Origin of the sequence: Leeia oryzae DSM 17879 (assembly GCF_000376945.1) — a bacterium.
Classification (GTDB): Bacteria; Pseudomonadota; Gammaproteobacteria; order Burkholderiales; family Leeiaceae; genus Leeia; species Leeia oryzae.
Map to the genome: position 1 here is coordinate 57,672 of NZ_AQXU01000019.1, position 115,343 is coordinate 173,014.

Annotated in this window: 87 protein-coding genes and 1 tRNA gene (2 of these 88 cut by a window edge); 45 read left to right on the forward strand and 43 right to left on the reverse strand. The window is 54.1% G+C overall.

The genetic code is table 11. The annotated features are described in order from the left end of the window. A protein-coding gene (locus F552_RS0106000) for a malate synthase G (protein ID WP_018150825.1) crosses the window boundary here: on the reverse strand, positions 1–143 show its beginning. Its footprint begins 2,023 nt before the window's first position; 143 of the gene's 2,166 nt are visible here — the first part of the coding sequence; its start codon is at positions 141–143; its stop codon lies off the left edge, out of view. A gap of 151 nt (positions 144–294) precedes the next feature. On the opposite strand from F552_RS0106000, the gene F552_RS0106005 reads away from it, so the two are divergent. Then, entirely contained in the window at positions 295–1,194 is a 900-nt protein-coding gene (locus tag F552_RS0106005; RefSeq protein ID WP_018150826.1) for a LysR family transcriptional regulator, read from the forward strand. Positions 1,195–1,210: 16 nt separating this feature from the next. Here the strand turns inward: F552_RS0106005 and pdxH are convergent, their stop codons facing one another. From pdxH to F552_RS0106030, 4 genes are all read right to left on the reverse strand, one after another. After that, on the reverse strand, positions 1,211–1,849 hold the full coding sequence (gene pdxH / locus F552_RS0106010) for a pyridoxamine 5'-phosphate oxidase (protein ID WP_018150827.1): 639 nt from the start codon (positions 1,847–1,849) through the stop codon (positions 1,211–1,213). Between the two features lie 120 nt (positions 1,850–1,969). After that, positions 1,970–2,848 (reverse strand): DMT family transporter, encoded by an 879-nt coding sequence (locus F552_RS0106015; protein ID WP_018150828.1) that lies wholly within the window; start codon positions 2,846–2,848, stop codon positions 1,970–1,972. Positions 2,849–3,008: 160 nt separating this feature from the next. Continuing rightward, positions 3,009–4,307 (reverse strand): isocitrate lyase, encoded by a 1,299-nt coding sequence (gene aceA, locus F552_RS0106020; RefSeq protein WP_018150829.1) that lies wholly within the window; start codon positions 4,305–4,307, stop codon positions 3,009–3,011. A gap of 664 nt (positions 4,308–4,971) precedes the next feature. Then, positions 4,972–5,262 (reverse strand): hypothetical protein, encoded by a 291-nt coding sequence (locus F552_RS0106030; RefSeq protein ID WP_156802239.1) that lies wholly within the window; start codon positions 5,260–5,262, stop codon positions 4,972–4,974. On the opposite strand from F552_RS0106030, the gene smpB reads away from it, so the two are divergent. Together smpB and guaA are read left to right on the forward strand one after the other, a co-directional pair. Then, a complete protein-coding gene (gene smpB / locus F552_RS0106035) occupies positions 5,230–5,688 on the forward strand; it encodes an SsrA-binding protein SmpB (RefSeq protein ID WP_018150831.1) in 459 nt (152 codons plus the stop codon). The genes F552_RS0106030 and smpB overlap by 33 nt on opposite strands. Positions 5,689–5,784: 96 nt before the next feature. Then, the gene (guaA, locus tag F552_RS0106040; RefSeq protein WP_018150832.1) at positions 5,785–7,341 is read left to right on the forward strand and encodes a glutamine-hydrolyzing GMP synthase; all 1,557 of its coding nucleotides are present in this window, start codon (positions 5,785–5,787) and stop codon (positions 7,339–7,341) included. 271 nt (positions 7,342–7,612) lie between these two features. On the opposite strand, the gene F552_RS0106045 is transcribed toward guaA, so the two are convergent. After that, positions 7,613–8,812, reverse strand: coding sequence for an EAL domain-containing response regulator (locus F552_RS0106045; protein ID WP_018150833.1), 1,200 nt, complete (start codon positions 8,810–8,812; stop codon positions 7,613–7,615). Then, complete coding sequence (locus tag F552_RS18625; RefSeq protein ID WP_018150834.1) at positions 8,809–11,829, reverse strand: hybrid sensor histidine kinase/response regulator; 3,021 nt, start codon at positions 11,827–11,829, stop codon at positions 8,809–8,811. The genes F552_RS0106045 and F552_RS18625 overlap by 4 nt, the downstream gene beginning before the upstream one ends. A gap of 1,126 nt (positions 11,830–12,955) precedes the next feature. Between F552_RS18625 and F552_RS0106055 the strand changes: the two genes are divergently transcribed. The 3 genes from F552_RS0106055 to F552_RS0106065 all read left to right on the forward strand — a co-directional run bounded on the left by F552_RS0106055 (position 12,956) and on the right by F552_RS0106065 (position 16,950). Continuing rightward, complete coding sequence (locus tag F552_RS0106055) at positions 12,956–15,661, forward strand: HD domain-containing phosphohydrolase (RefSeq protein WP_169333572.1); 2,706 nt, start codon at positions 12,956–12,958, stop codon at positions 15,659–15,661. Between the two features lie 269 nt (positions 15,662–15,930). Next, on the forward strand, positions 15,931–16,260 hold the full coding sequence (locus F552_RS0106060) for a hypothetical protein (protein ID WP_018150836.1): 330 nt from the start codon (positions 15,931–15,933) through the stop codon (positions 16,258–16,260). 66 nt (positions 16,261–16,326) lie between these two features. Further along, a complete protein-coding gene (locus F552_RS0106065) occupies positions 16,327–16,950 on the forward strand; it encodes a glutathione S-transferase family protein (RefSeq protein WP_018150837.1) in 624 nt (207 codons plus the stop codon). Between the two features lie 198 nt (positions 16,951–17,148). Here the strand turns inward: F552_RS0106065 and F552_RS0106070 are convergent, their stop codons facing one another. From F552_RS0106070 to F552_RS0106095, 6 genes are all read right to left on the reverse strand, one after another. Beyond that, positions 17,149–18,519, reverse strand: coding sequence for a sigma-54 interaction domain-containing protein (locus tag F552_RS0106070; RefSeq protein ID WP_018150838.1), 1,371 nt, complete (start codon positions 18,517–18,519; stop codon positions 17,149–17,151). Continuing rightward, positions 18,516–19,700, reverse strand: coding sequence for a PAS domain-containing protein (locus F552_RS19980; RefSeq protein ID WP_018150839.1), 1,185 nt, complete (start codon positions 19,698–19,700; stop codon positions 18,516–18,518). The genes F552_RS0106070 and F552_RS19980 overlap by 4 nt, the downstream gene beginning before the upstream one ends. A 36-nt stretch (positions 19,701–19,736) precedes the next feature. Then, entirely contained in the window at positions 19,737–20,753 is a 1,017-nt protein-coding gene (locus F552_RS20920) for a methyl-accepting chemotaxis protein (protein ID WP_026182436.1), read from the reverse strand. Between the two features lie 196 nt (positions 20,754–20,949). Continuing rightward, entirely contained in the window at positions 20,950–22,485 is a 1,536-nt protein-coding gene (locus F552_RS0106085) for an APC family permease (protein WP_018150841.1), read from the reverse strand. Between the two features lie 19 nt (positions 22,486–22,504). Continuing rightward, entirely contained in the window at positions 22,505–24,025 is a 1,521-nt protein-coding gene (locus F552_RS0106090) for an aldehyde dehydrogenase (protein ID WP_245546662.1), read from the reverse strand. 360 nt (positions 24,026–24,385) lie between these two features. Beyond that, positions 24,386–25,339, reverse strand: a complete 954-nt coding sequence (locus F552_RS0106095) for an SDR family oxidoreductase (RefSeq protein WP_018150843.1) — start codon at positions 25,337–25,339, stop codon at positions 24,386–24,388. Positions 25,340–25,437: 98 nt separating this feature from the next. Between F552_RS0106095 and F552_RS0106100 the strand changes: the two genes are divergently transcribed. Further along, positions 25,438–26,331, forward strand: a complete 894-nt coding sequence (locus tag F552_RS0106100) for a LysR family transcriptional regulator (RefSeq protein ID WP_018150844.1) — start codon at positions 25,438–25,440, stop codon at positions 26,329–26,331. Positions 26,332–26,599: 268 nt separating this feature from the next. On the opposite strand, the gene F552_RS0106105 is transcribed toward F552_RS0106100, so the two are convergent. After that, complete coding sequence (locus tag F552_RS0106105) at positions 26,600–27,511, reverse strand: LysR family transcriptional regulator (RefSeq protein ID WP_018150845.1); 912 nt, start codon at positions 27,509–27,511, stop codon at positions 26,600–26,602. 102 nt (positions 27,512–27,613) lie between these two features. Here F552_RS0106105 and F552_RS0106110 point away from each other — a divergent pair, with 102 nt between their 5' ends. Together F552_RS0106110 and F552_RS0106115 are read left to right on the forward strand one after the other, a co-directional pair. Next, positions 27,614–28,825 carry an MFS transporter gene (locus F552_RS0106110; protein WP_018150846.1) on the forward strand — a complete coding sequence of 404 codons (1,212 nt, stop codon included), beginning with the start codon at positions 27,614–27,616 and terminating at the stop codon, positions 28,823–28,825. 239 nt (positions 28,826–29,064) lie between these two features. Then, on the forward strand, positions 29,065–30,036 hold the full coding sequence (locus F552_RS0106115) for a DMT family transporter (protein ID WP_026182438.1): 972 nt from the start codon (positions 29,065–29,067) through the stop codon (positions 30,034–30,036). On the opposite strand, the gene F552_RS0106120 is transcribed toward F552_RS0106115, so the two are convergent. Further along, positions 30,033–30,950, reverse strand: coding sequence for a LysR family transcriptional regulator (locus F552_RS0106120; RefSeq protein WP_018150848.1), 918 nt, complete (start codon positions 30,948–30,950; stop codon positions 30,033–30,035). The genes F552_RS0106115 and F552_RS0106120 overlap by 4 nt on opposite strands. A gap of 98 nt (positions 30,951–31,048) precedes the next feature. On the opposite strand from F552_RS0106120, the gene F552_RS0106125 reads away from it, so the two are divergent. Both F552_RS0106125 and F552_RS0106130 read left to right on the forward strand, forming a co-directional pair. Next, positions 31,049–32,641, forward strand: coding sequence for an NADH-quinone oxidoreductase subunit L (locus F552_RS0106125; RefSeq protein WP_018150849.1), 1,593 nt, complete (start codon positions 31,049–31,051; stop codon positions 32,639–32,641). A gap of 21 nt (positions 32,642–32,662) precedes the next feature. Then, entirely contained in the window at positions 32,663–35,239 is a 2,577-nt protein-coding gene (locus tag F552_RS0106130) for a YbcC family protein (RefSeq protein ID WP_018150850.1), read from the forward strand. A gap of 593 nt (positions 35,240–35,832) precedes the next feature. Here the strand turns inward: F552_RS0106130 and F552_RS20510 are convergent. Next, positions 35,833–35,956, reverse strand: a tRNA-OTHER gene (locus F552_RS20510). 14 nt (positions 35,957–35,970) lie between these two features. Then, positions 35,971–36,717, reverse strand: a complete 747-nt coding sequence (locus tag F552_RS0106135) for a hypothetical protein (RefSeq protein ID WP_018150851.1) — start codon at positions 36,715–36,717, stop codon at positions 35,971–35,973. A gap of 1,025 nt (positions 36,718–37,742) precedes the next feature. On the opposite strand from F552_RS0106135, the gene F552_RS0106140 reads away from it, so the two are divergent. Then, positions 37,743–39,251 (forward strand): SIR2 family protein, encoded by a 1,509-nt coding sequence (locus F552_RS0106140; protein ID WP_018150852.1) that lies wholly within the window; start codon positions 37,743–37,745, stop codon positions 39,249–39,251. A gap of 271 nt (positions 39,252–39,522) precedes the next feature. Here the strand turns inward: F552_RS0106140 and F552_RS0106145 are convergent, their stop codons facing one another. Together F552_RS0106145 and F552_RS0106150 are read right to left on the reverse strand one after the other, a co-directional pair. Next, the gene (locus tag F552_RS0106145) at positions 39,523–41,094 is read right to left on the reverse strand and encodes an aldehyde dehydrogenase (NADP(+)) (protein ID WP_018150853.1); all 1,572 of its coding nucleotides are present in this window, start codon (positions 41,092–41,094) and stop codon (positions 39,523–39,525) included. A gap of 99 nt (positions 41,095–41,193) precedes the next feature. Continuing rightward, on the reverse strand, positions 41,194–42,141 hold the full coding sequence (locus tag F552_RS0106150; protein ID WP_018150854.1) for a dihydrodipicolinate synthase family protein: 948 nt from the start codon (positions 42,139–42,141) through the stop codon (positions 41,194–41,196). A 341-nt stretch (positions 42,142–42,482) separates the two neighbouring features. Here F552_RS0106150 and F552_RS0106160 point away from each other — a divergent pair, with 341 nt between their 5' ends. The 3 genes from F552_RS0106160 to sugE all read left to right on the forward strand — a co-directional run bounded on the left by F552_RS0106160 (position 42,483) and on the right by sugE (position 44,298). Continuing rightward, on the forward strand, positions 42,483–43,265 hold the full coding sequence (locus F552_RS0106160) for an AraC family transcriptional regulator (RefSeq protein WP_018150856.1): 783 nt from the start codon (positions 42,483–42,485) through the stop codon (positions 43,263–43,265). Between the two features lie 168 nt (positions 43,266–43,433). Further along, a complete protein-coding gene (locus F552_RS0106165) occupies positions 43,434–43,778 on the forward strand; it encodes a cupin domain-containing protein (RefSeq protein ID WP_018150857.1) in 345 nt (114 codons plus the stop codon). Between the two features lie 202 nt (positions 43,779–43,980). Continuing rightward, on the forward strand, positions 43,981–44,298 hold the full coding sequence (gene sugE / locus F552_RS0106170) for a quaternary ammonium compound efflux SMR transporter SugE (RefSeq protein ID WP_018150858.1): 318 nt from the start codon (positions 43,981–43,983) through the stop codon (positions 44,296–44,298). A 73-nt stretch (positions 44,299–44,371) separates the two neighbouring features. Here the strand turns inward: sugE and F552_RS0106175 are convergent, their stop codons facing one another. Continuing rightward, entirely contained in the window at positions 44,372–45,268 is an 897-nt protein-coding gene (locus F552_RS0106175) for a LysR family transcriptional regulator (protein WP_018150859.1), read from the reverse strand. Between the two features lie 97 nt (positions 45,269–45,365). On the opposite strand from F552_RS0106175, the gene F552_RS0106180 reads away from it, so the two are divergent. Next, positions 45,366–46,571 carry an MFS transporter gene (locus F552_RS0106180; RefSeq protein ID WP_018150860.1) on the forward strand — a complete coding sequence of 402 codons (1,206 nt, stop codon included), beginning with the start codon at positions 45,366–45,368 and terminating at the stop codon, positions 46,569–46,571. 99 nt (positions 46,572–46,670) lie between these two features. Here the strand turns inward: F552_RS0106180 and F552_RS0106185 are convergent, their stop codons facing one another. Further along, complete coding sequence (locus F552_RS0106185) at positions 46,671–47,978, reverse strand: sensor domain-containing diguanylate cyclase (RefSeq protein ID WP_018150861.1); 1,308 nt, start codon at positions 47,976–47,978, stop codon at positions 46,671–46,673. 152 nt (positions 47,979–48,130) lie between these two features. After that, positions 48,131–49,048 (reverse strand): LysR family transcriptional regulator, encoded by a 918-nt coding sequence (locus F552_RS0106190; protein ID WP_018150862.1) that lies wholly within the window; start codon positions 49,046–49,048, stop codon positions 48,131–48,133. 122 nt (positions 49,049–49,170) lie between these two features. Here F552_RS0106190 and F552_RS0106195 point away from each other — a divergent pair, with 122 nt between their 5' ends. Together F552_RS0106195 and F552_RS18635 are read left to right on the forward strand one after the other, a co-directional pair. Next, the gene (locus tag F552_RS0106195) at positions 49,171–49,881 is read left to right on the forward strand and encodes an SAM-dependent methyltransferase (RefSeq protein ID WP_018150863.1); all 711 of its coding nucleotides are present in this window, start codon (positions 49,171–49,173) and stop codon (positions 49,879–49,881) included. Between the two features lie 63 nt (positions 49,882–49,944). Then, on the forward strand, positions 49,945–51,399 hold the full coding sequence (locus F552_RS18635; RefSeq protein ID WP_018150864.1) for an MFS transporter: 1,455 nt from the start codon (positions 49,945–49,947) through the stop codon (positions 51,397–51,399). A gap of 39 nt (positions 51,400–51,438) precedes the next feature. Here F552_RS18635 and F552_RS20715 read toward each other — a convergent pair whose 3' ends face one another. Both F552_RS20715 and F552_RS0106210 read right to left on the reverse strand, forming a co-directional pair. Next, the gene (locus F552_RS20715; protein WP_245546665.1) at positions 51,439–53,397 is read right to left on the reverse strand and encodes a sensor domain-containing diguanylate cyclase; all 1,959 of its coding nucleotides are present in this window, start codon (positions 53,395–53,397) and stop codon (positions 51,439–51,441) included. Positions 53,398–53,657: 260 nt separating this feature from the next. Then, complete coding sequence (locus F552_RS0106210) at positions 53,658–54,860, reverse strand: MFS transporter (protein WP_018150866.1); 1,203 nt, start codon at positions 54,858–54,860, stop codon at positions 53,658–53,660. A gap of 179 nt (positions 54,861–55,039) precedes the next feature. Here F552_RS0106210 and F552_RS0106215 point away from each other — a divergent pair, with 179 nt between their 5' ends. Together F552_RS0106215 and F552_RS0106225 are read left to right on the forward strand one after the other, a co-directional pair. Next, positions 55,040–55,861: an SDR family oxidoreductase gene (locus F552_RS0106215; protein WP_018150867.1), complete on the forward strand. Its 822-nt coding sequence runs from the start codon at positions 55,040–55,042 to the stop codon at positions 55,859–55,861. A 153-nt stretch (positions 55,862–56,014) separates the two neighbouring features. Beyond that, positions 56,015–56,422, forward strand: a complete 408-nt coding sequence (locus tag F552_RS0106225; RefSeq protein ID WP_018150869.1) for a DoxX family protein — start codon at positions 56,015–56,017, stop codon at positions 56,420–56,422. A gap of 100 nt (positions 56,423–56,522) precedes the next feature. On the opposite strand, the gene F552_RS0106230 is transcribed toward F552_RS0106225, so the two are convergent. From F552_RS0106230 to F552_RS0106240, 3 genes are read right to left on the reverse strand one after another with little or no spacing between them, the layout of a single operon-like run. Next, entirely contained in the window at positions 56,523–57,290 is a 768-nt protein-coding gene (locus F552_RS0106230; RefSeq protein ID WP_169333573.1) for a substrate-binding periplasmic protein, read from the reverse strand. A 37-nt stretch (positions 57,291–57,327) separates the two neighbouring features. Then, positions 57,328–58,980 (reverse strand): diguanylate cyclase domain-containing protein, encoded by a 1,653-nt coding sequence (locus F552_RS0106235; protein ID WP_018150871.1) that lies wholly within the window; start codon positions 58,978–58,980, stop codon positions 57,328–57,330. Positions 58,981–58,985: 5 nt separating this feature from the next. Further along, entirely contained in the window at positions 58,986–63,929 is a 4,944-nt protein-coding gene (locus F552_RS0106240; RefSeq protein ID WP_018150872.1) for a CHASE domain-containing protein, read from the reverse strand. Between the two features lie 395 nt (positions 63,930–64,324). On the opposite strand from F552_RS0106240, the gene F552_RS0106245 reads away from it, so the two are divergent. From F552_RS0106245 to F552_RS0106255, 3 genes are all read left to right on the forward strand, one after another. Then, positions 64,325–66,178 (forward strand): gamma-glutamyltransferase family protein, encoded by a 1,854-nt coding sequence (locus F552_RS0106245; protein ID WP_018150873.1) that lies wholly within the window; start codon positions 64,325–64,327, stop codon positions 66,176–66,178. Positions 66,179–66,623: 445 nt separating this feature from the next. After that, entirely contained in the window at positions 66,624–67,064 is a 441-nt protein-coding gene (locus tag F552_RS0106250; protein ID WP_018150874.1) for a GNAT family N-acetyltransferase, read from the forward strand. A gap of 84 nt (positions 67,065–67,148) precedes the next feature. Continuing rightward, positions 67,149–67,874: a GNAT family N-acetyltransferase gene (locus F552_RS0106255; RefSeq protein WP_018150875.1), complete on the forward strand. Its 726-nt coding sequence runs from the start codon at positions 67,149–67,151 to the stop codon at positions 67,872–67,874. A 32-nt stretch (positions 67,875–67,906) separates the two neighbouring features. On the opposite strand, the gene F552_RS0106260 is transcribed toward F552_RS0106255, so the two are convergent. Next, positions 67,907–68,266, reverse strand: a complete 360-nt coding sequence (locus F552_RS0106260) for a hypothetical protein (protein WP_018150876.1) — start codon at positions 68,264–68,266, stop codon at positions 67,907–67,909. A gap of 384 nt (positions 68,267–68,650) precedes the next feature. Beyond that, positions 68,651–68,977: an H-NS histone family protein gene (locus tag F552_RS0106265; protein WP_018150877.1), complete on the reverse strand. Its 327-nt coding sequence runs from the start codon at positions 68,975–68,977 to the stop codon at positions 68,651–68,653. A gap of 735 nt (positions 68,978–69,712) precedes the next feature. Here F552_RS0106265 and F552_RS0106270 point away from each other — a divergent pair. From F552_RS0106270 to F552_RS0106280, 3 genes are read left to right on the forward strand one after another with little or no spacing between them, the layout of a single operon-like run. Beyond that, positions 69,713–71,032, forward strand: a complete 1,320-nt coding sequence (locus F552_RS0106270; protein ID WP_018150878.1) for an EAL domain-containing protein — start codon at positions 69,713–69,715, stop codon at positions 71,030–71,032. A 1-nt stretch (position 71,033) separates the two neighbouring features. After that, positions 71,034–72,239, forward strand: a complete 1,206-nt coding sequence (locus tag F552_RS18645; protein WP_018150879.1) for a methyl-accepting chemotaxis protein — start codon at positions 71,034–71,036, stop codon at positions 72,237–72,239. Between the two features lie 22 nt (positions 72,240–72,261). Next, entirely contained in the window at positions 72,262–73,128 is an 867-nt protein-coding gene (locus F552_RS0106280) for a nitrate- and nitrite sensing domain-containing protein (RefSeq protein ID WP_018150880.1), read from the forward strand. A gap of 47 nt (positions 73,129–73,175) precedes the next feature. On the opposite strand, the gene F552_RS0106285 is transcribed toward F552_RS0106280, so the two are convergent. Further along, on the reverse strand, positions 73,176–73,700 hold the full coding sequence (locus F552_RS0106285; protein ID WP_026182446.1) for a hypothetical protein: 525 nt from the start codon (positions 73,698–73,700) through the stop codon (positions 73,176–73,178). 358 nt (positions 73,701–74,058) lie between these two features. On the opposite strand from F552_RS0106285, the gene F552_RS18650 reads away from it, so the two are divergent. Together F552_RS18650 and tadA are read left to right on the forward strand one after the other, a co-directional pair. Next, positions 74,059–74,343, forward strand: coding sequence for a putative quinol monooxygenase (locus F552_RS18650; RefSeq protein WP_018150882.1), 285 nt, complete (start codon positions 74,059–74,061; stop codon positions 74,341–74,343). 45 nt (positions 74,344–74,388) lie between these two features. After that, a complete protein-coding gene (tadA, locus tag F552_RS0106295) occupies positions 74,389–74,904 on the forward strand; it encodes a tRNA adenosine(34) deaminase TadA (RefSeq protein WP_018150883.1) in 516 nt (171 codons plus the stop codon). Positions 74,905–74,919: 15 nt separating this feature from the next. Here the strand turns inward: tadA and F552_RS0106300 are convergent, their stop codons facing one another. From F552_RS0106300 to F552_RS0106310, 3 genes are all read right to left on the reverse strand, one after another. Continuing rightward, positions 74,920–75,735: an IclR family transcriptional regulator gene (locus F552_RS0106300; protein WP_018150884.1), complete on the reverse strand. Its 816-nt coding sequence runs from the start codon at positions 75,733–75,735 to the stop codon at positions 74,920–74,922. 168 nt (positions 75,736–75,903) lie between these two features. Continuing rightward, positions 75,904–76,455 carry a Spy/CpxP family protein refolding chaperone gene (locus tag F552_RS0106305; RefSeq protein ID WP_018150885.1) on the reverse strand — a complete coding sequence of 184 codons (552 nt, stop codon included), beginning with the start codon at positions 76,453–76,455 and terminating at the stop codon, positions 75,904–75,906. A gap of 106 nt (positions 76,456–76,561) precedes the next feature. Further along, complete coding sequence (locus F552_RS0106310) at positions 76,562–77,527, reverse strand: DMT family transporter (protein WP_018150886.1); 966 nt, start codon at positions 77,525–77,527, stop codon at positions 76,562–76,564. 329 nt (positions 77,528–77,856) lie between these two features. Here F552_RS0106310 and F552_RS0106320 point away from each other — a divergent pair, with 329 nt between their 5' ends. The 5 genes from F552_RS0106320 to F552_RS0106340 all read left to right on the forward strand — a co-directional run bounded on the left by F552_RS0106320 (position 77,857) and on the right by F552_RS0106340 (position 85,548). After that, positions 77,857–80,247, forward strand: a complete 2,391-nt coding sequence (locus F552_RS0106320; protein ID WP_018150888.1) for a bifunctional diguanylate cyclase/phosphodiesterase — start codon at positions 77,857–77,859, stop codon at positions 80,245–80,247. 242 nt (positions 80,248–80,489) lie between these two features. Then, positions 80,490–81,116 carry a DUF4405 domain-containing protein gene (locus tag F552_RS0106325; RefSeq protein WP_156802241.1) on the forward strand — a complete coding sequence of 209 codons (627 nt, stop codon included), beginning with the start codon at positions 80,490–80,492 and terminating at the stop codon, positions 81,114–81,116. A gap of 182 nt (positions 81,117–81,298) precedes the next feature. Continuing rightward, positions 81,299–82,759, forward strand: a complete 1,461-nt coding sequence (locus F552_RS0106330; RefSeq protein ID WP_018150890.1) for a pyridoxal phosphate-dependent decarboxylase family protein — start codon at positions 81,299–81,301, stop codon at positions 82,757–82,759. A gap of 356 nt (positions 82,760–83,115) precedes the next feature. After that, positions 83,116–84,294 (forward strand): acyl-CoA dehydrogenase, encoded by a 1,179-nt coding sequence (locus F552_RS0106335; RefSeq protein WP_018150892.1) that lies wholly within the window; start codon positions 83,116–83,118, stop codon positions 84,292–84,294. A gap of 45 nt (positions 84,295–84,339) precedes the next feature. Then, complete coding sequence (locus F552_RS0106340) at positions 84,340–85,548, forward strand: CaiB/BaiF CoA transferase family protein (RefSeq protein WP_018150893.1); 1,209 nt, start codon at positions 84,340–84,342, stop codon at positions 85,546–85,548. Between the two features lie 135 nt (positions 85,549–85,683). Here F552_RS0106340 and F552_RS0106345 read toward each other — a convergent pair whose 3' ends face one another. After that, a complete protein-coding gene (locus tag F552_RS0106345; RefSeq protein ID WP_018150894.1) occupies positions 85,684–87,162 on the reverse strand; it encodes a DEAD/DEAH box helicase in 1,479 nt (492 codons plus the stop codon). A gap of 299 nt (positions 87,163–87,461) precedes the next feature. Between F552_RS0106345 and alaS the strand changes: the two genes are divergently transcribed. Together alaS and F552_RS0106355 are read left to right on the forward strand one after the other, a co-directional pair. Next, entirely contained in the window at positions 87,462–90,089 is a 2,628-nt protein-coding gene (gene alaS, locus F552_RS0106350) for an alanine--tRNA ligase (protein WP_018150895.1), read from the forward strand. Positions 90,090–90,241: 152 nt separating this feature from the next. Continuing rightward, positions 90,242–91,168, forward strand: a complete 927-nt coding sequence (locus F552_RS0106355; RefSeq protein WP_018150896.1) for a glutaminase — start codon at positions 90,242–90,244, stop codon at positions 91,166–91,168. Between the two features lie 72 nt (positions 91,169–91,240). Here the strand turns inward: F552_RS0106355 and F552_RS0106360 are convergent, their stop codons facing one another. The 8 genes from F552_RS0106360 to glnE all read right to left on the reverse strand — a co-directional run bounded on the left by F552_RS0106360 (position 91,241) and on the right by glnE (position 100,794). Next, on the reverse strand, positions 91,241–92,470 hold the full coding sequence (locus F552_RS0106360; RefSeq protein WP_026182448.1) for an EAL and HDOD domain-containing protein: 1,230 nt from the start codon (positions 92,468–92,470) through the stop codon (positions 91,241–91,243). Positions 92,471–92,786: 316 nt separating this feature from the next. Next, a complete protein-coding gene (locus tag F552_RS0106365) occupies positions 92,787–94,166 on the reverse strand; it encodes a phosphomannomutase/phosphoglucomutase (protein WP_018150898.1) in 1,380 nt (459 codons plus the stop codon). Between the two features lie 39 nt (positions 94,167–94,205). Further along, positions 94,206–95,171: a YheT family hydrolase gene (locus tag F552_RS0106370; RefSeq protein ID WP_018150899.1), complete on the reverse strand. Its 966-nt coding sequence runs from the start codon at positions 95,169–95,171 to the stop codon at positions 94,206–94,208. Then, positions 95,171–95,584, reverse strand: coding sequence for a YybH family protein (locus F552_RS0106375; protein WP_018150900.1), 414 nt, complete (start codon positions 95,582–95,584; stop codon positions 95,171–95,173). The genes F552_RS0106370 and F552_RS0106375 overlap by 1 nt, the downstream gene beginning before the upstream one ends. Then, positions 95,577–96,635 carry a lipopolysaccharide heptosyltransferase II gene (gene waaF / locus F552_RS0106380; protein WP_018150901.1) on the reverse strand — a complete coding sequence of 353 codons (1,059 nt, stop codon included), beginning with the start codon at positions 96,633–96,635 and terminating at the stop codon, positions 95,577–95,579. Before waaF ends, F552_RS0106375 begins: the two co-directional genes overlap by 8 nt. A gap of 47 nt (positions 96,636–96,682) precedes the next feature. Continuing rightward, positions 96,683–96,889, reverse strand: coding sequence for a zinc-finger domain-containing protein (locus F552_RS0106385; protein WP_026182449.1), 207 nt, complete (start codon positions 96,887–96,889; stop codon positions 96,683–96,685). A gap of 66 nt (positions 96,890–96,955) precedes the next feature. Continuing rightward, positions 96,956–97,879, reverse strand: coding sequence for a branched-chain amino acid transaminase (locus tag F552_RS0106390; protein ID WP_018150903.1), 924 nt, complete (start codon positions 97,877–97,879; stop codon positions 96,956–96,958). 227 nt (positions 97,880–98,106) lie between these two features. Further along, positions 98,107–100,794: a bifunctional [glutamate--ammonia ligase]-adenylyl-L-tyrosine phosphorylase/[glutamate--ammonia-ligase] adenylyltransferase gene (gene glnE, locus F552_RS0106395; RefSeq protein WP_018150904.1), complete on the reverse strand. Its 2,688-nt coding sequence runs from the start codon at positions 100,792–100,794 to the stop codon at positions 98,107–98,109. 265 nt (positions 100,795–101,059) lie between these two features. Here glnE and F552_RS0106400 point away from each other — a divergent pair, with 265 nt between their 5' ends. The 7 genes from F552_RS0106400 to F552_RS0106430 all read left to right on the forward strand — a co-directional run bounded on the left by F552_RS0106400 (position 101,060) and on the right by F552_RS0106430 (position 110,453). Further along, positions 101,060–104,911 carry a YhdP family protein gene (locus F552_RS0106400; RefSeq protein ID WP_169333574.1) on the forward strand — a complete coding sequence of 1,284 codons (3,852 nt, stop codon included), beginning with the start codon at positions 101,060–101,062 and terminating at the stop codon, positions 104,909–104,911. A gap of 37 nt (positions 104,912–104,948) precedes the next feature. Next, the gene (locus tag F552_RS0106405; RefSeq protein ID WP_018150906.1) at positions 104,949–105,761 is read left to right on the forward strand and encodes a carbon-nitrogen hydrolase family protein; all 813 of its coding nucleotides are present in this window, start codon (positions 104,949–104,951) and stop codon (positions 105,759–105,761) included. 135 nt (positions 105,762–105,896) lie between these two features. Continuing rightward, on the forward strand, positions 105,897–107,336 hold the full coding sequence (tldD, locus tag F552_RS0106410) for a metalloprotease TldD (protein WP_018150907.1): 1,440 nt from the start codon (positions 105,897–105,899) through the stop codon (positions 107,334–107,336). 190 nt (positions 107,337–107,526) lie between these two features. Beyond that, positions 107,527–108,963 carry a replicative DNA helicase gene (gene dnaB, locus F552_RS0106415; protein ID WP_018150908.1) on the forward strand — a complete coding sequence of 479 codons (1,437 nt, stop codon included), beginning with the start codon at positions 107,527–107,529 and terminating at the stop codon, positions 108,961–108,963. 75 nt (positions 108,964–109,038) lie between these two features. After that, on the forward strand, positions 109,039–109,395 hold the full coding sequence (locus F552_RS0106420; protein WP_018150909.1) for a hypothetical protein: 357 nt from the start codon (positions 109,039–109,041) through the stop codon (positions 109,393–109,395). Positions 109,396–109,411: 16 nt separating this feature from the next. After that, positions 109,412–109,975, forward strand: a complete 564-nt coding sequence (locus F552_RS0106425) for an LOG family protein (protein ID WP_018150910.1) — start codon at positions 109,412–109,414, stop codon at positions 109,973–109,975. Between the two features lie 28 nt (positions 109,976–110,003). Then, positions 110,004–110,453: a GNAT family N-acetyltransferase gene (locus F552_RS0106430; protein ID WP_211208234.1), complete on the forward strand. Its 450-nt coding sequence runs from the start codon at positions 110,004–110,006 to the stop codon at positions 110,451–110,453. A 10-nt stretch (positions 110,454–110,463) separates the two neighbouring features. On the opposite strand, the gene F552_RS0106435 is transcribed toward F552_RS0106430, so the two are convergent. Beyond that, the gene (locus F552_RS0106435) at positions 110,464–111,213 is read right to left on the reverse strand and encodes an MgtC/SapB family protein (protein WP_018150912.1); all 750 of its coding nucleotides are present in this window, start codon (positions 111,211–111,213) and stop codon (positions 110,464–110,466) included. 389 nt (positions 111,214–111,602) lie between these two features. Between F552_RS0106435 and F552_RS0106445 the strand changes: the two genes are divergently transcribed. The 3 genes from F552_RS0106445 to F552_RS0106455 all read left to right on the forward strand — a co-directional run. Then, positions 111,603–112,997 carry a sensor domain-containing diguanylate cyclase gene (locus tag F552_RS0106445; RefSeq protein ID WP_018150913.1) on the forward strand — a complete coding sequence of 465 codons (1,395 nt, stop codon included), beginning with the start codon at positions 111,603–111,605 and terminating at the stop codon, positions 112,995–112,997. 380 nt (positions 112,998–113,377) lie between these two features. Beyond that, positions 113,378–113,953, forward strand: a complete 576-nt coding sequence (locus F552_RS0106450; protein ID WP_169333575.1) for a transporter substrate-binding domain-containing protein — start codon at positions 113,378–113,380, stop codon at positions 113,951–113,953. Positions 113,954–113,977: 24 nt separating this feature from the next. Beyond that, positions 113,978–115,343, forward strand: the 5' portion of a protein-coding gene (locus F552_RS0106455) for a methyl-accepting chemotaxis protein (RefSeq protein ID WP_018150915.1). Its footprint extends 578 nt past the window's final position; 1,366 of the gene's 1,944 nt are visible here — the first part of the coding sequence; the start codon lies at positions 113,978–113,980; the stop codon falls past the right edge of the window.

Consider the following 115,343-nt stretch of genomic DNA (forward strand, 5'->3'; position numbering starts at 1 on the left):
GGGGCCAGATCGTGGATCAGGGTATCCACACCCGCCCAGAAAGCGGCCGGGTTAATGCCGGTGCCGGGCAGGGCTTCTTGCTCGATGAACGCATGAAAATTGCTGGCCAGTTGCAAACGATGAAGATTGATCCGTTGTGTCATGTCGGTACTCGCTTTTAGAGGGATTTGGTTTTATTTTAGCTGCAATGCAACAAGTCTATGCGGGTATTCGCGCAAATAGAATAGCGATTTTTGTCAAATGATCTTTTACTTATGGTATTAAATGGAAACATGAAGAACCGGGAGTACCGACATGGATCCGTTTATCCAGATCACCTCGTTTGTCGGGGTGGCCACCAAAGGCAGTTTATCGGCCGTTGCACGGGATGAAGGCGTCACGCCGGCCATTATCGGACGGCGCATCGATGCGCTGGAAGCCAGGCTGGGCGTGAAACTGCTGCTGCGCACTACCCGAAAAACCACGCTCACGTTTGAAGGCGTTGCGTTTCTGGAAGACTGTCAGCGCATTCTGAACGATCTGGCCAATGCAGAAGCCGCGGTCACGCTGGGTGGTGCCAAGGCCAGCGGGCATTTGCGGGTATCGGCACCGGCTGGTTTTGGCCGCCGTTATATTGCCCCGCTGGTACAGCAATTTTCACGCATGCACCCCGAGGTTTCCGTGTCGCTGGAGCTGACTGACCGACTGGTGGATTTGGTGAATGAAGGTATCGACTGCGCCATTCGCATCGGGGGGTTGGCTGATTCCAGTCTGGTCAGCGTGAAACTGGCAGAAAATCGCCGCGTGGTGGTGGCCAGCCCGGACTATCTGGCGAAGTTCGGTTACCCGCAACACCCGCAAGAACTCATGCAGCATCAATGCCTGTTGCTGACAGGCAGCAGCCAGCACCGGGGGTGGATGTTCCAGATCAAAGACGAGATTCAGCTGGTCAAGGTGGCGGGACAACTAGAGTGTAATGATGGTGCCGTCTTGCATGAATGGGCGCTGGCCGGGCTGGGGCTGGCATGGCGCAGCTGGTGGGAAGTCGGGCAGGATATCGGGGCAGGGCGGCTGGTCACGGTGCTGGATGACTTTGCCGCACCGCCCAGCGGTATTCATGCCTTGTTCCCGCAGCGGCAACTGCCACTGCGGTTACGCCTCTTTGTGGACTATATCAAATCGTACTTTGGCCAGTCGCCGGCATGGGCTGGCTGATACAACCCTGCAGGCCTCAGGGCGCCAGCCGGCTGCGTTCCCATTCGCCGTTGTTTAGTTCATACAGCACACGGTCATGCAGGCGGCTAGGGCGGCCCTGCCAGAATTCGACGCGGTCTGGTGTGACACCATAGCCACCCCAGTGCGGCGGGCGCGGTACGTGGGTCAGGTATTTCATGCCAAACTCGGCCGCACGGGTCACCAGCACAGATTTGCCGCTGATCTTGGTACTTTGCTCGGATGCCCACGCACCTATGCGGCTGGTGTACGGGCGGCTGTTGAAATACTGGTCAGATGCTTCATCAGACAACTTCTCGATTTTGCCTTCGATGCGTACCTGGCGCTCCAGCTCCGGCCAGAAAAAGGTAATGGCCACATACGGAGTCGCAGCAATCTGCTGCCCTTTGCGGCTGAGATAGTTGGTAAAAAACTGGAACTGGCCGTTTTCTATCCCTTTTAGCAGCACAATGCGCGCGCTCGGGCGGCCATCTTCGCCCACGGTGGTCACGTGCATGGCTGTCGGTTCTGGTACTTCGGCCGTCATGGCTTCTTTCAGCCATTGCTCAAACTGGGTAATCGGGCTTTTTGCGCAGTCTTCCGGAGACAGCTCCTGCTTAGAGTAGTCTTTTCTGATATCCGCTAGATTTAGTGCCATGGTCTGTGGTGCTTTCAGGGAGGAAGCCGTATTGTCAGATGCTTTACCGGCGGGATCAACCCCGTTTTGCGGAATTTACGGTTGCAGCTAGTTATCTGCCTGTTAACAGCGCAAAGAGTCTCAGGATGATTTGGGGCCGCGACGAAAGCTGATCCGGCCACTCACCAGCGCGATAAAGATCAGTATGCAGCCAGCCAGCTGGATGCGGCTCATGGCATCATTCAGCCACCAGGCCGCCAGCAGGCTGGTCCAGACCGGTTCCAGCGTCATGATCAACGCCGCATGCTTGACCGGAGTCAGGCTCTGCGCCTTGATCTGCAGGAAAAACCGCAGGCTGGTGGCAATGAAAATACTCGCCAGCAGCCATCCCAATGTGGTCGTCCCAAACTGCGGTGGCCAGCTTTCTTGTGTCAGGCCGACCAGCAAGGAGACTGCGCCCGTCAGGCTTAACTGGATGGCGGTCAGACAGGCAATGGGGATGCCGGTCGAAAAACGGGAATTCAGGTTGAACTGAATGGCAAACCCGAAGGCGCTGGCCAGAAACAGGCTGTCTGCCATTGTCAGTTGCAGGCCATGTTCCAGAGACAGGCACGCCAGCCCGATGGTGGCCACTCCGGTGGCCAGCCAGTTTTGCAGCGGCAGATGAATCCGGAACATCAGCAAACCCATGATGGGCGCCAGGATCATGCCCAGGCTACTGATAAATGCGCCTACGCCCACATGGGTGGCATGGTGCAGACCTACCATCCAGCACATCATTGCCACCGTCATTACTGCCCCGGTCAGCAGAGACTTCTTGATCTGTCTGGCATTCAGTTGCCGGAAATCCGCCAGACCGAACAAACCCACAAACAGGCCGGCAATCAGAAAACGTACCCCCAGAAACAGCAGCGGCGGCATGACTTCCATGGTTTTCAGCGAAAATATCCAGCCTGCCGCCGCGATCAGGGTAACGATGATCATCAGCAGGTCGGCCTTGACATGGGTGGCGTGTTTCACGCGAGATTCCAGTTACAAATAGGCTTACAGCGTGGGGGCAAAGCAAGCGGGGTCATGGATGTCAGTAGCTCAAAAACAAAACCCCCAGCGTTTAGTCTGGGGGTTTTGTCATGTTACACAGGACACACCGCAAAGGCCAGCGTGCCAGACGAAAATCGTCTTAGTGGAACTGTTCTTCTTCGGTAGAACCGGTCAGTGCGGTCACGGAAGACGCGCCACCCTGGATAACGGTGGTGACATCGTCAAAGTAACCGGTGCCGACTTCCTGCTGGTGAGAAACAAACGTGTAACCGCGTTCGCGAGCGGCGAACTCAGGCTCTTGCACTTTCTCAACATAGGCTGACATGCCGCGTGCCACATAGTCTTGCGCCAAGTCGAACATGTTGTACCACATGTTGTGAATGCCGGCCAATGTGATGAACTGGTATTTGTAACCCATGGCACCCAGTTCACGCTGGAATTTGGCGATGGTGGCATCGTCCAGGTTTTTCTTCCAGTTAAAGGATGGCGAGCAGTTGTAAGCCAACAGTTTGCCTGGGTGTTTTGCATGTACGGCTTCTGCAAATTTGCGGGCAAATTCCAGATCTGGCGTACCGGTTTCACACCATACCAGGTCAGCGTAGTCTGCGTAGGCAACGGCGCGGGAGATGGCTTGTTCCAGACCTTTCTTGGTCTTGTAGAAGCCTTCAGCGGTACGCTCACCGGTCAGGAACGGTTTGTCATTGTCGTCGTAGTCAGACGTCAGCAAGTCAGCAGCTTCTGCATCGGTACGGGCAATCACCAGCGTTGGCACACCGTAAACGTCAGCAGCCATACGGGCAGCGATCAGTTTCTGGATGGCTTCTTGTGTTGGCACCAACACTTTACCGCCCATGTGGCCACATTTTTTCACGGAAGCCAGTTGGTCTTCCCAGTGAACGCCAGCTGCACCAGAGCGGATCATGGCTTTCATCAGTTCAAAGGCGTTCAGTACGCCACCAAAGCCGGCTTCAGCATCGGCTACGATAGGCGCGTGGTAATCGATGTACCCTTTGTCGCCTGGGTTCAGACCTTTGGACCACTGGATTTCATCTGCACGGGTAAACGCATTGTTGATGCGCTCTACGACCTTAGGCACAGAATCCACTGGATACAGGGATTGGTCAGGGTACATTGCTGCGTATTCGTTATTGTCGGCAGCTACTTGCCAGCCAGACAGATAGATTGCCTTGATACCGGCTTTGACCTGTTGCATGGCCTGACCACCGGTCAGCGCGCCAAGACAGTTCACATAAGGTTCGTTGTTGACCAGGTTCCACAGTTTTTCGGCGCCACGGCGAGCAAGGGTATGCTCAACTTGTACAGAGCCACGCAGACGAACAACGTCTGCTGCGCTATAACCGCGTTTGATGCCTTTCCAGCGTGGATTTTCTGCCCAGTCTTTTTCCAGAGCGGCGATTTGTTGTTCACGTGTAGTCATACTGAAACCCCTTTTTGGTTGCTATGTCTGTCTGTCATCGATGCAGGCCATTCAGAGAGGGGGCCTGACAATCGCCACGGTTGATGCAGAAAACCTGGCCATCGAAGAAGGGTATCCCGACAATCAGGCTGACCGAGTCAAACCGGTTGCAGCATTTGCTTATATTTCATGTCATCACCGGCGAAGTGTTTCTAAACAGCCCGGAGGTATCGGTTATCAAGGATTCATCCTGCAATGACGTCCCCTTGCGACAGATATTCCGTTAACGGCTTTCGTAGAAACAAACCACCCGTCATCACATCTGCGTGCACAAGCACTGCATTTACCTCCACGGGGGCCAGAGATCGAGTCTGGCGAACCAACTTACAAGTAACGTGTTATTGCGTTGTTACCTGTTTTACACATTGCCAGCATGTGGCCGGCAACTTGTGTACAAGTGGATGTTGGAACCCATTATTACACAAAAAAAGAAATTGTGTGCGCTGCAACATCATCATAGAGTTTGATGCTAAGTATTTGAAAAAGTTATCAAAATATCAGTGTGCTAAAGCTACGCAGGCTAAGTATGAGCGCAGGTTGCCGCAAGTTCTTATTCTGGTTGAAAAAATCAAAATTTGCATGCCTATGGCATGTTGCACTGCGGGCGGGTTTTGCCCGGCTTTGTTCAGAAAAACAGAATAAAGAATTGCGATGGATGAAATACAGAAAATGGCATTTTCAGCCCAAAAACCGGTGATTTTTTACCCCGGTACGGGTAAAGGCCGGTGATAAAAAGCAGATGCAGGGCTGGTGTGTGCCATTGGGCTGGGTGTGTCCCCGGATTGTCCGGTTTTGTCTGTGGGGCAGGCATGCGGGCGGCGTTGATTTCTGGTAGAATCTCCCCTTTTAAGAGATCGCCTCTTGGCGACATCTGATACGTGCTATGAGCATTGCATCCAATAAAAAAGCGTTTCACGACTATTTCATCGAAGAAAAGTTCGAAGCCGGGCTGGTGCTGGAGGGCTGGGAGGTCAAGGCCATCCGCGAGGGCAAGGTTCAACTGAAAGAGTCGTACGTCAAACTGCTGCGTGGGGCGTTTTATCTGGTCGGGGCCCATATTACCCCGCTAAAGACCGCCAGTACCCACATCGTTCCGGATTCTACCCGTAGCCGCAAACTGCTGCTCAATGCCCGCGAAATCGACAAGCTTATCGGCAAGGTCGAACGCGCTGGCTATACGCTGATTGCGCTGGACATGCACTTTGTACGCGGCCGCATCAAATTGCAGATTGGCCTGGGCAAAGGCAAGAAACAACACGACAAACGCGATGCAGAGCGAGACAAAGACGCCAAGCGCGAAGCGCAGCGCGTGATGAAGCATGCCAAGGGCGGCGCAGACTGAGCGTCGTCGCCTGCGCAACCCGGTTTAAAAGTTTTAAAGTACTAAACGTTTTCTCAACCCTGAGACCTGTGCTCAGTTGTCATTCGGATACCCGCCATGGACAAAATCCTTATCCTAGATTTCGGCTCTCAAGTTACCCAGCTGATTGCCCGCCGCGTTCGTGAAGCTCACGTCTACAGCGAAATTCACCCTTTTGATGTCACGATCGACTTCATCAAGGATTTTGCACCGAAGGCGATCATTTTGTCCGGCGGCCCGAACTCGGTGTACGAGAGCGACTATCAGGCCGACCCGAAGCTGTTTGAACTGGGCGTACCGGTACTGGGCATTTGCTACGGCATGCAATGGATGGCACAAGCACTGGGCGGCAAGGTAGAAAGCGGCAACGTGCGCGAGTTTGGCTATGCAGAAATCCGCGCCCGCGGCCACTCTGCACTGTTCCGCGATATTCAGGACAAAACCAACGACCAGGGCCACGGCCTGCTGGACGTGTGGATGAGCCATGGCGACAAAGTAACTGCCGTACCAGAAGGCTTCAAGGTCATTGCCAGCAACGACTCTTGCCCGATCGCCGCCATTGCCGACGAAGACCGCAAGTTCTACGCGGTACAGTTCCACCCGGAAGTCACCCATACCAAACAGGGTACTGCCATCATCAACCGCTTTGTGATCGAGATCGCCGGTGCGGCACCGTCATGGGTGATGAAAGACTACATCGAAACCGCCGTTGCCCGTATCCGCGAACAAGTTGGTTCTGACGAAGTGATTCTGGGCCTGTCTGGTGGTGTGGATTCTTCTGTCGCTGCTGCGCTGATTCACCGCGCCATTGGTGACCAGCTGACCTGCGTGTTTGTAGACCACGGCCTGCTGCGTTACAAAGAAGCAGAACAAGTGATGGAAATGTTTGCCGGCAATCTGGGTGTCAAAGTCATCCACGTTAACGCCGCAGACGAATTCATGAAGCACCTGGCTGGCGTGAGCGACCCGGAACAAAAGCGCAAGATCATCGGCCGCGAGTTTGTCGAGGTGTTCCAGCAAGAGTCTGCCAAGCTGCCTAGCGCAAAATGGCTGGCCCAGGGCACCATCTACCCGGATGTGATCGAATCTGCCGGTAGCAAAACCAAAAAAGCCCACACCATCAAGAGCCACCACAACGTGGGCGGCCTGCCAGAGACCCTGAAGCTGCAACTGCTGGAGCCACTGCGTGAACTGTTCAAGGACGAAGTTCGCGAGCTGGGCGTGGCGCTGGGTCTGCCTCCGCATATGGTGTACCGCCACCCGTTCCCGGGCCCTGGCTTGGGCGTGCGGATTCTGGGTGAAGTCAAATCCGAGTTTGTCGGCCTGCTGCAACGTGCAGACGCCATCTTCATCGAAGAACTGCGCAACTTCGGCTGGTACGACAAGACCAGCCAGGCGTTTGCCGTATTTTTGCCAGTGAAATCTGTGGGTGTGATGGGCGATGGCCGCACTTACGACTACGTGGTTGCACTCCGTGCCGTGGTCACCAGCGACTTCATGACTGCCCACTGGGCAGAACTGCCATACGAGCTGCTGGGCCGCGTGTCTAACCGCATCATCAACGAAGTACGCGGCATCAACCGTGTAGTTTACGATGTGAGCGGCAAGCCACCAGCAACGATTGAATGGGAATAAGAGGGGTTTTGTAACTGTCTGATTTACATAAAATGTAGACAATATTTGAAATCCGGAAGATCTTGAATGGCCAGCTAAACTGTTGTTTTAGTTGGCCGTTTGACTTTGTAGGGGGGCACAAAGTACCTTGACTCGAGACTTCCGGGCATTGCTGAGCGTGATGGGTAGCGGCTGGGAGCGTGCATATCGCCAAACGCGTCTGTCAGAGACATCCTGATAAGGTTTTTGGACAGGGATCTTACTGGACGTATTCTGCATCTGTAGTTTGTGTTCAAGACTTAAGCAAGCCGAGGTCATTACAGCGCTGTTCCCATCTCGGCAGCCAGTCGTTAAATGCTGACATGGGCATCGGCCGGGCGATGAAATAGCCCTGAGCGATGTCGCAACCGTGTGCGCGCAGAAAATGCCAGTCGTTGATGTCTTCTACGCCTTCCGCCACGCTACGCATATCCAGCTTCCGGGCGATATCGAGGCTGGCATCACAAATGGTGGCCAGTTGGGCATCGCTGTGGGCATTATGAATGAAAGACCGGTCAATTTTCAGTTCGTTGAAAGGCAGATCACGTAGCTGGGCGAGAGAGGAGTGTCCGGTACCGAAATCGTCAATGGACAGATCGACATGCCTTAGCCGCAGTCGCGCGAGGATGTCCAGTGGTGCGCGCATGTCCTTCATGAAACGGCTTTCTGTGATTTCCAGCACCAGGCGGGAAAGCGAGACATCCATTTCCTGTGCGGTCGAGATAACGAATTCGGGGAAATTCAGATTATCCAGATTGTCCATTGAGACATTCACAGCGACATGTATCTCATGACCGGCATCCGACCAGGCACGCATCTGACTCAGGGCACTGCGTAATACCAAACGGGTTAGATCATCAATCAGGCCATGTTCTTCCGCCACCGAGATGAAGTGGTCAGGAAATACCAGGTTGTCTCTGGCATGTTGCCAACGCACGAGAATTTCCACTCCTGTGACTTCGCCAGTACTCAAGCTCACCTTGGGCTGACAATGGCAAATCAACTCCTTTGCCGTTATTGCATTTTTCAGTTCGTCCGGGCCATAACTTTTACTGCTGGTAGATGATCTGGATACGTCCATGGTTTCTTGATGGCTTAGCACTGCAGCGAGTTGTTCGGGGCTGATGGGCTTTTTGAGCCAGCCTAGTACGCGCAAGCCATGGGCTCTTGCCAGTTGCTCTGCGGTTTTCAGGATGCGTTCATCCTCTCCACTCATGAAGACCAGCTCACCGTTGTAACCGCCTTGCATCAATGCGCGTACAAATTCGATGCCATCCATGCCTGGCATCTGCAAGTCTGTCAGGATGATATCGAAACGGTCGCCTTTTCCGATGAGTGCTAATCCATCAGAACCACCAGAGACGTGAGTTACATCCTGAAAACCCAGGTTGGCCAGTTGATGTGTCAGTAGCTTGAGCGCAAATGCATCGTCATCAATGAGTAAAATCTTCATGCTTCATTCTCCTTGGACAGCAACCAGACCAGCTCCTTCTGAACTTTAAGAAGCAGTACCTCTAGTTGCCCCATAATGTGCTCTACAGCTAAACCATCCTTATGTTTACCAGCGATTTCCAGTTCCTCACAAATGTCGCCGAGTGACAGGGCACCAACTGAACGGGATGATGACTTGAATTTGTGGGCTATCACCGCAAGCTGAGCATAATTCCAGGCCTTGGCCGCCATGCGCAATTCAACGGCGGTGGCTGCGGCAAAACTGGCGTAATCAGACAGAAAATCTTGCAGGGTGGCAGGGTCGTTGCCAACCAGTAGTTGCAAGACGGATACATCGAGCGCGCGTGATGATTCCGTCGCATGTGCATGGTCTTTTCTCGGTAGCCAAGCCTCAAGTACTTCCCTTAATCTGGCGAGCGCCACAGGTTTGGTCAGGTAATCATCCATGCCGCTTGCCTTGGCGCGGGCAACCTCTCCACGAAGTGCATTGGCGGTGAGTGCAATAATCGGAATCCGGTACCGGCCGATTTCCTGACGGCGGATCTCTGTTGCCAATTGGTAGCCATCCATGGTCGGCATGTGCAGATCGGTGAACAACAGTGCGAACCCGCCTTCGAGCCAGCGCGCCAGCGCTTTGGCGCCATTCTCTGTCACCTCGGCAGCGTAACCGAGCAATGCGAGCTGTTGCAGAATGACTTTCTGGTTTATCTGGTCATCCTCGGCGATCAGAATCAGGCGGTTTTCTGCCCGCGCCTGCGCCACGGTCGGAGGCGGGATGGATTCGCCCGGCAATGTTTCTGAAGTACGGTTCTCGAATACCTCTGGGGAGATTCGTCCTGCTGCGACGGCAATCGCACGCAGGAATGCCTGCCGACGCATGGCATCGCCATCAATCGATACACTGTCCGGGGTAATGAGTCGGGCGCGTCGACGTCGTCCCCGGCCTATACTGACGCAACGAAGGTGTGAGGGCAGGGTATGTCCACGTAAAGAATGATTATCCGCTTCTGCATGAAGGAGAACGGTAGGTGAATCCATTTCCATTGCTAAACGCACTACTTCCTCTAACGCATGGCAGGAACGAACCTCGGCCCCTGCGTATTCCAGATAGCAGGTCAATGCTTCGGCATCTATGTTCGTTGTATTGAGCAGCAGGCATAAGAGACCAGAAAGATCGAGCGACTCGTGATTTGTTTGTTCTGCGGCCAACGGGAAGGGCAATGTTGCAGTGAACTCACTGCCTTCGCCCGGGGTACTGGCCACAGTGATGTCTCCCCCCATCAGTTTCACTAGCCGCTGACAGATCGTCAGCCCGAGACCTGTCCCCCCAAAGCGGCGAGTTGTGGATGTTTCAGCCTGGGTAAATGGGGTAAAGAGACGCGCGAGCGCTGCTTTATCCATGCCGATCCCGTTATCTTTGATCGTGAAAGAAATGCGCAGTGGCTCTGAGCTGGCCAGGGTTGCGCGAACTTCAACCTGACCCGCCCGCTCCGGGTTTCCGGAGGAAAACTTGATGGCATTACTGACCAGATTGAAAAGCACCTGCCGCAAACGCGTATCATCTCCCTGTACCCGATCAGGCAATACGGGATCAACAAACATGCGTAGTGCGACACCATGCCGTTGCGCGACGCTGAGCAGGGACGTACATAACCCTTCCACCAGATCGCTCACACTCAACGGTAGCTGTTCAAACTCGATGCGGCTTGCCTCAATCTTTGAGAAATCAAGAATGTCATCAATCAGCGCCAACAGCGTGGCACCTGATTCACGCATGGTCTGAACCTGGTCGCGCTGGTGTTCTGTCAGCCTGCCGTGTTCCAGTACTTCCAGCATCCCCAGTACGCCGTTCATGGGAGTGCGTATTTCGTGGCTCATGGTGGCAAGGAAGGCCGATTTTGCCTGGCTTGCCTGCTCGGCATCTGCACGCGCTTTCGTCAGCTCGCCGATCAGCCGGTTTCGGTCGCGAAGGTCGTGCAATGTGCCGATGAAGTATTTTTCTCCATCGTGCAAGAACTCACTGATCGAGAGTTCAAGGGGAATGAGCGTGCCATTCTTGTGTTGGCCCACAACTTCTCGAGATGCGCCGATGATGCGTGCATCACCCGTACGCAGGTAGCGTTGTACATAGCTATCGTGTTCACTTTTCATGGGTTCTGGTATCAGCATGGAGACATGCTGTCCAAGGACCTCCTGGACTGAATACCCGAGTACCCGCTCAAGTGCCGGGTTGGTGCTAGATATCTTGCTATTAGCATCAATTGTCACGACCGGGTCGTGAAGGTTGCTGAGATAAGCCCTTTCTCTTGCGCTAAGTGACGCAAGCTGAACATATAGCTTGCCATTTTCCAGCAGCAATACGATCAGGACGAAGCTCGCCGCCATCAGGCCGTATACGCGCCCCATATACCAGCCTACATCGTAGCGGCCATGGTTAAGGACGGCTGCCAGCGCGACATCGAATATCCAGATCAGCATGATGACCATCAGCCACATATCAAGCAGCGAATGCTGTTTGCGAAACCAGAGTAACCCTAAGGCAGAGAAGCTGATGACCCAGACTACCAGCGCCACCAGAATTTTGGTGCTGGCATCCAGATTGCCATTCATGATTTCCGGGAGCAGCCAGGCGCCACGGGTGGCGAGCAGCATGAACGACGAGGCAAGCGCCAATACAATGATGAGCGAGAGCCACATTACCCATGCGAGCGGTATGCTGCGCTCAATGGAAGTAACGGCTTTGTTTTTAAGTGCGACATAGGCAATCACAAACAGTGGAAAAGACCCATGCCAGAAAAAATACACCCATGCAGTCGTTTGCGGCCCTGAATGCAAAAGGCCGGATGGTGCAAATAACCCAGGAAAGCTTAATGCATGAAAGGTCGCCATGGCGGCATTAAAAAGATAGCCGCAAGCAATCACCATTAACCCGCGCGAACGCAGAATATCGTACTGGCCCAGAAGAAGGATGAACGTAATGACATCCCCGATGATCACGGCAGACTGATAGGCAGGCAAGAAAGCGGGTACCGGCGTGAGGGGGGTCTTGGCAAAGGGCGCCGTGCAAAGAAAAGCCACCAATGATACTAGTAGTATGGCTAATGCCTTGTGTCTTTCAGACCGGTTGGGACGCATTTTCGAAATGAAAAGCGACGTATTTTGTCCGCCAGGCCCGAGACTTTGATCATGGGGATACGCATTCACTTAAATACCACCCTTTCCCGTCAAACTGCAGGAACAGCGGATGAATCGCGATAAGCAAGAATGGAGATTTAGCGCTTCATTTGTATGTCATATCATCACACAATACGATAATGTTGTCCATTGCATTAATACCCAAATCGGGTAGAGGCTGTGCTGTAAATCGTGGAACAACGGGGCGTAGATACCGGACCGCATGTGGTATCAGAGCGCATAAGTATTTGCGCTTGAATCAGCCACAGTATCATTTTCGACCCTAAATGAGAGGGGGTTGCGAAGGTTGATCAGGGTTTAGATACCGCAAGGATAAGCCCCATGGTCTGGCTCCCAAGGATGTATGTGGTTTTGTGAGTGACGTAAAAAGGCGGTAAATAAAAACCACAATGAAATACGCGCCTTCACACGTTCTTTTTGAAATATTGATCAAATACACCTTAGTCCTGTCAGCGTTGTCCGAATAGCCTCGTCCAGCGGGGTATGCGGCTCTTGCCCCAGTAACGACACCAGTTTGGCATTGCGCATTTGCAACGGGGTTTTCCATAAATAGCACAGCTTCAGCATTTATTTGATGGTAGGTTTGAACCGTGCCAGCGCGGGCATCAACACCATGAAAAAGCCTTGGCCTTGAGGAGGGACACGCGAGCGATGGTGGCGGCATCAACCGTGTGGTTTAAATAGAAATTAACTTGCGTTTTTTGCGAACTGATCAATACTGAATGCATATGCTAATGCATATGCTAATGCATTGGTATTTCGGGCATTTGTTAGCTTCAGCTACTTCAATACCCATTTTTCTGCCGCTGCTAACTACATTTAGCTCCGCCCTCCTGACCGAAAATCAGCGACAAGCCCCCAATTTTTTGCAACGCGCAGTTTTAGCCTATATTCATAATGAATGTGATTACAGGCCAAAAGGTTAACCATGATAAGAATTCGTAGTTACATGCAGTTCCAAATGGGTGGTTTGGTCCTGATAGTGGGGCTGTTGTTCAGCTTAGGAAGCTACGCTGTGCTGAGTAAAATGGCCGAGAATGATTCGGAGAGGGCGTTACAGCTGATTACCGCTGAATCTGGAAATGCCGTCAATCATTTGCTCCAGCCAGCGGCGACCTTGTTAAATCTATTGTCCAATGTACCTGACCTTAAAACGGGTAGCGAACAAGATTGGGTGTATCGCCTTCCTGCACAGGCGTCATTGCTGCGCGATAACAAAATGCTGAATAGTGTTTATGTGGGTGGGCCTCAAGGTCAATTTTTGCTTTTACGCACCCTCAGAAATCAAGAAGATAGAAATCGCTTTAATGCACCTCCCGAAGCGCGCTGGGAGTTACAAATTCAAAGAATCAATAAAGAAGAGGGTGAAGACCAGTACTGGGTGAGTCTGGATGAAAAGTTGAAGGTTCTGGGGCGGCAGCGTGCAACTTTTGGGAGTAAATTTGATTCTCGTACCCGCCCCTGGTATCAGGCAAGCAAAGAGCGTGATGGGGTACTGCGTACCAAAGTGTATCAGTTTTATTCAACTGGAAAGTATGGCGTTACCCTTGCCAAATCCATGGGGCAGGGTTGGGTAATAGCTATGGACATTATGCTCGACTCTATCGAGCCTGAGCTAACGAGATTGGCAAAAGCGTACACGGCTCGTATTTCCTTGCTCGAAGAAAATGGTGTGACCATTTCCACTGATCATGGTGATAAAGACGGGGTGGCGTTCTTTAAGTCACTTGTGGATACGAACCAGACAGGTGCAGACAGTACATTCAAGTGGATGGTTGACCCTAAGGGACAATCATGGTGGGTAGGCGAGGCAATCGTCCCGCTAGAACAATTTGCTGGCATCAAGTTGCATATTGCCGTGCTGCGTGACAAGTTGCTGGCCAAAGCTCTGTATTTACGCAATTTACTGTTGATTGCAACGTTGGTACTCACCGTTCTTACGCTATTGATTGCGCACCGAAATGCAAGCCGGTTCGCTTCGGTTTTCCAGGTGTTGGCAGAGCGGGCAAGTGCACTGATTAATTTCGACTTCAGGCATTTCAAATTTACAGGTACATCTATTAAAGAAATTGCTCAGTTGGAAGATGGTCTTGAACAGGCGCGTAAAACTTCATCGAACTTCTTGCATTTATTAGAAAAGGTATCCCGAGAGTCTAATATAGAGAAGTTATTGCCCTTGGTGCTGGAGGAGACCAGTGATGTTGCACAAGGGGAAAATGCATGGCTCTATATCTATGATGGCACAGAGTGGGTCTTGCGTGCCCAGCGCGGAGACGCTGTAGACAGAGATTGGCTGCCAGAGTGGTTAAAACTGCCAGCTAATATACGTAGCGATAATCCATCTACCGTCATCTCTGTTGAAGACCATTTTGCGATGATGATACCGCTTGCGGGACGACGAGGGCAAAAGCTTGGTCTTTTGATTATTGAGCGAACCTCTCCTTTCAGCGAGTTGCATCAAAATTTTGCTGTGGCGCTATCCGGCTTTGCTGCGCTAACCCTGGAATCCAGGGAGATGATTGCCCAGCAAAAGATGCTGTTCGAATCCTTCATCAAATTAATTGCGGAAGCCGTCGATGCCAAAAGCCCGCACACTGGTGGTCATTGCCACCGGGTGCCAATTTTGACCGAATGGCTGGTCGAACTGGCCTCTGTTAGTGAGGCACAGTGTGTTGCCAACTTCAAGCTGGACAGTGAGATGCGTGAAGCGGTGCACATTGCCGCGTGGTTGCATGATTGCGGGAAAGTGGTAACGCCGGAATATGTTGTGGATAAAGCCACTAAACTTGAGACGCTTTATGATCGAATTCATGAAATTCGGATGCGATTTGAGGTGTGTAAACGAGAGGAGGAACTGGCCGTTTGGAAATCAACATACCCTCAAGGACTGCCCGAATCGGCCACTGAACAACTCCTGGTCGAGTTAAAGACGCTGGATGATGACTTTGCTTTTATTGCGCAGTGCAACCTTGGGAGCGAGGTCGTCTCTGAAGAGGTACTTGATCGGATCAAAAAAGTGGCGGCGAGAACCTGGACGCGTACCCTCGATGATCGATTAGGGCTATCTCACGAAGAACTAAAACGCAGAGCAGGCAGAGGTTCAGACATCTTGCCGACGCAAGAATACCTGTTAAGTGATCAACCTGAACACAAGATAGCCCGGCCGCTTTCTCAGTCGTTTAGTGACGACAACCCATGGGGTTTTAAAATGCAAGTGCCGGAACTGCTATATGACCGCGGCGAGGTGAAGAATTTGTCAATTTCTAGAGGCACCCTGACAGATGAAGAGCGTTATAAAATCAATGAGCACATTGTTTTGACGATCAAAATGCTCGAAGCAATGCCATTTCCACGGCATCTCGCAAATGTCCCCGAAATAGCGGGCGGGCATCATGAACGTACTGATGGACGGGGTTACCCAAGAGCCGTACCTGCCAGTTCTCTCAGTATTCCTGCACGCATGATGGCTATTGCCGATGTTTTTGAAGCGCTCACCGCGACAGACCGTCCATACAAGGTCGGTAAAACGATTGAGGAATCATTGGAAATCATGCACAAGATGGCGCAAGGCGGACATCTGGATCTAGAGTTGTTTGAGTTGTTCGCTAAATCTGAATTGCCAGCCCGTTATAAGAGGGAATTTCTTGGCAATTAAATGATTAAGTAATTGATTAAAATCATGCTGCACTCGGCTTCTTTGCCATCGCAGGGCGGCAAACGATGATGCGCAATTCAGTCTGTACATTGTTGAGTTGCACTTCAAACTGCCCCCACGATGAAGAACATCAGTTTGTAGCGCTATTCATATATTTTCAGGCAGGTCGCCAGTCAAACTGGCTGGGAGGCATCTCTATTGACTTTGCTATTAGCAGGCATAGAATGAAACAAGAGAAATTTTATGATTTCTAACCAGAGTTATAGCGCATGGCCAGCATATCACTCTCTTCTGTTAGCGCGAATGCCATCCTTGCTGTAGCACAGCAGAGGGTGGCAACGGACAAGCTGAATCTGCGTGTTGATGAACGGCAGGTCAAGCTGGATCAAGACCGTTTGGATAAAGATTTGCAGCGCGTCTCGGCCGAGAAAAAATTAGCTCAACAGGCAGTAAAGTCCGATGCACCGCAGGCGCTATCTCAATCGCTCGCACCGCGTGTACAAGCGGCAAAATTGGGGCAACAAACCGGCGTTGCTAATGCATCCGGAGCCATGGATGAACCGGTGACTATCGGCGGCATTATTAACACGCATGCCTGAACAAGGTTTACAGGCATACAACGCGCTCCTGAATTCCTCTCTCTTGTTTACTACTCATAGTCTGCCATGCTCACCATTCTTGGAAAGCCTACCTCCATCAACGTTCGCAAAGTGCTATGGACTTGTGCGGAAATTGGTGTTTCTTATGAGTTGCAGCCGTGGGGAGACCCGGGGATGCCTACCAGCGCGCCTGAATTTTTGCGCTGGAACCCGCGAGGGCTCGTGCCGGTGCTCCGCGACGGAAACGAGACCTTGTGGGAGTCAAACACCATTTGCCGTTATCTGGCCGGAAAGCATGGCCGCACTGACTTGCTGCCTTCGGCGCCATTACCTCGTGCACATGTAGAGAAGTGGATGGACTGGCAAGCTACGGAGCTTAATAATGCGTGGCGCTATGCCTTCATGGGGCTGGTACGCAAGAGTGAGGCGCATACTGACCCAAAGGCAATAGCCGCCAGCGGTTTGGCGTGGAACCAAATGATGGGCATCCTTGACTCGCGTCTAGCCGAAACGGGTGCATTTGTGACGGGTGATGAGTTTACAGTGGCCGATATTGTGCTTGGCCTGTCAGTGCACCGCTGGGTATCGACACCGATAGAGCATGCCGAGCTGCCTGCTGTGAATGCATATTACGAGCGCCTAAGCGAACGTCCCGGTTTCGTTGAGTTTGGTCGTAACCATGCATCCTGAATCACGATCTTTTGGGGCATCGCCTTACTTTCGCCTGTGCTGGGCTGTTCTCAATTCAGGTTTGTGAAGCAAGGTTGTCATCGCCAAGTTATTTGTTTGGGCGCGATACCATGCAACGCCATATTGGGTCTTGTATGATGAGAGCGCCAGATTTTGCCGGTCGCGAAAGTCGGGGTGCTGACAACAACGTTGAGCTGATTATGATGGACTGCTACCACCCTGCGTTTTTCTGACGATGGTACCGATATCCACGCCGAGCGCTTTGGCCGCTTTTCTTTTCGAGCCAAATCTGGCAATGGCATCTTGAATGACTTTCAGTTCATATGAAGAAACGATAGATTTCAAGTCTCCGACCATCGGGTCGGTACCTTGTGTAGCAGATGCTTCTTTCAAGACGAAATCCGGCAGGTGTTTGAGCTCAGCAACAGGCCCGGCCATCACCGATAGTTGCTGCACAATATTCTGAAGCTCGCGGATATTGCCGGGGAAAGAATATTCCATTAGCCGCATGCGGCATTCACTTGAAATGCTCAATGGCTCATCTCTGCCTTTATTCACGACAGCAACAAAGTAATCAAGCAGCTCATTGATCATCTCTTTGGATTCCCGGAGCGAAGGGACATGCAAAGGTACAACTGCAAGACGGTAAAACAGGTCTCTTCTGAACCCTCCCTCCGACACCATGCTAAAGAGGTCACGATTGGTTGCCGTGATGATTCTGACTTTGACACTATGATCTGTGGCCCCACCAACCCGTTGAACGGTACCAGATTCAAGGAATTTCAGCAGTTTGGCCTGCATGACCAAAGGAATCTCGCCCACTTCATCCAGAAATAAGGTTCCGCCGTCTGCTGCCTCAATCAGCCCTTTTTTGCCGCTTTGCAATGCGCCGGTAAAAGAGCCCCGTTCGTAGCCGAACATCTCGGATTCAAAGAGAGAATCCGGGATGGCGCCGCAGTTAACATGTACAAAAGGGGCTGCTTCATCGGAGATATAGGTGTGAAGATAGCGGGCAATCTCGGTTTTGCCAGCCCCGGATTCGCCAAGCAAAAGAACGCGCGCGTTTTGTATCATGGCGCGCTCGCCTAAGGTTAGTAGCTGGTTTAGCTGAGGGGAGATCCGACGCTGATGTACTAGGTCTGGGCGTACCTTTTGCTGGGACAGAAATTTAAAGGCGGGCTTGCTGTTGGGGTCACCAACTCTTTTTCTTTCGTGGTCAATGACGGATAAGTCACGCAACACAACAATGGTGCCATTGTTGTGAATGGAGTCCTGACCAATCCGCCTGATCGACGCGAGAATAAAACGACTTTCGCCAAAATTTAAAAGCAGTTCGGCTTTTCGGCCTGCACTCACCCGGGCAACGAGGTCTTCGATGTTAATGGCGGTTTTTCTGGCAATACGTGAGAAATGCTGATTTTTTAATGTTGTACCATCGACATTCAGCAGGGCGGAAAATTGGGCATTGAGATAAACAACATCTCCACCCTGATCAAGTACGGCAATACCGTCGGGTAATGCGTCAAATGCTTCCTCCAGGTTGATCGGCATACTTGCGGCCACATTCATTGGGCAGTCTCTAAGTTTGACGTGGCGTGATATTGATTACCCCTTGGCAACCATAGGGTAATCACGCATCGCCCATGGTCCAGCTCGCTGGAAGTGGATGCAATGGTTGCCTGGCACTTTAACGTCGTGCCATCGCGGCGTATGGCCGTAGCCGGAACTGGTGTTGCAATTCTTGCCGGTTTTGCGGTTTTCATGGCGATATCAATTGGCATGTCGGTGTTCAGGATATTATTGATGCCAATTCCGAGTATGTGTTCAACCTTCCAGTCCAGGCACCATTCTACCGCCGAGTTGGCACCATCAATCCGGCCATTCCCGTCTACCACAAGGACAGGGTCTGGTATGGATCCCAAGATATCGAGTGCAGAATTTGCCTGGGATTTTAGCTCGATTTCGCGCCTTTTCCTGCTGTTTAAGTCGCGGACGGTGCCCCAGAAGCGATAAAGCTGATGATCCCGAATATCCGCGCGCACATCGTTTTCAACAAATACATCAACACCATCAAAGCGATGGTCACGTGCCAATGCTCCGTCTATATGGAAGTCATTTTCAATCAGTTCACGGACAAATGATTCGTTTTCCGGGTTACGGGCAAAGACTTCTCGCACGTCATGATTATTGAGGTCATCGCCAATCGGAAGCCGGTACAGGCGTGACATGGCTTCATTGCAATATCGCCAGATGCATTGATTCTGGAAAATTTGCCGGATGATTTCATGCTCCGGGGCGGTCATATCTACCGGCTCGGTAAATTCAACGCAGTAACTTGCATCTCTGGCGGTGGAGATGATACTGGACAACACCTCATTTTCGCGCTCAAGCCGCTCGACATCTGCCAGCGCATCGCCAAGCGCCATTTTCACTACACTTAAGCAGCGACCATGTTCCGGGTCATCAATAATAGCCATGCTGGCGGCCAGCGCATAAGTGACCCCGTTACTGCCTGTCACTTTCAGTCCCAGCATGTGAACCGGGCTTTTGTCTTGACCAGCGAGCAAACCTTTGAACATCTGGCGAACGTCGTCCGGATAAATAAGCTTCGCGCTTGCGCCTGACAATTCGCCTGTTTTAAAGCCTAGATAAGCTTCTTCTGCCTGGGTTGCGTACACGATCCGGTCATCCGATGAAATGACATCGAACAATACCGGCGCCGTACGCCAAAATCTGGCCTGCTGGTCCATTATGCTTATCTCCTTTTGCCCTATGACGAACCCCGGCTACGGCTTTTTCATTGTTTGAGCATCTACCGCTTTGCGACGATCTTCAACCATCATGACAATTTCTCCCGTTGCATTGGCAGTCTGAAGTGCCAGTTTCCCGACTTCCTCTGCAACCACCGCAAAGCCTCGTCCCGCCTCTCCAGCACGCGCCGACTCAATCCCGGCGTTGAGTGCCAGCAAGTTGGTTTGCTTTGAGATATCCTTGATCACAGCTGCAATATTGAGGATTTGCTTCATGCTGTCTTCTACTCTGCTGCGTTCGACCACCTGCAGTGCTTCGGCTTCCTTTTCATCGGAAATATCCCGTAATGAGCCAGCAGAACGCAATGCTTTTCCTGCCTTGTCACGTACAGTGGCTGCTCTGTCCCTAAACCAGATGTATCCACGATCTTTTGTCCGCATCCGGTATTCGGCAGAGAATTCTTTGTCCAGATCAAGATGGTTTTTAAAGGCGTCTACTGCAAATTTAAAATCATCCGGATGGATGCATTTAATCCAGCTTTCCCAGTCATCCGGAAACTCGTCATGACTAAACCCAAGCAGCGCCCGATACTGCGGAGAAAATTTTACCGTACTTTCCGGATGGTCTGCGTCACCATCTACCAGGGTGCAAATCCAAAGACCTTCTGTTAACACTTCCTCGGCGAGCTTTAACTCGGCCATTTCGTGGCTAAGCTTGTCATATTCTTTCTTTAGGCCTAAAAAGTCATGTTCAAATTGAGCAGCTTTATGTTGTGCTTCTAAAAGTTGTTTTTCTGCATCCGCGCGCAGTAACTCTTTGCTTTCAAATGATTGCAAAAGTGAGTTGTAATTTTTTTCGGCATTTTCCAGTTGGGCTATTCTAGCTTGCTGGCTGGTCACCATTTTCTGTAACTGAACAATTGATGCAGTTATGTCTTCTGGTATTTTATCCCCAATACTATCCGACAAATTGACGCAAGGGTCCTTTTGCAAGACATCAAGCAAGTCTGATATCTGTGTCATTTGCTTTTGGTATGCTGAGCGTCCGAACATGCTCCCCCCTAAAAAACAAGCATCGTCTGTTGATTGCTTTATGTTGATACAGCTGTCAACAGACGAGCATTCTGTATATCAATCATCAATAACACCCAAGCCCACATAAAAATGCTTGCCGGCGGGTCAGGCCGGCAAGCATCTTCACGCGATATGTCTACACAACCCAGTGCCATACAGATGTACAGCCTGGATATCAGACCTCAGAAGTGGCCAGCTCAGCCTCGACGCCCGTATCAGCATCAGTATTGGCATTTTGCCGGGCCTTGCGGGTGATATGCCATGCGTCACCAGCGGGCGCATTGCTGTTGCGATGAGGCTTCTCCAGGAACAGATACAACCCGCCCGACAGGACGACAATCACCAAGGTGAGCAGCATAGAGTAGTTCATATACCATGGCGCATCTGGCGCACGAGGCCAAAGGATGTTAATGGTAGCCGCAACGCCATACACCAGCGCCAGGATGTTTACCAGCCAGCCCCAATGCCCCAGTGAGAACTGGCCTGCAGGGCGCCAGCCACGTAAACGCGCATACAGTGCACCCAAGACCACCATTTGGAAGGCGACGTAAATCCCGACGGCTGCGAAACTGACAATGATCGTCAGCGCATCCTGTACAAAGAAGCCAATGCACACAATCACTGCCGATACGACACCAGCCATGATCAGAGCAGCCGATGGAACGTGGTTTTTTGGTGAAATGCGTGCCAGTGTGCTACTGAAGACAATCATTTTGTCACGTGCATAGGCATAGATCAGACGGCTTACAGCAGCTTGCAGACTCAGAATGCAAGAAACATGTGAAATCAGAATGATCCCGTACACAACGCGTGAGCCAATCTCTCCAAAGTTGCGTGTCAGAATGGTGTTGATTGGGTCTGTGTCTTTGCCAGAGATGACGGCTTGCAAGTCAGGTACCGCCAGGATGAGGCCCAGACAAGCATAGATTGTCACTGGAATACCGATGTAAATGGTCATGCGCATGGCTTTAGGAATAGCCTTGCTTGGATTCGGCGTTTCTTCTGCCATATCGCCGCAAGCCTCAAAACCGTAGCAGCAGAACATCCCCACCAGTGCGGCGGCCAGGAAGGCTGGCAGGTAAGAGCCACCAGCACCGAAGCTGAAGGTTTCAACGATGATATGGAGAGAATGCAGACGACCGTAGAGCAGCAGATAACCACTCACCATCAGCGCGCCTGCAATCTCGCAGATGAAGCCAAACATGGCTACTCGTGCCAACGCCTTTGTCCCCAACTGGTTGAAGAGTGTCGAGCCAAACAGAAGCGCGAGCGCGATGACGGTTGTGTTAAACGGCGTGACCTTAAAGCCGAGCAGATAGGCAAAGAACGGGGCTCCGCCAACCGGTACTGCTGCAACGGTTGTAATCAGTGCCCACATATACACCCATCCGCTCATCCACGCCCAACGCGGGCCGACAAGGCGCCGTGTCCACGGATAGAGGCCACCGGCAATTGGAAACTGTGAAACCACTTCACCGAAAACAAGACAAACAAACATTTGGCCAATGGCAGCAAGCAGGTATGACCAGATGAATGGAGGGCCGCCAGCGGTCATGCCAAACGTGAACAACGTATAAGCACCTACAACGGGTGACAGATACGTAAATCCAAGCGCAAAGCTTTCCCACAGGCTCATGGAACGGTCAAAGCTGGGCGTATAGCCCAGGGCCTTGAGCTGCTCGTCGTCATTTTTATACTGTTGTTCTTGCATTGATGTCTCCTCTGATCAATTAGCCCAAGTGAATCCACACGGATTTGGTCTGTGTGTGTGCCAGGACAGTCTCAAAACACTTGTCACGTCCCTGACCGGACTGTTTATAACCGCCCCATGGCTGGGTCATGTCGCCATGGTCATAACAGTTCACCCACACCATGCCGGCCTCGATTTCTTTGACCATGCGGTGTGCCGTGGTCAGATTGGACGTCCAGATACCTGCGCCCAAGCCGTAAATCGAATCATTGGCAATCTGGATCGCTTCATCTGCCGTTTTGAAAGGCATGATGGTGGCGACCGGCCCAAAGATTTCTTCCCGGGCGATACGCATTTGGGGCTTTGCATCGACGAATAGCGTCGGAGAAACAAAATAGCCGGCGCCCAACGCGGGTGATAGTGGCTCGGCAAGTGCCTGGCGAGCGCCTTCCTGCTGGCCGACTGCAATGTATTCCTGAACCCGGCGTTGCTGCTCGCGTGTGACCAGCGGACCCATGGTGGTTTGAGGGTCTAGCGGGTTGCCTACCTGATAAAGCTCTGGTGCCCGTTTGATGAATTTAGCGACAAACTGATCATAAATTTTTTCATGCACCAGAATGCGCGAGCTGGCAGAGCAAACTTCGCCCTGATTGGCATAAATGCCATGAATGGCATAGTCAACAGCCACGTCAATATCTGCAACATCATCCATGATGATTTGCGGGCTCTTGCCACCCAGTTCGGTGGTGACGCGCTTCATGTTGGACTGACCTGCATAAATCATCATCAGCCTGCCTACTTCGGTAGAGCCGGTGAAGCTGATCTTGTCGACATCCATGTGCGAAGCCAGTGCACGGCCTGCATCTTCACCATAGCCATTCACCACATTGAAGACCCCGTCCGGCCCACCGGCTTCGGTGAACAGACGCGCAAGAAGCAGAGCGCTCATGGGCGATTGTTCCGCAGGCTTGAGCACCACAGAATTACCGGCAGCCAGGGCTGGTGCCACTTTCCATGCAGCCATCATGAGCGGGTAGTTCCATGGGGTAATGCACCCAACTACCCCAAGCGGCTCGCGCACAATCATATGCAGCGCATCCGTGCTGGTATTGGTGACGGCACCTTCGATCTTGTCGATGGTTTCGCCAAAGTACCGGAAAGTCAGTGCAGCAAAAGGCACATCACCCGTCAGCAGACTTGTAATGGGCTTACCCATATCCAGACAGTCCAGCAGCGCAAGTTCATCGCTGTGTTGTTCAATCAGATCCGCTAGCCGGTACAGTACGTCCATTCTGTCTCGCGGAGCCATTTTGGACCAGACACCACTGCGATATGCGGCGCGGGCGGCACTCACCGCCAGGTCGATGTCTTTGGCTGTGCCTAGTGACATGTTGGCAATGGGGGCATCGGTAGCTGGGTTGATATTGGTAAACCGGCCTTCATCTTGTGCGTCTACAAACTTGCCCGCAATGTACAGCCGCGTTTCGGGTTTTAGATTGGCTGCACGCTCGCTCCAGCCGTTCAAATCCAGCGCTTCCGCGTTGATGTTGTTTTCACTCACCTTGACACTCTCCAATAAACTGAATTTTTACGCTCTTTGATCGACAGCCATGATGACCACCGGCTATCGGTTTGCTGCCATGACGACATCCACCGCTTCGCAAAAAAAGCAGGGAGGCACAGCAATACATGGCAAAAAGCATGCCAGACGATAAGTTATTGATTTATATAGGAGTGAGAAATCCTGCTTTATTGAAATGATGAATATTTGATGCATGTGATGCAAATATTCATCATTATCTGGCCGGGCAGGCTGGTAGATTTCTTCGCTTGGCAAGGCATGAAGCCCATAAGGGAAAATGGCTGCTGCTACACCAATTTGCCAGTAGCAACCTGGCGCAGGCGACTGATGGTCATCCTGTCAGAGACAACCCAATCCAGACAGCGTCGCACGGATGGCATCATCCAACGGGGTATGCGGCTCTTGCCCCAGTAACGACACCAGTTTGGCATTGCGCATTTGCAACGGGGTTTTCCATAAATAGCGCAGTTCCAGCATCTCTTTGATGGTCGGCTTGAACAGCGCCAGCACGGGCATCAGAAACCACGGGAAGGACTTTACCTTGAGTGCCGGGTTGCCGGTGACACGAGCAATGGCCGTTGCCAGCGCGGTACCGTCCGGGTCCCAGTGGCCTTGCATGTGGAAAGTATCAAAGTCTGCCAGCTGGTCGTGCCGCTCCATCAGTCTGACCATGGTTTCTGCCACATCCGGCAAGTACGCCCATTGGTGGCCGATGCCCGCTTGGCCCGGGTAGGTGAGGGCGCTAATCTTTTGCCCCGGCTTGATCAGCGCTTGCGAGAACCAGCTATTGGCAACGCGCGGGCCAAAGAAATCCCCCGCTCTGACCACTAGCGATTGCACCCCAAACGCCGTGGCGGCCTGCAGGCGTTGTTCCATCTGTACCCGTAGCTTGCCTTTTTTGGTTTGCGGCTGCTGGGGGGATTGCTCGTCCAGCAGCGGGAAGGCATCTGGCCCATAGTTGTACACCGTGCCCGGCAGCAGAATGCGGGCGCCGGTCTGGCGGGCGGCGGCAATGGTGTTGTCCAGCATGGGTAGTACCAGTTTCTCCCAGTCCCGGTAGCCGGGCGGGTTCACCGCGTGGACAATCCACGTTGCCCCGGCGGCGGCATCCAGCACGTTTTGCGGGTTCATGGCATCCCCGGTTTTCCAGCGTATCCCGTCTTGTGTGTCGCTGGCGGGTAGGCGCCTTGTCAGCGCCGTTACCGTCCACCCCTGTTTCACCAGCCGTCTGGCCACTTCTCCGCCAATGCCGCCTGTTGCGCCAAGGACAAGTACCTTGTTGTGACTGTGCATGTTTGTATCCTCCTGTTCATCAATCGATGGATGCATTTTCAGGGTGATACGGGTTAAATACAATTGACGAAAATTGTGTATCTGCTATACATTTTTGTATGGATAAACATCACGTTAACTGGGAACACTACCGGGTTGTGCTGGCGGTGCTGGAAGAGGGCTCTTTGTCGGCGGCAGCCAGGGCGTTGGGACTTACCCAGCCCACCGTCGGTCGTCAGGTAGAAGCACTGGAGAGGGCGCTGGGCGTGACGTTGTTTACGCGCTCGCAAACCGGCCTGACCCCCACTGTCTCTGCACTGGCCTTAAAGCCGTTTGCCGAAAACCTGAAGATGACCGCCGCGGCGCTGGAAAGAACCATCCCCGCAGAGGCCAATGATGTACGCGGCACGGTACGCCTGACTGCGTCCGAAGTGGTGGGGACGGAAATCCTGCCGCCCATTCTGGCGGACCTGAAGTACGCCCACCCGGGGCTAAAAATCGAGCTGGTGCTGTCAGACCAGAACCAGGACTTGCTCAACCGGGATGCCGACATCGCCATTCGCATGGCGCAACCCACGCAAGACGTGCTGGTGGCCAAGCGTATCGGCAACGTCACGCTGGGGCTGTACGCACACCAACGTTACCTGCAACAGCAGGGTACCCCACAAACAGTGGCAGACCTGACCCAGCACAGCCTGATTGGCTTTGACACCATACTCCCGTACATGCGGCCGATCTTGGCACAGTTTCCCTTTCTGCAACGGGAGAGCTTTAGCCTGAGAGTCGACAACAGCGTAGCGCAGCTGGCAGCCATTCGTGCCGGGTTTGGCATTGGTATTTGTCAGGACCACCTCGCCCGGCGAGAGCAGGCGCTGGTTCACTTGTTACCCGAAGCGTTTGCTGTTGAATTCCCCGTCTGGCTGGTGATGCACGAAGACCTGAAACGCATGGCGAGGTATAGGGCGGTGTTTGAGTTTGTGGCGGGGAGGTTGGGGGAGATGGTTGGGAAATGAATTTAAGTAGAATGAGACTGGAGAAATGAGCTGCACCTCAAAAGCTAGACATCCATCCAGCCTGTGGGGTGTTTTTCATGACCATTCTTAATGACATGCTCTCGCAACGATGTCTTGCCTGGCGGTTGATGGCATACGAGGCTCCAAGAGGTGTCAAGGTGTTGATCCTGTATAAAGTTTTTGCATTCAAGGCTTTACATAGGATTTGACGTGCTACGCGATCACGGCGAGATGATTGTCAGTGTCACTGCAAATCCTCATGAATACATCAGCCCTGTAGGTCTGCGTCGCTCTGCAGTATTTCCGTCAGCCAGTCGGCGAATACGCGCAAGCGTGGCGATGCCATGCGACCTTGAGGATAGAGTAGTGAGATGGGCATTGGAGTGGGTAATGTGCCGGGCAGCACCTCTACCAACGTGCCGTTTTCCAGGTATTCGCGTACCTGGTATCTGGCTGCTTGAGATAAACCCATCCCTTGCAACGCGCAGGCAACATTTGCTTCGGCATCGTTGACGGATATGCTGCTTTGTACCTCTACCCGCACCACACTACCATCCACCATATAATCCCAATCGTACGGTCTGCCCGTAAGGCCAGAGAAGTGTGATACGCCGCGATGCGCTCTGAGGTCTTCCAGCGTTTGGGGTACCCCGTATTTCTGCAGATAGGCAGGCGTAGCACAGGTCAGAAAGGCCATATTGCCTAGATGACGTGCAATCATGTTGGAATCCTGAAGGGTGCCTACTCGTACCGAACAGTCCAAGCCTTCCTCTATCAAATCCCGGACGCGCTCACTCAGACCGACGACCAGCTCAACTTCAGGGTATTTTTCGCAGAACCGGGCGATGTGTGGGATGACGATGTTGCGGCCCAGGGTGCCCGGAAGCTCTACCCGAAGGCGCCCGCGCGGCAGGCCAGCGTTCGGACCACGAAAAGTACCTTCAGCATCTTCCACGGCTTGCAGGATATCCAGGCATTTGTGGTAGTAATCTGTGCCATCTTGCGTAAGGGAGAGGCGGCGCGTAGTGCGCTGAAGCAGCTGCGTGCCTAGGTAGGCTTCCAGCTTTTTGATGGTGGCGGTGAGTGCAGCACGTGGTAGGTCCAGTGTCTCGGCCGCTTTGGTGTAGCTATTGGCTTCGACAATGCGGACAAAGGTCTGCATGGCTTTTAGTCTGTCCATTGTTCATATTAAGTGAAAATTGTATGTCTATTATGCACTAATTATCTTTGATCGCCATTTGTCTACACTTTGCTCATCGAAATCTCTCAAAGGAGTCAAATCATGAGCAAAGCAGAAGAAAAAGACATCAGCCCCGGCATGGTCAGCTTGCTGGCAACCTCAACCGGCCTGATCGTTGCAAGCCTGTATTACGCCCAGACGCTGGTTGGCCCAATCAGTGTGTCTACAGGTCTGTCGCCCGAAGCGGCTGGTCTTATCGTTACGCTGACTCAAATCGGTTACTGTATTGGACTGCTGTTCATTGTCCCTTTGGGCGACCTGCTGGAAAACCGCAGGCTGGTGTTCACCGGTTTGATTTTTACCTCGATCATGTTAGTGATGGCAGCTGTCAGCCGAAGTGCATGGATGTTCCTCACCGCTGCACTTGGCATCGGACTAGGCTCGGTTGCTGCGCAGGTCATAGTGCCGTTTGCGGCGCACATGTCGAAGGAATCAAGTCGTGGCGTCACCGTCGGTAAGGTGGTGAGTGGTCTGCTGCTGGGTATCATGCTGGCGCGTCCGGCGGCTAGCCTGATTGCCGATGTCACAAGCTGGCACGTTGTGTTTGGTGGTGCTGCGCTCGTGGTTCTGATGGTTGCATTTGTCCTGCGCGCTAAACTGCCAACACGTACGCCAACCGCTACCCTATCGTATCCTAAACTGATGGGCTCGCTGTGGCACTTGTTCCTGAATACGCCTGTCCTGCGCCGTCGCGCAGCCTACCATGCAGGCATGTTTGGTTCGTTCAGCCTGTTCTGGACCGTGACGCCGCTGATGTTGTCCAGCCCACAGTTCCATCTGTCGCAGACCGGTATTGCAATTTTTGCACTCGTTGGGATGGCGGGCGCTGTGGCCTCGCCAATCGCTGGCAAGCTTGCTGACAAAGGCTACACGCTCATGGCAACCGCTGCTGCACTGGCGCTAGGGGTGATTGGCTTCGTGCTGCCGATGATTGCACCGGAATCGCGCAACATCGCCTTGGGCATTCTGGTGATTGCCTCTATCGTTCTGGACATGGGGGTCGCTGCTAACCTGGTACTCGGCCAGCGTGCAATCTTCTCGCTGGGGGCGGAAATACGCAGCCGCCTGAACGGCGTGTACTTCGCGCTGTTCTTTGCTGGCGGTGCGCTGGGTTCCGCACTGGGTGGGTGGATCTTCGCTACTCACGGCTGGATTGCCGCCCTGATGACTGGTGCTGCATTCAATGGCCTGGCTCTGCTGTACTGGGTGACCGAATATTTAGGCCGCACTAGCTACCAATGCAAAACCGCCTAAGCCATCCAGGCTACTGCAGCCCAAACGGGCTGCAAGTGGCGTTATACGATGCCAAGGTAGCGGGCAGGTGGCCGAACCTGATTGAAGGTAAACCCGAAGACAGGGGAAGACTGACCGGGGGCCAATGTCGTTTAAAAGCAATTTGACTGGCATTCTGGGTAAGTTACCCAAGCGGCACAAAAATACTATCAAGGCTTCGAGCCTGGCAGAATGTGCGCGCTCTCTTTGAGGGGATTCAAATGCGAGGACCCGCTTTCCTCGGTGTGATTGCTGCGATTTTTGCGGCATTTTCCTGGTCGCTAAACTTTGTGGCCCCATATGTGCTTGGGCCATACTCGATTTACGACCTTGCCGTCTGTCGTTTCCTCATTTCTGGCCTGATGGGGCTGGTCATTTTATATGCGCTGCGTAAAACGGCGCCGCAACTGGGCCTGCTGGATTGGTTTGTGGCGGGCTGGCTGGGTTTTGTCGGGTATGTCGGCTACTTCTTGACCATCATGGGGGCGGTGCTTTTTGCCGGGCCGATTGTGCCGCCTGCATTCGTTGCGCTGGTACCGGTGGTGCTGGCCCTGACGAGCAACCGGGGCAAACATGCCATACCCTGGAGTGCCTTGATGTTGCCGATTGCGCTAACGTTTACAGGCTTGCTATTGGTAAACGCCAATGCCTTCATGCAGACGGCCCGCTTATCTGGCAGTGCGGTTATCGGGATCGGGTTTTCAGTTGGGGCCATCGGGCTGTGGACGCATTTTGCCATGGCCAACCGGGCGGCGCTGGCGAAGCGGCCGCAAATCAATGCCTGGAAGTGGACTGCCGCCATGATGGTGGCGGGGGCGGTGGAAATCCTGGCGTTTGTGCCGTTTGGTTATTACTTTCAGCTGCTGAATTTGCCGCAAGTTGGTTTCTCTTGGGCGTTGTTTGCGCCTATTTTCTATGCGTCTGTGGCCCTTGCGGCCATTGGGTCTATTGGCGGGTCTTGGGCATGGACGATGGCCTCCAAACGCCTGCCCATTGGCCTGGCCGGGCAACTGATCGTGACAGAAACCATTTTTGCCACGTCGTTTGGCCTGATGGCGCATCACCGCTGGCCTACCTGGCAGGAGGTATCAGGCGTTACCTTGCTGGTGATTGGTGTGGTCAGCGCGCTTCGGGCGTTTCATGGCAGCCTGCAGCAAAAAAACCTGCAACCCCTTGCCAGTACGCAGGTCTAGGGCGTTGCAGGGTAGTTGGCAGCAGGCTGGCCGGGTAGCCCTGCCAGCAGTTGTTCCAGCAGCTCTATGCGGTGCCGATGCGGCGTGGTAATGGCGTAGAAGTGCTCTTGCAGTTGCGGCGTTTGTCCAACGCTGACCAGTATGCCCTGGCGCAATTCATCCTGCACGACGACCTCTGGCAGGACGGTCAGCCAGCCGCTGTCTCGGGCAATCAGGCGGAGCATGGCCATGTCGTCTACTTCTGCGCGGATTCTTGGTTTGACACCGGCAGACATGCACAGGGCGTCAAAGCGCCCGCGTAGGGCATGCTGTGGCCCCGGCAGGGCCAGGTCTAGCCCGTTCAGGTCGTCTGGCACACGCAGGGTCTGGCCTTGCCAGATGTGGGCCGGGCCTACCAGAGAAATGGTCTGGCTGCCAAGAAAGCTGCAATGCAGCGGGCGGTCCGGGTCGGCAGGTGCAGGTTCATTGGCCAGTACAATATCCAGCTGGTGCTGCTGCAGCCGCTCCAGCAAGCCATCCAACTGGCCAGACTCTAACGAGAGGGTCACACTCTGGTCGCCCAGTAGCGGCCGAATCCAGTTTTCCTGATAATTTCGCGATAGCGTGGCAACGCTGCCCACCCGTAACCGGATCATGCCTTCACTACGGCCTTGCAGCCGGCCGAGCATTTCTTGCCCTAGTCCAAAAATATTCTCTGCGTAGGTGAACACCAGCTGACCTGTCTCGGTCATCACCAGCCGCCGTTTTTCACGCTCGAAAAGGGCTTCGCCCAGCCGGTCTTCCAGCTGCCGAATCTGCGCTGACAGGGCCGATTGCGAGGTATGCAGCTCGCCAGCGGCCTGGGTCAGATGCCCTGTTTTGGCGACGCGCCAGAAGTAGAACAGGTGATGAAAATTGAGTTGTTCCAGGTTCATTGTTCTGTTTTTGTGATGAATATTTTACTAATTATATATTTTACAGAACATTTTGCGGCAAATATGATTCGTTCCAGTGTTTTTACGGAATATTTGCCATGAATCCTGTCTACTACGCCGCACATGCGGTTGCATTGGCGCCTGCCGTCCTGATGTTCTCTTATATCGTTTTACGCATGTGCCGGCCGGGCGTGGATACGGCCGTCTGGGCACCGTTTCGCGTGCTGGCAGGGCTTGGGCTGATGTGTGCGCTGGTGCAGCCGTGCTTGCTGTGGTCCGCCAAAGGGCTGATGCCAGCCAGTGAGGTGGCAGGGTGGGGTGCCTGGTTTGCGCCCAACCCGTTGTCTGCATGGCTGGCCGTGCTGGTGCAGCTGCTGGGCACCGTGATTGGCGTGTTCTCTGCGCGCTACCTGCAGGGGGAGCCCGGCCAGCACCGCTACGCCATCGCGTTTGCTGGCGTACTGGGGTCTGTGCACCCGCTGCTGCTCGCCGGCCACTGGCTGGTGCTGATTACGGCGTGGGCGGCTGTCGGCCTATTTTTGCGCCACTTGCTGTGTTTTTATCAGGACCGCCCGTTTGCGCTGCTGGCTGCGCACAAAAAGCGCATTGCAGACCGGCTGGCAGACATGCTGATGCTGCTGGCGGCGGTACTTGCCTGGTCTACGGTGGGGAGCGGTTCTTTTGCCGGGCTGTGGGCATACCTTGCGCAGCACGGTGCCCCGGTTGCGCTGCAGGGGAGTGCCATCTGCCTGATGCTGGCCGTCATCTTGCGTACAGCACTTTTCCCTTTTCATGGCTGGCTGATTCAGGTGATGGAAGCACCTACACCTGTCTCTGCAATGCTGCACGCCGGGGTGGTCAATCTGGGTGGGTATTTGCTGATTCGCTTCTCGCCGCTTCTGGCGGTGGTGTCTGCGGCACGCTGGCTGCTGGTGGCATTTGGTCTGGGTACCGCGCTGCTGGCCGGGTTTGTCATGCTCACGCGCATCAGCATCAAGGTGCGTCTGGCGTGGTCTACGGTGGCGCAGATGGGGTTTATGGTGCTGGAGTGCGGCCTAGGCATGTATGAACTGGCCGCGCTGCATTTGATTGGCCATTCGCTGTACAAGGCGCATGCGTTTCTCTCTGCGTCTTCTGTGGTGCGCAACACACGGCTACAGATGATGCGCGGGCAGCAGCCGGTTGCCGTCTGGAGCCTGCTGCTGGCGCCGGTGGTTAGCCTGGCCATCGTAACGCTGGTGCAGATGCTTGCCCCGGCAGGCTGGCCATGGTGGTGGAGCGGCATTCTGGCCTTGGCCTGGAGCCCGTTGCTGTGGGCCCCGGCAGCCCAAGACGGCGTGGTAACAGTCGTGTGGCGGCGGGTGATGTTTGGCGCCTTGATGGTCGCGGTGCTAACCACCATGGCGGCCCTGGTGCACATGCTGCCGCTTCGCATTGCGGATGCACCGTTTCATGCCGCTGGCTGGGTGGCACTGGCTGGCATGGCGCTGCTGTACCTGGGCCTGGCCACGCTGCACCTGTACCCGCAAGGCTTTCTGGCCTGGCGGCGCTGGAGCTACGCCGGGTTTTATGTGGACGAGTTTTATACCCGCCTAGCTCTACGTCTGTGGCCAGCACGCTGGACGCCAGAGCCGGCAAGCCACACCCCACCACCGCTTGCAGGCACCATGCCTGTCATGACCAAAGACTAAACCCGACTACCGGAGGCTGACATGAACACAGATACGGTTGCAGAACGTAACAAGCACACGCCCGGTGTTGGCGCAGGTGGCGATGTCTCTGCCCAAGCTGCGTTGGGGACGGATGGCGCATTTGCATGGCAACGGATCAACGCGGCTTGCGAGGCAGCCTGCCAGGCGATTGCGCCGGCGTGGCCGCTAGACCGCGCCATTGCCGTTAACCCGCACTGGGAGCGGATCAACCGGCCCCTGCGGCAGGTGGCCGCCCGTATGGCCGTACTGGGGGATATTCAGGTGTTCCCGCCGCTCGATCAGGTGAGTGCAGCGTGGGCATCTGGCCGCATTACGCCTGCAGATTTGCATTACGCCCTTAAAACGCTGCCTGGGGCGGTGGAGGCAGGCTTGAGCGAGCGCACCTGCCTAGAGGCCCTGGTGAGCCAGCAAAAACCGCAGCGCCTGCCACTGCTGATCGACGTGCTGGACGATGACCCGCAGCGCCACGCCCGGCTGTCTTGGCGGCAGGCCATCACGCATCAGGTCAGCCAGACCTGCGCGGCGTACTTTGATGAACATCAGGCAGACTGGCAACCCGGCCGCGGGCAGGGGCTTTATGCCTTCTGGCGGGACTTGATCACCCACGATCATGGCATTGGCGTGCTGATGGGCTTGCCGCAACTGGGCAAATCGCTGGCGGCGCTACCCGCCACACGGCAGGATGCAGAATCCTGGGTGCTACAGCGCCTGGCGCTACCAGAGGCCGCCTGGGCAGACTATCTGGAAGCCGTGCTGCTCACGGTAAACGGCTGGGCATCCTGGTGTGCCTACCTGCGCTGGCAGGCAACACTGCGTGGCGGCTCTGACGAACACCTGCGGGACTTGCTGGCCATCCGGTTGGCCTGGGGTGCCATCTTGCTAGACTGCAAGGACGATATGGCGGCCCGTCATGCCTTTGCCGCCGTACAAGGCCACTGGCGCGATGCCGCAACGCTGCTGAAGCAGGCAGAAGCGCAGCTGCTGGTAGACGAGGTCTGGCAGGTCGCCTTTGAGGCAGGCTACCAGCGCACACTGGCCCAGAAGCTTGGCGCAACTGTACAGACGGCAATGCCTGCTGCCGCAACAGAGGTCGAGGTGCAGGCCGCGTTTTGTATTGATGTCCGCAGCGAGCCCATGCGCCGGGCGCTGGAGTCTGTCTGGCCAGCGGTTCAGACCATCGGCTTTGCCGGTTTCTTCGGCCTGCCGGTGGCCTATTCGCCGCTGGCCACCGCGGTAAACCGGCCGCAGTTGCCGGGTTTGCTGGCGCCCGCGTTCCACGTCACAGATGTCGTGGTACCCGCAAGCGGGCCAGATGCCCGCCTGTCGAGCGAGGTGGTCAGTGATGCACGCCGCACACGCTTTGCCTTGTCAGACCAGCTGCATGCGGCCAGCCGCTGGCCGGGGGCCTCTTTTTCTTATGTAGAAGCGGCAGGGCTGGGGTATCTGGGCAAGCTGTTCCAGTGGCTAAAACCCTCCCGCCGCGCACGTACGCGGGACGATCTGGCCGGTTTGCCCGGGCGCTATAAGGCGGTTTGCCGCCCCGTGTTGGACGGCATAGACAACCCGGCCAAGGCAGACCTGGCCGCGCGCGTGCTGCACGCCATGGGGATTGCGCACCACCTGGCACCGCTGGTGGTGCTGGTAGGGCATGGCAGCCAGAGTACCAATAACGCGCACGCCGCCGCACTAGACTGCGGCGCCTGCTGTGGCCAGACCGGGGAGGTGAATGCGCGCGTGCTGGCCCAGATGCTGAATGACCCGGCCGTGCGTACTGGCCTTAACCAGCGTGGCATCCATGTACCGGCAGAAACCGTCTTTGTGGCGGCGCTCCACAATACCACTACGGACGAGATAGAAGGCTTTGACCTTGATCTGCTTGGCCCTGCAGCCAAGGCACGCTGGGACCGGTTGCAAGGCACCTTTGCCCAAGCTGGCGACCAAGTGCGCCGGGAACGCGCCACCCGCCTGGGCCTGGACCCGACAACCCGCCACAACCAGCTGCTGACCCGCCTGCAAGCGCGCGCCAATGATGGCGCACAGACACGTCCCGAATGGGGGCTAACAGGCAATGCCGCGTTCATCATCGCGCCACGCCAGCGCACCCAGGGCACGGTGCTGGATGGCCGCTGCTTCCTGCACGACTATGATGCCACCAAGGATGCAGACGGCAGCCTGCTAGAACTGCTGATGACGGCGCCCATGCTGGTCACCCACTGGATCAACTGGCAATACCACGCCTCTACCTGCGACCAGACACACATGGGCTGCGGCAACAAGCTGCTCCACAACGTGGTGGGCGGGCATATCGGCGTGTTTGAAGGGAACGGCGGCGACCTGCGCATCGGCCTCGCCAAGCAGTCTGTACACGACGGCCAGCGCTGGATGCACGAACCCCTGCGCCTGACCGTGATCATAGACGCCCCGCAAGACGCAATAGAACGGGTAATCGCGCGGCACGCCACAGTCCGCCACCTGATCAACAACGGCTGGCTGCACCTGTGGCGTTTTGATGAGCCGGGTTTGCAGCGTTATGCAGATGGGCGGTGGCAGGTGTTAGGGCTGGATGTGGGTGTGTGAGTAGGGCTTATGCTGGGTTAGTAGATTGTTCTGTTGACCCGGTATGGCAAAGCGCAGTGTATTGCAGTTGTGCTGATTTAGTTGCGCCCGATGCATTTTCGATCGAATTCCTCGCCTGTATAGTGGTGCCCAAAGATCAGAAATGTATTGCCAAATATAAAACGATGTTTCCGTAAATTTGCTAAAGCGGTCATAAGCTCCATAGAGCTTTATCGAATGCCTCTTTTGGGCAAGCTGCCTGCTGCCTTATCGGACTATCCACTTGGATCGGGAAAGAGCACCACGAGTTCGGAGAAGGAGTAGCCGTTCATAATCGAACATGGCAGCTTTTTAGTCGTGCTGTAAAGCACTTAACAAAATAATCTAGTTGTAGAGATTCAAAAAGTTCCGTTCGCACAATCAACAAGGAAATGGCAAGAACAAGTTATTATTCAAAGAACTATTCGGTCAAAAGGTAAAATTCGCAACAAATAAAAGAGCATGTTGGTAATTAGCAGAATTTTGATGAGTCATTTGAAGACTAGAGTTGTTCGATGAACAATTCTCCGAGTTTTCGGTGAGAATCATTTGAGTGCCTAGCAGGGTAAATTTAGCGGCCGGTGGAGGATTTGAACCTCCGTCTACCCGACGAAAGGCGACCATTTTTGATCACCTTTCGTCGGGTGGCTGAGAGCAAGCTCTCAGCCCCGGGGTGCACTACCACTGTGCTAACCGGCCAACTTAAGCCATATTTACCAATTAAGCACAGTCATTATATCATTAACTTGGCTCGCTGAGTAAAGCAGCTCTAGCTTCATGAAATTCTTTGCTGCAACAGTACGACGATCCCCTTTAAGATTGCCGAAACGCTTTATCAAGATTGATTTCACCTCGTGCTCTCCTAGCATATGACCGCAAAACCATTTTGCTACATCTTGCCAGGCTTTAGAGCATAGTAGTGCGTCGTATGAAGTTAGTTTATCGACTAATGAGGGACTCATCTGATATTGCTTTTTGATCTTATCTAAAGGCAGCTTTCCCATTGCCTCCTCAGTTCTATTCCGATCTATATCTCCTGACGCATGAAGCTCCTCGTTACGAATGAGCCGATAGTAGTTTACGAGTGCAAAAGATGGTGTATTTTGCAATTGCTCTACTTTTGTATTAACTTTTTCCACACTCCGGTCATTGACAGGCATTGATGCAAGCACCGTCAGTGCGAGTGTCTTCGTCACAAAGTCCCCCTTGTCTATGTCGTGAAAAAACGCTGTTTCTCCTTTCAGTTTTTTTATAAATTGAGTTGAGCGGACACGTTCACATAACTGGTCACCAGCGCTGAATACGTAGGCAAGATGTGAATAAACAAGGTACATTTTTGCATCAACGAATGATGCATCTGGATATAGAGAGTGAAAACCCAATTTTTTTGCGCATTCACGGAGATATTTAGCCTCGTCCGATTGCTTAGCAAGAGTACCAGCGAAAATTTGGGCTGACATTTCCAATATATTCAGGTGTAAATTATGCCTGCCTAGTAAATGTCGGAATTCGAATTCAAGCAATCTAGGACACTGATCTTTGTCTAATATTGAACTTTGTAATGTCGTGGATGCCTTTAGAGGAGACCTCTTTAGCTGCTTCGATATCACGTTAGCTTACCTCTCATGGTAATGGAATGAAATAATTGCATTTTGGAGGGCTTGTCAGCTAGTTTGCACGTAGATAAGGGCGTCTTGCCTATCAGCCATCGATGCGCCCTGGCTTTGAAGGAAATTCAGATACTTGAATGTATAAAATACTTGCTCCCATTAAGGTCTCTTACCAAGCCGTGAGAAAAATTGGAAATTGTATGCAACTTCCGAACAAAAAGTACCATTCATATCATTGGCTGATAGATTTTTTAATACAAGTGATAATCTATGTGGGAATATGGCATTGTCTTTGTTGTCTTGGCTTGTAATCTGGAGAAAAAGTCAAATATGGGGGATTATCCAAGCGGCAGCTTCTTTGCTGAAGGTGGTTGTTTTGCCGTCGTGAAAGTGAAGTGTAGCAACAGATCCGAAATCTGCACACCCTGAAACAGGAAGTCGTTGTTTGGCGGGGGTGCAAGTGAAATGACCGGCATGTAGCCCTGAGCAAATGTTAAGGGCAGATAGTGTGGCAAACTGCTTCAGCAGAGGACAAGACTTAGGCCAAAGCGGACATCCATCATAAGTAGCGCATGTCCACTATGGACCATTAGTCGCCAGTCGCACGTCTTACTTAGTGGCTCCAGCTTTGCGGACTTTAGCTGGCACCTTGGCAGGGGGAGTTAGGGCAAGCGGAGCTGGTCATGGTATCCGCATGATTGAGTGGCATGCGGTCACGCACATGACCAAGCGCTTGAAAAATATGGTGTTCGGGTACGATAATACCTGCCTGAAATATCAATTTTTATGCGGGTGGCACGCATATACCATACGAGTATGCTCAACACTTTGACCAGCAATAATCAATACGATTAACTCAAAAAAAAGAATAGATCATGAACATTAATGAATTCGTTTCTCAATTTAAAAATCACCCAATATTATTTGTTGGCACAGGGTTCAGCCTTCGATATTTAAACTCATCGTTCACATGGGATGGACTGTTGCGATACATTGCAACCGAAGTTTCTGGAAGCCCAGAATATTATCTAGATATAAAATCAAAAAATATAAACAATGGAAAATACTCTTTTGATAGCATTGCTCAAATATTGGAGATGCATTTCACAGACGCACTTGAGAAAGATCGAAATGGGAAATTCAAAATCATAAATGACAAATTCTATGAAAATATGGAGAGTGGTAAACACATAAGTCGATTTAAGATTTATATTTCGGAGCTATTATCAAAATTAGAAATAAAAGAAGAAAAACAAGAAGAGATAGCCGAATTGAAAAAAGCCGCCAAAAATATCGGCTCAATCATCACTACAAATTATGATCAACTTATCGAAAAAATAGTAGACTTTAACCCACTAATTGGTAATGATATTCTCTTGAGCAATCCATATGGCGCAATTTATAAAATACATGGATGCACATCAAACGCAGAAAGAATAATAATAACAAATGAAGATTATGAACAATTCGACAAGAAGTACGAATTAATCAGAGCGCAACTTCTCTCCCTTTTTATCCATAATCCCATCGTATTTATTGGTTATAGCATTAATGACGATAATATAAAAAAGATTTTAAAAACAATATTTACTTATGTTGAGCCAAATTCAGAACAAGCGTTGAGAATAAGAAATAACTTTCTCCTTGTTGAATATACACAAGGGGAAGCATCAGAAACAACCTGCGAGCATGATATTGATCTTGAAGGGTTTTCAACAATAAGAATAAACAAAATAAAAACCGATAATTTTTCTTCAATTTACAAAGCACTTTCTTCGCTAAAACTCCCAGTTTCAGCAATGGATGTTCGAAAAGTACAAAACATTGTTCAGGAGTTGCAAGCTGGCGGTGAAATAAAGGTGCACATTACTGAAGACTTAGAGGAACTAAAAAATGGTGACCGAATTATTGCCATCGGCTCAAATAAATCCATTACTTACAAATACATGAACGTAGCAGAGACAATATCTAATTACTTCAAGATAATTGACGAAGATAATGAACAGCTTTTGCTACTTATCAACCAGTTTACGATTAGTAAGCAGCAATTTTTCCCCATCTTTGCATTCTCTAGTATGCAACCCAATCTGCATAAAGCTGCTGAACTTAAGACACAGCAACTTGCCAAAATTAAAGAAACACTAGAAAACACACCGGATACCTGTAAATCCTCACACAAAACTATTGAAGAAATTCTTGCCGATCAAAACATCGCTGAAAGTAACAAGAGAAAAGTTATATTCTGGTGCGCCATGAATAAAACAATTAGCATTGAATGCCTTGAGACTTACTTGAGAGACTTTTCTGAGTCAAAGACAACCGATTATCGTAAATTATTATGCGTATTTGATTATCTCAAATACGGCGGCAACTTGCTTCATTAAGACGAGGACATTCGAAGTGCCATACCTCTCTGCAGTGAAGTCTCACATAAAGCCAGGCAACGGCGTTCTCCCCAACTGGCTGTTAGCAGACATTACAGCGCATTGTCATGAAATCCCGCTTTGGTCGAACAACAGCCTACTCAATACTTCCCCCATAAAAACCCAATGCGCTGACTGCTTCATTGATCCATGAAACAGTCAGCGCATTCTGTGCACATCTTCAGCAGACGCCAACCCCGTCAGCGTCTACCAATAAACGATCAGCTCACAATCAAACTTCTCTCTGTCCATCTACTAACCGGCGCAGGCCAACCGGGTTGCCGTGTTGCAGGGCGGTGGGCAGCAGGCTGTCCGGGAAGTCCTGATAGCACACCGGGCGCAGGAAGCGGAAGATGGCGGCGGTGCCGACGGAGGTGGTGCGGGTGTCGGACGTGGCCGGGAACGGGCCGCCGTGGACCATGGCATCGCAGACTTCTACGCCGGTTGGCCAGCCGTTTACCAGCAGGCGGCCGGCTTTACGTTCTAGCGTTGGCAGCAGGCTGCGGGCAGCGGGCAGGTCTGCGTCATCCAGGTGCAGGGTGGCGGTGAGCTGGCCTTCCAGATGTTCTGCCACCTGGCGGATTTCTGCATCATCGGCACACTGGACGATGATTGACGCTGAGCCAAAGTTTTCTGCCTGCAGGGCTGGGTTGGCCAGGAACTCGCGGGCGGTGGTGGTAAACAGGTGGGCCTGGCACTGGTTAGGGCCGGTGGCTTCTACACCGCGGGCAACGGTTTGTGCGTGGGCGGCCATGTCTGTCACGCCGGCCTGATAGGCGGCAAAGATGCCCGGGGTGAGCATGGTCTGGGCGTTGGCTCGCTGTACAACTTCTGCGGCGGCGCTGATAAAGCGGTTCAGGTCTGGCCCTTGTTTAGCGATGACCAGACCGGGGTTGGTGCAGAACTGGCCAGAGCCCATGGTCAGAGAGGCAATGTAGCCTTGGGCGATGGCGTCTGCGCGTGCCTGCAAGGCGGCCGGGAACAGGAATACCGGGTTAATGGAGCTCATCTCTGCATAAACCGGGATAGGTTCCGGGCGGGCCTGGGCGGCCTGGCACAGGGCAATGCCGCCACTGCGAGAGCCGGTAAAGCCAACGGCTTTGATGCGCGGGTCGTTTACCAGAGAAATACCCACTTCACGGCCAGAGCCGAACAACAGCGAAAACACGCCGGCTGGCAGTTCGCATTTAGTCACGGCGCGGGTAATGGCCAGGCCGACCAGCTCGCTGGTGCCGGGGTGGGCGCTGTGTGCCTTGACCACCACCGGGCAACCGGCGGCAAAGGCAGAGGCGGTATCGCCACCCGCTACAGAGAAGGCCAGCGGGAAGTTGCTGGCGCCAAATACGGCCACCGGGCCGACGGGAATGTGGCGCTGGCGCAAGTCAGAACGCGGCAGCGGCTGGCGCTCTGGCAGGGCAGAATCTACCCGGACATCCAGCCATTCGCCAGCGCGTACCGTGCGGGCAAACGTGCGCAACTGGCCGCAGGTACGGCCGCGCTCGCCTTGTATACGCGCGCGCGGTAGGCCGCTCTCGGCCACAGTACGGTCGATCAGTTCGTCGCCCAGGGCTTCAATCTCATCCGCGATGGTTTCCAGAAACCGGGCGCGGGCTTCCAGCGTGGTTTCGCGGTAGCTGTCGAAGGCGGCCCAGGCCAGTGCGCAGGCCTGTTCTACGTGGGATTCATTGCCGCCCAGGTAGGCGGGGGCCAGCGTTTCGTTGGTGGCCGGGTTAATGGCGTGGATAGCGGCGCGGTCGCCGGTGATGGCGTGTCCGCCAATCAGCAGTTTGCCTGTCAGGTTCATGATGACTCCAGAAAAATAGCGTGCCCCAGCGTCTACGGGCGGGGCGGGATAAAAAAAGGGCGATGCAGCCTGCATCGCCCTGTATCAGCCAAGCCTGGATCAGGCGATGTTCTGTTCAGCTGACCAGTTTTTGTACCATTCACGGAACAGTGAATACTGGGCTTCTGCGTAACGACGCTGAGAATCAGTCAGTACGTCGGTTTCGTTGAAGTGCAGGGTGTACTCTTTGTCGCCGTTCAGTACCATCAGGTGTTTGTAGTACAGCACCAGATCGCAGCCTTCGTCGAAAGAAGACAGCACGGCCAGCGCGTTTTCCAGCTCACGGGCCTGGCGGCGGGCTTTGGCATCGCCTTGCGCTGCTTTTTTGCTCAGGGCAACCAGTTGCAGCACTTCGCGTGGCAGGGCGTTACCGATACCGGTAATGGCGCCAGTGGCGTTGCAGTTCACAAAGCCGTGTACTACCTGGGTATCAACACCTACCATCAGGGTCACTGCATCGTCTTTGGAGGTGATGTTTTCTGCGGCGTAGCGCATGTCTGCCGCGCCACCAAACTCTTTGAAGCCGATCAGGTTAGGGAACTGGCTGCGCAGTTCAAAGAACAGGTCTGCACGGGTAGCAAAGCCGTAGTATGGGCTGTTGTAAATTACGGAAGGCAGGTTTGGCGCTGCTTTCAGGATGGCAGAGAAGTGGGCTTTTTGTGCCGCTGGCGATGCACCGCGAGACAATACGCGCGGGATGACCATCAGGCCGTGTGCGCCCACTTTGGCGGCGTGTGCGGCGTGGGAGACGGCTTCGCGGGTGTTCACTGCACCGGTACCGACAATGGTAGGGATGCCGGCAGCAACCAGACGCGCTACACCTTCCTGGCGCTCTGCTTCGGTCAGCAGCGGCCAGTCACCCATAGAACCACAGTACACCACGGCGCTCATGCCGATGTCGATAAGCTCGCGGCCTTTTTTCACCAGTGCGTCAAAGTCTGGCTTGCGGTCTGGGGTGCATGGGGTCATCAGTGCTGGAATGCAACCGGTGAAGATATTGTCGCTCATTGTCTTGCTCCTTAAAGCACCCGTCAGGGTGATAGCGGTAAAGTGCAGCAGGGGGTGTTGTCTAACCAGTTACTTGCATCATGGCATGTGCAGGGTGGTTTTACCGGTCTGCTGCATGCTGCTGCAAGTAACTTTCTTAGCCGCTATCATAACCATGCAGAGGGCGGCAATCTTGATGGTTATCTTCATTCTTGATGACGAAATCGGCATAGTTTGTCATGATTGCATCTGTCTTGGGGCCCAACCGTGCAACAACCCCGCCTGGCAAGCAAGCAGTACCGCTTGCCGGACGCCATTGACGACTGAGTACGGCGAGGGCAGACCAGACAGGAGCTGATGACATGACACCAAACGCACTGGCACAACTGTTTAAAGGTGATGGCCCCCATTGCCCGGATACCATTGATGAACTGTTAACCGGCCTGGCACCGCTCTTGCCCATGCTGGACGTGATCCCCAATGCGGCGATCTTCATCAAGGATGCGGGCGCGCGATACCTGTATGCCAATCATACGCTGGTGCAGCGCTGCGGGTTAAAACAGTTAAAGCCGCTGCTGGGTAAAACCAGTGCAGAGATCTTCCCCGTACAGTTTGGCCCCGGGTATACCGAGCAAGACCGGCTGGTGCTGGAGCACGGGCAACTGCTGGAAAAACAGCTGGAGCTGCACCTGTACAAAAGCCGGGAGCCCGGCTGGTGCCTGACTTACAAATGGCCGCTGCAAGACCGCAAGGGCGGGATCATCGGCCTGATGGGGATTTCGGTCGATTTGCAATCTGCCAGCAATACCCACCCGGCCTACCAGCGGCTGGACGCGGTAGATGAATATATCCGCACCCATTTTAACCGCCCGATTGCCATTGCCGAGCTGACCAAGATTGCCGGTATCTCTGCCGCCCAGCTGGAACGCTACTGCAAGCGGGTGTTTCATCTGACCCCCCGGCAGATGATTCTGAAGGCGCGTCTGGAACACGCGCACCGCCTGCTGAATACCGATATGCTGATTACCGATGTGGCGCTGCAATGCGGCTATACCGACCACAGTGCATTCAGCCGGCAGTTCAAGGCGCTGACGGGCTTTACCCCAAGGCAGTACCGGCAGGCGACCGAACGCAGCCATGTGTAGGTGTCACCATACGGCATGGCGGCGGGCCGTGTAGTGTTCGCCCCGTCTGGATGTCCGTTCCGGGGGGCTGTGTCCATTTCATCTACAAAGCATGTCGCAACCAGACAATTTGCGGTTGGGTATTACCCCGATAATGGCCGCTCTTAAACCTGACCCTCTGGAGCTGACATGTCCGATTTCATCACTGTATTGCGTGAAACTTGCCCTATCCCGGTCGTGGATGCCACCAAGTGGAAGCGCATTGGCGGCGACCCGCACACCGTAAACCTGAATGCGTACCTGTCTAAAGACGGCAGCAAGATCATGGGGACCTGGATCTGCACCCCGGGCAAGTTCGAGGTAAATTACGAGAAATGGGAATACTGCCATTTTCTGGATGGCTATTGCATCATCACCCCGGAAGGCGAAGAGCCGGTGCACCTGAAGGCGGGGGACGTGTTTGTGATTGAGCCCGGCATGAAGGGCACCTGGGAAGTGGTAGAAACCGTGCGCAAGTATTTTGTATTTGCCTGATCGGTTAACACGGCATGCATAAGCCACCCGCCGGCACGCTAGCTACGGGTGGTTTGATGTACTGACAACGCGGGCCGGTACTGGCGGGTTGCCCGAAAGCCGGCGGCGTTGTGCTATGATTTTATCTCTGCAATGGATGTGAGGACGACCTCACATTGTCTTTTGGTTCGGGGACGACCCCTCTGTTGATGAGGTGCGTTTCATGAACTGGTCTATTTTGCTGGTCGCGGGGTTGCTGGAAGTCGGTTGGGCTATCGGGCTCAAATATACGGACGGCTTTTCGCAATTCTGGCCTTCTGTCTGGACGGTGCTGTCCATGATGCTCAGTGTCACCTTGCTTGGTGTGGCCATGAAGTCTTTGCCGGTAGGCACTGCCTATGCGGTTTGGGTGGGCATTGGCGCAATTGGCACCGCGGTGATGGGCATGCTGCTATTTAACGAACCGGCCACGCTGGTCCGCTTGTTAAGCCTGCTGCTGATTTTTGCCGGTATTGTCGGGCTAAAGGTTTCTGCTGGTTGAGCGGCAGACGTTTGATGCTTGGTTGCAGTGGTCTTCACTGCCGCTTGAATCGTCTGCCAGATGCCTGCAGGGTCTATCCGGCAAATGTTGGCTTGAGGTGCGCAGCCAGAAAATCAATAAAATGGGATATGCGCGGAGCAAGAAATCCTTGGCGATAAAATACCGCCCAGACGGGTTGCATCCATGGCAGCCTGATGTCTGCCAGCACGTCTACCAGCCGCCCCTGGCGGACATCTTCCCGCACCAGAAAATCGGACAAGCAGGCAATGCCAGACCCGGACAACGCCATGAAGCGAATGGTTTCTCCATTAGAAGAGGCAATATCGGGTGTCACGGTATAACCGGCATTGCCCTGATGCGCCAACGGCCAGATATTCAGTGAGGCGGGTTTGGTAAATCCGAGCAATTGATGCTGTTGCAGGTCTTCAACCATCACGGGTGTGCCGCAGCGCTTCAGGTAATCGGGCGATGCGACCAGTCTTAGCCTGTTTTCAAAGAGCAGGCGTGCATTCAGGGTGGAGTCTTCCAGCGGGCCTACGCGAATTGCCACATCTGCCCGTTCTTCGATCAGGTCAATGATGGCTTCTTCGCCGACCAGTTCCAGCCGGATATCCGGGTAGCGCTGCCGGAAAACCGGCAGGATGGGCGTAATCAGATGATTGAGTACCGGGGTGGCGGCATTGATGCGAACCAGCCCAGACGGCTGCCGTGCGGTGGATTGCAGGGTGAGGGTGGTTTCTGTCAGCCGGTTCAGAATGTCGTTGGCCCGCTGCAGAAACCATTGTCCTTCTTCGGTCAGATCCAGTCGCCGCGTGGTACGGGTGATCAAACGCACCCCCAGCTGTTTTTCCAGCCGGCTGATGCTGCGACTGATACCGGATGGTGTCAGGTTCAGCCGGTCTGCCGCCGCGGTAAAAGAACCCTCATGGACGACCGTCACGAAAATCTGCAGTGTGTCTGTGGCAATCATTATTGACTTTCAGTCACAAGATTTTGTCATTTATACCTGTTTTTCTGATGGATGCAAGCAAAGATAATCGCTGCATGTTCAATCAGCGGAGTCAATCATGCCATTAGCCTTGTGGGCACTTACCTTGAGTGCGTTTGCAATCGGAACCACGGAGTTTGTGATTGTGGGATTAATACCAACCATAGCGTCCAGTCTGCACGTGTCTTTGCCGTCTGCCGGCTTGCTGGTCAGCCTGTATGCGCTGGGGGTAGCCATTGGTGCGCCGTTGCTGACGGCCCTGACAGGGCGCATGCATCGGAAAACGCTGCTGCTGAGCCTGATGGCCCTATTTACGCTGGGGAATCTGGTGGCCTGGCAGGCACCCACTTACCAGGCGCTTATCCTGGCCAGGATTCTGACCGGGCTGGCGCATGGGGTGTTTTTCTCGATTGGTTCTACCATTGCCACCAGCCTGGTGCCCAAGGAAAAGGCCGCCAGCGCCATTGCATTGATGTTTTCCGGGCTGACGGTTGCGCTGGTCACGGGCGTACCCATGGGTACCTATATTGGTCAGGTGTTTGGCTGGCAAAGCACGTTCCTGGCGGTGTCGCTGCTGGGCGTTATCGCCTTTATGGGTAGCCTGATTCTGGTGCCTGGCAAGATGGAGAAACCGGTCGCCAGTTCGGTGCTGGCCCAGTTGGCCGTGCTGAAAAAACCGCGCCTGTTGCTGGTGTACGCCATGACGGCACTGGGTTATGGCGGTTCTTTTACCGCGTTTACCTATCTGGCCCCGATGCTGGAAGACGTGACCGGCTTCAGTGCTTCTTCTGTCGGGCTGGTCATGCTGGTGTATGGTGTTTCGGTGGCGCTGGGTAATATCTGGGGCGGCAAGCTGGCGGATAAAAAAGGAGCGGTTCGGGCCTTGCAGATCATTTTTGCCGGACTGGCAGGGGTACTGTTGCTGTTATCGCTGACGGCTGGTTCCAAGTGGTTGGTGGTGCTGACGGTGCTGCTCTGGGGGGGCGTCGCATTTGGTAACGTCGCCGGTTTGCAGCTGTATGTGGTCCAGCAGGCGGAGCGGGAAACCCCGCATGCGGTGGATGTAGCCTCCGGCTTGAATATCGCTGCTTTTAACGTAGGTATTGCGTTTGGTGCCTGGGCTGGCGGGCATATTGTCAGCCACATCGGCATCATGGCAACGCCGTGGATTGGTGCCCTGTTTGTGATGTCTGCCTGGCTGCTGACCACCTGGTCTGGCGTACTGGACCGTCGGGCAGGGTATCATCCGCTGACCAGGCCGGCAAAGGCGATTAGCTCGCATTAAGGTGTTGAGCGCGCGATGGTTGCGCTGGCGTGGGCAAGCGAAGTCTTGCCCACGAAAGGGTGAGACCTGGCCTCGGCTGACTGGGTTTGCAACAGGCATTCAGCCATGCAATCCATCGGTCAGTTGGCAGACCTGATTACGTCCGTTGGCTTTTGCCAGATACATGGCCTGATCAGCGCGCTCTAGCACGCTGTCAAAGTTCGTGTCCTGGGTCGCCAGGGCGGTAACACCAATACTGGCAGTGGGTTTTAATTCGGCCGCCTGGTCGGTCACAACGGAGATTTTATGGAAAGACTTGCATAAACGGTGTGCCAGCTTCACGGCTTCTTCCAGCCGGGTGTTGGGCATCAAAATGGCAAATTCTTCTCCACCCAGACGGCCAAGCGTATCGGATTCACGGATATTCTGCATGCAGTGGGTGGCCACGGCTTTCAGGAGCAGGTCACCGGTCTTGTGGCCATAGGTATCGTTAACGCGCTTGAAGTAGTCGATATCGATCATCATCACCGACAAGGGCTGCGCATAGCGTTGGGCTCTTGAAAACTCGCTTTCGGCCAGCATGAAAAACCGTCTCCGGTTGCTGACCCCTGTTAGCGAGTCATAATGTGCCTGACTTTCCAGTACTTCTTTCAGCTCATGAAGCTCAGTAATATCGGTTGAAAAACCGATTAAGCTATCGGGTTGGTCCGGCAAGTAGATGGGGGTCTTGATGGTCCAGTAATGGCGAAGAACGCCATTAGGGTCGGCAAAAGACTCCTCGCCGGATTGCTTGATACCTGAGTCAAACACCATTTTGTCCAGTGCCCAGAGCTTGTCGGCAATGTCTTTTGCCATTACTTCTTCATCACGCCGGCCAATGATCTCCTCGGCGGGTAAACCCAAGACCCGTGCTGTCTGATGGTTGACATACAGAAAGCGCCGGTCTTTGTTTTTCATGTAGACATAGGCTTCCACATTATTGAGGATGGTATCCAGCAATTGCTGTTTAACCAGCAGTTCACTTTCAAGGCGTTTGCGTTCGGTGATGTCGGTAGAAATGCCACCCATGCCGATGACTTCGCCGCTGGCATCACGGATTGGGGCTTTGACTGTCCAGTACACACGCGTTTCGCCAGATGGCTTGATGATATTCAGCTCTTCTTTTTCGATGACTTCCCCAAAGTCGAGCACGCGCCGGTCGTTGATTTGTAGTTCTCTGGAGATTTCCAGGTCGAAAAATTTGCTGTCATCCTGCCCGACGATCTCTTCCAGCGGCACGCCAAACAACTGGCAGACAAGCTCATTGGCAAAGGTGTAACGTCCTTGTTTGTCTTTGGTATAGACATAAGCACCCACGTTATTCAACACTGTTCGTAGGCCTAACAGCGCTTCCTGGAGTGCCTGTAGCAGTTCATCATCTTTGGGCATATTGATTACCCTCCAAGAAATCAGACACATTGCAATTGACGCTGGGCTTGTTTGGCAAGCAGGGTAGAAATGTGAAAACGGGAAACAACGATAATGACTGCTGAATTCACTATAGTTACATTTTTACGACCTGGCTACCGGTTTGGTGACGGTTAAATCATGTTGCTCTGGTCCGTTACGGTGTCAGTGCACACGTCTTTCAGGCACTGGCGTAGCCACTGGTGCACCGGGTCGGCATCTTGCCGCGGGTGCCAGATCATCGACAGCGTGATATCTGGGATGTTGACCGGCAGGGCAAAACTGAATAGCCCGGCCCGCAAGTAGCCGGTATGCCGTTCCGGCACGGTGGCAATCAGGTCGGTCTCTCGCACCAGCGCCAGCGCCGACGAAAATCCGCCCACAATGATGCTGACTTCCCGCGCGAGGCCTGACGCCTGCAAGGCATCGTCCACCGGGCCTTTGTCCAGATTGCGTCTGGATACCATGATATGCCGGCCAGCCGCAAAACGTGCTGCGGTGATCTCGCCCTGGCACAGCGGGTGGCCTTGCCGGACTACCCCGATAAAACGGTCCCGGAACAGGGCGCGCACCCGTAGCTCCGGACTGGTGTTTTCGCCAATCACCCCCGTATCCATATCCACCAGACCTTCCCGCAGGGGCGCGCTGTCCTTGTTGGTTTTGGGCATGAAGCTGAGTCGTATGCCGGGGGCGGCCTCGTTCACCCGGCTGACCAGGCGGGGGCCGAAGTTCTCTACAAATCCGTCGCTGGTCCGTAACGTGAATGTACGTTTGACGGTTTTCAGGTCGATGACCGTGGCAGGGCGCAGCACGGTTTCTGCATCTTGCACCAGCAGACTCACGCGTTCGCGCAGTTCCAGCGCGCGCGGGGTGGGCACCAGCCCTCTGCCGGCCCTGACCAGCAACGGGTCGCCAGTGGTTTCGCGCAGCCTGGCCAGCGCACGGCTCATGGCAGACGGGCTCAGCCGCAGCCGCTGGGCCGCGCGTGCCACACTGCCTTCTGTCAGCAGTACATCCAGGGTAATCAGTAAATTCAGGTCGGGCATGGTCATGTGCTTACCATAGCACAACCTGACATGGCGTTAAACACACTTATAAAGTGTCATCCATGCGTCTTCCGCCGTGTGATGCAGGGGCGTACGCTAGGGGCCATGAATCCACAGGAGTAAACCTCATGCATTGCAATGCCCCTTTTGCTGACAGCAACACCCAAACCACCCAGCCTGATACCGCGATGACGGCGGCCACCACTGCCAAATCCTTTTGCGCAGCGCCCTTGCTGGAGCGTGATTACTGGAACCAGCGCTACCAGACCAAGGCGTTCATCTGGACACAAACCGCCAACCAGTTTCTGATGGCGGAAGCCGCATCGCTGACACCGGGGCGTGCGCTGGACCTGGCCGCCGGGGAAGGGCGCAATGCCGTCTGGCTGGCAGAACAAGGCTGGTCGGTTGATGCCATTGATTTCTCTGATGTGGCCATCGACAAAGGCCGGCAACTGGCAGACGCGCGTCAAGTGTCCGGCCAAGTCCGTTTTGAGGTGGCGGATCTGAGGACGCATACCCCGGAAGAACAAGCATATGCATTGGTGGTGGTGATGTATCTGCAACTGCCGCTGGCAGAGCTGGCCCCCATCCTTGCCCGTGCCGTGCGGGCGGTGGCACCGGGCGGTACTTTTCTGCTGGTCGGGCACGACAGCGAGAATCTGGCCCGTGGCGTTGGTGGCCCCCGGCATCCGGACATGCTCTATACCGCTGCTCAGGTAACTGCCCTCATCGGCGATGCCCTCGACATCCGGCAGGCGTGCCAGGTGGAGCGTCTGGTTCGCTCGGACGATGGTGACAAGGTGGCGCTGGATTGTCTGGTTCGCGGGCAACGTGTGTAAACCATCTGCCCTGGTCGAGGCGCAAGTCGTTTGCACATGCATTCACGGTTTAAGGAGTACATCATGAAACACATTTTGAAGCACACGCCGGCCGAGCCCACATCGGCAGGCCGGTTTTCAGCGCCGGTACGTTGGGTATTGGTCAGTTTGTCTCTGTCCATGCTGATGTCGTCGCTGGGGACCAGTATCGCCAATGTGGCTTTGCCTACGCTGGTCGGCGTGTTTGGCGTCACATTCCAGCAAGTACAATGGGTGGTACTGGCGTACCTGCTGGCCATTACCACCCTGATTGTCAGCGTCGGCCGGCTGGGGGATTTGCTCGGGCATCGTCGCTTGTTGTTATGGGGCATCTCGCTGTTTACGGTTGCTTCTATCGTGGGCGGGTCGTTTTCTTATGGCGTGCTGATTGCCGCACGGGTCGTCCAGGGGGTAGGTGCCGCCATCATGATGGCGCTCAGCATGGCTTTTGTGGCCGATACCGTGCCCAAAGACCGCACCGGCCGCGCCATGGGGCTGTTGGGGACCATGTCTGCCATGGGTACTGCGCTTGGGCCATCACTGGGCGGTATGCTGATTGCCAGTCTCGGCTGGCGTGCCATTTTCTGGGTGAATGTCCCGTTGGGTATAGTGGCTTGGATACTGACCTTGCGTCACCTGCCTGCAGATAGCGAGCACGCCAAACCTCGGCTGACAGACTTTGATGGCATCGGCACCATGCTGCTGGCGGTCACGCTGGCCGCCTATGCCTTGGGGATGACGATGGGGCGCGGACATTGGGGTGCGCAGAATATCGTGCTCTTGCTGTTGGCAGGCGCCGGTTTGGCGGTATTCTTGCTTGCGGAAACCAGAGTCAACTCCCCTTTGATCCGCCTGGTGATGCTGCGTGACCCGGTGCTAAGCGCCGGGCTGGTGATGAGTGCGTTGGTATCTACTGTACTGATGGCAACGCTGGTCGTGGGGCCGTTTTATCTCTCGCATGCGCTGCTACTTGATACGGCGGTGGTCGGGCTGGTCATGTCGAGCGGGCCGATTGTATCGGCGCTGTCTGGCGTGCCCGCCGGGTATGTGGTCGATCGCTTTGGCGCAAAAAACATGGTGGCGCTTGGCCTGACGGGCATTCTGGCCGGCACCGGCATGCTGGCCCTGCTGCCGGTCTCGCTAGGCATTGCCGGGTATGTTTTGCCGATCATGGTAACCACGTATGGCTACGCGCTCTTTCAGGCGGCCAACAACACCATGGTCATGACCGGTATCCCGGCCGGCCAACGTGGCAGTATCTCCGGTTTGCTCAATCTGTTCCGTAATCTGGGGCTGATCACCGGGGCGTCGGTAATGGGGGCGATTTATGCGATTGCGGCCGGAGAGACGGGTACGTTAACCGTCCAGCCCGAGGCGGTTGCAGCCGGCTTGCACCTGACTTTTGGGGTTGCGGCAGTGCTGATGGTAGTCGCGCTGGTGGTAGCCCTATGGGGGCGAGGCATCATGCTGCAACCACGGGTAGAGCCCAAAGGCGAATAAGGGCTGGTAGCGGGCGGGCAGGTCAACACAGTGCAGATGCTAATTATTGCGCCGGAAAGACTGCACCCTATTGCGGCCGCCCGCCTTGGCGGCATACAGCGCAATGTCTGCCCGGTGCACCACCTCTTCCTCATTTTTGTCTTCGCCGTCAGCCATCGCCACCCCGATGCTGACGGTCACTTGTTTGACCACCGGCATCACGCGTACTTCGGCTGCATGCCGGATTTTTTCTGCAATGATCAGGGCATCCTCCAGACTGGTATCCGGGAGAATCACCAGAAACTCTTCTCCGCCAAAGCGGGCCACAAAGTCGGTTTCCCGCAAAGAGAGGTTCAGCATCTCGCCAAACTGTCGCAAGACCTGGTCCCCGGTTTCGTGACCATAGGTATCGTTAATATGCTTGAAATAATCTATATCCAGAAACAGCACGGCATACGGAATACCGATACGTTTTAGCCGCAAAAACTCCTGGCGCAAGCGTTCGTTGGCGGCGGTGCGGTTTTTCAGCCCGGTGAGAATGTCTTTGCGCGCCAGTTGTTCCAGCGCTGCATTGGCTTGCATCAGGGCTTCGGTGCGGTCTGCTACCTGTTGCTCCAACTGTTGCAAATGTGATTGCTGCTCGGCTTCTAGCGCCAGCTCGGCTTCTTTGCGCTGCGTAATATCCAGCACGCTGCCATGCAGTTCAGAGACATCGCCGTTGGCATCGCGGATGGTTTCGCACTTGAGATTCAGCCAAAGGGTCTTGCCGCTGGCATGGTTTGCCTGTAATTCCAGATCAAAGCCAATGCCGGTCTGCACTGCCGTTGCCATTGCCTCGTCCAGATGGTCCCATGACGCTGCTGGCAGCAAGGTATCGCGCAGCTGCGGAAAGGGCGGGACAGCCTGGCCAAAGATGTCTTCCAGAGAGTCCGATACGACCATCTTGCCGCTGTTGGGGTGCCATTGCCAAAAGCCAAAGCCGGCAACGCGGTGGGCTGCATAGAGTTCCGCCGCCCGTTTTTCCAGCAAGATGGCTGCCTGATGGATGGCCGTTGCAATCTCTGCGGATTCCTGGATTTCGATAAACGGAACATCGACCGGATTGTCTTTGCCCATGGCCTGTGCCGGTGCGCGCAGCGCATGTACGGAACGAGAAATTTTCCGCCCGGCCAGCAAGGCCAGCCCCAGGCCAATGACCAGCAGGACGACCATGCCAGCAATCAGCCAATACAGGGTGACATTCAATTCTTGTGCCAATATCTGGCGCGGAATCCCGATACCCACGCTCCAGTTGGTGCGCGGCGATCTGCTCCAGACCGAGGTGATCGGAATCCCTTCCAGCGTCGTTGTACTGATGACACCTTCGGAGGCTTCCTTGATGCGCCGGATATAATCGGTGGCGCCTTTACGGCCGACAAATTTTTCCGGGGAGTGGGTGCGGGCCACAATGGTGCCTTGATCATCAAATATGACGGCAATCCAGTCGGGCGGAAAATTCTGGGTGGTCAGAATGCTGTTGAACTGGCTTGGCACAATCCCCATGCTCAGCACATACATCACCTTGCCATGCTGCATGACCGGTACATCAATGCTCATCAAGGGCTTTTTCAACAGTTTGCCGATATAGATGGCAGACATTTCCGGTTGGCCGGTGGCAAAAATGCGTTTTATTGCCTGCAAATTGCCATGCAGCGGCAAAGGGGTGCCATACGGGCGCAAGGTATTGATCAACTGCTGGCCGCTTGCGTCACAGAGGACGACATTCATCCCGACTTTGGTCTGTGCAAGAACATTGGTTGCCCAGCGGTGAAAACCGGCCAGGTCATGCCGGTCTATCCCGCCAAACGTAGACAGGGTCTGGGCCGTGGCTTTGGCCCGGAACAATTGGCTATCCACCGACTGGACCATGGCGCGGGCGGTGGCCTTCATGTTGGATTCCAGCTGCGCGCGGTTATTCTGATACTCGCGGGAGAACAGAAAAGCCGTCCCCAGAATGCCAGGCAACAGGCTGGCAAGCACTAACCACAACAGAACCGTGCCGATTCGTCTGTGGCGGCGTGGTTGAGCATCATGCGTTTGGCTGGGTAACATACGTATATGAAGTACCCTTTCCCTGGGGGGATGCCGGCAGACAAGCCGGCTCACTGTAATCAGAACGCTACTGATTTTGTTATAGCTGCTTTTTGATACTGTATCTGGATAATTTCCAGGCAGCTTGCCAAGGCACGGGGTAATTGCTTCGCCAAACAATACGCAAGGCTTCTTTTGCGCCTGCCCGGTCAGGTTGTCCTGGTGTATCGTTTTTCGGTCCGGAACAGCAAGAATGCCGTTACCGGCATGGCAAAGCCGATCCAGGTGGTGATTTGCCAGCCATAACGGGCAAACGCCCATCCGCCAATGGCAGAGCCAAATGCGCCTCCCATAAAGAAGGTTGCCATGAAGATGCCGTTCAAGCGGCCGCGGTACTCTGCCCCTAGCGAGTAAATCACCCGCTGGCTGAGCGTCACATTACCGGCAGCCCCAAAATCCAGCACGATGGCAGATGCCACCAGCAGCGCCAGATCAAGCACCGAACTACCAGGTGCCAGATGGATCAGCAAAAAGGCCGATGCAACAGCCGCCATGGCAATGATGGTGGCCGGCTGAATCCAGCCCTTGTCTGCCACTCTGCCTGCAATGGGGGTGGCAACCGCACCCGCCACCCCGGCTAGGGCAAACAGCGCAATGCCCGCTTGCGACATATGAAACGCCGGCCCGGCCAGATACAACGGTACCGTGGTCCAGAACAGGCTAAACGCCGCAAACAGGAAAGCCTGGTACAGGGATCGCCGTTGCAGAATGGGGGTCGTCCGCGCCAGATGCAGCATGGACTTCATCAGGTCCTGATAGTGCAGGTTATTCTTGGGGGCTCTGGCTGGCAGTATCCGCCACAGTACAAAGCCAAGCACGAGCATCGATGCGGCCGACAACAGAAAAATCACATGCCACGAGCTGATCTGGGTGACAAAACTGGCGACGGGTCGGGCCATCATGATGCCCAGCATCAAACCGCTCATCACGTTACCAACCACCTGACCGCGGGTGGCTTCTGGTGCCAGGTGGGCGGCATATGGCACCAGCACCTGTACCGCCACAGAACCCAGCCCGATCAGTAAAGAAGACGCCAGAAACATCCACGCCTGCCCAGAGAGTGCAGCCATCAGCAGGGCAAAAATGCCCATCCCCATCAGGCACAGGACCAGGCGGCGGTTTTCAATCAGGTCCCCCAGCGGCACGATGAATAGCAAACCAATGCCGTAGCCAATCTGGGTCAAGGTCACAATCAGCCCTGCGGATTCTGCAGACATGCCGAGCGCGAGACGGATCGGGCCAACCAGCGGTTGTGCATAGTAAATGTTGGCCACAATCAGGCCGCAGGCGGTTGCCAGCAGCAGGGTCAGGCCAGCGGAAATAGTCGTTGAAGTCGTTGTGTGATTAGGCATCAAGACACCCGTGAAGTATTGACATCAAGAGAGCACATAAAACCCGAATGGTAAAAGATTCCCATTCCGCATCTCATTTTCTTCGACTATGCTGGAACATGGACGGTTATACAACCATTTTGTCCGCAATGTGTGGTGATTCACCAGGAATTACCAGATAACGCAGATGTTTTGGGGGGATGCTCGTGAACCAGTTTGCAGAAAAAATCGTGGTGGTGACCGGTAGTACGCAGGGGCTGGGCGCGGCCATTGCCTTGCTACATGCGCAGCGGGGTGCAAAAGGTATTGTCATTTGCGGCCGCTCTACCGCCAAAGGCGAGGCCAAAGCCGCAGAAATCAAGGCCCGTACCGAAGTTGAAGTGCGCTTTTTCCCGGCCGATTTATCCCGGGTAGAAGATTGCAGGCGGGTGATCGAGGTAGCGGACGAGACCTTTGGCCGGGTTGACATTCTGGTGAACGCGGCCGCCCTGACCGATCGGGGCACCATCCTGGATACTAGCCCCGAGCTGTTTGACAACATGTTTGCCACCAATGTCCGGGCACCGTTTTTCCTGATGCAAGAAGCTATCAAGCTGATGATTCGCGACCAGATTGCCGGGGCCATTGTGAACATCTGCTCCATGTCTGCCAAAGCCGGTCAGCCGTTCTTGTCTGCCTATTGTGCATCCAAAGGGGCGCTGGCGACGCTGACAGAGAATACCGCCTACGCAGTGCTCCGTAACCGGATTCGCGTGAACGGGCTCAACATCGGCTGGATGGCATCTGAAGGAGAAGACCAAATTCAGCGCAGGTTTCATGGTGCGCCGGCAGACTGGCTGGAAAAAGCCTCTGCCGCCCAGCCTTTCGGCCGGCTTATTCAACCGCAAGAAGTGGCCAGAGCCGTGGCGTTTCTGACCAGTGAGGAGTCCGGTTTGATGACCGGTTCCATGATCAATTTTGACCAGTCTATCTGGGGGGCGTATGACGAATCGCCGCACCCCAAAGGTCCCATGACACTCTAAACCCGCTATGTGAACTCGTGCTGCCAATGAAGCATTTGCATCTTTGCCAGGCTTGTTTTACAGTCCTTCATGACAATGGCAAACATGCCAGTGTCTTGGTGATGTTCAAACCGTATGACGTTCTGTGCAGTACCTACTCTCAGGAGCCTCATCATGCCGGATTCACTTCAAAACCCGTTTGCATTCATTGGCCGCTTGCTGATTGCCAGCCTGTTTTTGCCTGCCGGTATCGGCAAGATCACCGGATTTGCTGGCACCGTAGGCTACATTGCCTCCGCAGGGCTGCCCCTGCCAACGGTCGCTGCTGTGATCGCCATTATCGTGGAAGTATTGGGTAGTCTGGCCCTGATTGTGGGGTGTTGTACCCGGCTTGCCGCGCTGGCAATGGCCATTTTTACGCTGGCGGCCTGTTTTTCGTTTCATGCCTATTGGGCGGCGCCCGCGGCGCAGGTCATGTCGGCCAAGCTGATGTTCTTCAAGGATATTGCCATTGCCGGCGGCTTGCTGACTGTGGCAGCCTGGGGGGCAGGGGCGTGGAGCATGGATGCCCGTCGCCGCTAAGGGGTGAAACAGCGGAGATGACGATGGGTCATCTCCGCTTTGGGCCATGGGTTAACTGACAGCACTACAGACGAGACACCTGCAGGCTGGTACTCATCGTCTAACGATACCTGGCCAGAATCTTTTCCATGGTACTGGCCTTGAAAAGTTGTTGCTGGGCCTGATTGAGCGCCGCCAGGCTGACATGACTGTTTTTGGGACGGGCGCAATACAGGTCGAGCGTGCTGATGACCAGTGGTGACAGTGCCAAATCGCTCAGTTGCGCATCGGTTTTGTGCAAAAAGTCGAAATCAATGGTGCGGATGACCGCATAGTCTGTGCGACCCAAGATAAGCTTTTGAATCACCCCGGTCTCGCTGGGTGAATCGTCCCGGCGGATCGTACCACTGGCAAATAACGGGTCCAGCAACACAAACTGGTAGCCCAACACCGTGCCGATGGTTTTCCCTTTGAGTGCATCGACAGTCTGGATATGAGCATCTGCCTGCTTGCTGACCAGACGTTCTTCGATCCGGATAATGGGTTGAGGCCAGTCATAGCCGGATTTGAGGGCCGCCGGCAACCAGTCCGGGCTGATAAAGCAACGCAAGTCCGCCAGCCCTTTGCTGATCGCCAGTTCTTGCCGTTTGCGCGGGTAAAAGACATTGACCGGGGTACGCCCCAAGGCGCCTGCCAGCGCCGCTTGCCAGTCCTTGATGATGCCATCCACCAGCGCGGGTGTGCCATCGGGCGCCGTCATGATAAGGGCAAATGGCATTTCCCTGCCTTCCAGCACCAGAAACCGCACGGATGGTGCTGCCTGTGCAGGTTCACAAAGCAACAGGCTCAGACTGCCCAACATGACTAGCCAATACAGGAACCGTGCCATCTTGGTCACCATCTTTCTGTAGGGGTAGGGTACTTCGTCACTGACGCTGCTTTTTCTCCTCATACATTGCTATATCTGCATTCTTGATCATTTGATCAAGGTCAAGTGCATCGCCACTATGCACCTGATAACCCATGCTGGCAGAACAATTGACGGTCAGGTCATCCAGTACATAAGGCTGTGCCAGCAACGTTTTGAGATGCGTGACGAATTCCGCCACGCGAGCCAAGGCGGCTTCTTGGGGTAGCTGCAGGTTTTCCAGCAGCAAGACAAACTCATCTCCGCCAAGACGGGCCGCCATATCATGATGGCGAATGCTTTTTTTCAGCCGGTTGGCGACTTCTTGCAGTAGTTGGTCCCCGACCTGATGACCGTACTCATCATTGATTGGCTTGAACCGGTCCAGATCAATGAAAATGATGGCAAATGCAGTCTGCTGGCGAAGGCTGGTCAGCTGCGCTTCATGCAGTTTATCCAGCAGCAAACGGCGGTTGGCCAGATGGGTCAGCGGATCATGGAATGCCATTTCGGCCAGTTGTATCTCGGCACGACGATAATCCGTTACATCTCTGATGACCACCATGAACCCCGTCGGGTAGCGCAAGCCGTCATACAGGTTTTGCGCCGACGCTTCAAAATAGCGTGTACCTGAGTCGTACTGGATTTCACAGCTGGAAATCTGCAGGCTTTGTTTTTCAATGGCACCCAGTACGGCGTTTTCAATGGCCAGATTGAGGGGCAAGGGAAACACGGCACTCGGAGGCTGATGTTGCCAATCCGGGTTTTCCAATAACATCTGCATATTCGCGGGCAAATACAATTCGGACAGCGCACAAGAGGTATCCAGCGTCATCACGATATCCGGAATGGCACGGATCAGCGTATCCAGCCGGTTTTTCTCTGCCAGCAGCGCAATGGCGTCTTTTTTACGGGCACTGATATTGATGAAGGTGCCAATGATTCTGGTGCCGGCATGGATTGCCGTTTTGTCTTCCGGCTTGCCCAAAACCTGCATCCACACAAAGGCATTGCGTTTGTCACGCCAGCGGGTCTCGATGGACAGGAGCATCGACTCCCCGGCGCACACGGCTTCTCCAGCTGCCTTAAAGTTGGCCAGATCATCCGGATGGACCAGGGTTTCCATGCTCACAGGGTTGCTGGGTAATTCTGACGGACCGTATCCCAGGGCCTGGGCATAGCGCGGGTCAAGCGTGATCTGTCCAGTGGGTAAGTGCCATTCCCATAAGCCTTGTTGCGTGCCGGTCAGCGCCAGATGCAGCTCTTTGCCCAGTTTGGCACGCTCCAGGCAGTTCTTGATCCGCAAGCGGGCAATGATCAGGTTAATGGGCTTGGTCAGGTAGTCGTCCGCCCCCAGCGCCAACCCTTCCGATTCATGCTCGGCGGCATCCAGTGCTGTCAGGAAGATAATCGGGATGTCACGGGTAGTTACATCTGCTTTCAGTTGCCGGCAGACTTCATAGCCGTCCATGACTGGCATCATGATGTCCAGCAAAATCAGGTCTGGCGGTTCGTCTTCCCGGACACGTTGCAATGCTTGCAGGCCAGACAAGGCAAAGCGGATGTCGTAGTCGTTTTCCAGCGCCCCCATCAAAATCTCGATATTGGTGGCTGTGTCATCCACCACCAGTATCTTGGGCTTCCTAATCTGGGTTATGTATTGGGTAATCATGATGGTTAGGCGTTATCCAGTTGGTGCAACCAAGCGATGGCCGTATCAAATTCCAGTCTGGATACGGCTTGGGCGACTTCTTCAAAAGTAGCCGCCATCGGCGTACCTTCAAATTCGGGTTGCAGGTTTTGTACGTGCTTTCTGGCAATACTCATGTGTTTTCTCAAGGCATCTTCCAGTGCGGCCAGTCGCGGCCTTAACGCATTCAGGTCTACTTGCCGGACGATGGTAGCAGGCTGCATTGCCGGTTCGTTTGCGATGGGTGCAATGACCTCAATGACGGCAATCAGCTCACGGTTAAATGCCGCTATGTCTGCATTCTGGTCTGTTTGCAGGGCAACTTCAAGTTCACGCGAGACGACCTGCAAGCGGTCTGCGCCAATATTCTGGGCCAACCCTTTGACGGTATGCACCAGCCGGATGGCTTCTTTGGTCTGGTAGTGTCCCAGATAAGCAGAAAGCCGCTCGGGTGCAGTCGCAAAGTCATGATAAAAGCGCACCAGGATAGACCGCAGCAGACGCCAGTCATTCTCCAGTCGCATCACGGCCTGCTGCAGGTTAAGACCCGGCAGCGTGAATGGTGCCATCCGTGCCGTCGCCGTCTGGGTGACGGGCTGAGATTGCGTTTGCGCATTATCCGGTAGCCAGCGGTTCAGTACCGCCATCAGCTTGTCTGTTTCTACCGGTTTGGACAGATGGTCATTCATGCCGGCAGCTTCTGTGGCCAACTGGTCTTTCATCATGGCCGCTGCCGTAATGGCAATAATCGGCAAATGTTGCCCCTTGGGGGTCTTGCGGATCACTTGTGTTGCTTCAATGCCATCCATCTCCGGCATTTGCAAATCCATCAACACTAACTGGTAGTCGTGCTGGGCGACTTTCTGCACGCCCTCCAGCCCGTTATTGGCAATATCCACATCGACACCCAGTTTTTTGAGCTGGTTGGCCACAATCAGCTGATTGGTAGCGTTATCTTCTACCAGCAGAATACGGGCACCCGCAAATCTGCTTGCCACAATGGTTTGTCCCAAGCGTTGAACTAGCGTGCTGGCATCGGCTTGTTCTGTCTGGATGGTGAACCAGAATGTGCTGCCTTGCCCTGGCTGACTATGAACGCCAATCTCGCCGCCCATCAGCGCCACCAGGCGTTTACAGATGGACAAGCCAAGGCCGGTACCGCCAAATTTGCGTGTAATGGAAGTATCCGCCTGGGTAAACGGGCTAAAGAGTTTGTGGATGTGCTCGTCGGTCAGGCCAATGCCGGTATCGCGGATCTCGAACCTTAATGTCAGCGGCGCCTCGCTGGCTGGCAACGTACTGACATGCACGGTTACCTCTCCGGTGGTGGTGAACTTGATGGCATTGCCCACCAGGTTGTTGAGAATTTGTCCAAGACGTAATGGGTCTCCTTTGATGCAGGGGGGGACCTCATCCGCGATGGACATGGTCAGCGAAATCCCTTTGGACATGGCATCACGCACAAACAGGGCTTTGGCGGCATCCAGCACCCCGGGCAGCGAGAGGCTGGTGTTTTCCAGCGCAAGTTTATTGGCTTCGATCTTGGAGTAATCCAGAATGTCATTCAGGATACCCAACAGGTTTTTGGAGGATGACTGGATTTTCTGCAGGTAGTCGAGTTGCAGGGGATCCAGCGGTGTATCTGCCAGCAACTGGGACAAGCCGATCACCGCATTCATCGGGGTGCGGATTTCATGGCTCATATTGGCCAGAAAATCACTCTTGGCCTGGTTTGCCGCATCGGCCGCGTCTTTGGCTTCCTGCAAGCGGGTATTGAACTCCATCTCCTGCGTAATGTCCCGGTTTACCCCAACCATGCGGATGGCTTTACCCTGCGGATTTCGTTCAATGGTCGCGACTGATTGCAAATGACGGTGGCTACCATCGGGCAGGATAATGCGGAAATGCAAGTTAAAATCTGTGCCTTGCTCGATAGCCGATGTGATGGCGGCGTCTACCAGAGTGATATCGTCCGGATGAACCATCTTGTGCCACAAGTCATATACAAGGCCGCTCTGCTGTATATCTGGCGGTGTCTGGTATAGCTTGTGCATCTGTTCATCCCAGATCAGCGAATTATCCTCCAGGCTCCATTCCCAGATACCATTCTCTGCGGCCAGGTTGGCAACAGACAAGCGTTCGGAAAGCCGTTTCAGCGTATTTTCCTGTACCTTGCTTTCTGTGATGTCGGTGGCAATGCCCAGAAAACCGGTGATCTGATCATTGGCATCGCAAATGGCAGAGACACTTAACAATACTGGAATGTGATGGCCATCTTTGTGGACATAGGTCCATTCATGGATATTCGGCAGACCGCGTCTGGATTTGACCACAAACACCTCAAAACCCGGTTCCAGGGTAATGCCCAGTTGCTGACCAAACTCCTGTGCTCTGGAGACAACTTCTTCCCCCAGATGAAAATTCGCCGGGCTGTGCTGGTGAACCAGCTCGCTGGCCTGATAACCCAGCAGTTTTTCTGCCGCCGGGTTAAAAGAGGTGATGATGCCTTCCGGGTTGGTCGAGATAATCGCCGAGGCGGCATTTTCCAGTACGCCGGCGTTAAAGGCATACAGCTCGGCAAGTTCACGGTCGGCCCTGAGCTTGTCGGTCACGTCTTCGATAACGGCCAGGCTGCGTATGACCCGGCCTTGCGCGTCCCGCTCTGCAGTGGCAGACAGCAAGACATCGATGATCTCGCCGTTTTTCTTGACCATCTGGTAGCTGATACTGTTACACATACCGGACTGATAGAAGGCGGGTAATACGATGTCTTTGGCGTATTGCCGTGATGCAGGCGTCAGAAACTCAGAGGATGCATGATTGATGACCTCATCCCGCTGATATCCCATTTTTTCCAGCCACAAATTACTGGTATTGATGATGAGCCCTTGCGCGTCGATAGAGTGCATCATGGCGGGCGTAGATTCATAAAGCGTCCGGAACTGGTTTTCCTGTTCCTGCAACAGGGTATGTGCCTTGGTCAGATCTTCTGTTTTCACCCTGGCGAGATGTTCAGCCCGCTCCCGGGTAAAGGCCAGCGCCCGCACCATGGTAAAGAGCAGCAGACTGGTCAACGTGCCAGCGATAAAAAGGATCTGCGCTTTTTGTCGGTCAATCTGGGATTCGAACGCAGCATTGGTTGAAACCTTCAGTAACCAGGTTTGACCATACAGCGGGTGAATGACCTCGGTTCTGAGCGAATTTGAAGACAAACGTGCATCTGGCTGACCGAATAGTCGCTGCTCAGGGTCTGCACGACTGCCAGAGTACAGTTCGATGTTCATCTGGGTAAAGTGATCGCCCAGAATCCCTTGCATCAGATCATTCATGCGAAACGGGCTATACACATAACCGATAATCGCGCGCCTGCGCTCCGCTACCGTATCCGCAGGCATATCGGGGCGATACACCGGCAAAAACAGCAATACCCCGCTCTGGGCATTGGTCTGTGCATATTGCAGTAACTTCAGGCGTCCGGTTAGTGCCGGTTTGCCACTGTCTCTTGCCTGTATTAGCGCTGCACGGCGGACGGGTTCAGACATCAGGTCAAAACCAAACACGCGCTGGTTGCGTTCGTCAAACGGTTCCAGAAAGGTGATTGGCGCATATTCCTTGCGCTTGCCAGCCGGAAAGACCCGGAATTCCGGGAACCCTTCATGTCTGACGGATTGTTCCAGTGCTGCTAATGTATTTTCTGTAATGTGCGGCACAAAGCCGAGCCCTTGCACACCCGGAAACATCTTATTGAGTGCCAGGGCAGAGACATAGTCATGCCATTCCTGACGCGTGACATTTCTTTGGGAAACCAGTATGCCGCGCGCGCCATACAGGGAGTTCATGTAGATTTGCATGCGTTCATCAATTCGGTCTTCTACCTGATGCACAGCATTCTGGAAGTTGGTATTGGCCCGAAAATCGGTTTCTCTGGACACCCAGTGCCAGGCAAAGAAAACAACACACAAGGCTGCCAATAGTGCGCCCCATGGGGCGGCAATGTCCCGTATGCTGATACCAGCTTTTAGGCTGGCATGCTGCTGGCGTTCATGGATATCGGCCGTCAGTATCAGCGCCACACAGGCACAGAGAATCAGAAACACATCCAGCAGGATCAGCGAATCATTGAGGTTGGCGGAGGCAAAGGGCCCAGAACCCTTGATGGTGCCGGCAACGGCAAACATGCTGATGAGCAGTACGCCAAAGGTTACGCCGCGAGCGCCAAGCCAATATGCCATGACAGCCAGAATCGGCATAAACGCAAACAGACTGAATCGGAGTAACGGATAGCTGGCATTCTGACTCTGGAAAATGAATACCGCCATTGCAACCGGTAGCGCATAGACAACGAATGCACCAAAGCTGGATAACGCAGACGGGCGATTTTTCTGTTCGCGGCGGCACCAGGCCAGACACAGTGGTACGATCAGCAAAGCACCGCTGACATCCCCTAGCCACCAGGTCTGAAACACCACTGGCATGATGCTGATGGGGATCAGATGACTCGTCGTCAGGGATAACACACCCATGCCGGCGCTTAGCAGGCATGCGCCCAGAATGGCTGTAATCAGGATGAATGCCGCCTGCAGGCTACCGATGCGATGGGTGGTATGGGCGTATGTTTTGATGAACCAGGCAGCGAAGAGTGCCTCGGCCGTATTACCGGCCGCAATGCCGGCAGACGCCAGCCAATGGGCCAGCGTAAGGGTATGCGCATTGTCTTGAAAAGAGGCCAGGTTGGCCAGCAATGCCCCAATGGCAACAGCAGGCCAGTAACGGATGCCAAACGTCAGCAACATGGCCATGGCGACTCCGCTCGGTGGCCATACCGGAGAGGCATTGGTTTCTGCAAATGCCAGTAACAGGCTGCTGCGGGCAACCACAAAATAAAGCAGTATCAGTCCGAGCTGAATGAGAGGCGTTCGCTTGGTCTTCATCAGGATTTTCCCCTCATGTATTGCTGCATTATTATTGTTTGATGCCAGGTACGGTGGATATTTTTTATATTTTTGTCATAACGTAACCCGGGCAGCAAGATAACCGTCTTGTTACCAGCAAGCATAAGGCTTGAGGTTAGCGCATTGACTTGATAGTGGTCAATAAATGCCTTGTCTATAGCCGGTTTTTCGATATTTTGCTTGTCAGACTCTTGCTTGCTACTGGGGTTGGCGTATCAGCGATTGTGCCATTGGCAGACAGGCTGTCTGCTAAATGACTGTCCGGTTTTTATGTCGGGAAATAGCTGTGGCTGACCATGCCATTATTTGTCAGCCAGGCGGGGAAAAGCTGCATGCCACGCAAATCAATCGTTTTGAAACAAAGGGGGGAGTGTATGCCAGTCATCACCGGCTTTACGTCAGAAAGCATGTCATTTCGCCGGCGGGCCATGGTGCTCACGGGTCTGTTGCTGGCAGGGTTGTGCCATGCCGCACCATTAAACTACACCATACCCGACACCCAACCGGAAATTGCATCCGGCTACCAGGCAAAACCGGGCTGGCTGACTCAAAAATATGCAGTTGCGGCAGCTAACCCGCTGGCGACGGATGCCGGGCGGCAAGTGCTGGCCGCTGGCGGTACCGCCATGGATGCTGCCGTGGCTGTCCAAATGGTGCTGGGGCTGGTTGAACCCCAGAGTAGCGGTATTGGTGGCGGGGCTTTTCTGTTGTACGGCAAGGGACAGCAAGTCAGCGCGTATGACGGGCGAGAGGTGGCGCCCGCCCGCGTGAATGAACGCCTGTTTCTGACGGCAGATGGCAAACCCATGGCCTTTAATGACGCGGTGGTCGGTGGTCGGTCGGTTGGTGTGCCAGGCGTGGTGCCCATGCTGGAAATGGCGCACAAAGCCGAGGGGCGCCTGCCGTGGGCAGACTTGTTTAAACCGGCCATCATGCTGGCAGAGCATGGGTTTCCGGTCAGTCCGCGGCTGTATGCCTTGCTAAAGGCTGACCCCTTCCTGAAGCAAGACCCGGTCGCCGCTGCGTATTTTTATCAACCGGACGGCGATCCACACCCGGTTGGTTTCATCCTGAAAAACCAGCCGTATGCCGATGCGCTCCGCCTGATTGCAGCCAAAGGGCGTCTCGTCATGCAAACCGGACCGATTGCGAAGGCCATGGTGGCCAAAGTGCAAGGGCACCCGACCAACCCCGGCACCTTAAGCCTGAGTGACCTGGCCAATTACCGGCCAGTCAAGCGCGAAGCCTTTTGCAGTGACTATCAGGCAAAGGCGCATGAATACCGTATTTGCGGCTTTCCACCGCCCAGCAGCGGGGCCATTGCCATTGCCCAGATTCTGGGCATGCTGAGCCATACCCCCGCCCGGGACATCCCCTTGCCGCAGGCGGGGGCAGAAGCCGGGCTGCCGACTGCCGAATGGCTGCATGACTATACCGAAGCCTCACGCCTGGCTTTTGCCGACCGTGCCAAGTATCTGGGAGACCCGGATTTTGTCAGCCCGCCCGGTGGCAGCTGGTACGCGCTGGTTGCGCCGGATTATCTGGCGGCAAGGGCAAAACTGATTGGCGAGAACAGCATGAGCACTGCCTTGCCTGGCCAACTCGGGACAGAGACAGTGGCATTAGGCATCGCGGCTGCCCAGCCCGAATACGGTACCAGCCATATCAGCATCATCGATGCAGAAGGGCACGCGCTGAGCATGACCACGACGGTCGAGGCTCAGTTTGGTGCCCGGCAGATGGTGAATCCTTTTGGTAAAGGGGTAGGCGGCTTTTTACTGAATAACCAGCTGACCGATTTCAATTTTGTCCCCAATGATGATGCCGGTTTGCCAACCGCCAACCGGGTACAGCCGGGCAAGCGCCCCAGAAGCTCAATGAGCCCGACCTTGGTGTATGACAAGCAAAACGGCCAAGTGGTGGTGAATACCGGCAGCCCGGGCGGGGCGCTGATCATCCATTTCACGGCCAAAACCTTGTACGGCATGCTCAACTGGGGGCTGGATGCCCAGTCTGCCATCAACCTGCCCAACTTTGGGGCAACCGGTACCCCTGTACTGCTGGAGACGGGCAGGTTTCCGGTAGGGACGCTGGATTGGTTAAAGGCGCATGGACACGAGGTAAAAGAAATCGAGATGACCAGCGGCTTGCAGGCGATTGGCCGTACTGCTAATGGGTTGTCTGGCGGGGCCGACCCGAGGCGTGAAGGCGTGGTCATGGGGGAGTAGGGATGAACGGTTGCCAACGTTGACAAGACTGACCACTCATCGGCTAATGGCTATAAACGATTGCATTTTGCCCATGACCGGCCTAGACTGAAATCGTCATCTCAGTAGATGACATATGTAGACTTCTTGCAATTAGAAGCCAGTTTGTAACTGTTTTAAATGTAACTTGTAACCGTGTTATTGGTAATGTTTGAATGGTAATAAGCTGTAAAGGGCATTCTTCGGAATGCCCTTCGCTTTTTGTACTTCCCGTTTTGATGATCGGCATGGTGTATCGCTATTGGCCATGCTGCCATGTACACCTCATCGGCATGTCTGCTGATTTAATCCTGTACCAAATCCCTGTTACAAAATTGGCTCTATTGCATCAACCATTTTTGGCTCTATAAATGGTGCCATAAAGGCTTTACCATCCATGTCATGCCCGATAAAAATGGAGACAGACATGCAGATTCGAATGGTAACGTCACAAGACTTTGACCAATGGTTGCCTTTGTGGAAAGGCTATCAGACCTTTTATAAGGTGGATCTGGCCGATGAGGTCACACAGCAGACATGGCAACGCTTTCTGGACCCGGCAGAACCTATGCACTGTGCGGTAGCAGAAGTGAATGGCGAGCTGGTGGGCATGGTGCATTACATTTATCACCGTAGCTGCTGGACCATGGGTGACTACTGCTATTTGCAGGATTTGTTCGCCGTGCCGCAGCAACGCGGCAAAGGGGTTGGCCGCGCACTGATCGAACACGTCTATGCAGCCAGCAAGGCGGCCGGTGCGGCCCGGGTATGGTGGCTAACGCACGAAACCAATGAAGAGGCCATGAAGCTGTACGACCGGATTGCCGACAAGAGTGGTTTCATCCAGTACCGCAAGGTGCTGCCTTGAGCATATGTCTGGCTTGGCCGCAAAATGAACCTGATCGTATCTGAAATCGTACTTGAATGTATTTGAATACCTGGAAAAGCAACCATGAAACATCAGCTTAACGCATACGGGCAACCCATCGGACTGGATGTCCCCCACTGGACACCAAGACCATACCCGTCCGGTGATACCTTGCAAGGCCGCTATTGCCGGCTGGAACATGTAGACCTGGTTCGGCATGGAGATGACCTTTTTGCCGCCTACCAAGCGGCAACCGATGGCCGTGACTGGACGTATATCCCGGTAGGGCCGTTTACGGACAGAGCCTTGTTTGCGCAGCACCTGCAAACCATTCAGGCTTCCAAAGATCCGCTGCATTATGCCGTGATCGATCAGCAATCCGGCAAAGCGCTGGGTACCTTGTCCCTGATGCGGATAGACCCGCAGAACGGGGTGATCGAGGTAGGGTTTGTGGTGTATTCGCCAGCCCTGAAACACACGCGCATAGCCACCGAAGCCCAGTACCTGCTGATGGCATATGCGTTTGATACGCTAGGTTACCGTCGTTACGAGTGGAAGTGTGATGCGCTCAACGCGCCATCCCGTGTGGCGGCAGAACGTCTGGGCTTCCGGTTTGAAGGGGTATTCCGCAATGCGAGTATTTACAAGGGCCGCTCGCGCGATACCGCCTGGTATTCGATCACGGATGCGGAGTGGCCAGCGGTCAGACACGCTTTATGCCAATGGCTGGATGCGGCCAACTTTGATGCAACAGGCAAGCAGAAGCAGGGCTTGAGCCTGTTGATGTCGCAACGCGACGCCAGCGTTTAACGCTGTCTCTACTGCAAGCGGGAGGTGCCAGGTTAACCCGCCAAAGAAAGTGCTGCTGGTTTGCCGGACGGATTTTTCAGGCCAATCCGGCGATTCACCTGTACTGCAATCCCGAAAGTCTTGAGCGCCTTTTCCGGTTTGGGTTGTGCCTGGGGCAAAGGCTTTGCCTGTGGCAAAAAACAGAAGTAGCCATTCAGGCAGAGGGATTCTATGGCTTGTGTGCTGCGCAGGCAATCTGGCAGGCTGATATCCCGGATGTGACTTTCATAGACATAAGCAAGTTCGTCCAGATGAATGGACGCTTCTTGCGCCAGTATCGACCGGTCCAGACCTGGTCGGACAGCCACCATGAATGGCTGGTTGCTGGTACTGTGATAAAGCTGTATCCGCATGCTGTGCTCCAGACCAATGCCTTTTACTGTCTGCAACTTAAATGCTGATGATCAGTAAGGTACTGGTCATTGATTACCAATGACATGTGTCGGATGATACCGGGCGGATATTACAAGAGAGTGTCAGCACGAATTACCATCAATTCGTCTGCTGGCTGGCGGTGGCCGAAACGCATTAAGACGTGGCAAATAAAGACAACGGCGGTTAATTACCCTGGCCGTCTGGATGAACAACACCAGTAAACGCCACGCTATTTTGCGGCGCGTTTACTGGTGGGTATTGCACAATCAAATCACGATCAAATCATCTTATGCCATCACATGACATGCCATGCAGGCGCATGCGTGATATATCGGTGGCATGTCTCGATGTTAATGCGCTATTCAGATCGCCATATCTGATTCTTTTTTGCCGCTGGCAATGGCGGCTTCAAACCATTTCGGTTTTCTGCCTTTTCCGGTCCAGGTTTGAGAACGGTCAGCCGGGTTAGCGTATTTTGCAGCAGATACTTTGGCCGGTTTGCCTGCATTCTTCTTGTTCAGCAATGAGGAAATATCATCGACATTCATGCCAAGGCTCTCTGCCTTTTGCTTGATGGTATCCAGCAACGCACTGACTTCAGATTGTTTACGGTTTTTGACTTCCATATCAATTTGCTCGCGCAGGCTGGTCAGTTCATCAAAGCTGAGTGTGGCTAAATTAATGTTCATGTTTGTCTCGTTTCCATATTTTTGTGTGAGCGAAGCCGCTTGCCATTCTTCTAATGGGGGCCATCAAGCATATTTCAACCTTTTTGCCATTAGAAGGACGTGTCATTCATCGAATGCATGCAAACAGCACTTTACCGATGCGCAATTTGACCGGTCTCGGGAATTACCCATACAGGGGACCGGGTCAATTTCTTGTTATTAAGAATAGGTGTCTAAATCGCAAAGAAAGTTCATTTCCAGTTTACGCTTTTTAAAAATAAATTTCATTTCCCTGAAAGACAAATTTTTTCCGGCACTTGAATTACATCTTTCCCAGACCGCATAACGGGCCCATTTCTGCTTTTGCCCAAATACACACCATCATTATTCTGGACACTGATCGATAGAGGCATATCGCTCATGAAGTGCATCGCTACCTTGGTTGTTATCCGTTAGCAGGGTTAATCGAACCTCAATGGCCACAAGAAGGCACAACTGCACCACGGTGAAGCAATGCTGCACCGCAATGCAGCAAATGACCGCCGGCATGATCGGGCTGGCAAACGGGCGACGGGTTGCAAGTCAAGCCCTGACGCCTATATAGGGTTTTTTCATCGCTTTCTTATACAAGTGGCATGCAAATTGCTTTTTCAGGGATAAGGAATTCGGGTCAAAGGCGGCCCTTTGCAATAGAACAATGGCGTTCTCCGGGGATTTACCCCTGGCGAGCGCTTTTTTTTTTAGAGGATAGACAATATGGAATATACGGCCAATGTCTTGCCGCAAAGCGTGAGCCCGCTATGGGGTGCGCGCCATGTCCGTCCGCTTGTGCCGGACATGCCTGGCCAGCCTCCCTTGGCGGTTGTCTTGCAGGCCATGCAGGAAGAGGGGGGACGAGCGAAAGGCATGTTCCGTCATCTGCGCATGGATAGCGGGTTTCAGCCAATTTATAGCTTGCCGCATAGTCGCATTGTCGGGCACGAGGCATTGCTGCGGGCCACGCAAGCGGATGGGATGGCGGTCTCGCCAAAACTGGCGCTGGAAATGGCCCGTACGGATGCCGAACTGGTGTTTGCAGACCGTTTGTGCCGGGCTGTCCATCTGCGGAATTATCAGATACAGACCCAGCCGGTGCATGATCAGACCTGGCTGTTTCTGAATGTCTCGACCGGTGTGGTGGCCCAGCGTCGTGACTTTGGCTCTTTTTTTACCGATCTGCTCGCGCATGCCGGATTTCCTGCCAGGCGGGTGGTGGTGGAGATTCTGGAAGGCGCGGTGCCGGATTTGGGTCTGCTGGCAGATGCCATTGCCTGGTATCAGCACTTGGGGTGCCTGGTCGCGCTGGATGATTTTGGCGCAGAAGCCTCCAATATCGAGCGGATCTGGCGTACCGCGCCGGATATCGTCAAGCTCGACCGTGAACTGATTGCCTCGGCAGAGCGTTCGGCCAAGGCTCGCAGGGTGTTGCCGGGTATTGTCGATCTGATTCACGAGGCCGGTAGTCTGGCCTTGATTGAAGGGGTCGAAACGGTATCGCAAGCCGCCTTGGCGATTGATGCCGGGGCAGATCTGGCGCAGGGCTACCATTTTGCCCGGCCGGCGCCTAATCCGCTACGCGAGGGGGATGGCGGTATCCGTGCACTGGCGGTGCAAAAAGAAATCTCGGTCGCCAGACAGCGTAGTGAACTGGAGCCCTACATGGCTGCGGTACGTCAGTCGGCCAAATGCTTGCAAGCACAGATGCGTCTGACGGATGCGTGTGCAGAGTTGCTGCGCCAGCCTGGGGTGGACCGCTGTTATCTGATTAACGAAAAAGGGGTACAGGTAGGGGAAAGCATCCTGCCCGCCGGCCAAGAACCGGCCGCTTCCCGGTTTGCACCGCTGGAAAATGCCGCAGGCGCCAACTGGTCTTCCCGCTCTTATCACTACTGCGCCATTGCCCAGCCGGGCGAGGTGCAAGTCAGCCGTCCCTATCTGTCGGTGGCCAATTCATGCCTGTGCATTACCTTGTCGCTGGCTATCCGGGTCTCGGATACGTTGAGCGTTTTGTGTTGTGATCTTAACTGGGAGGAATGACATGACTCATCTGCTGATCCATCCTGCCATGGCCTTGCTGCATCGCCTGCGTCTGCGGGGCAAGTTTTTACTGGTAGGCACCTTGTTTGTATTGGCCATGTCCGGCATGGCGGTTGCCAGCCAGCTGACCAGTATCGGGGCATTCCGGCCATGGCTAGAGGCAACCTCGTGGACGCTGGCCATTCTGGGGCTTTATGCGTTTGCTGCACTGTATCGGGTGACCATCACGACTGTGCAAGAAGTCTTGCAGACAGTGCAACGGCTGGCCGAGGGGGATCTGGTCGCCCGTGCCGCGGTAGACGGCAAGGATGAAATGGCCAAGGTGGCGATACGCCTGAACGAAATGGCGCGCGAGAACGGCAGGCTGATTGCCGATGTGCGCGGCGCGGCAGAAGAGGTCGCCAGCGCAGCAACCGAGCTGGCGCTGGCGTCTGGCCGGGTGTTGAACGGGGCGGCCACCCAGAGCGAGCTATCCAGTGCCACGGCCACCGCCATGACGCAAATCCAGAGCAATGTCGAGCAGGTGGCGGCCAATGCCAGAGACACCCAACTGATTGCAGATCATTCCGAAGTGCTGGTGCAGGAAGGCGTGACGATGGTGAGCCAGGCAGAGGCCGAAATGGTGGGTATCCGGGATGCCGTCATGCAGCTCTCGCAGCTGATTGCATCGCTAGGGCTCCGGTCTGGCGAAATTGGCGGCATTGTCGGGGTCATTCGGGAGATTGCCGACCAGACCAATCTGCTGGCCCTGAACGCCGCTATCGAGGCGGCCAGGGCCGGTGAACAGGGCAGAGGGTTCTCGGTGGTGGCAGATGAAGTCCGAAAGCTGGCAGAACGTACCAGCGTAGCCACGCGTGAAATCAGCCAGTTGATTGGCACGATTCGGACGGAAATTGATTCGGCAGTGCTGCGCATGGATGAGGGGCGTTTGCGGGCAGACCGCGGGGTGCTGCTGGCGGATCAGGCCGCCCGCTCGCTGGAGGGCATGCGAGAAGGGGTGCATCGTACAAAAGACCAGGTCAGTGCCATTGCCATGTCTACCAAAGAGCAGAGCGAGGCCAGTCGTAGTGCGGTCGATAACATGACGCTGATTGCCGGCAAAGCGCAAGAAAACCATACCGCCAGCAGCGAGGCTACTTCGGTGGCACGGTATCTGGAGGAGTTGTCTGCCGGTTTGCGTGCGGTTGCCGTGCGTTTCCAGATTTAACCTCAATTACCCAGGAGTTCACATGGAAACGGTCTTGATCAGTATCGGTTTGTTGTCTGGTGTGTTTGTGCTGCTCCACTGGTTGCAACGCAAACTGGCGCAGATGAGCCAGTTGCGTCGTCAACGCGGTTTGGGCGCGGTCAAGGCCGGCGTTAATCTGATGACCTGTGTCCAGCAGCATCGCGGCATGTCTGCTGCCCTGTTAAGCGGTGATCACAGCTTCAAACCACGCTTGCTGGGTATGCAGGACAAGATTGCCCAGGCCCTGAATCAGGTATCCGATGCACTGACCAATGCGCCAGAGCAAGGCATGGCCAGACGGCGCTTCTTGCAAATCCAGCAGGCATGGTCACAATTGCAGCAGCAGGTACAAACCCTGAACCCGGAGCAAAGCTTTAAGCAGCATACGGGGCTGATCCGGCAGGTACTCTATCTGCTTGGGGACATGGGGGAGCGTGCCGGTCTGCTGGAAGGCCACCGGTTGGCGCAAACGCAGTTGGCAGAAGTCTTGCTGCAGCGTTTGCCGTTGCTGGCAGAAAGCATCGGCCAGGCACGTGCGCTGGGCAGCGCCAGTGCCGCCAAAGGGGCTTGTGGTGCCGTCGGGCGAATTCGACTGGCGTTTCTGCTGCAGCGCATCCGGACTTGCCAAACCCAAACGGACATTGCGTTTGATTATCCGGCGCTAACCGCCTTGGCTACCCGCTGTAGCGAGAAGGTAGATGCCTTGCAAATGGTCATCTCAACCCGCATTCTGGGCCCGGATACGATTGACCTGGCACCGGATGCATATTTCAAGATGGCCACAGACGCCATTGATGCCTGTCTGGCGCTTTGGCAAGCTGCGGCCGGGCTGGTTGCAGAAGGCGATGGCATGGCGATGCAAACTTAAGGCCTTGTTCTGCCAACGATCTTGCCCATGCTTTGGGCGCTGAACTGTCAGGGGCGGTCAAGCTGTAACATGACACGGCCGCTGTCATCAAAACATGCAATACTCCTGCTTGCATCCGTTGTGCAGAACTGTTCGCGCCGGGCCTCCTCCATGCTACCGATTTTGACTTGGGTTCCGAGCCGATCATTCAAAAAAGCTTCTGCCCCAGTCGCACTATAATCATACTTATGATCAGAAAACGGATGGCATGTATTCAGGGATTCACATTTGAAATCAATGTATCTGGTTTGTTTCCAGTCGTTCGTCTCGGCGTCACGACTTACAGAGACAAAGATTTCTTTCTGCCCGCTTTTACATGAGACTGCGTCTTTTTTAATATACATTTTTTCGCCGTTGACACCTTCGGCTACGTCTTCCGTTGCGCAGGTATACCCTGCCTTTTTCAGGTTTTTGAAAATTGTGCCAGGTTTCATGAATACATTTACACCAACGAGTGTAATTGGACTTGTGCCTGCCATGACAGTTGTGGATAACGCTGCCGCAATAAGGAATAGGGCTTTGTTCTTCTTCATGATTTTCTCCATTTAGAGCAGAGTAAATTGCTTCAGGTACGCATTTTAAATAATGCAGGTGTCAACATGGCATTCTAACCTGGCGTGTACATTCAACATGTCGCTGTTCAGCATAAAATGGATAGCAGTTGCCCAAAAGTAATCAATAAAACGCCATGACTACACATGAGGTGCTAATCAGTCGAGTGCCGAATGTGATATGGCCGGAAATAATGCACAGGCCAACGAGGCTAACGATGGTGTGACGTCCTGTGCTAAATTCTGTGTCCGGTAGCCATGACAGATAACTCATGTACACCAATACTTGCTCATTACCGGAAAAGCGTACTCTGGTATTCATTAATGCTTTGGGATTGTCATGTATAAATTCCTGATTTCCATTCAGCTGCAACCCGGTACGCGCGACAAGATTCTGGCGGCTGCTGCACCCGTCCAGGCATTGACCCGGGCAGAGCCAGGCTGTATCGCCTATGACTTTTTTACTTGTACCGATGACCCGGACCGGCTGGTGTTTGTGGAATGCTTCAAATCCAAAGCCGACCATGAATACCATTGCGAGCAGGATTACACCAAAACGTTTATTGCCTTGCATGAACCGTTTCATGTTTCGCTGAGTTTTGAAACCATCAATATTCATGCATGAGTTCCTGTGTTAGATTTGGCGTCTGCCCCCATTAACTGATGAAACATGCAAGTCACTGATCCACTATCTCCCGCCGATCTGCCGGTCTCAGCATCCAGCCCATGGATGCTGGCTGCCATTGAATGCGCCCAAAAAGCCGCTGAACTGGGTGAAGTACCGGTGGGGGCTGTGGTGGTGAAGGATGGCGAAATTATCGGCAGGGGGTACAACCAGCCCATCTCCCGGCATGATCCGACAGCGCATGCCGAGGTAATGGCCTTGCGGCAAGCAGCCAGGTTGCTGGGAAATTACCGGCTGGTGGGGTGTGAGCTGTATGTGACGCTAGAACCGTGTGCGATGTGCAGCGGGGCGATTCAGCATGCCAGATTGGCCAAGGTGGTCTATGGGGCATCCGACCCGAAAACCGGGGCGTGCGGGAGTGTGCTGGATCTGTTTGCCCACCCGCAGCTGAATCATCACACCACGGTAGAACGTGGCGTGATGGCTGACGAATGCGTGCAACTGCTGAAAGATTTTTTTGCCAGACGGCGTGCAGAGCAAAAAGCAGCCAAGGCGCCCTGATACCCTTGCGGGTCATCAAACTCTGGGCTTGCCACCCAGCTTGTCGATCAGGTCCAGCAGTTTGGGCGCAATTTCATTTTCCAGAATGGCCTGATTCAGGCGGAATGCCGGGCCGCTGCAGTTAAGCGACAAGTGTGACTGGCCTGGCTGGCTGCTGGCCAGTGGCGCGCCAATGGCATAGATGTCGGGTTCGTATTCGCCCAGCGAAATGGTAAAGCCGTGCTCGCTGTAATAATCCATGGCGGCATTCACCGGTTTTAGCATGGCCGGCCAGCGCGCGCCGTAGTGCTCTGCCAGTTGTTGTAACGTGGCCTGACGTTCCGGGTAAGATAAGCCTGCCAGCCAGGCACGTCCGATAGCGGTGGTGGCCAATGGCACACTCGACCCCACATCGTGTTTGACGCTAACCCGGGCCGCCGCGCGGCAAGCCTCGATATATATCATGTTGTGGCCAGAACGGGCCGCCAGCGTGACAGACAAGCCGGTATCCAGCGACAATTCGCGCATCAGGGGCAGGGCCACCTGACGGATATCCAGCGTAGACAAAGCCGCATAGCCCAGACCCAAAACAGCCACCCCGGGACGATAGCGACCGTTATCCGGGTCTTGCGTCAGGTAGCCCAGTTGAAGCAGGGTATAGGTCAGACGGGAAATGGTAGATTTGGGCAGGCCGGTACGTTGTGCAAGTTCCTGATTGCCCAGCCAGGTATCGCCCGGTTTAAAAGCGCGCAACACCATCAGGCCGCGGGCCAATGCAGTCACAAACAGCCGGTCTTTGCTTTCTGATTCGACAGCATCACTGCCGTCTTCTTGCGGGATTACATCTGTCATTTGCGGAATTCCGTTTTGTTATGCGGAATATTAACAGCCGCAGGGCTAACCTGTCGATAGATGATCCATCCCCCTCCAAAAAGAGTAGGCCCGACGTGTCTTCAGGGAGAATTCGACACGCCGAGCCCCTCAATACAGATCAAACACAGGGTTATTTCATGGCTGCTCTCAGCCTTGATCAGGCCCTTTGCCGTCACGGCCATGCATGCGCTCATGCATCGGCGCACGCAACATCCAGATGACTTTGTCACCCAGTTTCGCTTTTTGTTCCGGGGTCAGAATGGCCAGTGCAGCCAGCAAGTTGGTTTGCTCCTGTTTGGAGACGGTATCCATCAGGGCCAGACGGGCCTTGCGGTTTGCTTCCAGTTTAGCGGTGTCCAGTTTGGGTGCTGCCAGCAACTGGCGAAATTCGTCATGCTGTTTGCGCATCTGGTCACGCAGGCTGGCAGAAGACGTACGTGCATCATCGGCCAGTTTTTTCAGCTTGGCCTGCTGGTCTGCCGTCATGCCGGCAGATTGCATCAGGTTGTCCATGCCATGCTGGCGGCGATCCATTTTTCTGTCCATGTTGCGGCCCATCTGGTCTGGTCCGCCTTGCCCGTCCATCATCGGGCAGTTCGCAGCATCCCGGGGGGCGGCATAAGACACGGTATAAGCGGCAGCCAGGCCAAGGCCGGCAACCACAAGCAATTTAGCCAAGGGGGATTTTTTGAATGTCATGCCATTTACTCCTTATAAGAGAAGGGTGGTCCCTTCATTACCTACAAGGCTAAATGCCAAACGTAACCAGATGATGTCCGGTTTGTAAAAAGTTGTTCAGATTGTGTCAAGACTGTCGCTTGGGTTCGAACAGCACAATGATGATGCCAAGTACCATCACGGCAGAACCAGACCAGAAATACGCAGGGGGGATTTCATCAAAGAAGACATAGCCCAGAATGGGGGAGAACAGTAACAGGCTGAAACTGCCGGCTTCGACTGCGCTGGCATCCCCGATACGGTAAGCCTTGATGTAGCAGATAAAAATGCCAAGGGTGCCAATCCCGGCCAGAAAGAACCAGCCCCAGGCAGCAGCAGGGAGCGCTGGCAAATGAAACCGGGTCAATATGCCAAAGACCACAAAGTTAGATGTGTAACTCCAGAAGATCATGGCTGCGGAGCGTTCTTGCGCACTGACTTTTTTCAGCACAACCCCCAGCATGGCTTCCGACATGGCCGCGGTCAGCGCCAGAACCGCGGCAAACTGCAAGCCGCCAAAATCCGGCCGCAAAATCATCAGCACCCCGATAAATCCGATAAATACGCCTATCCAGCGCAGCATGTGCGATTTCTCGGCCAGAAACAGCCAGCCCAGCGGCAGCATGAATAGCGATGCACTCATCAGAAACGCATTGGCTTCTGCCAGACTCAGGTGCGTGACCGCATAGGCATTACAGTACGCAGAAATGGTGATGAACAAGCCCCGCAGCAAATGCAGTTTCACATTGTTGGTCGCCACAATCTTGCCTTTGGTCCGCAAGATCAAGGGGGACATCATCAGCAGCACCATCAATGCCCGCCCGAATACCAGTTGGTCTGCGGCAAGGTGGTAAGTCAGCAGGACTTTATTGCAGGCCCCAACCAGCGCCCATGCCAGCATGGCACCCACCACCCAGATAATGCCTTGGGTGTTATGACTGAATCTGGATGCATTAAACAGTTTGGACATGGTCAGGTGAGTATCCGGGTAACGGGTCGATAGTTGATCAAACAATGAAAAACGGAATAAGCCGTATTTGTATGTTGTATCCATTGTAATGGGTTCGCAGGGTCAACAGCGTATTCGCCCAGAGCTTTTCATGAAAAAAATGTCACTTTTCTTCATGAAAACCACAAAAGCCATTTGCTGCATGCCTGGTTCGAACCCGATTTCTAACCTGCTGGCAGCATATCGAAATCAGGTTGTACAAATGATTTGAGGTTCACACAATTGAGCCGTTATACTCGGCAACCTGATCTACCGCAAAACAATTACCGGACAAGCCATTTATGATCTTGTTATAGATGCTTGTAACGGGCTGTTTCCTGAATTCCGGTAGGCCAATAGCAGAACAGAAATCGTGTCATTTCAGGCGTGAATGAATGTTAACCAAAACCCGGCAAGTCGTAGACAGTATCTCGCAGTACACATGGGGCAAACTCCATGCAAGGATCTTGCGTCTGATCGGCATTACGTTGCTGCTGACGGTGACGACAGGCGCGCTGGTGTCATGGTGGATTCTGGATTACCGCTTCAAGGCACTGGAAACCCAGCAGATCATGGGACAGCTTTCTGCCGCAGACGCGCTGGTGCAAGACCGTATTTCCGGCCTCTCCCGTGCCGCGGCAGATTACGCGCTGTGGGACGATTCCTGGAACTACATGACGGCCGAGAACCCGACTTACGATACCTCGACCTTTACCCCTGAAGTTCTGAAAAATCTGGATATCGACCTTTTCATGATGATCCGGATGGATAAATCCGTCCGCGTCGCCGTGGGCACCCCCACCTTCTTTTTATGGTCAGACAAGCCCGTTACCATTTCCAAGACGTTTCACCATCTGACCACCCGCATGCTGGGGAAGATCAACTGGCAAGACATCCAGATGCAGCTTGACCAGAAGAAACACGCTGGTCAATGGCTGACTGTCGAGCACCAGCAAATGCTGGTGGGTATTTCCCCGATCATGCACAGCGATGGCAAAGGGCCGCAAAGAGGCTATTTGCTGATGCTCAAAGTCATTACCCCGGCGCGGCTGGCGGCCATGCAAAAGTTGACGAACAGCCCCTTCCGGATTGTGCCGGTGTCATCGGTGCAAACATCGGGCGTACGCTTTGGCGAGGATACTTTTAATGCCGTCATGAGCACCGCGATTGCGCGAAACAGTGGCTATGCGCTGACTTATGCGGGCGAACGACCCTCTAACAAAGAGCGCTGGATTGCGTTTTTCCTGCTGCTTGCCAATGTGATCCTGATTTTTGCCGTGGCGACCGTCGTCATCATGACGGGGTTATCCCGGCTGGTTGTCAAACGGTTGCAGCATTATTGTGTGCAGCTGGGGCGCTATGAATCTGAAGGGCGCTCTATGCGCTTGCAGCATGAGGAGGTCGATGAAGTAGACAGTCTCGGACACCACGTCAACGACCTGCTGGCCAAGGTGGAAGACCATCATCAGCAGCTATCTTATGATGCCACGCACGACCATCTGACCTTGCTGGAAAACCGTATTTTGTTGCAGCAACGAATCGAAGCCGTCTGCAACCGCGCAGAGACATCCGTTGCTGGCATAGCGCTGATCCTCATTGATCTGGATTTTTTCAAGAACATCAATGATATCCATGGGCATCCGGCTGGCGATGACCTGCTGAAAGAGCTGGCACAGCGTTTATTGGCACTGTCTGGCAAATCGCATGCTGTGTCCCGGCTGGGGGGCGACGAGTTTGCCATCTTCATGCCACATGTCTACCGCCAGGAAGACGCCATGCTGCTGGCCGAAGAGATCAAGCTCCATTTGCAGAATGGTGTCATGGTGGACCAGATAAGCTACCGCATGACTGCCAGTATCGGTGTGGTGTTTATTGAAGGCGCCCATGTGGCCGAAAATTCTGCTGCTATTTTGCTCAAGAAGGCAGATATCGCCATGTATCGCGCCAAACAACACGGCCGAAATACCGTCATTCTGTTCGCAGACTGGATGCAGGCCCTGCTGGAAGAAAACAACCGGCTGGAGCTTGAGCTGATAGAAGCCATACAGCAGCGGGCAATTGATTTTTACCTGCAGCCCATTGTTGACATTGCCCATCACTGTTTAAGCTCTGTCGAGGTACTGGCCCGGTGGCCACACCCACGTCTTGGCATGGTCATGCCGGGGACTTTCATCCCGATTGCAGAGCAAGGCAGACTCATGCAAAAACTGACCCTGAGCCTGTTGCACAAGGTTTGTCGCCAATGCAAGCCACTGGTTCAGCAAAACCCCGGTTTGCGCATTTCCATGAACGTCTCTACACAAGAGCTGCTGGAAGAAGGTTTTGTAGAAGAGCTGGCCCTGATTCTGCGACAGCACGAGTTTTCTGGCGAATGGCTGAATCTGGAAATCACCGAGTCCTTGCTGGAAACCAATGAAAAAAACCTGATCGGGCCGATGAAATATTGTGCCGACCTCGGGATTCATTTCCATCTGGATGATTTCGGCACCGGGTATTCATCACTTGCCAGGTTGCATACCTTGCCGTTTACCACGCTCAAGATCGACCGCGCCTTTGTGTCTCGGCTGGGCTTCGAGGGCGACAGCATAGTAGAGGCCATTGTGAAAATGGCGCATGCGCTCTCGCTGAAAGTGGTGTGCGAAGGCGTGGAAACGCAGAAACAATATCAGCTGGTGCAGGCACTCTCAGCGGACGAGGTACAAGGTTACCTGTTTGCCAGACCCATGCCGGCGCATGAACTTCCCGCCTGGCTGGAGAGCTTTCAGGCGGAGAACCTGAGCGTCTGAGGTGACGGCAATACAGCTCACTTTTGCTTTCTGATTTTCAGGGGATATTAAACCTGGGGCTCGGCAAACCTCTGCCGTGATAAGCAAGGGAATGAAATCATGCTTGATGCTGGTTATTCAATTTAGAATATTTTCTTGTATATATTCGATTATATAAACTCATATATTTTTTTAATATGCATATCTTTCTTATTGTAAAGATATCGTTAAGAAAAACTCCATTTTGTATCTATTTGTAAATATTGAATGATTTGGTAAAAAACACCTTCGTGCCATTTATTGGGAAATTATGTGCATCTATAATTTCTGCAAATAAACAGCAATACATCAGAAGGGTTATTATCATGTCAAATAGTGCAAGCACCATCAAGCCGGCAGTAAGCCCGGGTTTCCTGAAACGAAACGCCACCCAGCAAGTCATCCCGCTGTCCCTTATTGTGGCGGTCACGGGTGTGATGATGTTCTTTCATCTAGCGCAGGACAAAGTCTCGGCTTTGCACGAATGGCTGGGGCTGGCATTTGTGGTCGCCATGGTGCTGCATATCATGAAAAATTCAAAACCGTTTATCAATAGTGCCAATACACCAAGAACCCGGCTGTTTATCGGTTTGTTTCTGATAGTCTCTGCAAGCTTTGTTTTTTATCCAAAAGGCGAAGAAGATAATCCATTCCGTAAAGCCACTACTTTATTGATGAATGCCTCCATAGCAGATGCGGCACCAGTATTCGGTTTATCCGGTGAGGAAATGGTCAACAGACTGGCCAAAGCATCTCAACAAACCGTGACGACGACAGATTCCATCCAGTCCATTTCCGATAAAACGCACCAAAATCCGGTGGTGCTATTGCGTGCTGTGGCATCCAGGTAACTGGGTCATCTCTGCAAGTACCAACCTGGCGGTCAGGGCATGACATGTGGTCACCCGCCTCATTGCATAAAGCCTGTTACAGAGAGTGATCAGATAGCTAATCTATATTTGACATCAGGAATCCGCCGGCGTAAGACATCACATATTGCCTTGGTAGGCTGTTTCCAGTCAGGGGGATTCAGATGTCAAAAGATCTTGCCGAATCGGGCCGGTTACAAACCTTGCTGTCACGGCTGGGGGCCGGGCTGGACGAATACCTCAAGTTCAAGCATCCGGATGCACTGCATCCGGGCTATCACTGGCGCCAGTATCTGGATATTCCATTACCGAAGCAGGGTATCGGTATTGATGCGGTGACCGATGAGCTGTTGCAGCATGTCATCCCCAACGGTTCTGCCGTCCCAAGGCCTGGGTTCACGTCATTTATTACCACGGGCGGTACCACCGCCGCCATCCTTGCCGCCACCGCTGCCAGCGTGGCAGCCCCCCAGCGCTATACGCTAATGGCTTTTAACCTGCTGGAAGAACTCTCCTTGCAGTGGCTGGCCGACATGTTTGGCCTGCAGAGCATGAAAGGGGTGTATAGCAGTGGCGGTTCGGTTGCCAATCTGCTGGCACTAGGCGCCGCCCGCCAGTTTGCGTTTGAACAACAGGGGCGAGACCCCGGGCTGGACGGCGTAGACCGGCCGGTGCGTATTTATGCGACCGAAGAAGCACACCATACCGTTCAGCGATCTGCCGGCGTGCTGGGCCTCGGACGGCATGCGGTTTTTGCCGTTGCTTGTGATACAGAAGGGCGCATGTTGCCAGATGCGTTACGCCACGCCATCGCCAAAGACCGGCAAGCCGGTATCTTGCCGATGGCGATTGTCGGCAATGCAGGTACGACCAACCGGGGGGAGATTGACCCGTTGCGGGCGTTGGGCGAGATCGCCAAAGAAGAAAACATCTGGTTCCATGTGGACGGTGCTTACGGCCTGCCGGGTATGCTGGATGAACGTATCCGTCATCTTTACCAGGGGCTGGAACTTGCCGACTCTGTTATTACAGACCCGCACAAATGGCTAGGGGCATCTGTCGGTGTGGCCGCCACGTTTGTCCGGGACAGGGAGTTGCTCAAGCGGGCTTTCATGCAGGAACCCGCCCATTATCTGGAGGGCTCGGTCGAGTCGGTAGAGGGAGATGCACCGGTACCCGAGCATTCGCTGAACGACTTCGGCATACCGTACTTTGATTATGGGGTTGAACTGAGCTCCCCCAGCCGTGGCGTGGTGGTGTGGGCTCTGATCCGCGAAATCGGAGTGTCCGGCATGGCAGAGCGCATCCGCCGGCACAACGACATGGCCTCCAAGATTGCGCAGGTCGCCAGCGAACACCCTCATCTGGAACTGCTGCAAAAACCGACTCTGTCTATTTGCTGCTTCCGGTATGTGTCTGACAAGGTCACCGATCTGGATGGCCTGAACCGGCGCATCCATCGCCAGTTGTTGCAAGAGAACAAGAACATGCCCAGTACCACCATCGTGAATGGCAAGCTGGCCATTCGCCCGTGCTTTGTCGGGGCCAGGACCGAAATGTCACATGCAGATGCCCTGGTAGAGGATGTGCTGCGCATAGGCGCCGAGCTCTCCGGGTCTGCCTGACTTCACCCCTTGATGGCACTGATCATCTGTGCCATCAAGGGGAGTTGTTTTCCTCGTTGTGCCACCATCCATTTATTGCTGTAACCCACGGTTGAATGACGTCTGCCGAGCAACTTTCCCCGTACCTGAATATCCCTTCACTATATGCATGAATTGGCTGCCAGACGGGTCATTAAGACAGGTCTGTTTCAGGTTGTGTTTGGGACATTCAAGCCTGTTTTCTGTTTTTTGACCGATTGATCAATTTCTTGCAATTTCTGCTTTGCTTTTTTTTTCTGCTTGCGTTACCATTTTTGCATTGTGAAATTTAGTTCTGCAATGCGGAACTAAAACCCCAAAAAGCCAAGGAGACCAAAATGAGCAAATTCAATTTCCAATGGGATGATGCACTCTTGTTATCAGACCAGCTGACAGAAGAAGAACGCATGGTGCGTGAAGCTGCCTACAGCTACTGTCAGGAGCAATTGATGCCGCGCGTTCTGGAAGCGAACCGCCACGAAACATTCGATACCAGCATCATGAGAGAGATGGGCGAGCTGGGCTTTTTGGGTGCAACCATTCCTGAAGAATACGGTGGCGCTGGTCTGGGCCATGTTGCCTACGGCCTGATTGCCCGTGAAGTAGAGCGTGTTGACTCTGGTTATCGTTCTGCCATGAGCGTGCAGTCTTCTCTGGTGATGTACCCGATTTACGCCTACGGTTCTGAAGAACAGCGCAAGAAATACCTGCCACGTCTGGCCACCGGTGAAATCATCGGCTGTTTCGGCCTGACCGAACCTAACCATGGTTCTGACCCTGGCAGCATGATTACCCGCGCTCGTTCTGTAGACGGCGGTTACTCTCTGTCCGGTAGCAAAATGTGGATCACCAACTCGCCAGTAGCTGACGTGTTCATTGTCTGGGCAAAAGACGACGCAGGTGAAATCCGCGGCTTCATCCTGGAAAAAGGCATGAAGGGTCTGTCTGCACCAAAAATCGAAGGCAAGTTCTCCCTGCGTGCTTCTATCACCGGTGAAATCGTGATGGACGAAGTGTTCGTACCGACAGAAAACATGCTGCCAAACGTAAAAGGCCTGAAAGGTCCGTTCGGTTGTCTGAACAAAGCCCGCTTCGGTATCGCCTGGGGCGTGATGGGTGCTGCCGAATACTGCTGGCACGCTGCCCGCCAGTACACCATGGAACGCAAGCAGTTTGGTCGCCCACTGGCCGCCAACCAGCTGATCCAGCTGAAACTGGCCAACATGCAGACTGAAGTGACGCTGGGCCTGCAGGCTTGTCTGCAAGTGGCTCGTCTTCTGGATGCCGACAAATGGGCACCAGAAATGATTTCCCTGATCAAGCGTAACAACTGTGGCAAGGCACTGGATATCGCTCGCGTATCCCGTGACATGCACGGTGGTAACGGTATTGCGGATGAATACCATGTCATCCGTCACGTGATGAACCTGGAAGCCGTGAATACCTACGAAGGTACCCACGACGTTCACGCCCTGATTCTGGGCCGTGCACAGACCGGGATTGCCGCATTCAGCTAAGCGGCATCGTCACTGACGTTACGGAAACGCGATAAGGATAATTGCATGGGCGCACTCTCTCATTTACGAGTACTTGATTTGTCACGTGTACTGGCCGGCCCTTGGTGCAGCCAGAATCTGGCCGATCTGGGTGCGCAGGTTATCAAGGTAGAGCGTCCGGGTAACGGGGATGACACGCGCGGGTGGGGGCCTCCTTTCCTGAAAGACCAGGAAGGGCAGGATACCCGCGAAGCCGCCTATTACTTGTGCGCCAATCGCGGCAAGCAGTCCATCACGGTCGATTTTACCCAGCCGGCAGGGCAAGCCCTGCTGCATGAGCTGGTGAAGCATTGTGATGTGGTGCTGGAAAACTTCAAGGTCGGTGGCCTGAAAAAGTACAAGCTGGATTACGACAGCATCAAGGCAATCAAGCCGGATGTCGTGTATTGCTCGATTACCGGTTTTGGCCAGTCTGGTCCGTATGCTGAACGTGCCGGTTACGACTTCATGATCCAGGGCATGGGCGGATTGATGAGCATTACCGGTGCGCCGGAAGGCGAACCGCAGAAGGTTGGCGTTGCGGTAACCGATCTGTTTACCGGCATGTATGCGACAACCGCCATTCTGGCTGCTCTCAACCACCGTCAGGTGACGGGTATTGGCCAGCATATCGACATCGCCTTGCTGGACTGCCAGCTGGCCATGCTGGCCAATGTTGCCAGCAACCATCTGGTCGGCGGCATTACGCCACCGCGCCTTGGCAATGCCCACGCCAACATCGTGCCTTACCAGGTGTTCGAAGTGGCAGATGGTCACGTGATTGTGGCCGTTGGCAATGATACCCAGTTTGCCCGTTTTGCTGCGCTATGTGGCCATCCGGAATGGGCAGAAGACGAACGCTTTACGGCTAACAAGTCACGGGTACGCAACCGTCAGGTACTGGTGCCAATGATTGCCGAAGCCATGAAGTTGCGTCCGCGGCAAGACTGGCTGGAAATGCTAGAAGCAGAAACCATCCCTTGCGGACCGATCAACAATATTCCGCAAGCGTTTGCAGACAAGCATGTGCAATACCGTCAGGTCAAAGTGAACGTACCGCATCCGCAAGCGGGGAGTGTACCGCTGGTGGCAAGCCCGATGCGCTTGAGTGCTACGCCGATTACCTATGACGTTGCGCCGCCGCTACTGGGGCAGCATACCGATGAAGTACTGGCAGATTTGCTGGGTAAAGATACAGATACATTGAACGCATTGCGAAGCGCAGGCGTGATTTGAACGCATGAAGACAATCAGGGGTAACACAACACACATGTTGTCTTACCCCTGATTGTTGCAAAGATTGATTTCCTCTGCAGTCGTGGTGGGCCGTCCGGTTTTCCGGCGGCCCTTTTTTTGGCTTGTTACAACGCCTTACCAGCTACGACCATTGCCGCTGCCACCCAGCAAGGCTGGGGTCTGCTTTGGCTTGTTGCCTGGTGTCCGCGGTGCATGCTGCGGACGAGCCTGGGCTTGCTGGCCTTCTGGCTTGCGGTTGCCCTGGCCTTGAGGCGCGCGACGCTCTTGTGCCGGCTTGCCATCTGCCGCAGCAGCTGCAGGACGGCGGTCGCCGTGACGACTGTCGCCGTTACGACTGTCAGAAGGACGACCACCACCAGAACGAGGCTTGTTGCGATCGCCCTGGCTACCACCTGCACGGCGCGGGTTATGGCTTGGCGCAGGACGATCAGACGCGCTCCGCACTTCGACCGGTAGTTCGCTAACGTCGGCCTTGATGGCCGGGATTTCCCGTTTGATCATGCGCTCGATGTCGTGCAAGGCTTTGACTTCATCCGGGCTGACCAGTGACGTTGCTTCGCCAGTGGCACCCGCGCGGCCGGTACGGCCAATACGGTGCACATAGTCTTCAGAAACGGTTGGCAACTCGAAGTTCACCACGTGTGGCAGTTGGTCAATGTCCAGGCCACGGGCGGCGATATCGGTTGCTACCAGAACTTGCAGTTTGCCGGTCTTGAATTCTGCCAGCGCACGGGTACGTGCTCCCTGGCTCTTATTGCCGTGAATGGCCAGTGCCGGGATATCGGCCTTCACCAGCTTCTCGGCCAGCGCATTGGCGCCATGCTTGGTACGGGTAAACACCAGTACCTGAAACCAGTTGTGTTTGCGGATCAGGTCAATCAGCAATGCACGTTTGAATTCTTTCGGCACCAGATACACTTGCTGGCTAACAGACTCAGCCGCCGTATTGCGGCGAGCCACTTCAATGGTGTCCGGATTGGTCAGGAAGCTCTGGGCCAGACCTTTGATCTCGTCAGAGAAGGTGGCAGAGAACAACAGGTTCTGACGTTTCTTCGGCAGCAGGGCCAGAATCTTGCGAATGTCACGGATAAAGCCCATGTCCAGCATGCGGTCGGCTTCATCGAGCACCAGAATTTCTACCTGGGACAAATCCACGGTTTTCTGGTTAACGTGATCCAGCAGGCGGCCGGGGGTAGCAACCAGAATGTCCACACGGCTTTTAAGCGCCTTGATTTGCGGATTGATGCTCACGCCACCAAACATGGCCAGCGAGGTCAGTTTCAGGAACTGGCCGTAGGTTTTAACACTTTCTTCCACCTGGGCCGCCAGTTCGCGGGTCGGGGTCAGAATCAGTGCGCGCACTGGCGGGCGGCCTTCAGAAGGGCCCTTGGATGCGCGGTTGGACAGCTTGTGCAAGATAGGCAGGGTAAAACCAGCGGTTTTACCGGTACCGGTCTGGGCACCTGCCAGCAAATCTTTGCCTTCCAGTACCGCAGGGATGGCTTGCGCCTGGATAGGGGTAGGCGTGGTGTAGCCTTGCGCAGCAATAGCACGCAAGATTTCCTCGGACAGGCCGAGTTCTGTAAACAACATGGGGTGGTTCCTTGGGTTAGAGCCGCTCACCACAAGGGGATTCAGTCCGGGCTAAACCGATAGGTCAATAAGGATCTTACAAGAAAGCCGGTCAATGAACCGGCATCAAGGCAACCCGCGACTGAAAAGTGGGTTGAATAAGAGCCGCTATGGTAACAGATATTCACCGCTTTGAGTTTTTTACCTGTAAATCACTGAAAACCGGCATTTGCATATTGGCAGAAGACCCCATTTCATTGGAAAATCGAACTATTATTGACCTCGCGGCGTGAATAGCGCCGGTATAAGTTACTTATCCCATGAAAAGCGCAGAAATCCGTCAAAAATTCCTGGAGTTCTTTGCCAGCAAAAATCACCAGATTGTGGCCTCCAGCCCACTGGTCCCCGGCAATGATCCGACCCTGATGTTTACCGTAGCCGGCATGGTGCAGTTCAAAGACTGTTTCCTGGGCTTTGAAAAGCGTAGCTATACCCGTGCAGTGACCTCCCAGCGTTGCCTGCGTGCCGGTGGCAAGCACAATGACCTGGAAAACGTCGGTTATACCGCTCGTCACCATACCTTCTTCGAAATGCTGGGCAACTTCTCGTTTGGTGATTATTTCAAGCGCGAAGCCATTACCTACGCCTGGGAATTCCTGACCGGCAGCGCCTGGCTGAACCTGCCAAAAGACAAACTGCTGGTCACCGTATACGCCTCTGATGACGAAGCATTCGACATCTGGAACAAGGAAGTCGGCGTTCCTGCTGACCGTATCATCCGCATTGGCGATAACAAAGGCGCGCCTTATGCGTCTGACAACTTCTGGACCATGGGCGATACTGGTCCTTGTGGTCCGTGTACCGAGATTTTCTATGACCACGGCCCTGAGATAGCCGGCGGCCCTCCGGGCAGCCCGGATGAAGACGGTGACCGTTTCATCGAAATCTGGAACAACGTGTTCATGCAGTTCAACCGCGATGAAAGCGGCGTGCTGCATCCGCTGCCAAAACCATCTGTCGATACCGGCATGGGCTTGGAACGTTTGTCTGCCGTCTTGCAGCATGTGCATTCCAACTTCGAAATCGACCTGTTCGTGAACCTGCTGAAAGCAGCGGCACGCGAAACCGGTATCGAATACAGCCAGCAGCAGCCATCCCTGAAGGTGATTGCCGATCACATCCGCGCCTGTTCATTCCTGATTACCGACGGCGTGCTGCCAAGTAACGAAGGCCGTGGTTACGTCTTGCGTCGCATTATCCGCCGCGCCGTGCGTCATGGTTACAAGCTGGGGCAGAAACAAGCCTTCTTCCACAAAATGGTGCCAGATCTGGTACGCGAAATGGGCGAGGCTTATCCTGAGCTGAAAGAAGCGGAATCTCGCGTGATTGCCGCACTGAAAGCAGAAGAAGAGCAGTTTGCCAAAACACTGGAAAACGGCATGCAGGTGCTGGAAGACGCACTGGCAGCCAACAGCAAGGTGCTGGCAGGCGAGGTCATCTTCAAGCTTTACGATACCTTTGGCTTCCCGGTTGACATGACTGCCGATATTGGCCGCGAACGCGGGATTGAAGTGGATCTGGACGGCTTTGAACGTGAAATGGAAGCCCAGCGCGAACGTGCGCGTGCTGCATCCAGCTTCAAGTCGGTGGGTAATGTCGACTACAGCGGCGCGGCAACCACTTTTGAAGGGTATGTCGAAGCAAGTGTCGATGCGACCGTACTGGCCCTGTATAAGGATGGCCAGCCAGTCGAGCGTCTGGCCAAAGGGGATAGCGGCATTGTCGTGCTGGACTGCACTGCATTTTATGCAGAAGGTGGTGGCCAGGTTGGCGATACTGGCGAAATTTCTGCCACCGGCGGTGTTGACGCGCTGTTTGATGTGCAGGATACCCTGAAGATACAGGCAAACGTATTCGGCCATCACGGTGTGTTGAGCCGTGGTGCATTGTCTGTGGGTGACAGCGTGCAGGCGACCATTGATTTGCATCGCCGTCAGGCAACTGCCCGCAACCACTCTGCTACTCACTTGTTGCATGAGGCATTGCGTGAAGTGCTGGGTACGCATGTAAGCCAGAAGGGTTCTCTGGTCAACCATGAACGCACCCGTTTTGACTTTGCGCATGGGCAGCCAGTGACGGCTGCAGAAATTGCAAAGATCGAAGCCATCGTGAACCGTGTTGTCATGTCCAACCATGACGTGAGCGCCAGCCTGATGTCATTTGATGATGCCATCAAAACCGGTGCCATGGCACTCTTTGGCGAGAAATATGGCGATGTTGTCCGCGTATTGCAAATGGGCGATTTCTCTACCGAACTGTGCGGCGGTACGCACGTTCACCGTACCGGTGATATCGGTTTCTTCAAGATTGTTTCTGAAGGTGGGGTAGCTGCAGGTGTTCGCCGTATCGAGGCGGTCACAGGTGAGGCCGCAGTCCAGTGGGTACAGCAACAAGACCAGTTGCTGAAAGAAGCGGCTTCCATTCTCAAGGCACCGGTAACAGATCTGACCAGCCGTATTACCCAGACCCAGGATAACGTCAAGGCGCTGGAAAAAGAACTGCAACAGCTGAAATCCAGACTGGCCAGCAGCCAGAGTGGTGAGCTGGTTGAAAAGGCTGTGTCTGTGAATGGCGTCAAGCTATTGTCGGTTGAACTGGCTGGTGCTGATGTGCCGACCTTGCGTCAGACACTGGATACCCTGAAAGACAAACTGGGTAGTGCCGTGGTGGTGTTGGGGTCGCACGCCGATGGCAAAGTGTCTCTGATTGCCGGCGTAACGGCTGATCTGACCGGGCGTTTCAAGGCTGGCGAAGTGGTTAACTTTGTTGCCCAGCAAGTCGGTGGCAAAGGGGGCGGTCGTCCGGACATGGCACAAGCAGGGGGTACCCAGCCAGAAAATCTGGCGGCAGCCCTGGCCAGCGTCGCAGAATGGCTGGCCAGCAAGTAAGTAAGTCCTTTGCTGACCTGATACAAAAAAGCCACCTTCGGGTGGTTTTTTTGTACCGGTGGATCTGATCCGGCCTCGGGCACCGTAGTTTCACCCATTGCAGTGGTTGCCATTAGATTTTATTGTCATGATCCCCCAAGGATGAATCTGCCATGCAAAAGAACATGAACTACCAAACCATTCTGGAAGACATCGCCCGTGAAGTGGCGCCGCTGACCCATCAGGGAAAGGTGGCAGATTATATTCCTGCACTTGCTTCGGTGCCGCTTGGCAAGTTTGGCATGGCGATCCAGACCGTGGATGGACAATGTTTTAGCGTGGGTGATTCAACCGAACGGTTTTCCATCCAGAGCATGTCCAAGCTGTTTACGCTGACCATGGCGTTTCGTCTACTGGGTGAGGACTTGTGGCAGCGGGTAGGGCGTGAGCCTTCGGGTACGCCGTTTAACTCACTGGTGCAGCTGGAATACGAGCAAGGCAAGCCCAGAAACCCGTTTGTGAATGCAGGTGCACTGGTCGTGACCGATATCCTGAGCAGCCATTACGTTCAGGCAGAAATTGCATTTTTGCAATTCATGCGCAAGCTGACAGGCATTACCTCGATCAACTTTGATACGAACGTGGCCATTTCCGAGCTGGCTACATCATCCCGGAATGCGGCCATGGCCCATTTCATGAAGAGCTTCGGCAACCTGAAATCCCCGGTGGATATCGTGCTGAACAGCTACTGTCACCAGTGTGCGGTAGCCATGAGTTGTGAGGAGGTCGCCAAAGCGGCGCTGTTCCTGGCTAACCATGGAGAAGTACCGCTGACGGGTGAACGCTTGCTGACGGTCAGTGCATCCAAGCGCATGAGTGCTGTCATGCTGACTTGCGGTACTTATGATGCTGCCGGAGATTTTGCGTTTCGGGTTGGTTTGCCTGCCAAGAGTGGTGTGGGTGGCGGCATTGTTGCGGTGATTCCAGGTGAAGCGTCCGTGTGCGTCTGGTCGCCTGGCCTGGATGCAAACGGTAATTCGCTGGCGGGCGGCATGGCACTGGAGCTGCTGACCACCATGACCGGACGTTCGATTTTCTAAGCAACGGGCCGGTATATCACTTCATGATGAATCCTTGAGAGAAGAGGCTGCAAGGATTCATCACGCTGTTTGCTAGATGGCTTTACTAAGCTGATTGGCCCAGTCCAGAGCGGAGAGTTCGGCAGTTAGCAGGTCATCTGCCGTAAGTTGCGGCCAGGCTGAAAAGTCGATGACCTCGGTTTTTTGTTCGGTGTTTTCCATCAGTTGTAACAGCTGCCCGAGTTTGCCTTTTCTTTCCAGCAGTGCTGCATTCATGGTCTCGCCCAGATTCAGCGGCGTGATCACGTCATGGAGAGGTTGATTGAAAAGAGCATCCAGCAAAGAAAAAATCCCCACCATGAAGGCCTTGTCCTGCTCTTCGAGTGTAAATCCAAGCTTGGCGGACAGCAGTTCCATCTGTTTGCCGCGGACAATCGCCAATAGCATCAGCGGATTGTCTTCTTTCATGTCGCCGGTATCTTTGACCGCAAACATCAGAATCTGTAACCAGCGTTTCAAATGCTGGCGTCCCAGAACCACCAGTGCCTGATTCAGACTGTCAATCTGTCTGCCAACCCCGCTGCCAACCGAGTTCACCAGCTTCATCAGGTTAACGGCCAGGTTCGGGTTGCGCTTGAAAATCTGTTCGATCTCGGCAATGTCTGCATCACGTATCACCAGACCAAGCAGGCTGAGCAGGGCAATTTTGGAGGTATCCGTCCGCTTGCCTTCCAGCATGGTGGGCTTGGCAAAATAGTAGCCCTGAAAGAGGTCAAAGCCCAGCTTCATGCAAAGCGCATGCTGTTCTTCGTTATCTATTTTTTCGGCCAGCAATTTGACCGGCCAGCGCATGAGCGCCCTGACGGTTTTTTGCAAGTCGGGTACCGACATGGCCAGTACATCCAGTTTGACGATATCGATGTAAGGCAATATCGATTCGATTTGCGCATCCATGCCAATCACGTCATCTAGCGCCAGGGTGAATCCTTTGGCTTTCAGGTCAGCGCAACGCTGGATGATTTGCTCATCAATGGTGATGGTTTCAAGCAACTCCAGCACCACTTGCGTTTTGGGAAGCAGTTCAATCAGGTCAGAAAGCAGCAAATCTTTGGAAAGGTTGATAAACCCCTGGTAATTGCCCAGTACATGCTGAATGCCCAGTTCAGAAAAAGCATAGTGAATTACGCTAGAGGTCGCCCCGACATCATCATCAATGATGGCACCATTATGCTGGCTGGAGCGGAATAATAGCTCATAAGCCACTTGCCCGCCTGCGCGGTTAAGTATGGGTTGTCGTCCTAAAAAAAACGATTGCTGGTTCATGAGGGGATATCACTAAAGTTGCTTGGGCAAGGGTTACATTCAACACGAGTCAGTGTGAACAGGCAAGGCATTGTGCAGGGAGAATCATGCGTTTGCATCAGTTAAATGGTTAAAACTTGATAAATCCGGGTTTATCGATTTTACGCCAATCATTTGCCGGCATTACCTTGCAGTTGTCATGGTCTGTGCATGCCATCTACTTATGCTAAGCGTAAGGTCGCCATCCGGGAAGTAGCAGATGCACATTGCTTACTGACTGCCCGGATCAGATGCCATTTGGCTGTCGGATCAGGGCAGTCTAACCGGATTTGTTGGATCAGAACGGAAGTACCAGTGCAGGGTTGACTTTATGTAGTTCGGTACGGAATTCGTGCTGAATCCGGGCCAGGGCGGCATCGTCTTTACCTTCAAACCGGAATACGACCACCGGGGTGGTATTGGAGGCTCGGGCCAGGCCAAAACCATCCGCATATTCGACACGCAGGCCATCTATCCGGATCACTTCAGTTGCGCCCTTGAAGGTGGCAACCTTGCCCAACGTATCGATCAGCGCGTGCTGATCCCCCTCTTTTGCACACTGCAGGTGAAGCTCCGGGGTCGATGGACGAATCGGCAGTGCTTCTAGCAAGGTGGACGGGTCTTCCACCTTGGAGAGAATCTCCAGCAGACGTGCACCGGCATAAATGCCATCATCAAACCCGTACCAACGCTCTTTGAAGAAGATATGGCCGCTCATCTCGCCGGCGAGCGGTGCTCCGGTTTCTTTCAGCTTGGCCTTCATGAATGAATGCCCGGTGCGCCACATGAGGGGTTTGCCGCCGTATTCTTTGATCCATTCTGCCAGCAAACCGGTAGATTTCACGTCAAAGATGATTTCGGCACCAGGATTACGCTCCAGCACATCGGCTGCAAACAGCATCATTTGCCGGTCCGGGTAGATAATCTGGCCCGAGCGGGTTACCACACCAAGCCGGTCACCGTCACCGTCAAAGGCAAGCCCGAATTCTGCATCGGTTTTCTGGAGGGCATCAATCAGGTCCACCAGATTTTCCGGTTTGGCGGGGTCCGGGTGATGATTGGGGAAGTTGCCGTCCACATCACAAAACAGTTCACGCACCTTGCAACCGAGCCTGCGGTAGAGAACCGGGGCAAATGCGCCGGCCACGCCGTTGCCTGCATCGACAATGATGTTCATCGGACGGGCCAGTTCGATATCTTCGCAAATGCGGTTCAGATACGCCTCAACCACATTCTGCTGGCTATACTTGCCTTCCCCTGTCGGGAAATTGCCTGCATTGATGGCTTGCCACAGCGCCTGAATGCGCTCACCAGCCAGTGTCTCTCCTGCCATCATCATCTTCAGCCCGTTGTATTCCGGCGGATTATGGCTGCCGGTGATCATGACGGCCGAGCCGGTATCCAGATAATGGGCGGCAAAATAGGTAATCGGGGTGGCTACCTGGCCGACATCAATGACGTCGGTCCCGGTGGATTGAATACCTTGCGCAAGCGCATGCGCAAATGCAGGCCCCGAGTGACGGCCATCACGGCCAATGACAATGGCTTTTACGCCGAGTGTGCGTGCTTCAGCGCCCAATGCCTGACCAACCTGAAACACGACTTCGTCTGTCAGGTTTTTACCCACGATGCCGCGGATGTCATAGGCTTTGAAAATGTCTTTTGCAGGGATACTCATGCGTTGCTCCTGAAAGAGGGGTGGCTGCCGGCTATATGTCTAAAGCTGTTGCTGGCAGAAATGAAATATCTTCTGAGGTAATTTGCTGTTATACCTCATCCAGGGCCATGCATGAATAAAACCGGCATGGCCGCCGTGTGCGGGAAAATCCAGGGTAATGCTTGCGGACACTTGCTCCTGAGTCGGCAATGAATCTGCTGGGATGAACGGGTCGTTGCGCGCGTTCAAAACCAGTGTTGGGACCGTGACAAACTGCAGGTAGGGCAGGCTGCTGGCACGCTGCCAGTAATCATTGACGTCCCTGTACCCGTGCAATGGCGCGGTAAACAGATCGTCAAATGCACGGATGGTATCAATACGCGCCAGTTTTTCCATGCTGTACCGGTGTTGCAGGGCAGGATGGCGGATCAGCAATTGCTTGAGCTTCGGTTTCAGTGTCTTGAGAAAGGTCTGGCTGTAGAGGCGCCGATTCCAGCCTTTATCCAGGCTGTCTCCCGCCTTGGTCAGGTCCATGGGTGCAGAAATGCTCACCGCTGCCCGTACCCATTGGCGAGCTTTTTCCGGATACTCTCCCAGCCACTTCAGCATGGCATTGCCACCCAGAGAGATTCCTACCGCAAAGCGCGGATTATCCGGATACCGGTTGATTACCTGACTGATCATCCAGTCGATTTCCTGACTGTCTCCTGCATGGTACGCCCTGGCTTGCAGATTGCCCAGTCCGCCACATGTCCTGAAGTGGGGGACGACTGCATGCCAGCCCAGAGACTGGGCCTTGGCCAATAACTGACGGGCATAGTGACTCTGGCTACTGCCTTCCAGTCCGTGAAACAGGATCATGACCGGCGCCTGTGGTGATTGTCCGTTCAGTACATCAACGGCAATCTGGTCCTGGTCTGGGGTCTGCCAGACGTCTCGGTGCAATGGAACTTGGGGGCGGTAAGCCAGCGTTGCCGGGATAATCGTTTCTGCATGCGCCCGCAGGCGATCCAGCAGTTTAGTCATCAATGCAGGACCGGTGCCAGGTCATCATCAGCGAGCAAAGGCGAAGCGTGATGCGCCAGAATGCGCCAGCCGTGCTCGGTGAGTACATAGATATTGGTGGCGTTAACCCAGTGCTGCTGCGCGGTATCACCAATCACGTGCACCATTTCCGTGACGTGATGGATGGTGACGCCTTGCCCCTGAATCACGCGGCGATCCTGCACATGGATGTGCAGGTCGGGCATGTGTTCGAACAACGCTTCCCAGCCGGCCTGAATGGCGGGCAGGCCGAGCATGCGGTGCCCGGCCGGATGAACGCAGAAAGCGCGCTCGTCTTCGGCCCACAAGGCGATCATGGCACGCAGGTCGCGCCGCTCAAACGCTTCGTAAAAGGCAAGTTCCAGATCCAGGGGGGAGGCAAATGTATCAGGCATGTTGTTCTATGGATGGTTGAGAGGAACCTTTGGCAGAAGAGACAAACTCCATTTTCTGCCAGACATAGTCGGGGCTGAGGTCTTGCAGGCATTGCAAGTGACCAAGCGGGCACGTCCGCTGAAAACAGGGGCTGCATTCCAGTGCCAGATGGGCCAGACGGGCCTTGTCCGACAAGGGCGGCGTGAAGTCCGGGCTGCTGGAGCCATACAGCGCTACCATGGGGCGGTTAAGGGCTGCCGTCACATGCATCAGGCCGGAGTCGTTGCTGATCACCTGGCTGGCCATGGCAATCAGGTCAATTGCCTGGGTGAGGTGGGTTTTGCCACACAGGTTGATGGCTTCCGGACTGATTTGCCGGATGGCTTCTGCATCGGCATGATCTTTGGCGGACCCCAAGAGCCAGACTTGCATGCCGGCCTGCACGGCTTTTTGTGCAATCGTGCCAAAATGCGGTGTCGGCCAGCGTTTGGCCGGCCCAAACTCTGCACCCGGGCACAAGACCAGTATCGGGGATTGGTCATTCAGTTCCAGCGCAGACAAGGTTGCCAGTTGCTGTGCTCTGGTACTGGTAAGCGAGGGCTTGGCTATGTGTGTTGCAGGTATCGGGGCCGCATCTGCTGTCTCTGCCAGCCAGGCAAACCGTTCTGCCATGGTTGGCAGGCGTGTGGCATCCAGATGACGCAGGTCATTTAGCAGACCGTAGCGTTGTTCACCTTTAAAACCGGTGCGTTTGGGAATGCCGGCAAAAAAAGGTACAAGTGCCGATTTTAGCGAATTTGGCAGAACAATGGCCTGGTCATACTGCTGCAACGACATGGCCCGGCCCAGTTTGAAGCGGGCCCGAAGGCGGATGTCACCATGGGCAAACGGATTATCGAAGCTGGCATTTACTTCCGGCATGCGTGCCAGAAGAGGACGTGTCCATGACGGGGCCAGTACATCGAGCTGCAGACCAGTGCCTTGATGAATCTCGTGCAGACGTTTCATCATGGGTTGGGCCAGGACCGTGTCACCGACCCAGGCAGGCGCAACAATCAGGAGTTTATACACGTGCTGACTTCTTTACTTGCTGTATGTCAGAGGACAACATCAAGGGCTTAATGATGGCCACCTTTTGCAGGGCCACCTTTCAGCGTGTAGTGCGTACCGCAATACGGGCACAGTGCTTCACCGGTTTTCTCGATTTGCAGGAAAACGCGTGGGTGCGCATTCCATTTTTGCATGTTAGGCATCGGGCAATGCAGTGGCAGGTCTTCTGCGGATACTTCTACGGAACGCTTGGTGTTTTCAATCAGTCCAGACATGGTTTTACCTTTTAAAACAACGAAGTGCCCGGCATGGCTGCCGGGCATGATGATGCTTGAGTGCGATTACTTGACGTAAGTCAGCCAGTCGCTGTGTTTTTCGTCACGACCCTGAACAACGTCAAAGAACATTTTTTGCAATGCTTTGGTCACAGGTCCTGCCGTGCCTTCGCCGATCTGGCGGTCATCCAGTTCACGGATTGGCGTAATTTCTGCCGCAGTACCGGTAAAGAAGGCTTCGTCAGCCGTATAAACTTCGTCACGGGTAATGCGTTTTTCTACCACGGTCAGACCCATTTCGTGGGCCAGTTGTACCACCGTGTCACGGGTAATGCCTTCCAGCGCAGAGGTCAGGTCTGGCGTAAAGATTTTACCTTTGCGGATAATGAAGATGTTCTCACCGGAACCTTCTGCGACAAAACCGTCCACGTCGAGCAGCAGGGCTTCATCGTAACCAAGGCTGCTGGCTTCCTGGAAGGCCAGAATGGAGTTGACGTAGTTGCCTGAGGTTTTGGCTTTGCACATGGTCACGTTGACGTGGTGACGCGTGAAAGACGAGGTCTTGATGCGAATGCCTTTTTCCAGGGCTTCTGCGCCCAGATATGCACCCCATGTCCAGGCCGCAACGGCGACGTGTACGGACAGGGTTTTGGCTGAAATGCCCAAGGCTTCCGAGCCATAGAAAGCAAACGGGCGCAGATAGGCGGATTCGAGCTTATTGTCCCGGACCACGGCCACCTGAGCGTCCATCAGGGTTTGCATGTCGTAAGGCACTTTCATGCCCAGAATTTTGGCCGAATTCAGAAGACGTTCCGTGTGTTCTTTCAGACGGAAAATGGCCGGCCCGTTAGGGGTGTTGTACGCACGTACGCCTTCAAACACGCCCATGCCATAGTGCAGGGTGTGGGTGAGTACATGGGTAGTGGCATCGCGCCAAGGCACCATTGCGCCGTCATACCAGATCAATCCGTCACGGTCAGACATCGACATGCTGCGTCTCCTGAAGCTTTTCTTGTGGGGGCAAAATGCATTTGCCGGTTATATAAAAACAGCAAACCCTGATTGTAGCGCGTTTTCTCTGGCGAGGGTATGGGTCACCGCACAGGTGCATGACCTGCCACTTCCGGGCCTGCACCTGCTCGGCCCTGGCTGGTCAACCCATGATACCGGTAGGCGGCAGGGTGGACGTACGTGTCCCTGCCGGACCACAATCCCGATTACCGCGCTTGACCGAATACTTGTTGCCAGAGCGCGCGGATGGCCTGTTGTTCCTTTTTGCGTTCGTGTTCATCAATCCGGTTATTTTGCTGGCCGGACAGGCGCAGTACATGCTGCTGGTGGCGCAAGCTGCGGTAGGCATTGCTGGCGGCCAGCGCAATGTCTGGCGGCATGACGCCAAGTGCACCTGCGGCGTTAAGCAGGGCGATATTGCCGCTGTTTCGCGTCAGGTCCGGGTACTGAGGGGCCAATGCCAATACCAGATATTGAACACAGAATTCCACATCAATCAGCCCGCCGGCATCATGTTTGACATCGAATTCACCTGCATGCGGCGGATGCGCGTCGTGCATTTTCTGCCGCATGGCCATGACTTCATCCTTGAGTGCTTTCAAGTCACGTTTCTGACTGAGTACATTCATTTTGATGTCGTCAAACTGCTGGCCAACCAGTGCGTCGCCGGCCACAAAACGGGCGCGGGTCAGTGCCTGGTGTTCCCATATCCAGGCAGACTTTGACTGGTATTCTGCAAAGGCTTCAACACTGGAGACCAGTAAGCCGCTTTCGCCGTTCGGGCGCAAGCGGAGGTCCAGCTCATAGACAGTTCCGCCAGCGGTCGGGGTGGTCAGCCAAGAGGATAAGCGCTTGGCGAGCCGCGCGTAGTTCTCGGCCGCATCCGGATGGTTGTCATCGTAAAGGAAGATGATGTCCAGATCGGTGGCATAGCCTAGCTCCTTGCCGCCCAGCTTGCCATAACCGATGACGGCAAACTTGGGTGTCTCGATGTGCCGTTGCTTGATTTCTTTCCAGCAGCGGTACACGCAGGTATCCAGAATGACGTCTGCCAAATCTGAAAGATAGTCTCCCAGCGCTTCCACGCTGTGCATGCCGGCCAGATCTTGCGCCACCAGCCGGAACACTTGTGTGTGATGCACGTGCCGCAGGATGTGCATGATCTGTTCGGTATCCCCGGCTGCCTCGTCAAGGAGCTCGTTTAATTCCTGTCGCAGTCTTTCCTTGTCCGGATTCTGGTACAGGATGCGGCCATCCAGCAGCTCGTCCAGCAAGATCGGGTGACGTGTGAGGTATTCGGAGACCCATGGGCTTGCACTATAGAGCGTGGCCAGCTTTTGTAGCGTTTGCGGGTGTTCGACCAGCAAGGCCAGATAAGACTCCCGACGGCTGATGGCTTCCAGCAGGTTCATCAGCCGGTGGAGGGTGGTATCCGGCTGTGGCTGTCTGGCGGCAACGGCGAGCAGTGGCGGCACCAGCGTATCAAAGCGGCGTTTGCAGTTGGTGGGCAAGTTCAGGTAGCGGTGACTGTTTTTCATAGAAATCAGTAACTGCTGTGTGCCTTTGGGGTCACGGTAGCCTATGGTGGCCAGGGCATCCACCGTGGTTTCCTGATTGTCACAATCCAGCCAGACGGCATCCAGCGGGTGGCTGGCGTTATCCATCGGCGCAATGAAGACTTGTTCGAAGTGCCGGCTGACCAGGTGGCGGTGGGTATCCAGCTCAGCCAGCAAGGCGTTGTAACTTGGTGTGTCCATGGCCATCGCCAGACGGTGCTGGTCTTCGGGGTTTCTGGGCAAGGTCTGGGTTTGCTGGTCATCCAGGTACTGGATCCGGTGTTCCAGCCGGCGCAGAAACTCATAGGCTGCCAGCAGCTCATCCACTGCCTGTTCGGGCATCAGGCCCAGGGTGGCGATTTCTGCAAAGGCCTGGCGGGTGCTGCGCACTTGAAGTTTTGGGGTACGTCCGCCACGAATCAACTGAAAAATCTGGGCAATGAATTCGATCTCGCGAATTCCGCCCGGCCCCAGTTTGATGTCGTCGGATTTGTCACGGCGGGTCACTTCACGACGGATCTGGCTGTGAAGATCACGGATGGAACTGTAGGCGCCATAGTCCAGATATTTACGGAAGACAAACGGTTTGACCAGCTGCATCAGGCTGGTTTCATCGCCGGTGAGAACGCGGGCTTTCATCCAGGCGTAGCGTTCCCATTCCCGCCCTTGGGTAATCAGGTAGTTTTCCAGCATGGCGTGGCTGGCGACCAGCGGGCCTGAGTCGCCGTGCGGGCGCAGGCGCATGTCGACGCGGAACACAAATCCATCGGCTGTCGCATCGTTCAGCGCCTTGATAACGCGTTGCCCCAGACGGGTAAAAAACTCCGAGTTGCGGATCACCCGCGGGCCTTCGGTATCGCCATCTTCCGGGTAGACAAAAATCAGGTCGATATCGGAAGACACGTTCAGTTCTTCGCCTCCCAGTTTGCCCATGCCGACAATGGCCAGTGACTGGTGGGTACGTGTGTCTTCGCCTACCGGTTCGCCATGCACGCTAACGAGCATCTGATGGTGATAATCCAGCGCTGTTTCGATGACAAATTCGGCAAACCAGCTGACCGATTTGACGACTTCATCCAGCGGGGCCAGGTTGTTCACGTCCCGAATGATCAGGTGCATCATCATGCGCTGGCGCAACTGGCGGAGCTGCGCGGCCAGTTGTTCATCCGACGTGACGGCAGGCAATGCGCGCCACCATTGCTGAAACACCGCTTTGCTCATGGGCGTTTGTATGTCATTCATTACCTTTTCGACCATTTCCGGTTTGCTGCCAGAAAGGCGACTGATGTAATGACTGACGTTTTGGGCTTTTTCGAGTAAAGGGAATTGCAATGTCATCCTGGGTGCCTTGTGGAAATTTCCTGTCTGGTATTCTTTTTTTACCTGGTTTTACCAGAAACTTACGGTATGTATTAAAGTCTTACAAATACAACGCTACCGATCATAGGTAGAATGCATATATGTTGGGTAGGCCTTTGCAGCATAATTGCTGTTGGCCTAACGTTTGTCACAAGCATATCACCGTACAGGTTAATTTTTGTCCGAAACCATCAAATCCATTTCTGCTGCCAAAGTATTTCTTTCCAGATTGAAGGAAGCTTTGGTGCATTCTGCATTTTGGCATGCCCGCTGGTTTCGCCGGATTCTTTATGCGCTGATTTTTGCGGTTGCTGCGGTAGTGCTTGGCTTGCGCTACTGGATTTTGCCCAATATCGACGGTTATCGCCCGCAGATAGAAAGCATGCTGTCTTCTGCCATGGGCTCGAATATCCAGATAGCAAAGCTCGAAGCGGATTGGCAAGGACTACGGCCGCATCTGACCACCTACGGGCTAACGGTTTTTGACCCGCAAAAACGGCCGGCCATCTATCTGGAGCGCATTGACAGTACCTTGTCCTGGTGGTCGGTATTTACGGGCGAGATCCGGTTTGCCGAACTCGACTTTGACTCGCCGGTCCTTTATTTCCGCAGGAACAAGGCGGGCGTTATCGACCTGGCCGGTATTCCGCTGAACCAGTCTTCTGCCAGCACCGATACCAGCATGGCAGACTGGCTGCTACGACAGGGCCGGCTGGATATTCGCCAGGCGCGGCTGATCTGGCTGGATGAGCAGCGCAGCAATCAGCCGTTGATGCTGGAGCATGTTCAACTGGTATTGCAAAACAGTTTCTCCAGACACAAGTTTCTGCTGCAGGCCAAGCCGCCTGCAGAGCTGGCCTCCATGCTGGATATCCGCGGCAATCTCAAGGGCAAGCGTTTCTCTGAATGGGATCAATGGAAAGGGGAGGTCTTTACCCGCCTTGATTACACCAGCCTGCCAGCCTGGCGTACCTGGTTGCCTGAGTCCGTGACCCGTTCTGGCATTTATCCGGACAAGGGCAGGGGCGGTGTACGTGCATGGTTCGGGATTGCGGACGGACGGGTATCCAGTGCCACGGTCGATCTGGCGCTGGCTGATGTCCGGGCGCATTTGTCCAAAACGGTTCCTGTGCTGCCGTTAAAGCAGCTGACCGGCAGGGTGAGCTGGAGTTTGTCAGACAAAGATGTACAGGTTGCTACTGATAATCTGAAACTGTCGCTGGCCAATGGCGTGGCGTTGCCACCATTGTCGCTGTCGCTGCTGCTGAACCGTGGCAAAGGGACTGAGATAGTGGGCGGTAAACTGCAGGCAGATCATCTGCCGCTGGAGCCACTGACAAAAATCGCCCAGTTTCTGCCGTTGCCTGAAGGCGTAGAAGACCCGCTGATGACCATGTCGCCGAGCGGTAGCCTGGATCAGATGTCGTTTGAATGGGCTGGGCAGAAAACGCTATCCAGTTATAAACTGGACGGGCAATTTAACCGCCTGGCCAGCAAGCCCTGGAAAAAAATGCCCGGTATTACCGGTATCAGTGGCCGTGTCAACCTTGACCAGACCAAGGGGCAGATAACGCTTAATGGCAATAAGACTGTCCTGGACTGGCCGTCGATTTTTGCCGTGCCGTTATCGACGGACCGTTTGAGCAGCCAGCTACACTGGCAAAAAGAAAACGGTCAATGGCTGGTGACACTCGACAGGGTTGCCCTTGAAGGGCCGGAAGCAGAGGGTGAGTTTGCCGGGCGATACCGCACGGAAGCGACTGGCCCGGGCTGGATAGATTTGCGTGGCGGTTTGCGTCGTGGTGCTGCCAATGCCGTATGGAAATACCTGCCGCTGGTTGTCGATTCTGCGGCTAGGGAATGGCTGAAAACAGGCCTGATAGAAGGCGAGGGTACCAATGCCCGGCTGCAGCTGACCGGGCACCTGAACGAATTCCCGTTTGAGAACGGCAAAGGGCTGTTCCGCATTACGCTAGACGCCCATAAAGTCCGCATTCCTTATGCGCAGGGCTGGCCCGAGCTGAAAGATGTGGAAGGTTCTTTGCTGTTTCAAGGCGACCGGATGGAGGTTCATGCCACCAGTGGCAAGATCCTGAATACGCAGGTTGGCAAAACGGTGGTGACCATACCTACACTCAGTCACGCCAATCTACTGACTGTGGACGGAGAGGTAACCGGTGCCACGACGGATTTCATGCAGTTTGTCCAGCAAAGTCCGGTCAACAAAGTGGTCGACCAGTTGCTGGCAGGGTCGGCATTTAAAGGTAATGCCTCCCTGAAGCTAAAGTTAGGCATTCCGCTTAGCCATGCTGCAGATACCCATGTAGATGGCGTGCTGCAATTTGCAGACAACCAGATTCAGCTTAACGACCTGCCTGCGCTGGATAAAGCGACCGGCACGCTCAGGTTTACCGAAAAATCCATCCGTCTGGACAATGCCCGGGCCAACTTGTTGGGTAACCCGGCAAAATTTGGTGCAAGCACAGACACTGCGGGTGTGGTACAGATTACCGGTAGTGGCCGGATGTCTGCCCAGCAACTCAAGCAGCAACTGGGGGATTCGGTCGGGAATATGGTTCAGGGGGATACCGACTGGCAGGTGCTGGTTACGCTGAACAAGCAAAAAGCGAATGTGGTGCTGTCCAGCACGCTGAAGGGCATGTCGCTGGATCTGCCGGCCCCGCTCAGAAAGTCTGCGGGTGACACCTGGCCGCTCAAGATTGAAAAACAAGCTGCTGCGGACGGTTTCTCTGCCTGGAACGGCAAGCTAGGTAATATTGTGTCGGCTGTACTTCGATTCCAGCAAAATGCCAAAACAGGGGAGCAAGGACTGGAGCGGGGTGTTATCCAGTTGGGTAATACGGCTGCGCCGCTGACACTACCTCTGGCTGCCGGGCTGGTGGTACAAGGCAATGTCCCGAGACTTAACCTGGATGCATGGCAAGACTGGGCAGATAATCAGCAAGCAACCAGCGGTAACGGCCTGCCGCTCAATACGATCCGGCTAAACGTACCCGAGCTGACCGTGGCCAACCGGGTTTGGCACGATGTATCTGTGGTGGCGAACCGTTCCCGTTATGGCGACAAGCTGGATCAGACACGCTGGAGCAGCCAGACGAGTGCACAAGAATTTGAAGGTCGGGTGGACTGGCTGAGCGAGCGTGGCGGTCTGATTGTGGCCAAACTCAAGCGTCTGACCTTGCCCAAACAGCAAGATACCACCACCAAAGGCCTGACTGATCCCAAGCAGGCCAGCCGTCCGCCGGCACTGGATATCGAGGTAGGCCAGTTCCAGTATGGTGACAAAAAACTGGGCGAACTCAAGGTGCTTGCCAAACCGGATGGGGCTGACTGGCGTCTGCAGCAGGTCAAATTGACGACCCCCGAGGGCGCGCTCAATATGGACGGCCTCTGGCAGGATAATGAACCCAACTCCGTGTTGAAGGTGAATGTGCATATTGATGCGCAGGATACCGGCAAACTGCTGGACCGGCTCGGATTCCAGGATGCACTTCGGCGCGGAAAAACCACACTGGACGGGCAACTGGCCTGGGTGGGCAGTCCGTTTGAGCCGAATATCCCTACCTTGACCGGCAAGCTGACCCTGAGCGCCAAGAATGGCCAGTTTGTGAAGCTGGACCCAGGGGCTGGCCGTTTGTTGGGGGTGATGAGCTTGCAGTCATTGCCACGACGGATTACGCTGGATTTCCGTGATGTATTTTCCGAGGGGTTGGCGTTTGATGAAATATCCGCTACTGCCAAGGTGCAGCAGGGCGTGATGCATACCGAAGACCTGAAACTGGTCGGCCCGGCTGTGGCCGTACTGATGAAGGGGGATGTGGACATGGTGCGCGAGACGCAAAACCTGCACGTCCGGGTGGTGCCTGTGGTCGGTGATTCGGTCTCGGTGGCCGCCGGCCTGGCGATGGCCAACCCGGTCGTTGGTCTGGGGACGTTCTTGCTGCAGAAGCTCTTTAGGGACCCGCTCGGGCAAATGATCGCTTTTGAATATGATGTAACGGGGGGGTGGAGCAACCCGACCGTGGTGAAAACCGGGGACGGCAAAACTGTCGAACCCCAAAAGCCAGCTCCCTGAACCTGAATGGCAACGTGGATTTGAGCAGAGACAAAACATGACATTACCGACAGCAATTAAAGTGGCGACCATCCAGATGGTCTCCGGCACAGACTGGCAAGCCAATCTGGATGAAGCCGAAAAGCTGGTTCTTGAAGCTGCGGCTCAAGGTGCCAGACTGGCCGTATTGCCTGAATACTTTGTATTGATGGGCCAGCAGGATGGCGACAAGGTCAAACTGGCCGAACCGGCGGGCGACGGGCCGATCCAGCGCTTTTTGAGCAATCTTGCCAAGAAGGCTGGCATCTGGCTGTTTGCCGGCACCATTCCCCTGGCGTGTGATACCCCGGGGAAAATCCGGAATACCTTTCTGGTGTTTGATGACCAGGGAGTGCAACAGGCCCGCTATGACAAAATCCATTTGTTCGGTTTCAAGAAGGGAACCGAGCAATACGAAGAAGCCAGAACCATCGAGGCGGGTGACAAGATAGTGGTCATTGACACCCCGTTTGGCAGGATTGGCTTGTCGATCTGTTACGACATCCGCTTTCCGGAGCTGTTCCGCCAGATGGGGGCTGTCGATGTGCTGATGGTGGTGGCAGCCTTCACCAAAACCACCGGCAAAGCGCACTGGGAAACCATCCTCAAGACGCGTGCCATCGAAAACCAGTGTTTCCTGATTGCCTCCGGTCAAGGCGGGCACCACCAGAACGGGCGTGATACCTTTGGCCATAGCATGGTGATCGACCCATGGGGTGAAGTACTGGGTCTGAAAGCGGAAGGTGCCGGTGTGGTGACTGCCGTGCTAGACCCGCATGTGCTGGCGACCGTGCGGGAAAACCTGCCCGCCTTGCAGCACAAGGTGCTGTAGCTGCATCAAGACACATCCATCCGGCTGGCCAGCATTTGGCCAGGCCGGTTTTATGGTATAAATGTATCCATACCCGTGCATCTGCATGTCAGTTGCACCTCCAGAATCCAGCAATACAGAAAAGAAATACACTGAATGACAACTGCTTCCATGTTCGACCAGGCGCAACACCACCTGCTGACCACCAACCAGATTGATGAAACCAGTCTGGATCAGGTGTTCGGCCGCATCATGCAGCACAATGCTGATTATGCGGACCTGTACTTCCAGTATTGCCGCAATGAAGGCTGGTCGCTGGATGAGGGGATCGTCAAGGCAGGCAGTTTCAGCATCGACCAAGGGGTAGGTGTGCGTGTGGTGAGCGGCGAGAAAACGGCGTTTGCCTATTCGGATGAAATCAGTCTGCCCGCCTTGCAACAAGCTGCGGATGCAACCCGCGCCATTGCGCCGACTGGTGCCGGTAAAGTGGGTAACCGTCAACCGGTAGATGGGCGTGGCCTGTATTTGCCTGAGGACCCGATTGCCAGCCTGGCCGCCGCCGAGAAAGTCGCCTTGCTGGAAAAACTGGAACAGATGGCACGCGCCATGGACCCGCGCATCAAGCAGGTTATGGCCAGCATGGCCGCGCAATATGAGGTGGTGTTTGTAGCGCGTGCCGATGGTGTGCGTGCGGCAGACATCCGCCCGCTGGTGCGTGTGAACGTGCAGGTCATTGTGGAACAGAATGGTCGTCGCGAGCAGGCAGGTGCCGGTGGCGGTGGCCGGTTTGATTTTTCGTATTTTACCGATGCGGTGCTGAAGTCTTATGCAGAACGCGCTGTCAAGGAAGCGCTGACCAATCTGGAGGCGCGTCCGGCGCCTGCAGGGCAGATGACCGTGGTCCTTGGGCCAGGCTGGCCTGGCGTGTTGCTGCACGAGGCCGTTGGCCATGGTCTGGAAGGTGACTTTAACCGCAAGGGAAGTTCTGCGTTCTCTGGCAAGATCGGCCAGCAAGTCGCTGCCAAAGGTGTGACTGTTGTCGATGACGGTACCCTGGCCAGCCGTCGCGGTTCGCTGTCTGTAGACGATGAAGGGACGCCAACCCAATGCACGACCCTGATCGAAGACGGCATCCTGAAAGGCTATATGCAAGACACCATGAATGCCCGGTTGATGGGCATGGCGCCTACCGGTAACGGTCGCCGCGAGTCTTATGCCCATTTGCCCATGCCGCGCATGACCAATACCTATATGCTACCGGGCGCCCATGACCCGCAAGAAATCATTGCGTCGGTGAAAGATGGCTTGTATGCCGTCAATTTTGGTGGCGGCCAGGTAGACATTACCAGTGGCAAGTTTGTGTTCTCGGCCTCGGAAGCCTGGAAGATCGAAGACGGCAAGCTGGTGTACCCGGTCAAAGGGGCGACGCTCATCGGTAACGGTCCGGAAGCCATGAACCGCATTTCCATGATCGGGAACGACATGCAGCTGGATACCGGCGTCGGGGTCTGCGGCAAAGACGGCCAGAGCGTGCCAGTGGGCGTTGGCCAGCCGACACTCCGGATTGATGGCTTGACTGTGGGAGGGACAGCCTGACACGCTGGCACCTTAGCGGACAGCCACGGGTTTGCCCGGATGGCAGGCCATAAAAAGCACTTGTGCCTGAATAGGGCCAGGTGCTTTTTTCATGCCGCTAAAAGAAGTGATTTGGTCAAAGTGGACCGTAGTATCCCACTCGGCCTGAGCGTATAATCCCACCTTTGATTCATCCGCCAAGAAGTTCGATATGACCAATATGCAACCCCCGTTTGCGATGCAGTCTGATCCTCAGATTGCTCAGCTGAAGTTACCGCCGCATTCGATCGAAGCCGAGCAAAGCGTGCTGGGTGGCTTGATGCTCGATAACGAGGCATGGTCCAGAATTTCTGATCTGGTGAATGATGCCGAGTTTTATCATAGCGGCCACAAGCAGGTGTACTACGCCATTGGCCGTTTGATCGAGCGTAACCGCCCGGCCGACGTGATTACCGTGGCCGAAGAGCTGGACCGTCTGGGCAAGCTCGAAGACGTGGGCGGCTTGGGGTATCTGGGCCAGCTGGTAGAAACCACGCCGTCCGCTGCCAATATTCGCCGCTATGCCGAAATCGTGCACGAGCGTTATGTATTGCGCGAACTGGCCAGGGTGGGTAACGAGATTGCCGAATCCGCCTATTCGCCCGAAGGGCGGGATGCTGAAGAGCTGCTGGATAGTGCCGAGACGGCCGTGTTTAAAATTGCCGAATCCGGTAACAACCAGAAGCAAGGGTTTCTGGATACCCAGACCCTGCTGACCCAGGTAGTGGAGCGTATTGACGAACTTTACCACCGCGACTCTGACAGCGATGTGACGGGTATTGCGACCGGGTTTGTGGACCTGGACAGCAAAACCTCTGGCTTGCAGCCCGGTGACCTGATCATTGTGGCGGGTCGTCCTTCGATGGGTAAAACCGCTTTTGCCGTGAACGTAGCCGAAAACGTCGCCATCAAGGTGGGCGCGCCGGTGGCCATTTTCTCGATGGAGATGGGCGGCGCCCAGCTGGTCATGCGGATGATCGGTTCTGTGGGGAGTCTGGACCAGCACAAACTGCGTACCGGTAAATTGGACGATGATGACTGGCCGCGGTTGACCCATGCGGTGGGCAAGCTGCACGAGGCGCCCATTTATATTGATGAAACCGGCGGTTTGTCGTCTACCGAACTGCGCGCCAGATGCCGCCGCCTGATGCGTGATCTGGCCATGAAAGGCATCAACAACGGCAAGCTCGGCCTGGTGGTCATTGACTACCTGCAGTTGATGAAAGGCAGCAGCAAAAGCGCGGGTGAAAACCGTGCTACCGAAATTTCCGAGATCTCCCGCTCGCTGAAAAGCCTGGCCAAAGAACTGGAAGTACCGGTTGTGGCCCTGTCACAGTTATCGCGGGCGGTAGAACAACGTCCGGACAAACGTCCGATGATGTCGGATTTGCGTGAATCCGGTGCTATCGAACAGGATGCCGACGTGATTCTGTTCATGTATCGCGAGGAGTATTACTTCCCGGACAAAGAGGAAGTCAAAGGCACGGGCGAAGTGATCATCGGTAAGCAGCGTAACGGCCCGGTGGGGCGTGTCCGGTTGACCTGGCTGGGCAAATACACCCGTTTCGAGAGTTATGCAGGCGGCGGCTTTATTGCTGACGATAATTAACAAAGTTCAGTTCACAGTAAGGTGGGTACGGATGCTGTTCCGTATCCATGCGTTTCTTTTCCAGACGGCTTGACCATGACCACATTTTGCATTCAGATTCAACCAGACCGGGCGCCCGGCCTGGACCTTGCCACCCTCAAGCAATTCTGCGAAACGCTTGCTGCTGAACAGCCGGCCATTGAGCGGTTTGGCTTGATCGAAGGGGATGATGAAGGCCCCTTCATCAACCTGATGTTTGAAACCGACGATGAGTTTGCACTCTGGAAACTGGTTAAAAAGCAGTTGTTCAAGCATCCGGTATTTGGCAAGGTGCTGAAACAGGCCTGTATGGTGTTATGCAGTGGCGAAGAGGGCTGGGATGATTATCTGCTGCTGCATCATTACGATGAAACCATCGAGTGCGATGCTTTAGACGATCTCGATCTTGAATAGGGAACAGGTTGCTCCCATGATGAAACTTGCTGTTTTCTGCGGTTCCCACGCCGGACATGATGCCGTGTTTACCGATGCGGCCATTGCCCTTGGCAAGGCCTTGGCCGATCAGGACATCGAGCTGGTGTATGGTGGTGGCAAGGTCGGACTGATGGGAGAAATTGCCAACGCTGTCATGCAACATGGCGGCGTGGTGACGGGGGTGATCCCTGAGGCCTTGAAGCAAAAAGAACTGGCCCATACCGGGATTACCCGATTGCATGTGGTAGATGACATGCATCAGCGCAAGAACATGATGGCCAGTTTGTCAGACGGGTTTATTGCCATGCCCGGGGCAGCCGGTACGCTGGAAGAGTTTTTCGAGGTCTGGACCTGGGCGCAACTGGGTTACCACCAGAAGCCTTGTGCCATCCTGAATGTGAACGGGTTTTTTGATCCGTTGATCGAGATGATGCAGAAGGTGGTTGCGCATGGTTTCATGCGCGATGCCCATCTGGACATGATCATCATCAGCCAGGACCCGGCAGAGATTCTCCGGCAGATGAAGGAATACAAGGCACCGGGTACCAAGTGGAGCTAGCCCCAGCCGATCATTAGATCAAACCCTGATGACCACACAAGAGATTACCATGCAAATCCGGGATGTGCAGCCAGACGATGCAATTGCCATTGAAGCCTTGCTGACCTCGCTAGGTTACCCGGGGACGTCCTCTTTCATCGCAGATAAACTTCAGCAGCAGCTTGCGCATCCGGATGCAAAACTGCTGGTGGCTGTAGAAGACAGCCAGGTTCTCGGGTTTGTATCACTGCATTTCATCCCACAAATTGCCCTGCCGGGCGACTTTTGTCGCATCAGCTATTTTTGTGTGGCAGAAGCCGCAAGAAGCAGCGGCATTGGCCAGGCACTGGAGCTGGAAATCGTGAATCAGGCCAAGGCACGCGGCTGTGACCGCATTGAAGTACATTGCCATAGCCGCCGAGAAAAGGCGCACCGGTTTTATGCACGGCAAGGCTATCTGGAGTCTCCCAAATATCTGGTCAAGTCACTGTTGGCGTAGGCGTATCGGTTTAGTTCCGGGCATGGGATAACTGATATTCTTCTATCCCTTCCAGTTGCTCCAGTTCATCAGCGATGTGCTGAATGGACGGGGTTCTCATGTTATGGATGTCGATCACTACAAAGCGCCACTCGATGTGGTTACCCTGCTTGGCTACCGACAGAGAGCCTTCCGCAAAGTTGAATCCCAAGGTGTGAATCCAGCTGCGCAAGAAATCGATAGTGGGTTTGTAACCTGCTTTGTAGCGGATATGCACCGCGACTGCCTGACGGCTGGGCAGCAGGTTTTCCAGTTTTGGTCCCCACATCATGCAGATGGCAGACAGTAGCCCCAGTGTGATGGAGGCGGCATAAAACCCCAGCCCGACCAGCACTCCGATGGCGGATGAGGCCCAGATAGAGGCCGCTGATGTCAGCCCGCTGATGGTAAAGCCGTCTTTCATGATGATGCCGGCCCCCAGAAAACCAACCCCGGTGACAATGCCCTGTATGACCTGGGTAGGCTGAGAGGTGATCGCAACCCCAGTGTGTCCGCCAAACCAGAACTCGGGGTATCCCACCACGACAGTAAGCGCAGTCGAGGCCATGGCCACCAGGCCATAGGTACGCATGCCTGCTGCACGGCCGTGATACGACCGCTCGTAACCCACCAGCATCCCAAGCAGCAAGGCGCCAAAAATGTTCAGCGCAATGGTGACATTGGCGGCCAGAAAGGTCGTTGACCAATAGGCGGTCAGGGCGTCAATCGACAAAGTGTTCATGCATACCTCAGGTAAGGGGCCATATTTTTTGGCATGGCCATGATTTGGGAATATCGCGCCTGCAAGGGTATCTGTCAATTACTGTATACCGCTATTGAAGTGGATATTGCTAGAGTGACGGCCATTTTTTGGGCTGATCTTGCGAAAGATCTATGACTAAGCCGGAAGATGCATATTGGTGAAAAGGAACTCAAATAAACCAGCGGACGTTTAATCATTAAGTCACGTAACCATCGGTATTCAATACGTTGGGTTGTTGATTTATCCGGACAGGGATTTATTTGAATTATTTTGAGTAAATTCGCCTTTGCCATTACTGGTGATCTATTATACTTGATAAATTAATCTTGACTGGATAACCGGGCGATATGCCTAAAATCTGACGCGATATGGATAAAAAGAATGTGACGGGTCTGGTATTGGCGAGCGTGTGTTATTTTCTGCTCGCAAAATTCGGAATGCTGATGTTTGCCATCCAGCCCAGCAATATTACACTGCTATGGCTGCCTTCCGGTATATCCCTCATCATGTGTCTTCAGTGGGGTGTCCGGTCTTTTCCGTTTATTGTTGCGGCCAGCTTTTTAGCCAACTATGCCGGCATGCATACTCAGGAGGCGGGTTCCTATGTCTATTTGCTGGTAGCGGCCTGTATTGACGGTTTTTCCGGGGTGTTGTCCGCGACCTTGTTAAAGCGGTTTCTGCCCAATGGCTTGGTCAAAACACAGCATCTGTTTCCCTTTGTCGCGTGGGTGTGTCTGGCGTCTCCGTTAATTACCAGCCTGATGCTGACAGCAAATTTGCTGATTGGGCATTATATCTCGCTGGCTGATGCTCCCGGGTTTGTGGGAATGCTGATTCTGGCTGACAGTTTAGGTATTTTGCTGGTGTATCCGGTGTATGCAGCCATGCAGGTTTCGTCTGAGCCGATGACAATGATCCAGAAGAAGTGGCTGACTGGCGCGGCAATTGTGCTACCTGTATTGTTGTTCTTTAGCACACTGGGTCCGGATTGGCTTACCTTTTTTATGCTGCCAACGTTAGTCATCTTGTCATTTAGCGTGGGTATTTTCTGGACGGTGCTAATGAGTTCGCTGTCCATGGTGTTGACGGTGGCAGGGACGGCGCAGAAGCTTGGCCCGTTTGTCGGCGCTTCTGATCAGGAATCCCGCTTTGGACTGATGGCCTTTGCGTTTTCCAGTGCGCTTACCATTCTGGGGATCGCCTTGCAGAACCGCCAGTTGAAGATGGCCGAGTTCGGGCAAGAAAGATGGAAGTCCGAAGCCGAGACGGACGTGATGACCGGACTCTTTAACCGGCGAGCCTTTTTCCCGCTGCTTAACCGCATGCACCAGCAAGCCATTGTCTCGCAAAGCACTTATGCGGTTGCGGTGATTGATCTGGATAACTTCAAGCAAATCAATGATCGTTTTGGGCATGCCGTAGGGGATGAAGTGCTGGTATCACTGGCGCATGTGCTGGTACACCATTGTCGTGCCGGTGACATTGCAGCACGTCTGGGCGGGGATGAGTTTGCGATGCTGATCCCGTTGGGTTCCGGCAAGGATGCCTTGTCTCTTTTACAGCGTGTACGCAGTGAAATTCTCGAGACAAAAGCAGTGGTTGGCGTCAATGATGAAGTCGCATTTGATGTCAGTATTGGTGTGGCGTTATTCGAGTCTGCCGCAGAGAGCGAAAATGATTTATTAAGGCGTGCCGATAAAGCTTTATACAAAGCCAAAACAACCGGCCGAGGTCGTGTTGTATTGGCAGATGCTTATCAATAAACCATATAGGCATTCCATATCAATATGCCTATTGTGTTTTTTCCGGATTTTCTAATTTGAGGTTGCTCAATGACCTGTATTGACTATAAATCGAGTACAGGTATTAAGCTATTTTAAGTATTTAAACCCTCAATTAATCCCGGTAACGCATGACGCATATGAAAAACACCCTTGGCTGGCAAAGATTACAGAAAAGATGTGCTGTCGGCTTGCTGGCATGGGGAATGGTATTGCCTTTGCTTGCAGCCCCCCGGATTATCCCGTTTTATACCTACAATGAAGACCCTCCCTTTAACACCAGCCAGACCGAGGATAGCATCACCACCCTGTATGCCCGGCTATTGTCCGAGCACTCCAAGGGGCAGTATCTGTTCAAACCCATGCAGATTCCTCGTTTGCGGCTTGATCGCATGCTGGAAAGGCCCAATTGGGATGGCGTAATTGCCTGGGAGAATCCCAGATGGTTCTTTGACAATGCCAAGCGGAAGTTCTTCTGGAGCCTGCCCATTATTCAGGATCTGGATCTGGTGATCTCCAATGTCAGGCGGCCGGTGGTCTATGATAAGTCGCTCTTGCCGATAAACCACCTGACCCTGGGGGCAATTAACGGCTACGTATTTGATGATGTGGATAGCGCAATTGGTGCCGGCAAAATCACCATCAAGCGCGACGATGTGACCAGCCATGAAAAGAACCTGGAGAAACTGAAACTCCAGCGCATTGATGTAACATTTGTAGCAAGAAGTTCTTTCATATACTATTTGAAAAAATATCCGCAAGACCGGAAATTTTTTTCAATTTCTGAAATTGATCGTGGAAGTTATTTTCGTTATCTGTTCACCAGTTTGAAAAATCAAAAACTGATGGATTATATAAATGAAAGCATTCCGGTTCTTGACAAGAATCTGACCTGGCAGATGATGCGTAATACGTATTTTTTGCCCATGACTGATTAGATATCTACAGAAAAGAGCGAGACAATGGCCAGACAATCTTCCATCAGCAAAAAACTGCTAATCAGTGTCACCACCATCCTGCTGTTGTCGTTATGTTGTGTGGGATTTGTCTCCATTTATATCTTTAAATCTACCCTGACCGAGCGGGCCGAAAAGGTCGAGTTGCCACAAACCGTACAGGCTATTCGCAATGACCTGGATAAAACCATTTCGGTGCCGCTTTACCAGGCATTGCAAGTGGCTAACAATACCTTTCTGGTGGACTGGCTGAATAACGGGGAGCCGGAAGACGGGATTCCTGCCTGGCAGAAGTATGCCAACAAAGTGCAACAGACGGCCGGGGTACTTGGGGTGAATCTGGAGTCTGAAAAAACGCTGAACTACTATGATGGCCAAAAAGGTATTGCCAGAAAGCTGGAGCCTAATGGTAATGATGGCTGGTTCAAGCGTTTTCTCGATAGCGGCAAACCTTACGAATTCAATCTGGGTACCGAACCCGGCAAACCAGGCGTGATGATGTTTATCAATGCCAGGATCAAAGACAGCCAGGCAACGCGGGCGAATGCCAGTATTGCGCTGGATGTGACCGCCATGGCGGACAAGATCAGAAATGTGTCGATTGGCAAAACCGGTCAGGTGTATGTGGTGGATGCCAGTGGCGGTATCCAGATTCACCGTAATCCGGATCTGGTAAAAGTGGCAGAGAAGGTGAATCTGGCTTCCTTGCCGGGCATGGCAGATGTGGCCAAATCGCTGCTGGTCAAAGCACCTTTTAACCTGGCCCATTACAATAATGGCAAAGGCGAGATCATGGTGGCATCCAGTTATCTGGAAACGGCCAACTGGTTTGTGATTGTGGAGGTACCGGAGGCAGAGGTATATGCGGCCGTTACCAAGAGTCTCGAGCTGACCATTACCATTGTGGTCGCTGCCCTGATTGTGTCGCTGTTACTGATGGTGACGCTGCTAAAAACCATTACCCGTCCGCTCAGCAAACTGCGCAAAGCCATGCTCGACCTGACCAGCGGGGAAGGGGACCTGACCCGTCGGCTGCAGATCGAGAGCCATGACGAAATCGGTGAAATTGCCCAGTATTTCAATTCGTTCATGGAACAGCTGCATGTCATGTTCAAGCGCGTTCATGAACAGACCGTGACCCTGAATGACAGCGTGAAACAACTGGGTGACATGACCGACAACCTGCAGCGCGATGCCCAGGAGAACGCCGGCATTGCTGAAGCAACGGCCGCAACGGTAGAAGAAGTGACTGTGAGTGTGGCCCACATTGCCGACAATACGCGAGATGCCGCGCAGATCGTCAAGGATGCGGGCAGCCTGTGTGCCGACAGTTCGACATCGGTCACCAGTGTTTCTCATGAGATCCAGAACG

What these genes read in the sequence shown, in the direction of transcription:
- F552_RS0106425 (WP_018150910.1), top strand. Translation starts at nt 109,412, where the DNA reads ATGATGAAACTTGCTGTTTTCTGCGGTTCCCACGCCGGACATGATGCC.
- glnE (WP_018150904.1), bottom strand. Translation starts at nt 100,794, where the DNA reads ATGACATTGCAATTCCCTTTACTCGAAAAAGCCCAAAACGTCAGTCAT.
- F552_RS0106305 (WP_018150885.1), bottom strand. Translation starts at nt 76,455, where the DNA reads ATGACATTCAAAAAATCCCCCTTGGCTAAATTGCTTGTGGTTGCCGGC.
- F552_RS0106280 (WP_018150880.1), top strand. Translation starts at nt 72,262, where the DNA reads ATGGAAACGGTCTTGATCAGTATCGGTTTGTTGTCTGGTGTGTTTGTG.
- F552_RS0106180 (WP_018150860.1), top strand. Translation starts at nt 45,366, where the DNA reads ATGCCATTAGCCTTGTGGGCACTTACCTTGAGTGCGTTTGCAATCGGA.
- F552_RS0106225 (WP_018150869.1), top strand. Translation starts at nt 56,015, where the DNA reads ATGCCGGATTCACTTCAAAACCCGTTTGCATTCATTGGCCGCTTGCTG.
- alaS (WP_018150895.1), top strand. Translation starts at nt 87,462, where the DNA reads ATGAAAAGCGCAGAAATCCGTCAAAAATTCCTGGAGTTCTTTGCCAGC.
- F552_RS0106355 (WP_018150896.1), top strand. Translation starts at nt 90,242, where the DNA reads ATGCAAAAGAACATGAACTACCAAACCATTCTGGAAGACATCGCCCGT.
- F552_RS18650 (WP_018150882.1), top strand. Translation starts at nt 74,059, where the DNA reads ATGTATAAATTCCTGATTTCCATTCAGCTGCAACCCGGTACGCGCGAC.
- F552_RS0106145 (WP_018150853.1), bottom strand. Translation starts at nt 41,094, where the DNA reads ATGAACCTGACAGGCAAACTGCTGATTGGCGGACACGCCATCACCGGC.
- F552_RS0106195 (WP_018150863.1), top strand. Translation starts at nt 49,171, where the DNA reads ATGCATTGCAATGCCCCTTTTGCTGACAGCAACACCCAAACCACCCAG.
- F552_RS0106365 (WP_018150898.1), bottom strand. Translation starts at nt 94,166, where the DNA reads ATGAGTATCCCTGCAAAAGACATTTTCAAAGCCTATGACATCCGCGGC.
- F552_RS0106360 (WP_026182448.1), bottom strand. Translation starts at nt 92,470, where the DNA reads ATGAACCAGCAATCGTTTTTTTTAGGACGACAACCCATACTTAACCGC.
- F552_RS0106285 (WP_026182446.1), bottom strand. Translation starts at nt 73,700, where the DNA reads ATGAAGAAGAACAAAGCCCTATTCCTTATTGCGGCAGCGTTATCCACA.
- F552_RS0106135 (WP_018150851.1), bottom strand. Translation starts at nt 36,717, where the DNA reads ATGTCAGCCCAAATTTTCGCTGGTACTCTTGCTAAGCAATCGGACGAG.
- F552_RS0106375 (WP_018150900.1), bottom strand. Translation starts at nt 95,584, where the DNA reads ATGCCTGATACATTTGCCTCCCCCCTGGATCTGGAACTTGCCTTTTAC.
- F552_RS0106420 (WP_018150909.1), top strand. Translation starts at nt 109,039, where the DNA reads ATGACCACATTTTGCATTCAGATTCAACCAGACCGGGCGCCCGGCCTG.
- pdxH (WP_018150827.1), bottom strand. Translation starts at nt 1,849, where the DNA reads ATGGCACTAAATCTAGCGGATATCAGAAAAGACTACTCTAAGCAGGAG.
- F552_RS18635 (WP_018150864.1), top strand. Translation starts at nt 49,945, where the DNA reads ATGAAACACATTTTGAAGCACACGCCGGCCGAGCCCACATCGGCAGGC.
- F552_RS0106340 (WP_018150893.1), top strand. Translation starts at nt 84,340, where the DNA reads ATGGGCGCACTCTCTCATTTACGAGTACTTGATTTGTCACGTGTACTG.
- F552_RS0106005 (WP_018150826.1), top strand. Translation starts at nt 295, where the DNA reads ATGGATCCGTTTATCCAGATCACCTCGTTTGTCGGGGTGGCCACCAAA.
- F552_RS0106320 (WP_018150888.1), top strand. Translation starts at nt 77,857, where the DNA reads ATGTTAACCAAAACCCGGCAAGTCGTAGACAGTATCTCGCAGTACACA.
- F552_RS0106045 (WP_018150833.1), bottom strand. Translation starts at nt 8,812, where the DNA reads ATGAAGATTTTACTCATTGATGACGATGCATTTGCGCTCAAGCTACTG.
- F552_RS0106070 (WP_018150838.1), bottom strand. Translation starts at nt 18,519, where the DNA reads ATGAATGTGGCCGCAAGTATGCCGATCAACCTGGAGGAAGCATTTGAC.
- F552_RS0106060 (WP_018150836.1), top strand. Translation starts at nt 15,931, where the DNA reads ATGGCCAGCATATCACTCTCTTCTGTTAGCGCGAATGCCATCCTTGCT.
- F552_RS0106095 (WP_018150843.1), bottom strand. Translation starts at nt 25,339, where the DNA reads ATGCACAGTCACAACAAGGTACTTGTCCTTGGCGCAACAGGCGGCATT.
- F552_RS0106175 (WP_018150859.1), bottom strand. Translation starts at nt 45,268, where the DNA reads ATGATTGCCACAGACACACTGCAGATTTTCGTGACGGTCGTCCATGAG.
- F552_RS0106235 (WP_018150871.1), bottom strand. Translation starts at nt 58,980, where the DNA reads ATGATTACCCAATACATAACCCAGATTAGGAAGCCCAAGATACTGGTG.
- F552_RS0106085 (WP_018150841.1), bottom strand. Translation starts at nt 22,485, where the DNA reads ATGCAAGAACAACAGTATAAAAATGACGACGAGCAGCTCAAGGCCCTG.
- F552_RS0106065 (WP_018150837.1), top strand. Translation starts at nt 16,327, where the DNA reads ATGCTCACCATTCTTGGAAAGCCTACCTCCATCAACGTTCGCAAAGTG.
- tldD (WP_018150907.1), top strand. Translation starts at nt 105,897, where the DNA reads ATGACAACTGCTTCCATGTTCGACCAGGCGCAACACCACCTGCTGACC.
- F552_RS0106330 (WP_018150890.1), top strand. Translation starts at nt 81,299, where the DNA reads ATGTCAAAAGATCTTGCCGAATCGGGCCGGTTACAAACCTTGCTGTCA.
- F552_RS20920 (WP_026182436.1), bottom strand. Translation starts at nt 20,753, where the DNA reads ATGTTCGGACGCTCAGCATACCAAAAGCAAATGACACAGATATCAGAC.
- F552_RS0106370 (WP_018150899.1), bottom strand. Translation starts at nt 95,171, where the DNA reads ATGACTAAACTGCTGGATCGCCTGCGGGCGCATGCAGAAACGATTATC.
- F552_RS0106215 (WP_018150867.1), top strand. Translation starts at nt 55,040, where the DNA reads ATGCTCGTGAACCAGTTTGCAGAAAAAATCGTGGTGGTGACCGGTAGT.
- F552_RS0106115 (WP_026182438.1), top strand. Translation starts at nt 29,065, where the DNA reads ATGCGAGGACCCGCTTTCCTCGGTGTGATTGCTGCGATTTTTGCGGCA.
- F552_RS0106160 (WP_018150856.1), top strand. Translation starts at nt 42,483, where the DNA reads ATGACACCAAACGCACTGGCACAACTGTTTAAAGGTGATGGCCCCCAT.
- F552_RS0106230 (WP_169333573.1), bottom strand. Translation starts at nt 57,290, where the DNA reads ATGGCACGGTTCCTGTATTGGCTAGTCATGTTGGGCAGTCTGAGCCTG.
- F552_RS0106165 (WP_018150857.1), top strand. Translation starts at nt 43,434, where the DNA reads ATGTCCGATTTCATCACTGTATTGCGTGAAACTTGCCCTATCCCGGTC.
- F552_RS0106245 (WP_018150873.1), top strand. Translation starts at nt 64,325, where the DNA reads ATGCCAGTCATCACCGGCTTTACGTCAGAAAGCATGTCATTTCGCCGG.
- F552_RS0106450 (WP_169333575.1), top strand. Translation starts at nt 113,378, where the DNA reads ATGCAGATTCCTCGTTTGCGGCTTGATCGCATGCTGGAAAGGCCCAAT.
- F552_RS0106385 (WP_026182449.1), bottom strand. Translation starts at nt 96,889, where the DNA reads ATGTCTGGACTGATTGAAAACACCAAGCGTTCCGTAGAAGTATCCGCA.
- F552_RS0106120 (WP_018150848.1), bottom strand. Translation starts at nt 30,950, where the DNA reads ATGAACCTGGAACAACTCAATTTTCATCACCTGTTCTACTTCTGGCGC.
- F552_RS0106250 (WP_018150874.1), top strand. Translation starts at nt 66,624, where the DNA reads ATGCAGATTCGAATGGTAACGTCACAAGACTTTGACCAATGGTTGCCT.
- F552_RS0106265 (WP_018150877.1), bottom strand. Translation starts at nt 68,977, where the DNA reads ATGAACATTAATTTAGCCACACTCAGCTTTGATGAACTGACCAGCCTG.
- F552_RS0106345 (WP_018150894.1), bottom strand. Translation starts at nt 87,162, where the DNA reads ATGTTGTTTACAGAACTCGGCCTGTCCGAGGAAATCTTGCGTGCTATT.
- F552_RS19980 (WP_018150839.1), bottom strand. Translation starts at nt 19,700, where the DNA reads ATGGACCAGCAGGCCAGATTTTGGCGTACGGCGCCGGTATTGTTCGAT.
- tadA (WP_018150883.1), top strand. Translation starts at nt 74,389, where the DNA reads ATGCAAGTCACTGATCCACTATCTCCCGCCGATCTGCCGGTCTCAGCA.
- F552_RS0106110 (WP_018150846.1), top strand. Translation starts at nt 27,614, where the DNA reads ATGAGCAAAGCAGAAGAAAAAGACATCAGCCCCGGCATGGTCAGCTTG.
- aceA (WP_018150829.1), bottom strand. Translation starts at nt 4,307, where the DNA reads ATGACTACACGTGAACAACAAATCGCCGCTCTGGAAAAAGACTGGGCA.
- F552_RS0106445 (WP_018150913.1), top strand. Translation starts at nt 111,603, where the DNA reads ATGGATAAAAAGAATGTGACGGGTCTGGTATTGGCGAGCGTGTGTTAT.
- F552_RS0106150 (WP_018150854.1), bottom strand. Translation starts at nt 42,141, where the DNA reads ATGAGCGACAATATCTTCACCGGTTGCATTCCAGCACTGATGACCCCA.
- F552_RS0106055 (WP_169333572.1), top strand. Translation starts at nt 12,956, where the DNA reads ATGCAGTTCCAAATGGGTGGTTTGGTCCTGATAGTGGGGCTGTTGTTC.
- F552_RS0106260 (WP_018150876.1), bottom strand. Translation starts at nt 68,266, where the DNA reads ATGCGGATACAGCTTTATCACAGTACCAGCAACCAGCCATTCATGGTG.
- F552_RS0106300 (WP_018150884.1), bottom strand. Translation starts at nt 75,735, where the DNA reads ATGACAGATGTAATCCCGCAAGAAGACGGCAGTGATGCTGTCGAATCA.
- F552_RS0106125 (WP_018150849.1), top strand. Translation starts at nt 31,049, where the DNA reads ATGAATCCTGTCTACTACGCCGCACATGCGGTTGCATTGGCGCCTGCC.
- F552_RS0106185 (WP_018150861.1), bottom strand. Translation starts at nt 47,978, where the DNA reads ATGCCCAAAGATGATGAACTGCTACAGGCACTCCAGGAAGCGCTGTTA.
- sugE (WP_018150858.1), top strand. Translation starts at nt 43,981, where the DNA reads ATGAACTGGTCTATTTTGCTGGTCGCGGGGTTGCTGGAAGTCGGTTGG.
- F552_RS0106100 (WP_018150844.1), top strand. Translation starts at nt 25,438, where the DNA reads ATGGATAAACATCACGTTAACTGGGAACACTACCGGGTTGTGCTGGCG.
- F552_RS0106405 (WP_018150906.1), top strand. Translation starts at nt 104,949, where the DNA reads ATGACATTACCGACAGCAATTAAAGTGGCGACCATCCAGATGGTCTCC.
- smpB (WP_018150831.1), top strand. Translation starts at nt 5,230, where the DNA reads ATGAGCATTGCATCCAATAAAAAAGCGTTTCACGACTATTTCATCGAA.
- F552_RS0106190 (WP_018150862.1), bottom strand. Translation starts at nt 49,048, where the DNA reads ATGACCATGCCCGACCTGAATTTACTGATTACCCTGGATGTACTGCTG.
- F552_RS0106390 (WP_018150903.1), bottom strand. Translation starts at nt 97,879, where the DNA reads ATGTCGATGTCTGACCGTGACGGATTGATCTGGTATGACGGCGCAATG.
- F552_RS0106430 (WP_211208234.1), top strand. Translation starts at nt 110,004, where the DNA reads ATGACCACACAAGAGATTACCATGCAAATCCGGGATGTGCAGCCAGAC.
- F552_RS0106435 (WP_018150912.1), bottom strand. Translation starts at nt 111,213, where the DNA reads ATGAACACTTTGTCGATTGACGCCCTGACCGCCTATTGGTCAACGACC.
- F552_RS18645 (WP_018150879.1), top strand. Translation starts at nt 71,034, where the DNA reads ATGACTCATCTGCTGATCCATCCTGCCATGGCCTTGCTGCATCGCCTG.
- F552_RS0106335 (WP_018150892.1), top strand. Translation starts at nt 83,116, where the DNA reads ATGAGCAAATTCAATTTCCAATGGGATGATGCACTCTTGTTATCAGAC.
- F552_RS0106310 (WP_018150886.1), bottom strand. Translation starts at nt 77,527, where the DNA reads ATGGATACAACATACAAATACGGCTTATTCCGTTTTTCATTGTTTGAT.
- F552_RS0106240 (WP_018150872.1), bottom strand. Translation starts at nt 63,929, where the DNA reads ATGAAGACCAAGCGAACGCCTCTCATTCAGCTCGGACTGATACTGCTT.
- dnaB (WP_018150908.1), top strand. Translation starts at nt 107,527, where the DNA reads ATGACCAATATGCAACCCCCGTTTGCGATGCAGTCTGATCCTCAGATT.
- F552_RS0106255 (WP_018150875.1), top strand. Translation starts at nt 67,149, where the DNA reads ATGAAACATCAGCTTAACGCATACGGGCAACCCATCGGACTGGATGTC.
- F552_RS0106270 (WP_018150878.1), top strand. Translation starts at nt 69,713, where the DNA reads ATGGAATATACGGCCAATGTCTTGCCGCAAAGCGTGAGCCCGCTATGG.
- F552_RS0106105 (WP_018150845.1), bottom strand. Translation starts at nt 27,511, where the DNA reads ATGGACAGACTAAAAGCCATGCAGACCTTTGTCCGCATTGTCGAAGCC.
- F552_RS0106210 (WP_018150866.1), bottom strand. Translation starts at nt 54,860, where the DNA reads ATGCCTAATCACACAACGACTTCAACGACTATTTCCGCTGGCCTGACC.
- guaA (WP_018150832.1), top strand. Translation starts at nt 5,785, where the DNA reads ATGGACAAAATCCTTATCCTAGATTTCGGCTCTCAAGTTACCCAGCTG.
- F552_RS0106130 (WP_018150850.1), top strand. Translation starts at nt 32,663, where the DNA reads ATGAACACAGATACGGTTGCAGAACGTAACAAGCACACGCCCGGTGTT.
- F552_RS0106140 (WP_018150852.1), top strand. Translation starts at nt 37,743, where the DNA reads ATGAACATTAATGAATTCGTTTCTCAATTTAAAAATCACCCAATATTA.